The 114274-nt window shown below is 69.1% G+C and carries 106 protein-coding genes, 1 tRNA gene and 1 riboswitch (2 of these 108 only partly in view); of the genes, 65 read left to right on the top strand and 42 right to left on the bottom strand.

The window, feature by feature from the left end:
* From ACQ260_RS07190 to acs, 5 genes are all read right to left on the bottom strand, one after another.
* A protein-coding gene (locus tag ACQ260_RS07190; protein WP_432558737.1) for an ROK family protein crosses the window boundary here: on the bottom strand, nucleotides 1-410 show its 5' portion. Its footprint begins 439 nt before the window's first position; only the first 410 of its 849 coding nucleotides appear in the window; the start codon lies at nucleotides 408-410; the stop codon falls past the left edge of the window.
* A gap of 1 nt (nucleotide 411) precedes the next feature.
* Nucleotides 412-942 carry a phage holin family protein gene (locus ACQ260_RS07185; protein ID WP_432558736.1) on the bottom strand — a complete coding sequence of 177 codons (531 nt, stop codon included), beginning with the start codon at nucleotides 940-942 and terminating at the stop codon, nucleotides 412-414.
* A gap of 135 nt (nucleotides 943-1077) precedes the next feature.
* Complete coding sequence (locus tag ACQ260_RS07180; RefSeq protein WP_432558735.1) at nucleotides 1078-1587, bottom strand: hypothetical protein; 510 nt, start codon at nucleotides 1585-1587, stop codon at nucleotides 1078-1080.
* A 170-nt stretch (nucleotides 1588-1757) separates the two neighbouring features.
* A complete protein-coding gene (gene nhaA / locus ACQ260_RS07175; protein ID WP_432558734.1) occupies nucleotides 1758-2990 on the bottom strand; it encodes a Na+/H+ antiporter NhaA in 1233 nt (410 codons plus the stop codon).
* 153 nt (nucleotides 2991-3143) lie between these two features.
* On the bottom strand, nucleotides 3144-5081 hold the full coding sequence (acs, locus tag ACQ260_RS07170; RefSeq protein ID WP_432558733.1) for an acetate--CoA ligase: 1938 nt from the start codon (nucleotides 5079-5081) through the stop codon (nucleotides 3144-3146).
* Between the two features lie 157 nt (nucleotides 5082-5238).
* On the opposite strand from acs, the gene ACQ260_RS07165 reads away from it, so the two are divergent.
* The 5 genes from ACQ260_RS07165 to ACQ260_RS07145 are packed head-to-tail and all read left to right on the top strand — an operon-like array spanning nucleotide 5239 to nucleotide 12707.
* A complete protein-coding gene (locus ACQ260_RS07165) occupies nucleotides 5239-6576 on the top strand; it encodes an SWIM zinc finger family protein (RefSeq protein ID WP_432558732.1) in 1338 nt (445 codons plus the stop codon).
* Nucleotides 6573-8060 carry a DUF5691 domain-containing protein gene (locus ACQ260_RS07160; protein WP_432558731.1) on the top strand — a complete coding sequence of 496 codons (1488 nt, stop codon included), beginning with the start codon at nucleotides 6573-6575 and terminating at the stop codon, nucleotides 8058-8060. The genes ACQ260_RS07165 and ACQ260_RS07160 overlap by 4 nt, the downstream gene beginning before the upstream one ends.
* Nucleotides 8057-9169 carry an ATP-binding protein gene (locus ACQ260_RS07155; RefSeq protein WP_432558730.1) on the top strand — a complete coding sequence of 371 codons (1113 nt, stop codon included), beginning with the start codon at nucleotides 8057-8059 and terminating at the stop codon, nucleotides 9167-9169. Before ACQ260_RS07160 ends, ACQ260_RS07155 begins: the two co-directional genes overlap by 4 nt.
* The gene (locus ACQ260_RS07150) at nucleotides 9166-11517 is read left to right on the top strand and encodes a DUF5682 family protein (protein WP_432558729.1); all 2352 of its coding nucleotides are present in this window, start codon (nucleotides 9166-9168) and stop codon (nucleotides 11515-11517) included. Before ACQ260_RS07155 ends, ACQ260_RS07150 begins: the two co-directional genes overlap by 4 nt.
* Nucleotides 11514-12707, top strand: coding sequence for a VWA domain-containing protein (locus tag ACQ260_RS07145; protein WP_432558728.1), 1194 nt, complete (start codon nucleotides 11514-11516; stop codon nucleotides 12705-12707). Before ACQ260_RS07150 ends, ACQ260_RS07145 begins: the two co-directional genes overlap by 4 nt.
* A 12-nt stretch (nucleotides 12708-12719) precedes the next feature.
* Here the strand turns inward: ACQ260_RS07145 and ACQ260_RS07140 are convergent, their stop codons facing one another.
* Nucleotides 12720-13478: a class I SAM-dependent methyltransferase gene (locus ACQ260_RS07140; protein ID WP_432558727.1), complete on the bottom strand. Its 759-nt coding sequence runs from the start codon at nucleotides 13476-13478 to the stop codon at nucleotides 12720-12722.
* A gap of 17 nt (nucleotides 13479-13495) precedes the next feature.
* Here ACQ260_RS07140 and ACQ260_RS07135 point away from each other — a divergent pair, with 17 nt between their 5' ends.
* The 10 genes from ACQ260_RS07135 (at nucleotide 13496) to ACQ260_RS07090 (ending at nucleotide 24015) form a co-directional block, all read left to right on the top strand.
* Complete coding sequence (locus ACQ260_RS07135; protein WP_432558726.1) at nucleotides 13496-14179, top strand: Fic family protein; 684 nt, start codon at nucleotides 13496-13498, stop codon at nucleotides 14177-14179.
* Nucleotides 14180-14519: 340 nt separating this feature from the next.
* Nucleotides 14520-15578, top strand: coding sequence for a septum site-determining protein Ssd (ssd, locus tag ACQ260_RS07130; protein WP_432558725.1), 1059 nt, complete (start codon nucleotides 14520-14522; stop codon nucleotides 15576-15578).
* Complete coding sequence (locus ACQ260_RS07125) at nucleotides 15565-16716, top strand: TadA family conjugal transfer-associated ATPase (protein WP_432558724.1); 1152 nt, start codon at nucleotides 15565-15567, stop codon at nucleotides 16714-16716. The genes ssd and ACQ260_RS07125 overlap by 14 nt, the downstream gene beginning before the upstream one ends.
* The gene (locus ACQ260_RS07120) at nucleotides 16713-17489 is read left to right on the top strand and encodes a type II secretion system F family protein (RefSeq protein ID WP_432558723.1); all 777 of its coding nucleotides are present in this window, start codon (nucleotides 16713-16715) and stop codon (nucleotides 17487-17489) included. The genes ACQ260_RS07125 and ACQ260_RS07120 overlap by 4 nt, the downstream gene beginning before the upstream one ends.
* A 67-nt stretch (nucleotides 17490-17556) precedes the next feature.
* Nucleotides 17557-18294 carry a type II secretion system F family protein gene (locus ACQ260_RS07115; RefSeq protein WP_432558722.1) on the top strand — a complete coding sequence of 246 codons (738 nt, stop codon included), beginning with the start codon at nucleotides 17557-17559 and terminating at the stop codon, nucleotides 18292-18294.
* A gap of 126 nt (nucleotides 18295-18420) precedes the next feature.
* A complete protein-coding gene (locus ACQ260_RS07110; RefSeq protein ID WP_432558721.1) occupies nucleotides 18421-18663 on the top strand; it encodes a DUF4244 domain-containing protein in 243 nt (80 codons plus the stop codon).
* An 88-nt stretch (nucleotides 18664-18751) separates the two neighbouring features.
* Complete coding sequence (locus tag ACQ260_RS07105; protein WP_432558720.1) at nucleotides 18752-19093, top strand: TadE family type IV pilus minor pilin; 342 nt, start codon at nucleotides 18752-18754, stop codon at nucleotides 19091-19093.
* A complete protein-coding gene (locus tag ACQ260_RS07100; protein ID WP_432558719.1) occupies nucleotides 19093-19491 on the top strand; it encodes an Rv3654c family TadE-like protein in 399 nt (132 codons plus the stop codon). The genes ACQ260_RS07105 and ACQ260_RS07100 overlap by 1 nt, the downstream gene beginning before the upstream one ends.
* A gap of 74 nt (nucleotides 19492-19565) precedes the next feature.
* On the top strand, nucleotides 19566-22025 hold the full coding sequence (locus tag ACQ260_RS07095) for a sodium-translocating pyrophosphatase (protein WP_432558718.1): 2460 nt from the start codon (nucleotides 19566-19568) through the stop codon (nucleotides 22023-22025).
* Nucleotides 21934-24015, top strand: coding sequence for an acetate--CoA ligase (locus tag ACQ260_RS07090; RefSeq protein ID WP_432558717.1), 2082 nt, complete (start codon nucleotides 21934-21936; stop codon nucleotides 24013-24015). Before ACQ260_RS07095 ends, ACQ260_RS07090 begins: the two co-directional genes overlap by 92 nt.
* Before the next feature lie 36 nt (nucleotides 24016-24051).
* Here the strand turns inward: ACQ260_RS07090 and ACQ260_RS07085 are convergent, their stop codons facing one another.
* Nucleotides 24052-25431, bottom strand: coding sequence for an FAD-binding oxidoreductase (locus ACQ260_RS07085; protein ID WP_432558716.1), 1380 nt, complete (start codon nucleotides 25429-25431; stop codon nucleotides 24052-24054).
* Nucleotides 25432-25562: 131 nt separating this feature from the next.
* Between ACQ260_RS07085 and ACQ260_RS07080 the strand changes: the two genes are divergently transcribed.
* The 13 genes from ACQ260_RS07080 (at nucleotide 25563) to ACQ260_RS07020 (ending at nucleotide 40874) form a co-directional block, all read left to right on the top strand.
* On the top strand, nucleotides 25563-27035 hold the full coding sequence (locus ACQ260_RS07080; protein WP_432558715.1) for a DUF7059 domain-containing protein: 1473 nt from the start codon (nucleotides 25563-25565) through the stop codon (nucleotides 27033-27035).
* 144 nt (nucleotides 27036-27179) lie between these two features.
* The gene (locus tag ACQ260_RS07075; RefSeq protein ID WP_432558714.1) at nucleotides 27180-28601 is read left to right on the top strand and encodes a hypothetical protein; all 1422 of its coding nucleotides are present in this window, start codon (nucleotides 27180-27182) and stop codon (nucleotides 28599-28601) included.
* Nucleotides 28602-28620: 19 nt separating this feature from the next.
* A complete protein-coding gene (locus tag ACQ260_RS07070) occupies nucleotides 28621-29445 on the top strand; it encodes a uracil-DNA glycosylase (protein ID WP_432558713.1) in 825 nt (274 codons plus the stop codon).
* Between the two features lie 197 nt (nucleotides 29446-29642).
* Nucleotides 29643-32429, top strand: a complete 2787-nt coding sequence (gene topA / locus ACQ260_RS07065; protein ID WP_432558712.1) for a type I DNA topoisomerase — start codon at nucleotides 29643-29645, stop codon at nucleotides 32427-32429.
* Between the two features lie 3 nt (nucleotides 32430-32432).
* Entirely contained in the window at nucleotides 32433-33917 is a 1485-nt protein-coding gene (locus ACQ260_RS07060) for a CYTH domain-containing protein (protein WP_432558711.1), read from the top strand.
* Nucleotides 33914-34537 carry a dTMP kinase gene (gene tmk, locus ACQ260_RS07055; protein ID WP_432558710.1) on the top strand — a complete coding sequence of 208 codons (624 nt, stop codon included), beginning with the start codon at nucleotides 33914-33916 and terminating at the stop codon, nucleotides 34535-34537. Before ACQ260_RS07060 ends, tmk begins: the two co-directional genes overlap by 4 nt.
* A 30-nt stretch (nucleotides 34538-34567) precedes the next feature.
* Nucleotides 34568-35734 carry a DNA polymerase III subunit delta' gene (locus tag ACQ260_RS07050; RefSeq protein ID WP_432558709.1) on the top strand — a complete coding sequence of 389 codons (1167 nt, stop codon included), beginning with the start codon at nucleotides 34568-34570 and terminating at the stop codon, nucleotides 35732-35734.
* A gap of 124 nt (nucleotides 35735-35858) precedes the next feature.
* Nucleotides 35859-36662 carry a DoxX family protein gene (locus ACQ260_RS07045; protein WP_432558708.1) on the top strand — a complete coding sequence of 268 codons (804 nt, stop codon included), beginning with the start codon at nucleotides 35859-35861 and terminating at the stop codon, nucleotides 36660-36662.
* A 62-nt stretch (nucleotides 36663-36724) separates the two neighbouring features.
* The gene (locus ACQ260_RS07040; RefSeq protein ID WP_432558707.1) at nucleotides 36725-37612 is read left to right on the top strand and encodes a PSP1 domain-containing protein; all 888 of its coding nucleotides are present in this window, start codon (nucleotides 36725-36727) and stop codon (nucleotides 37610-37612) included.
* A gap of 10 nt (nucleotides 37613-37622) precedes the next feature.
* Nucleotides 37623-39200, top strand: coding sequence for an alpha/beta fold hydrolase (locus ACQ260_RS07035; protein WP_432558706.1), 1578 nt, complete (start codon nucleotides 37623-37625; stop codon nucleotides 39198-39200).
* A 96-nt stretch (nucleotides 39201-39296) separates the two neighbouring features.
* Nucleotides 39297-40064: a VOC family protein gene (locus tag ACQ260_RS07030; protein ID WP_432558705.1), complete on the top strand. Its 768-nt coding sequence runs from the start codon at nucleotides 39297-39299 to the stop codon at nucleotides 40062-40064.
* Entirely contained in the window at nucleotides 40057-40722 is a 666-nt protein-coding gene (locus ACQ260_RS07025; protein WP_432558704.1) for a TetR/AcrR family transcriptional regulator, read from the top strand. Before ACQ260_RS07030 ends, ACQ260_RS07025 begins: the two co-directional genes overlap by 8 nt.
* A gap of 76 nt (nucleotides 40723-40798) precedes the next feature.
* Nucleotides 40799-40874, top strand: a tRNA-Thr gene (locus tag ACQ260_RS07020).
* Between the two features lie 15 nt (nucleotides 40875-40889).
* Here the strand turns inward: ACQ260_RS07020 and ACQ260_RS07015 are convergent.
* Both ACQ260_RS07015 and ACQ260_RS07010 read right to left on the bottom strand, forming a co-directional pair.
* Nucleotides 40890-41849 carry an acyl-CoA thioesterase gene (locus tag ACQ260_RS07015; RefSeq protein ID WP_432558703.1) on the bottom strand — a complete coding sequence of 320 codons (960 nt, stop codon included), beginning with the start codon at nucleotides 41847-41849 and terminating at the stop codon, nucleotides 40890-40892.
* Nucleotides 41850-41853: 4 nt separating this feature from the next.
* Nucleotides 41854-42777 carry a helix-turn-helix transcriptional regulator gene (locus ACQ260_RS07010; protein WP_432558702.1) on the bottom strand — a complete coding sequence of 308 codons (924 nt, stop codon included), beginning with the start codon at nucleotides 42775-42777 and terminating at the stop codon, nucleotides 41854-41856.
* 200 nt (nucleotides 42778-42977) lie between these two features.
* Here ACQ260_RS07010 and ACQ260_RS07005 point away from each other — a divergent pair, with 200 nt between their 5' ends.
* The 3 genes from ACQ260_RS07005 to ACQ260_RS06995 are packed head-to-tail and all read left to right on the top strand — an operon-like array spanning nucleotide 42978 to nucleotide 45100.
* Nucleotides 42978-43283: a ferritin family protein gene (locus ACQ260_RS07005; RefSeq protein WP_432558701.1), complete on the top strand. Its 306-nt coding sequence runs from the start codon at nucleotides 42978-42980 to the stop codon at nucleotides 43281-43283.
* A gap of 21 nt (nucleotides 43284-43304) precedes the next feature.
* Nucleotides 43305-44006, top strand: a complete 702-nt coding sequence (locus ACQ260_RS07000; RefSeq protein ID WP_432558700.1) for a winged helix-turn-helix domain-containing protein — start codon at nucleotides 43305-43307, stop codon at nucleotides 44004-44006.
* Nucleotides 44003-45100, top strand: a complete 1098-nt coding sequence (locus tag ACQ260_RS06995) for a sensor histidine kinase (protein ID WP_432558699.1) — start codon at nucleotides 44003-44005, stop codon at nucleotides 45098-45100. The genes ACQ260_RS07000 and ACQ260_RS06995 overlap by 4 nt, the downstream gene beginning before the upstream one ends.
* A 16-nt stretch (nucleotides 45101-45116) precedes the next feature.
* Here ACQ260_RS06995 and ACQ260_RS06990 read toward each other — a convergent pair whose 3' ends face one another.
* Nucleotides 45117-45839 (bottom strand): DUF2202 domain-containing protein, encoded by a 723-nt coding sequence (locus tag ACQ260_RS06990; protein ID WP_432558698.1) that lies wholly within the window; start codon nucleotides 45837-45839, stop codon nucleotides 45117-45119.
* 206 nt (nucleotides 45840-46045) lie between these two features.
* On the opposite strand from ACQ260_RS06990, the gene ACQ260_RS06985 reads away from it, so the two are divergent.
* Nucleotides 46046-46993: a hypothetical protein gene (locus ACQ260_RS06985; RefSeq protein ID WP_432558697.1), complete on the top strand. Its 948-nt coding sequence runs from the start codon at nucleotides 46046-46048 to the stop codon at nucleotides 46991-46993.
* Between the two features lie 5 nt (nucleotides 46994-46998).
* On the opposite strand, the gene ACQ260_RS06980 is transcribed toward ACQ260_RS06985, so the two are convergent.
* Genes ACQ260_RS06980 through ACQ260_RS06970 form a run of 3 tightly spaced genes read right to left on the bottom strand, consistent with a single transcriptional unit; the run spans nucleotide 46999 to nucleotide 49088 of the window.
* Complete coding sequence (locus ACQ260_RS06980; protein ID WP_432558696.1) at nucleotides 46999-47499, bottom strand: SixA phosphatase family protein; 501 nt, start codon at nucleotides 47497-47499, stop codon at nucleotides 46999-47001.
* 26 nt (nucleotides 47500-47525) lie between these two features.
* Nucleotides 47526-48524, bottom strand: coding sequence for a TRM11 family SAM-dependent methyltransferase (locus tag ACQ260_RS06975; RefSeq protein WP_432558695.1), 999 nt, complete (start codon nucleotides 48522-48524; stop codon nucleotides 47526-47528).
* A complete protein-coding gene (locus ACQ260_RS06970) occupies nucleotides 48525-49088 on the bottom strand; it encodes an inorganic diphosphatase (RefSeq protein ID WP_432558694.1) in 564 nt (187 codons plus the stop codon). It lies immediately after the preceding gene.
* Between the two features lie 92 nt (nucleotides 49089-49180).
* On the opposite strand from ACQ260_RS06970, the gene dacB reads away from it, so the two are divergent.
* The 7 genes from dacB (at nucleotide 49181) to bluB (ending at nucleotide 57944) form a co-directional block, all read left to right on the top strand.
* Entirely contained in the window at nucleotides 49181-50608 is a 1428-nt protein-coding gene (gene dacB / locus ACQ260_RS06965; RefSeq protein WP_432558693.1) for a D-alanyl-D-alanine carboxypeptidase/D-alanyl-D-alanine endopeptidase, read from the top strand.
* Nucleotides 50609-50627: 19 nt separating this feature from the next.
* Entirely contained in the window at nucleotides 50628-51632 is a 1005-nt protein-coding gene (locus tag ACQ260_RS06960) for a zinc-dependent metalloprotease (RefSeq protein ID WP_432558692.1), read from the top strand.
* The gene (gene tilS / locus ACQ260_RS06955) at nucleotides 51632-52588 is read left to right on the top strand and encodes a tRNA lysidine(34) synthetase TilS (RefSeq protein ID WP_432558691.1); all 957 of its coding nucleotides are present in this window, start codon (nucleotides 51632-51634) and stop codon (nucleotides 52586-52588) included. Before ACQ260_RS06960 ends, tilS begins: the two co-directional genes overlap by 1 nt.
* 5 nt (nucleotides 52589-52593) lie before the next feature.
* Complete coding sequence (gene hpt / locus ACQ260_RS06950) at nucleotides 52594-53145, top strand: hypoxanthine phosphoribosyltransferase (protein ID WP_432558690.1); 552 nt, start codon at nucleotides 52594-52596, stop codon at nucleotides 53143-53145.
* A 91-nt stretch (nucleotides 53146-53236) separates the two neighbouring features.
* Nucleotides 53237-55291 carry an ATP-dependent zinc metalloprotease FtsH gene (gene ftsH / locus ACQ260_RS06945; RefSeq protein ID WP_432558689.1) on the top strand — a complete coding sequence of 685 codons (2055 nt, stop codon included), beginning with the start codon at nucleotides 53237-53239 and terminating at the stop codon, nucleotides 55289-55291.
* A 30-nt stretch (nucleotides 55292-55321) separates the two neighbouring features.
* Nucleotides 55322-56083: a cobalt-precorrin-6A reductase gene (locus ACQ260_RS06940; protein WP_432558688.1), complete on the top strand. Its 762-nt coding sequence runs from the start codon at nucleotides 55322-55324 to the stop codon at nucleotides 56081-56083.
* Nucleotides 56076-57944 (top strand): 5,6-dimethylbenzimidazole synthase, encoded by a 1869-nt coding sequence (bluB, locus tag ACQ260_RS06935; RefSeq protein ID WP_432558687.1) that lies wholly within the window; start codon nucleotides 56076-56078, stop codon nucleotides 57942-57944. Before ACQ260_RS06940 ends, bluB begins: the two co-directional genes overlap by 8 nt.
* A gap of 49 nt (nucleotides 57945-57993) precedes the next feature.
* On the opposite strand, the gene ACQ260_RS06930 is transcribed toward bluB, so the two are convergent.
* Entirely contained in the window at nucleotides 57994-59772 is a 1779-nt protein-coding gene (locus tag ACQ260_RS06930) for a hypothetical protein (RefSeq protein ID WP_432558686.1), read from the bottom strand.
* Between the two features lie 170 nt (nucleotides 59773-59942).
* On the opposite strand from ACQ260_RS06930, the gene ACQ260_RS06925 reads away from it, so the two are divergent.
* Nucleotides 59943-60383 (top strand): nuclear transport factor 2 family protein, encoded by a 441-nt coding sequence (locus tag ACQ260_RS06925; protein WP_432558685.1) that lies wholly within the window; start codon nucleotides 59943-59945, stop codon nucleotides 60381-60383.
* A 75-nt stretch (nucleotides 60384-60458) separates the two neighbouring features.
* Here the strand turns inward: ACQ260_RS06925 and cobA are convergent, their stop codons facing one another.
* From cobA to ACQ260_RS06910, 3 genes are all read right to left on the bottom strand, one after another.
* Entirely contained in the window at nucleotides 60459-61214 is a 756-nt protein-coding gene (gene cobA, locus ACQ260_RS06920; RefSeq protein WP_432558855.1) for a uroporphyrinogen-III C-methyltransferase, read from the bottom strand.
* A gap of 227 nt (nucleotides 61215-61441) precedes the next feature.
* On the bottom strand, nucleotides 61442-62809 hold the full coding sequence (locus tag ACQ260_RS06915) for a cobyrinic acid a,c-diamide synthase CobB (protein ID WP_432558684.1): 1368 nt from the start codon (nucleotides 62807-62809) through the stop codon (nucleotides 61442-61444).
* Complete coding sequence (locus ACQ260_RS06910; protein ID WP_432558683.1) at nucleotides 62809-64875, bottom strand: putative cobaltochelatase; 2067 nt, start codon at nucleotides 64873-64875, stop codon at nucleotides 62809-62811. The genes ACQ260_RS06915 and ACQ260_RS06910 overlap by 1 nt, the downstream gene beginning before the upstream one ends.
* A gap of 70 nt (nucleotides 64876-64945) precedes the next feature.
* On the opposite strand from ACQ260_RS06910, the gene cbiE reads away from it, so the two are divergent.
* A complete protein-coding gene (cbiE, locus tag ACQ260_RS06905) occupies nucleotides 64946-66184 on the top strand; it encodes a precorrin-6y C5,15-methyltransferase (decarboxylating) subunit CbiE (protein WP_432558682.1) in 1239 nt (412 codons plus the stop codon).
* Nucleotides 66181-66957, top strand: coding sequence for a precorrin-4 C(11)-methyltransferase (cobM, locus tag ACQ260_RS06900; protein ID WP_432558681.1), 777 nt, complete (start codon nucleotides 66181-66183; stop codon nucleotides 66955-66957). Before cbiE ends, cobM begins: the two co-directional genes overlap by 4 nt.
* Here cobM and ACQ260_RS06895 read toward each other — a convergent pair.
* From ACQ260_RS06895 to ACQ260_RS06865, 7 genes are all read right to left on the bottom strand, one after another.
* Nucleotides 66889-67698: an energy-coupling factor ABC transporter ATP-binding protein gene (locus tag ACQ260_RS06895; RefSeq protein WP_432558854.1), complete on the bottom strand. Its 810-nt coding sequence runs from the start codon at nucleotides 67696-67698 to the stop codon at nucleotides 66889-66891. The genes cobM and ACQ260_RS06895 overlap by 69 nt on opposite strands.
* A gap of 8 nt (nucleotides 67699-67706) precedes the next feature.
* Nucleotides 67707-68468, bottom strand: coding sequence for a cobalt ECF transporter T component CbiQ (gene cbiQ, locus ACQ260_RS06890; protein ID WP_432558680.1), 762 nt, complete (start codon nucleotides 68466-68468; stop codon nucleotides 67707-67709).
* Nucleotides 68469-68849, bottom strand: a complete 381-nt coding sequence (locus tag ACQ260_RS06885; protein ID WP_432558679.1) for an energy-coupling factor ABC transporter substrate-binding protein — start codon at nucleotides 68847-68849, stop codon at nucleotides 68469-68471. It lies immediately after the preceding gene.
* On the bottom strand, nucleotides 68842-69531 hold the full coding sequence (locus ACQ260_RS06880; RefSeq protein WP_432558678.1) for an energy-coupling factor ABC transporter permease: 690 nt from the start codon (nucleotides 69529-69531) through the stop codon (nucleotides 68842-68844). Before ACQ260_RS06880 ends, ACQ260_RS06885 begins: the two co-directional genes overlap by 8 nt.
* Before the next feature lie 31 nt (nucleotides 69532-69562).
* Nucleotides 69563-69688, bottom strand: a riboswitch (cobalamin riboswitch).
* Nucleotides 69689-71266 carry a precorrin-2 C(20)-methyltransferase gene (locus ACQ260_RS06875; RefSeq protein WP_432558677.1) on the bottom strand — a complete coding sequence of 526 codons (1578 nt, stop codon included), beginning with the start codon at nucleotides 71264-71266 and terminating at the stop codon, nucleotides 69689-69691.
* Nucleotides 71263-71946, bottom strand: coding sequence for a precorrin-8X methylmutase (locus tag ACQ260_RS06870; RefSeq protein ID WP_432558676.1), 684 nt, complete (start codon nucleotides 71944-71946; stop codon nucleotides 71263-71265). Before ACQ260_RS06870 ends, ACQ260_RS06875 begins: the two co-directional genes overlap by 4 nt.
* A gap of 10 nt (nucleotides 71947-71956) precedes the next feature.
* Entirely contained in the window at nucleotides 71957-73153 is a 1197-nt protein-coding gene (locus tag ACQ260_RS06865) for a ferredoxin-like domain-containing protein (protein WP_432558675.1), read from the bottom strand.
* A 204-nt stretch (nucleotides 73154-73357) separates the two neighbouring features.
* Here ACQ260_RS06865 and cobN point away from each other — a divergent pair, with 204 nt between their 5' ends.
* Nucleotides 73358-76966, top strand: coding sequence for a cobaltochelatase subunit CobN (gene cobN / locus ACQ260_RS06860; protein WP_432558674.1), 3609 nt, complete (start codon nucleotides 73358-73360; stop codon nucleotides 76964-76966).
* Between the two features lie 52 nt (nucleotides 76967-77018).
* On the opposite strand, the gene cobF is transcribed toward cobN, so the two are convergent.
* Together cobF and ACQ260_RS06850 are read right to left on the bottom strand one after the other, a co-directional pair.
* Nucleotides 77019-77774, bottom strand: a complete 756-nt coding sequence (cobF, locus tag ACQ260_RS06855; protein ID WP_432558673.1) for a precorrin-6A synthase (deacetylating) — start codon at nucleotides 77772-77774, stop codon at nucleotides 77019-77021.
* Entirely contained in the window at nucleotides 77771-78397 is a 627-nt protein-coding gene (locus ACQ260_RS06850; RefSeq protein ID WP_432558672.1) for a TetR/AcrR family transcriptional regulator, read from the bottom strand. Before ACQ260_RS06850 ends, cobF begins: the two co-directional genes overlap by 4 nt.
* Before the next feature lie 68 nt (nucleotides 78398-78465).
* On the opposite strand from ACQ260_RS06850, the gene ACQ260_RS06845 reads away from it, so the two are divergent.
* The 7 genes from ACQ260_RS06845 to ACQ260_RS06815 all read left to right on the top strand — a co-directional run bounded on the left by ACQ260_RS06845 (nucleotide 78466) and on the right by ACQ260_RS06815 (nucleotide 83504).
* Nucleotides 78466-79626 (top strand): DUF418 domain-containing protein, encoded by a 1161-nt coding sequence (locus ACQ260_RS06845; protein WP_432558671.1) that lies wholly within the window; start codon nucleotides 78466-78468, stop codon nucleotides 79624-79626.
* 22 nt (nucleotides 79627-79648) lie between these two features.
* On the top strand, nucleotides 79649-80218 hold the full coding sequence (gene folE, locus ACQ260_RS06840; RefSeq protein WP_432558670.1) for a GTP cyclohydrolase I FolE: 570 nt from the start codon (nucleotides 79649-79651) through the stop codon (nucleotides 80216-80218).
* 103 nt (nucleotides 80219-80321) lie between these two features.
* Entirely contained in the window at nucleotides 80322-81113 is a 792-nt protein-coding gene (gene folP, locus ACQ260_RS06835; RefSeq protein WP_502219705.1) for a dihydropteroate synthase, read from the top strand.
* 191 nt (nucleotides 81114-81304) lie between these two features.
* The gene (gene folB, locus ACQ260_RS06830) at nucleotides 81305-81679 is read left to right on the top strand and encodes a dihydroneopterin aldolase (protein WP_432558668.1); all 375 of its coding nucleotides are present in this window, start codon (nucleotides 81305-81307) and stop codon (nucleotides 81677-81679) included.
* Complete coding sequence (gene folK / locus ACQ260_RS06825; RefSeq protein ID WP_432558667.1) at nucleotides 81676-82227, top strand: 2-amino-4-hydroxy-6-hydroxymethyldihydropteridine diphosphokinase; 552 nt, start codon at nucleotides 81676-81678, stop codon at nucleotides 82225-82227. Before folB ends, folK begins: the two co-directional genes overlap by 4 nt.
* A 74-nt stretch (nucleotides 82228-82301) precedes the next feature.
* Nucleotides 82302-82760, top strand: a complete 459-nt coding sequence (locus ACQ260_RS06820; RefSeq protein WP_432558666.1) for a DUF3180 domain-containing protein — start codon at nucleotides 82302-82304, stop codon at nucleotides 82758-82760.
* A gap of 75 nt (nucleotides 82761-82835) precedes the next feature.
* Nucleotides 82836-83504, top strand: coding sequence for a hypothetical protein (locus ACQ260_RS06815; protein ID WP_432558665.1), 669 nt, complete (start codon nucleotides 82836-82838; stop codon nucleotides 83502-83504).
* Between the two features lie 74 nt (nucleotides 83505-83578).
* Here the strand turns inward: ACQ260_RS06815 and ACQ260_RS06810 are convergent, their stop codons facing one another.
* Both ACQ260_RS06810 and ACQ260_RS06805 read right to left on the bottom strand, forming a co-directional pair.
* Complete coding sequence (locus tag ACQ260_RS06810) at nucleotides 83579-84688, bottom strand: NADH-quinone oxidoreductase subunit D-related protein (protein WP_432558664.1); 1110 nt, start codon at nucleotides 84686-84688, stop codon at nucleotides 83579-83581.
* 7 nt (nucleotides 84689-84695) lie between these two features.
* Nucleotides 84696-85628: a hypothetical protein gene (locus ACQ260_RS06805; RefSeq protein WP_432558663.1), complete on the bottom strand. Its 933-nt coding sequence runs from the start codon at nucleotides 85626-85628 to the stop codon at nucleotides 84696-84698.
* Nucleotides 85629-85720: 92 nt separating this feature from the next.
* On the opposite strand from ACQ260_RS06805, the gene ACQ260_RS06800 reads away from it, so the two are divergent.
* On the top strand, nucleotides 85721-86053 hold the full coding sequence (locus ACQ260_RS06800; protein ID WP_432558662.1) for a histone-like nucleoid-structuring protein Lsr2: 333 nt from the start codon (nucleotides 85721-85723) through the stop codon (nucleotides 86051-86053).
* 5 nt (nucleotides 86054-86058) lie between these two features.
* The gene (locus ACQ260_RS06795; RefSeq protein WP_432558661.1) at nucleotides 86059-86970 is read left to right on the top strand and encodes a hypothetical protein; all 912 of its coding nucleotides are present in this window, start codon (nucleotides 86059-86061) and stop codon (nucleotides 86968-86970) included.
* A gap of 28 nt (nucleotides 86971-86998) precedes the next feature.
* On the opposite strand, the gene lepB is transcribed toward ACQ260_RS06795, so the two are convergent.
* Nucleotides 86999-87733, bottom strand: coding sequence for a signal peptidase I (gene lepB, locus ACQ260_RS06790; RefSeq protein ID WP_432558660.1), 735 nt, complete (start codon nucleotides 87731-87733; stop codon nucleotides 86999-87001).
* Nucleotides 87730-88134, bottom strand: coding sequence for a hypothetical protein (locus tag ACQ260_RS06785; protein WP_432558659.1), 405 nt, complete (start codon nucleotides 88132-88134; stop codon nucleotides 87730-87732). Before ACQ260_RS06785 ends, lepB begins: the two co-directional genes overlap by 4 nt.
* Nucleotides 88135-88209: 75 nt before the next feature.
* Between ACQ260_RS06785 and ACQ260_RS06780 the strand changes: the two genes are divergently transcribed.
* Entirely contained in the window at nucleotides 88210-89793 is a 1584-nt protein-coding gene (locus ACQ260_RS06780) for an ATP-dependent DNA ligase (RefSeq protein WP_432558658.1), read from the top strand.
* A 13-nt stretch (nucleotides 89794-89806) separates the two neighbouring features.
* On the opposite strand, the gene ACQ260_RS06775 is transcribed toward ACQ260_RS06780, so the two are convergent.
* Complete coding sequence (locus tag ACQ260_RS06775) at nucleotides 89807-90637, bottom strand: sulfite exporter TauE/SafE family protein (protein WP_432558657.1); 831 nt, start codon at nucleotides 90635-90637, stop codon at nucleotides 89807-89809.
* Between the two features lie 168 nt (nucleotides 90638-90805).
* Between ACQ260_RS06775 and ACQ260_RS06770 the strand changes: the two genes are divergently transcribed.
* From ACQ260_RS06770 to ACQ260_RS06755, 4 genes are all read left to right on the top strand, one after another.
* Nucleotides 90806-93343 (top strand): ATP-dependent Clp protease ATP-binding subunit, encoded by a 2538-nt coding sequence (locus tag ACQ260_RS06770; protein WP_432558656.1) that lies wholly within the window; start codon nucleotides 90806-90808, stop codon nucleotides 93341-93343.
* Nucleotides 93344-93475: 132 nt separating this feature from the next.
* Nucleotides 93476-94093: an SGNH/GDSL hydrolase family protein gene (locus ACQ260_RS06765; RefSeq protein ID WP_432558655.1), complete on the top strand. Its 618-nt coding sequence runs from the start codon at nucleotides 93476-93478 to the stop codon at nucleotides 94091-94093.
* Entirely contained in the window at nucleotides 94090-94572 is a 483-nt protein-coding gene (locus tag ACQ260_RS06760) for a DUF3592 domain-containing protein (RefSeq protein WP_432558654.1), read from the top strand. The genes ACQ260_RS06765 and ACQ260_RS06760 overlap by 4 nt, the downstream gene beginning before the upstream one ends.
* On the top strand, nucleotides 94569-95396 hold the full coding sequence (locus ACQ260_RS06755; RefSeq protein WP_432558653.1) for an EamA family transporter: 828 nt from the start codon (nucleotides 94569-94571) through the stop codon (nucleotides 95394-95396). Before ACQ260_RS06760 ends, ACQ260_RS06755 begins: the two co-directional genes overlap by 4 nt.
* Here ACQ260_RS06755 and ACQ260_RS06750 read toward each other — a convergent pair.
* The 3 genes from ACQ260_RS06750 to ACQ260_RS06740 form a co-directional block, all read right to left on the bottom strand.
* Complete coding sequence (locus tag ACQ260_RS06750; protein ID WP_432558652.1) at nucleotides 95385-95855, bottom strand: hypothetical protein; 471 nt, start codon at nucleotides 95853-95855, stop codon at nucleotides 95385-95387. The genes ACQ260_RS06755 and ACQ260_RS06750 overlap by 12 nt on opposite strands.
* The gene (locus tag ACQ260_RS06745) at nucleotides 95852-97201 is read right to left on the bottom strand and encodes a tyrosine-protein kinase domain-containing protein (protein WP_432558651.1); all 1350 of its coding nucleotides are present in this window, start codon (nucleotides 97199-97201) and stop codon (nucleotides 95852-95854) included. Before ACQ260_RS06745 ends, ACQ260_RS06750 begins: the two co-directional genes overlap by 4 nt.
* 188 nt (nucleotides 97202-97389) lie before the next feature.
* The gene (locus ACQ260_RS06740; RefSeq protein ID WP_432558650.1) at nucleotides 97390-98283 is read right to left on the bottom strand and encodes an iron-sulfur binding domain-containing protein; all 894 of its coding nucleotides are present in this window, start codon (nucleotides 98281-98283) and stop codon (nucleotides 97390-97392) included.
* Between the two features lie 60 nt (nucleotides 98284-98343).
* Between ACQ260_RS06740 and ACQ260_RS06735 the strand changes: the two genes are divergently transcribed.
* Nucleotides 98344-99216, top strand: a complete 873-nt coding sequence (locus tag ACQ260_RS06735) for a hypothetical protein (RefSeq protein WP_432558649.1) — start codon at nucleotides 98344-98346, stop codon at nucleotides 99214-99216.
* 10 nt (nucleotides 99217-99226) lie between these two features.
* Here the strand turns inward: ACQ260_RS06735 and disA are convergent, their stop codons facing one another.
* Entirely contained in the window at nucleotides 99227-100279 is a 1053-nt protein-coding gene (gene disA / locus ACQ260_RS06730) for a DNA integrity scanning diadenylate cyclase DisA (protein WP_432558648.1), read from the bottom strand.
* Between the two features lie 34 nt (nucleotides 100280-100313).
* Nucleotides 100314-101714, bottom strand: a complete 1401-nt coding sequence (gene radA, locus ACQ260_RS06725; RefSeq protein WP_432558647.1) for a DNA repair protein RadA — start codon at nucleotides 101712-101714, stop codon at nucleotides 100314-100316.
* Nucleotides 101715-101794: 80 nt separating this feature from the next.
* On the opposite strand from radA, the gene ACQ260_RS06720 reads away from it, so the two are divergent.
* Entirely contained in the window at nucleotides 101795-102616 is an 822-nt protein-coding gene (locus ACQ260_RS06720) for an SGNH/GDSL hydrolase family protein (protein ID WP_432558646.1), read from the top strand.
* A gap of 28 nt (nucleotides 102617-102644) precedes the next feature.
* Here ACQ260_RS06720 and hisC read toward each other — a convergent pair whose 3' ends face one another.
* From hisC to ACQ260_RS06705, 3 genes are all read right to left on the bottom strand, one after another.
* Nucleotides 102645-103733: a histidinol-phosphate transaminase gene (gene hisC, locus ACQ260_RS06715; RefSeq protein ID WP_432558645.1), complete on the bottom strand. Its 1089-nt coding sequence runs from the start codon at nucleotides 103731-103733 to the stop codon at nucleotides 102645-102647.
* The gene (locus ACQ260_RS06710) at nucleotides 103733-104371 is read right to left on the bottom strand and encodes a VOC family protein (RefSeq protein ID WP_432558644.1); all 639 of its coding nucleotides are present in this window, start codon (nucleotides 104369-104371) and stop codon (nucleotides 103733-103735) included. The genes hisC and ACQ260_RS06710 overlap by 1 nt, the downstream gene beginning before the upstream one ends.
* Before the next feature lie 89 nt (nucleotides 104372-104460).
* The gene (locus ACQ260_RS06705; protein WP_432558643.1) at nucleotides 104461-105246 is read right to left on the bottom strand and encodes a DUF3109 family protein; all 786 of its coding nucleotides are present in this window, start codon (nucleotides 105244-105246) and stop codon (nucleotides 104461-104463) included.
* Nucleotides 105247-105292: 46 nt separating this feature from the next.
* Between ACQ260_RS06705 and ACQ260_RS06700 the strand changes: the two genes are divergently transcribed.
* The 3 genes from ACQ260_RS06700 (at nucleotide 105293) to ACQ260_RS06690 (ending at nucleotide 107997) form a co-directional block, all read left to right on the top strand.
* The gene (locus tag ACQ260_RS06700) at nucleotides 105293-106291 is read left to right on the top strand and encodes a Ppx/GppA family phosphatase (protein ID WP_432558642.1); all 999 of its coding nucleotides are present in this window, start codon (nucleotides 105293-105295) and stop codon (nucleotides 106289-106291) included.
* Nucleotides 106292-106367: 76 nt separating this feature from the next.
* Nucleotides 106368-107216: a sugar phosphate isomerase/epimerase family protein gene (locus tag ACQ260_RS06695; protein WP_432558641.1), complete on the top strand. Its 849-nt coding sequence runs from the start codon at nucleotides 106368-106370 to the stop codon at nucleotides 107214-107216.
* A complete protein-coding gene (locus ACQ260_RS06690) occupies nucleotides 107200-107997 on the top strand; it encodes a CPBP family intramembrane glutamic endopeptidase (protein WP_432558640.1) in 798 nt (265 codons plus the stop codon). Before ACQ260_RS06695 ends, ACQ260_RS06690 begins: the two co-directional genes overlap by 17 nt.
* Before the next feature lie 8 nt (nucleotides 107998-108005).
* Here ACQ260_RS06690 and ACQ260_RS06685 read toward each other — a convergent pair whose 3' ends face one another.
* Nucleotides 108006-108992 (bottom strand): cation diffusion facilitator family transporter, encoded by a 987-nt coding sequence (locus ACQ260_RS06685; protein WP_432558639.1) that lies wholly within the window; start codon nucleotides 108990-108992, stop codon nucleotides 108006-108008.
* A gap of 196 nt (nucleotides 108993-109188) precedes the next feature.
* On the opposite strand from ACQ260_RS06685, the gene ACQ260_RS06680 reads away from it, so the two are divergent.
* The 3 genes from ACQ260_RS06680 to ACQ260_RS06670 are packed head-to-tail and all read left to right on the top strand — an operon-like array spanning nucleotide 109189 to nucleotide 112251.
* Nucleotides 109189-110184: an aspartate-semialdehyde dehydrogenase gene (locus ACQ260_RS06680; protein WP_432558853.1), complete on the top strand. Its 996-nt coding sequence runs from the start codon at nucleotides 109189-109191 to the stop codon at nucleotides 110182-110184.
* Nucleotides 110184-110978: a pyrroline-5-carboxylate reductase gene (gene proC, locus ACQ260_RS06675; RefSeq protein WP_432558638.1), complete on the top strand. Its 795-nt coding sequence runs from the start codon at nucleotides 110184-110186 to the stop codon at nucleotides 110976-110978. The genes ACQ260_RS06680 and proC overlap by 1 nt, the downstream gene beginning before the upstream one ends.
* A gap of 55 nt (nucleotides 110979-111033) precedes the next feature.
* A complete protein-coding gene (locus tag ACQ260_RS06670; protein ID WP_432558637.1) occupies nucleotides 111034-112251 on the top strand; it encodes a TerC family protein in 1218 nt (405 codons plus the stop codon).
* Between the two features lie 33 nt (nucleotides 112252-112284).
* Here ACQ260_RS06670 and ACQ260_RS06665 read toward each other — a convergent pair whose 3' ends face one another.
* Both ACQ260_RS06665 and ACQ260_RS06660 read right to left on the bottom strand, forming a co-directional pair.
* Nucleotides 112285-113286, bottom strand: a complete 1002-nt coding sequence (locus ACQ260_RS06665; RefSeq protein ID WP_432558636.1) for a phosphotransferase family protein — start codon at nucleotides 113284-113286, stop codon at nucleotides 112285-112287.
* Nucleotides 113273-114274: the 3' portion of a toll/interleukin-1 receptor domain-containing protein gene (locus ACQ260_RS06660; protein WP_432558635.1), read on the bottom strand. 1869 nt of this gene lie beyond the right edge of the window; only the last 1002 of its 2871 coding nucleotides appear in the window; its start codon lies off the right edge, out of view; it ends in the stop codon at nucleotides 113273-113275. Before ACQ260_RS06660 ends, ACQ260_RS06665 begins: the two co-directional genes overlap by 14 nt.

The raw sequence follows: 114274 nt of genomic DNA, 5'->3' as shown, positions 1-114274 counted from the left end.
CCGGAGCCGAAGGTCAGCGCGAGCAGCTTGCTCCCGATGGCGTGCAGCTCGAAGGCGCCAAGCGCGAAGGCGGTGGCATCGTTCACGAATTCGATGGCTTCGGTGCCCAGCACGGGCGCCAGCGCGGCCCGGACATCGACGCCGGCGAGGCCTGCCAACTTGCCCGCTGGATGGACCCCGCCCACGCCGTGGGCATAGTCAAACGGCCCCGGGATCGCGACGGACCAGCGGGTGGCCGAAGGGACATCACCCACCGCGGCGACGGCGGCAGCCACCGTGGCCAGAAAAGACGTCAACGACCCGGTCGAGTCGAGCGGGAATCGTGCGTACCCCCCAACGCCACCCCCGCCATCGACCATCGCCACGCTGACGTGACTGCCGCCGATCTCGAGCGCGCCGACGGGCGTCACGTCACCGCAGCTCGCCGGGGTTGCGGAGGTTGGGGTCAACCGTCTCGGGGTGGCGGAAGGTCTTGCGCTCCAGCTCCTGGGTCTTGACGTCCGCCGTGGCGCGGGTGACCGCGTCCTTGATCGTCTCGATGGAGGCCTGCGCCTGGGCGACCGTGCGCTTGGGGCCCTTGACCTTCTTCACGAAGACCAGCCCGATGAGCGCCAGGACGCCCGCCACCACGAAGACCAGGACCGCCATGATGAGGAAGCCCAGCGCGACACCGCCGGTCGGTGCGTTGAAGAGCCGCGCGATGCCGAGGGCACCGCTGAGGAAGAGCAGCGACAGTCCGTTGAGAGCGAAATAGCCGGCACCGAGGAACAGCCCGGCACCCATCCCGCCGAACTTGGCCTGTGGGACCAACTCGGCCTTGGCGAGTGCGATCTCGTTGTGCACCAGCTCCAGGACGTCGGTCTTCACCTGGTTGATGAGATCGCCGATCGCCGCAGGGCGGGCCGCGGCCTCGGTGCGGGTCGATTCGTATGCATGCGCCATGAGCCTGAGCCTAGTGCCCACCTGTTCGAGTGCCCATACCCGGTCCGGCGAGTTGATAGGGGTACGCCGCAGCGGGCGACCCGGAGGTGGGCCGCCCGCTGCAGTCGGGTGGGGGAAGGGGTGTTCAGGCTCCGGTCACAGCCTGCGGCACTGGTCTTCCTTGTTGCCGTGCACGATGTTCGCGCCGCCGGTCGGAGCCGGAACGTTCTCCTTGCACTGGAGATTGCCGTCCACCACGTTCGAGCGGAACACCTGGCGACCGCGGTTGGTGAAGGACTGGATGTCGCTGTTCACACGGTTGGCCGTGAGGTCGGCCGATCCACCCTGCTTCAGCTGGATGCTGCCGTCGATGCGGGCTCGGGCAGAGGCCACGTGGCGATGGTTCTCGGCTTGGAGGTTGCCCTTCACGGTGGTCCCGTTCACGTGGACGGTCGCGTTGCGATAGACCTTGACGTTGCCGTCGATATCGCCGCCGTTGATCGTGCAGGTAGCGCCGCTCGGGACCACGACGTCGCCGTCGATCGAGCGGTTGGTGATGGTGCCGCGGCACACGTAGTCGTCGGCATGAGCGATGGGAGCGGACAGGACGATTGCCGAACCGGCGAGGGCTGCGGTGGCGAAAACGAGGGAGACGGTGCGCTTCATCGGGGGTGACTCCTTGATCGTCGGGCCGATCGGACCGATCGGCTGTCACCGACGCTAGGACGCCGACATGAGTCACGCGTGAGCCGAAGATGAGGCTGTGCTCACGGAGGTGTTCCGAGGGCTGCCGGGTGCGGCAGAGCTCCGTCGGACTCTCACCGGGGCCCCCTCCGTCAGTCGATGCCCGCGACCCTGCGCTCCCGTGCGCGGATGCGGCCCCGGAGTGCGATCGCGGCCAGGACGGCGGCGATCACCGACGCGGTGAGGACGGCAGCCTTGCCCTGCTCGAGCAGTTCCGGATGGCCGGGGAAGGCCAGTTCGGTCACGAACAGCGCCACTGTGAAGCCGACTCCGGCGAGGATGCTGACGGCGAAGACCTCGGACCAGCGCACCTCGGGCGCCAGCTTGGCCCGTGTGAAGCGGGTCGTGAGATAGGCACCGCCCCAGACGCCCAGGATCTTGCCGGCCACGAGGCCGAGCACGATGCCAAGACCGACTGGGGACGTGATCATGTCCACGAGCGCATCCGGTGTGACCCGCACCCCGGCGGCCATCAGGGCGAAGATCGGCACCACGAACCCGGCGGACACCGGGTGCCAGAAATGGCTCCAGCGGTCGACCGGGTCCTCCGGATCCGCAGCGACCGACCGGGACAGCAGGCCGAGGAGCACACCGGCGATCGTCGCGTGAACGCCGCTGGACAGCATGCACCACCAAGTGACGACGAACAGCGGGACATAGAGGAACCAGTGGTCGATCTGTTTGCGCTGGAGGATCCACCACACCAGCGCGCAGAGGAGCGCGCCGCCCAGCCACGCCAGGCTCAGGTCGGAGGTGAAGACGACCGCGATCACCAGGATCGCGCCGAGGTCGTCCACGATCGCGAGCGTGAGCAGGAAGGCGCGGAGCGCGACCGGGAGTTTCGAGCCCACCGCTGCGAGGATCGCGAGGGCGAACGCGATGTCGGTGGCCATGGGGATGGCCCAGCCGCTCATGTGGCCGTCGGCCATGGCGAGGTTGACCGCGACATAGATCCCGGCGGGCACGGCCATGCCACACAGCGCCGCGACGACCGGGACGAGCGCCGCCTTCGGATCGGCAAGGGAACCCGAAACGAATTCGCGCTTGAGCTCCATGCCGGCGACGAAGAAAAAGATCGTGAGCAGCCCGTCCGTAGCCCAGTGCTGGACGGTCAGCGGACCGATATGGGTCTGCCGAAGCCCCTCATAGATCTCCGGGCCCAGGTTGGCCCAGGTGAGCGCGAGGATTGTGGCGAGCAGCATGAGGGCGCCGCCGACCGTCTCCCGGCGCAGGAAATTCGGCAACACTCGCAGGTCATCGGCCGTGAGGCGGAAGACGCGACTTTCGCCGGGCGGGCGGGGGCCGCGGGGGGACTGAACGGGCACGGGCGCTCCTCTTCGGGCATGGACAGACGAACGCCGACCAGACTTCCCGGCACACCAGGGGGCAGCCTATTAGGTCCGGTCGGCGTCGTCGCGGCTCTGAAGGGAACCTTTATTCAGTCCAAGCGATCAGGCACACCGATCAGGCGCACCTGATCAGCGGGAGAGACCCTGCTTGATGCTGTCCATGACCGTCGAGTCGGTGAGGGTGGTGACGTCGCCGACCTCACGGTTCTCGGCGATGTCGCGGAGGAGACGGCGCATGATCTTGCCGGAACGTGTCTTCGGCAGTTCGTCGACGATCATGACCTGACGGGGCTTGGCGATCGGCCCGATGTCCTTGCCCACGTGGTTGCGCAGCTCGGTGGCCATGGCCTCGCCGCCCTCGTGGCCCGCGATGAGGATGACGAACGCGACGATCGCCTGGCCCGTGGTCGGGTCGGAGGCGCCGACCACGGCCGCCTCGGCGACGGCCTCGTGACCGACCAGCGACGACTCGATCTCCGCGGTCGACATGCGGTGACCGGACACGTTCATCACGTCATCGACACGACCGAGCAGCCAGATGTCGCCTTCCTCGTCGGTCTTGGCGCCGTCACCGGCGAAATAGGTATCGCCGAAGCGAGCCCAATAGGTGTTGACGTAGCGGTCGTCATCACCCCACAGGGTGCGCAGCATCGCCGGCCAGGGCCGATTGACCACCAGCAGGCCGGACTCGCCCCGCCCGAGGGGATGACCCTCGTCGTCCACCACGCCGACCGTGACTCCGGGCAGCGGTCGCATGGCGGCGCCGGGCTTGGCGGTCTCGATGCCGGGCATCGGGGCGATCATGATCATCCCGGTTTCGGTCTGCCACCAGGTGTCGGTGATGGGGCAGCGGCCGCGGCCGATGTGCTCGTGATACCAGTTATAGGCCTCCGGGTTGATCGGCTCGCCCACCGAGCCCATCACGCGCAGCGACGACAGGTCATAGTCGGCGGGGACCTGTTCGCCCCACTTCATGAAGGTCCTGATCGCGGTGGGGGCGGTGTAGAAAATCGTCACCTTGTATTTGTCGACGATCTCCCACCAGCGGCCCTTGTGCGGGGAGTCGGGCGTCCCCTCGTACATCACCATCGAAGCACCGTTCGACAACGGGCCGTAGGTCAGGTAAGAGTGGCCGGTGATCCAGCCGATGTCGGCGGTGCACCAATAGATGTCGCTCTCGGGCTTGAGATCGAACGTCGCCCAGGTCGTGTAGGTCACGCCGACGAGATAGCCGCCCGTGGTGTGCAGAATGCCCTTCGGGGTGCCGGTGGAACCCGAGGTATACATCACAAACAGCGGCGTCTCCGCCGGGAACATCTCGGGCGTGTGCTCGGTGGACTGGTTTCCGATCACGTCGTCCCACCACACATCGCGGCCCTCGACCATCGCCGTCTCCTGGCCGGTCCGCTTGACGACCACGACCTGGCGCACCGAGGGGCTGCTCTCCAGCGCGCGGTCGACCGCGGGCTTGAGCGCCGAGGGAGCGCCGCGACGATAGCCGCCGTCGGCCGTCACGACGACCTCGACCCCGCAGTCGTTGATGCGGGTCATCAGCGCGTCGGCGGAGAAGCCGCCGAAGATGACGGTGTGAATCGCGCCCAAGCGGGCGCAGGCGAGCATCGTGATCACGGCCTCGGGGATCATGGGCAGATAGATCGCGACCCGATCGCCCTTCTTCACTCCGAGCGCGGCGAGACCGTTGGCGGCCTTGGACACCTCGTCCTTGAGTTGTGCGTAGGTCACCTCCCGCGTGTCTCCCGGCTCGCCCTCGAAATAGATGGCGACTCGGTCGCCGTTGCCGTTCTCGACATGGCGGTCCACGCAGTTGTAGGCCGCATTCAGCGTTCCGTCCGCAAACCATTTGGCGAACGGCGGGTTGCTCCAGTCGAGGGTCTCGGTCGGCTCGGTGCCCCAGCTGACCACCTTCGCCTGCTCGGCCCAGAACGCCTCGGGGTCTTCAGCGGCCCGGTCCAGGGTCTCCTGGGTGACGTTCGCATTCGCCGCGAGATCGGCGGGCGGGGGATAGCGGTGCGCTGCAGGATCGATCGGGTGGTTATCAGTCGTCACTGTGTCAGCCTCCTTGATGGCACGGAACAGGGAGAACTCTAGGGGAACGGCCCGACAGTCGTCCCAAGAAGGCGAGAACTGACGCCGTGACATTCGTGCGGCTGCTCGCTGATCGGCTCGGACGGATTTGTCGGAGGGGCCGACTAGCTTGTTGTTCATGGGGCACGAGTCGGCGCGTTGGACGATCGAGCGGGTGATGGCTGCAGCACCCGACTCGGCATCCGCCATCGCGGGGCGCAAGCTTGCGACCGCCGGTCCGTGGTCGGGCGTGGGCCAGGACGGGCCGGTGCTGTGGGGCCAATGCCGGGGTTCCGCCCGGGAGGCGTACCAGGTTTTGATCGACACCGCCGGCCCGCGCTACAAGTGCAGTTGCCCTTCGCGGAAGTTCCCCTGCAAGCACGTGCTGGGGCTGTTGTTCCGATGGGCAGAGGGCCGGTTGGCCGATGATGGTCTGCCGGGTCTGGAGGTGGGTACGCCGCAGGTCGCTGCCGAGCCAACTGCGCCTAGGGGTGCGGCCGAGCCGGCGAAGGCTGCGGCGGCGCGCGCCCGCGCCGAGGAGCGCGATGCCCGCGTCGCGGCAGGATTGCTCGAGTTGCAGCAATGGTTGGCCGACCGGATGGCCGACGGTCTCGGCCGGTGGGCGACCGCACCTGCGCGCTGGGAGGAGATGGCCGCCCGGATGGTCGATGCGCAAGCGCCCGGCGTCGCCCGGACGCTCCGGAGGTTGGCTGCGTTGCCGCCCGGAGCCGACTTGTGGGCCGAGGAGGTGCTGGCCGAGTTGGGTCTTCTCGATCTCCTGGCGCGGGCCTTCGCGCAGCGGGCTGCGCTTCCGGAAGATTTCCTTGCAACCGTCCGGTCTCACCTGGGGTTCACCGTCGGCAAGGCGGACGTGCTCCGGCTGCCGCCGGTCGCGGACCGATGGAGCGTGTTCGGGCTGCACGACAGCCAGGACGACGAGCGGGTGGCGACCCGGCGGGTGTGGCTGCGGGGGCGGGAGACCGGCCGGTTCGCGGTCGTGCTGCTGTTCTCGATCAACGGTGGACCCTATGAAATGACCGTGGCTCCCGGCATGGAGCTCGACGCCGATCTGCACTTCTATCCCGGACGGCCACCTCTGCGGGCCCTGATCGGCAACCGACGCGCCGAGCGTGAACTCACGCTCGATCTGGTCGTGGATCCCGCAGCGGCCACCGTGGCCGCGGCCCGTGACGCGTGGGCCCGGGCGCTGGCCGACGACCCTTGGCTGAACGTCTGGCCGGCCGTCGTCCGGGGCCGCTTGACCGCTGGCCCGGTGGGCGACACAGTCGAGTTCCAGTTGGTCGGCGAGGACGGCGATGCGGTGGCGCTGCGAGGACCGGAGAGCCTGCGGTGGCGTGCGATCGCCGTCACCGGCGGGGAGCCGATGACCTGGTTCGGCGAGCTGCGCCGGGACGGGTTGAACGTGCTGTCGTTCGTTGATCCTGTCCGCACCCACGGTGAGCTGGTCGTGCTGTGAGCGCCCTCGACCCCCTGATTCCCGTCGCCGTTGTGGGCACCGCCCGCCGCGAACTCGACCCGGCTGCCCTCGCAGCCCTCACTCCGGTGGACGGACTCGCCGGATCCTCGGCGGCACAGACACTCCTCGTGGCGGCAGCCCGAGCCGCGATCATCGACCGAGTGACGCTCCCGGCCGGCGGCCCGATCGATGATCCGGGCCCGGAACCAGAAACCGTCCCGGCCCCCGACTCGCCGTTCTATGTCGGGACCTTGCAGCAGGCGATCGGTGGGCAGCGCTGGAGTGCTGTGCGCGAGTCACTGCGGTTCCTGGTGGAGACTCGTCAGCGACTCCCGGTCGGTGCGCTGCAGCCGCTGCTCGAGGAAGCTGTCACCCGACCGGAACTGCGGGCGGAGTTGTGGCCGGTGCTCGGGTCCAGGGGGCGCTGGTTGGCCGGCCGCAACCCGAGTTGGGGGTTCGCCGAGTGGGCGGTGCCGGACCTCGATGACGACACTGCCTGGCGGACCGGGACACTGACCGACCGGCTGGCCTGGTTGCGGGCGCTGCGCGCCGCCGACCCGGCTCGAGCCAGGACCCTGCTCGCCGAGCGGCTGCCGAGCCAATCGTCGGCCGAGCGTCGCGCCCTGGTGGAGACCCTGCGCGTTGGTCTTGCCCCCGCCGATGAGCCGTTCCTCGACGGTGCCCTGGATGATCGGGCGCCGAGCGTTCGTGCGCTCGTCCGCGAGTTGCTGGCAACGCTCCCCGAGTCGGGGTTCGTGGCGCGGATGCGGGAGCGCCTCCGGCACCGGCTGATCCTCCTCCGCGGCCGGTGGGGCATCAACTTTGCCGGCCTCACACCCGCCGACGAACGGGACGGCGTGGTCGTCGATATCCGCGAACGACCGCCGGGTGCCGCCGCGGTGCGGGCGCTGACGGCGGCGATGCCGCTCGGGGCCTGGCCGGTCGACCACGGTCTCACGCCGCTGGAGGTGCTCGGGCTGCGAGCCGACCCCGTCGAGCTCGGCCCCGTGCCCGGGCTCCGCGATGCCGCGGTTCGGGAGCAGGACGCCGAGCTGGCGCGTGAGATCCTTCTCCATCCGCGCGGGCCGGCGGATGTCGAGTTGCTCGCCGTGCTCAAGGCGGAGGATGTCGATCCCGTGCTGGCCCGGCTGGCCCTGGCCGGCGATCCCCATGACGTCCTTCCGTTGCTGCGGCTCCGGGGGTTCGGTCCGGAAACGGCCCGCGCCCTGCTGATCTGGTCCTCCGAGAACCGCAACCACGGGCGTCGTGGTCCAATCCTGGGCGTGCTCGGCGACCATGGACCGCTGGACACCGACCACGGTGATCTGGCCGCCGACCTGCGGCAGCGGGCCGGCGCCTTCCTGGCCGCGGACCGCTCCCGCGCGCTCGACGCCGCGATGACCATCAACCTCCGCCGCTCCTTGCGGGCCGAGGCGATCCCCCCGTTCTCCCGCCAACCCCTCGCCGATCAGGAGCCTTCATGACCGAGCCCAGCCCCGTGTCCGCGATTCCGGCCGACGAACTGTTGCGGCCGCACGCCGAGCAGGTGTTCGCCGCCGAGCTCGAGGCGCTCGCGGCGGCCGACGACCGGCCCCGACCGGAATCGTGGCGACTGTCGCCCTGGGCCGTCGTGCGCTATCTGATGGGGGACCGGCTCCCCGACGGGACCGAGATCACCCCGAAATACATCGGCAACAGGCGGCTCATGGAGATCGCCGTCGCGACGCTCACCACCGACCGCGCCCTGCTGCTGCTGGGGGTGCCCGGCACAGCGAAATCCTGGGTGTCGGAACACTTGGCCGCTGCGATCTCCGGGGACTCGACGCTTCTGGTCCAGGGCACGGCGGGGACGGGGGAGGAGGCTCTGCGCTATGGCTGGAACTACGCGCGGCTTCTCGCCGAGGGGCCCAGCGCGGCGGCGATGGTGGCCTCGCCGGTCATGGTCGCGATGCGGACCGGCGCGATCGCGCGGGTCGAGGAGGTCACCCGCGTGCCGGCCGACGTGGCGGACGGGCTGATCACCCTCCTGTCCGAAAAGACGCTGCCCGTGCCCGAGTTGGGGACCGAGGTGCAGGCGGTGCGCGGTTTCAACATCATCGCGACGGCGAATGACCGCGATCGCGGTGTCAACGACATGTCTGCCGCACTCCGCCGGCGGTTCAACACCGTCGTGCTGCCGCTGCCGGCGACGGTCCAGGAGGAGGTGGACATTGTCACCCGGCGGGTGGCGGATCTGGGGCGTACGCTCGATCTGCCCGCACCGTCCGACGCCGCCGGCGAGATCCGGCGCGTGGTGACGATCTTCAGGGAACTGCGCAGCGGCGTCACCGCCGACGGCAAGACCGCCGTCAAGGTGCCCTCGGGGACCCTGTCCACGGCCGAGGCGATCTCAGTGGTGACCGGCGGCCTGGCGCTTGCCGCGCACTTCGGTGACGGGCGATTGCGACCCGGGGACATGGCGGCCGGGCTGGTGGGTTCGGTGGTCAAGGATCCTGTGGCCGACCGTGCGGTGTGGACCGAATATCTGGAGACCGTCGTGCGTCACCGCGACGGCTGGCGGGAGTTCTATCGCGCCTGCCGCGAGGTCGGATGAGCGCCGGGGCCGCCCCGGCGCAGCTGCGGGTGTTGGGCGTTCGGCATCACGGACCCGGCTCGGCCCGGGCGGTCCGGCGTGCGCTCGCAGCCCACCTTCCGGACGTCGTGCTCATCGAGGGCCCGCCCGAGGCCGACCCATTGGTCGGTCTGGTCGGTGAGGAGGGCATGGTGCCGCCCGTCGCGCTTCTCGCGTACGCCCCGGAGGCCCCGGGCACCGCTTCGTTCTGGCCGTTCGCGGCGTTCTCGCCCGAGTGGCAGGCCCTGACCTGGGCCGTCGCGGCGGGGGTGCCGGTGCGATTCTGCGATCTGCCGGCCGGAGCGATGCTCGCCGCGCGGACCGAGGCCGACGACGAGGAGCCGGACCTGTTCACCGTCGAGCATGACGACTGGGCCGACGAGGACGATGATCCCGGGGACGCTCCGACTGATGCTGCGTCCGGAGCCGATCCCATGCGCACCGATCCCTTGGCGGTGCTGTCCCGGGTGGCGGGCTATGACGACCCCGAGCGCTGGTGGGACGACGTGATGGAGCTGCGCACCGACGGCGACCCGTTCGACGCGGTCGCGGAGGCGATGACCGAACTGCGCGCCGGTGCGGACCTGAGAGGGCGCAGCGCGCGGGAAGTCCAGTTCGAGCAGCGCCGGGAGGCGTGGATGCGCAAGGTGCTCCGGGTGGAACTGCGGAAGGGCCACCGGGTGGCCGTCGTCTGCGGGGCGTGGCACGTGCCCGCTCTCGCCGGACCGCTGCCGACGGTCGCCGCAGACAACGCGGTGCTCAAGGGATTGCCGAAACGCAAGGTCGCGCTCACTTGGGTCCCGTGGGCGCATTCCCGGCTGGCGACGACCTCGGGCTATGGCGCGGGGGTCGACTCGCCGGGGTGGTATCACCATTTGTTCACCGCACCCGACCATCCCGTCAGCCGCTGGCTCACGGGTGTCGCGGGCGTGCTGCGCCGTCACGATCTGCCGGTGTCATCGGCTCACGTCGTCGAGGCGGTCCGGCTCGCCGAGGCGCTCGCCGGCCTCCGGGAACGGCCTTTGGCGGGCCTGACCGAGATGCAGGACGCCACCTTGGCGGTGCTCTGCGACGGCAACCGGGTCGCGCTGGACCTAGTGACCCGCGAGGCGGTCGTGGGCGAGCGGCTCGGTGGCGTGCCCGAGTCGGCGCCCGGGGTGCCGCTCGACGCGGACCTGCGTGCCACCGCCCGCCGACTGCGGCTCAAGTTCGAGCCCGAGCCGCGGGAGCTGACCCTTGATCTGCGTCGCGCGACGGATCTCGACCGGTCGCACCTGTTGCATCGGCTGACGACGCTCGGGGTCGGCTGGGGCGCTCCGCGCGCGGTCACCGGTGAGGGCACGTTCAAGGAGGGGTGGACCCTGGCCTGGCAGCCCGAGTTCGTGGTCGACGTGATCGAGGCCTCGCTGTGGGGCACCACCGTCGCCACGGCGGCGACCGCGAAACTGCTCGATGCCACGGGATCTCTGGCCCAGGTCACCGCCGGGGTGGAAGCGGCATTGCAGGCCGACCTGCCCGACGCGTTGCCGGGCCTCCTCGCCGCACTCGATGCCCGGGCAGCGGCCGACACCGATGTCGCTCACCTTCTCGATGCATTTCCCGCGCTGGTTCGGGCCCGGAGATACGGCGATGTGCGGGGCACGGACACCGAGCAGCTCACGGGCGTGACCGATGCTCTGCTCGTCCGCATCTGCGCCGGACTCCCGACGGTCGCCGGCGGGCTGGCCCCGGCGGCCGCCAGCGCGTTGGTCGACCGGATCGACGCCGTGCAGGCCGTCCTGCCCCTCCTTGCCGACTCGGCCGCGGAACGCCGATGGGTCACCACGCTCGCCGCGCTGGCGGAGAGGGCGGACGTCGCCGGTCTGCTCGCGGGCCGGCTCGTGCGGCTGCTCACCGATGCGGGCGAATGGGACCTCGACGAAGCCGCCCGTCGGCTCGGCCGGGCGCTGTCGCGCGGCGCAGCCTCATCGGTCACCGAGCAGGCGACGTGGGTCGAGGGGTTCCTGGCCGGGGGTGCGTTGTTGCTCATCCATGACGACCGGGTCCTGGCGCTGATCGACAGCTGGGTGCGTGCGCTCGATGACGACGATTTCGTGGTGGCGCTGCCGTTGGTGCGGCGTACGTTCGGGGCGTTCGAACCACCCGAACGCCGCAATATCGCCAACCGGGCCCGACGACTCTCCGAACTGGGCGCAAAACCCGCCGGCAGCGAGCCGACGGCTCCAGCGGAGGAAACCGACCGGCCGATGACGACCGGAACCGACCGCACCGCCGCAGCCCTCGCGACGGTCGACTGGTTGCTCGGCGCAGCCGGAGGTGAACAGCCGTGACCGACGACGACGAACGCCTCCGGCGTTGGCGACTGCTGCTGGGAGCGGATCCGCTCGAGGCGAGCGGGGAGGGACAGCTCGAGCTGGACGGTGACGACCGGGTCGTGGACCGTGCGCTCGCGGCGCTGTACGACCGGGGCGCCCGCCAGGACGCCGCCGGCAGCCGAACGGCCGGACTCGGTGCTTCCGCGCCGCGGGTCACCCAGTGGCTGACGGACATCCGCAGCTGTTTTCCGACCTCGGTGGTCCAAGTGCTGCAGGCCGATGCGATGGAACGGCTCGAGCTGGCAACGCTGCTGAAGGAACCCGAGTTCCTGGCAGCGATGACACCGGACATTCACCTCGCCAACATGTTGATTCAGCTGGCGGACGTGCTGCCGGAACGGGCCCGGGCCGCCGCCCGCGAGGTGGTGCGGGCGGTTGTCGAGGAGATCGAGCGGCGGATCCGGCAGCGGACGGTCGCGACCGTCACCTCGGCGATCAACCGGTCGGCCCGCACCAGCCGGCCGCGGCCGTCCGACATCGATTGGCCGCGCACGATCGCGGCGAACCTGCGGCACTATCTCCCTGAGCACCGGACGGTCGTGCCGCACCGCTTGGTCGGCCACGCGCGTCGTCGGACCGGCGTCCAGCGCGAGGTCATCGTGGCGCTCGACCAGTCCGGCTCCATGGCGGATTCGGTGGTGTTCGGATCGATCTTCGCGGCTGTGCTGTCGACCATGTCGAGCCTGCGCACCCGGTTGGTCGTCTTTGACACGGCGGTCGTCGACCTCACCGAACTGCTCAGCGACCCGATCGATCTGCTGTTCGCGACGCAGCTGGGTGGCGGCACGGACATCAATGGCGCCGTGACGTATTGCAGCCAGCTCGTCACCAAACCGGCGGAGACGATTCTCGTGTTGGTGTCCGATCTGTTCGAGGGGGGTGATCGGGCGTCGCTGCTGCGGCGGGTCCGGGCCCTCCACGCGTCCGGTGTGACCATGCTGGCGCTGCTCGCGCTCGACGATTCGGGCACGCCCGCGTTCGATCACGCGCTGGCCGGGCAGTTCGCGGCGCTGGGGGTCCCGGCGTTCGCGTGCACGCCGGATGTCTTCCCCGAAGTGCTGGAGGTCGCGATCAACGGTGGCGACCTCGCTGTCTGGGCCCAGGCGGAAGCGGCGGCGCGGGCAGAGGGCCCCGCCGGCGGATGAACCGTTCCGGTCTCAGAACCGGACGGAGATCCGCAGCCCGTCCTCGTGGATCGGCATGGTCAGATCACCGTGCTCAACGCGCAAGCGGCGGCAGTCGGCCTGATATGGCAGGAGGAGGGGGTCGGGCGCTTTGGCGAGGGAGTCGTACATCTCCCCGACGTCACTCAGCAAAGCCGCGAGCCGGTCCTCCGGCAACGACGCAATCGTGCGGCGTCGGCGCACCATGGCCAGCAGCCCGGCGCGCGTGATCGGGAGCCAGTGCCGGAACGCGCGGGACTCGATGTGCGGGAAATAGTCCGACTCCTCCAGCGCGGCCAAGGTCTCGCGGCCGTAGTCGCCGACCATCGCCGTCGGGTCGTCCTCCTGGATGCGGCGAGCCAGGCGCTTGACCCATGGGACGGTGTCGTCGCGGCTCGTGAAGACCACGCCGAGATGTCCCCCGGTGCGCAGCACCCGGGCGAACTCCGACAGGGCCAGTCCGGGCGCGAAACCGGTCAGGGATTCCTGCACGGTCACCACGTCGAAGCGGAAGCTGCGCAGCGGCAGCGACTCGGCCTGCGCGACGCACGCCAACGCGTCGGGCACCCGGTCGGCAAGCCGGCGGATCCCTTCTCGATCGCTGTCCACACACGTCACCCGGTGGCCCAAAGCGACCAAGCGCTCCGCCAGTCGACCGTCGCCGGAACCCACGTCGAGGACCCGGGCCGGCTCGGGGCCGGCCAGCCACTCCACCGCCGCCGGGGGGAAGCTGGAGAAGCGGCGAGCGGTCATGCGGCACACTCTAGGCCGTGACCGACCCGCTCCTTGACCTTTCCCGACTGGAGGGCGTGCCGTCCGCCGTGGCGGCCGCGCGTGCCGCTGCGGACGTCGTTCTGCGTGATCGCGGTGCGCGGCGCGTGCCCGCGGAGGTGTCCGCACGTGCACTGCTCGCCTCGGCACGGGCCAGCGCGGCGATGGAAGGGCCCGAGTGGGACCCGGGGGCGGTTCGGTTGTCGACCGAGTTGATCGACTTGGCGGAGATGATCAGGAGTACGCCCGCCCAGGCGCTCGCCCGTGCCCATGCGCTGCTGGCCCGAGGCGTGGTCGACGACGAATCACTCGGCCGGGTGCCCGCGGACGACCCGACCCGCCTGCAGGGCGTGCTGGAGTTGCTGACCGCTCCGACCGGGGCACCGGCGCTGGTGGTCGCGGCAATCGCGCACGCGGAGGTGGCGCTGCTGGCCGACACCGGCGGTGGACACGGGGTGCTGGCCCGAGCGGTCGAGCACATGGTCCTCGTGCAGTCCGGAGTGGATCCGCGGGCGGTGCTCGTGGTGGCGGAGGGGCATCGGGCGGTGGGGGCTGCGTACGCAGAACGGCTCGCCGCCTATGCCACCGGGACACCGACGGGCGTGCGGGACTGGATCCTCCATTGCGCGCAGGCGGTCACGCACGGCGCGGAATTGTCGCCGCTCGGGGGCAAACGGGCTTAACAAGGATCTAGGCACCTGGTCACAGTGATCAGGTGCCTAGCCCCACACCGTTTTCCGGATGACCAAGCGTGCAGATCGCAATGTCGGCCCGGGCAAGCCCTGGGACTCGACAACCCACAAGATGGTTAGGTCGCCGCGTGAGTATCCGGTGGTGTGACCAAAGGATTCCTTTCATCCTTTTGTACGCGATCGCGGCCCGAATTGGAATACCCCAGCCGGTGTGATACGGCCCACCCGTGGCCCGCGAGCGGGTTGTCCACAGGCCGCGTCGCGTCCGGGTTGTCCACAGTCGCGGACGCGCGGGTGAACCGCAGGGCGGTTGGTTGCACAGGGTGCGGGCATGGTGAACACGGGTGTGGGCCCTGCTGTGCTGGTGACAGGCGTGACGGAGATCAGGGAACGGGTGCTCGCCGCGGCCGCCGCGGCCGCAGTCGAGGTGCGGATCGCCGGGGACGCGACCGAGTTGGGTGCGGGGCCTGAGCCGCGAACCTTGTTCGTGGGGCCGGACCAGGTTGCGCTGGTCGCGCGGAGTCCGCTGTTGGGTCGTGCGCCGGTCCAGTTGGTCGGGCTGAGCGCAGACCGCGATCGGTTATGCGAGTGGTCAGCGGCGCTGGGGGCTGCGGTGATCGTCCTCCCCGACGGCGTGCGCTGGCTGGCCCATGCGTTGAGCGGGGATCACGGCGGAGCGGCGGCGACCGTGGTGGGCCTGCTCGGAGCGGCGGGTGGGGTGGGCGCCTCCACGCTGGCGGCCGGCCTCGCCCAGTCGGCTGCGCACCGCGGCAACCGCGTCGCCCTCGTGGATCTCGACGATCGGGGCGGTGGGCTCGACCTGCTGATGGGGCTTGCGGATGCACCGGGCTGGCGTTGGCCCAATCTCCTCGACGCGGACGGGTTTCTGGGCGACCTCCACGCCCATCTGCCCCGCCTCGACGGTCTCGCGGTCCTCAGCCATGACCGTGCCGACCCGGCGCCGCCGTCAGCCACGGCCATCGTGGCGGTGCTGCGTTCCCTTGCCCGCAGCCATGACTTGGTTCTGCTTGATCTGGGCTCGCGGCCGGCGGCCGCGGAGCTCGGCGCTCTGCGCGCGGCTGATGGCGTGGTGGTGGTGTGTCCGGGGGATGTCCGGGGTGTGGCGGCGGGCGTCCAACAACTGCGTCAGGTCGATTCTCACGTCCCGATTGCCGCGGTGCTGAGCCGGCTGCGCCCCGGTGGCCTCGGCCGGGAGCAGGTGGCGCGGGCCCTGGGGGTGCCGGTGCTCGCAACAATGCCCCACGACCGTGCCGTGGCGGCGGAGGCCGAACGAGGCGACCCACCGGGCAGGACCGCGGGTCGCGCATGGCGGCGGTGCTGCGGTGTGTTGCTCGACGGTGTGTTGGAGGCCCGTGATGACCGCGGATGACCTGGAGCTCATCCGGGACCAGCTGGCCCGGCTCGGCAGGATTCCGTCGGCGGGCGATGTGGCCGAGGCGATGCGGGGGCTCGGGTTCCTGGTGAGCGATGCGGCGCTGATGGACACGGTCGAGGTATTGCGGCGTGAGTCCGTGGGCGCGGGACCGCTCGATCCGCTGCTGCGCCTGCCGGGCGTGACCGATGTGCTGGTCAACGGGCCGGATCAGGTGTTCCTCGACCGCGGAGGCGGGCTGGAGCCGGCGGGGGTGCGGTTCGGGTCGGACGAGGAGGTGCGCAAGCTTGCTGCCCGATTGGCCGCGTCCACCGGCCGAAGACTGGATGACGGAGTTCCTTTTGTCGACGCCCGGCTGGCCGACGGCACACGTCTGCACGCGATCCTGGCGCCCGTGGCGTCGCCCGGCACGTGTCTGTCTCTCCGGGTTCCCGCCCAGCGTCGGTTCTCCCTGGCCGACTGGGTAGCCGCGGGTTCCGTGCCCAAAGCCGGCGCGGACCTGCTGGAGCGGCTCGTTCGGGCCAGAGTCGCGTTCCTCGTTTCCGGTGGCACGGGCACGGGGAAGACCACGTTGTTGGCCGCGCTTTTGGCCTGTGTGCCAACGCACGAGCGCTTGCTGCTCGTCGAGGACTCCAGAGAACTGGATCCCGCGCACCCGCACTGCATCCGCCTGGAGGCGCGCGCATCCAACGCGGAAGGCGTCGGGCGGATCAATCTGACGGACCTGGTCCGGCAGGCCCTGCGGATGCGACCCGACCGAATCGTGTTGGGAGAGGTGCGGGGTGCTGAACTGTGCGACCTGCTGATGGCGTTCAACACCGGCCACGAGGGCGGCTGCGGGACCGTGCACGCCAACTCGGCCGAGGACGTTCCGGCGCGGCTGGCCGCGCTCGGGGCGCTCGGGGGCTGGCAACCGGAGGCGCTCCGAGCCCAGATCGCCGCCGCGCTGCGGATCGTGATCCACGTGACCAGGGACGTGGTCGGCGGACGCTCGCGGAGACGTGTGGCGGGCATCCACCTCCTGGATGTCACCGATGACCGGGTGCTGACCATCCCCGCCGTCCGCTTCCCCGGCGACGGCAGTCTCCAGCCCGCCGCGGGGTGTGACGCGCTGGAAGAGCTGGCGAGGGCATGACCGGTCTCGCACTGGTCTGTGCTGCCCTCGCCGCGTGGTGGGCGATCCCGCGCCGACCCCGGGTGCCCGGCCCGGCAATCGCGGAGCCGTCCGACGGGCGATCGGGATGGCGACTGCCTGCGCTGGGGGTGCTGGGAACCGTGCTGCTCTGGACCCTGGCGGGACCGGAGTTGGCGGTGCCGGCCACTGCTGCCGGCGTTGTCACCGCAACCGGGGTTCGGGTCTGGATCATCCGGGAGCGGGGGAGACGCGCACGGCGGACGGCTGCCGACATCGCACTCGCCTGCACGGTGCTCGCGAGTGAACTCGACCTGGGCCGGGTGCCCACCGCTGCGCTCGCTGCCGCGGCCGCCGATTGCCCCGTTCTGCTTCCGGCTGCAACCGCTGCCCGCATCGGTGGGGACGTCGTCCAGACCTGGGAGCGGCAGGCCGCACAACCCGGCCACCACGGTCTCCGGGTCCTGAGCAGGGCCTGGCAGGTGTCGACCGGAACCGGCGCCGCGCTCGCCCCTTCGCTCGCCACGGTGGCCGCGGCACTCACCACCGAGGAGGAGGTCGAGCGCACGGTGGCCGGCGAGCTGGCCGCACCGCGGATGACGGGAGTGGTTCTCGCGCTCCTCCCGGTTGCCGGGATCGGGCTCGGCTATGCGATCGGCGGGGACCCGCTCGGTTTCCTTCTCGGGTCCGCATGGGGTTGGGCCTGCCTGCTGGGCGGCACTGTGCTCGCCTGCGCCGGGCTGCTGTGGACCGAGCGGTTGGCGGCGACCGGTTGACCGTTGCATTCACCCCCGCGGTCGGTCGAGGCGACCGATGCGGGACCGCCGACCGAAAGGACGACCGATGACGTTGCTGGCTGTGCTGTTCGCAGGCGTGGCAGTGCTGATCGCCGTGCCCCGACCGCCACGTCTGCGGCCCCGGGAGACGGCCGCGCACCTCCCCTCGTGGCTTCGCCCCCGCGACGATGCCCTGGGTGCACGGACTCGTTGGCTGGCCGGCGCCGGCGCAGGGCTGGTGGCGTACTTCCTCGCCGAACCACTCGGTCCCCTCGCCCTCATCGCCGGGATCGGTGTGACGGCTGCCACCGCAGCAGTGCTCGGGCGACTCGAGCCACCGGCCGTGCAGCGGACCCGGGAGCGGCGCGTGCAGGATCTCCCCGAGGTCCTGGACCTCCTCGGTGCCTGCCTGGGATCCGGATTGCCGCTGCGCAGGGCGGTCCGTGAGGTCGGCGGCGTCACACCCGGTCCGATCGGCGAGGACCTGGCCCTGGTGGTCAGCCTTGTCGATGTCGGCGTCGCCGAGCGGCCTGCGTGGTTGGCGATCGCCGACCGGCCCGGCTGGGAAGGCATCGGAAGAGACATCGCCCGCGCTGCCGACTCCGGGACGGGGCTGCGCCCAGCGCTGGCCAAGCACGCCGAGCGCGCACGACGCAATGCGCACGCGGCGCGGCAGGCGAAGGCCCGCACACTCGGTGTGCGCAGCGTCTGGCCCCTCATGTTGTGCTTCCTGCCCGCTTTCGTCTGCCTCGGCATCGTGCCCACCGTCGGATCGATGGTGCTGCGCATCCTGCAGTTCGAATGATCCACAGGCAGACCGGGAGTCGGGGCACCGTCCACAGGGGCGTCGTCTCGATGAACCGAAGTGGCTTTCTCCTCGCATCCTCTCAATGCCTGATCCGGGCGAATCCTTCTTAGACAGGAGAAAATCATGTCCGCTGTTCACACTTCTCTCGAGCCCGTCGTCATCGACCCGGTCGTCGCCAACCAGTTGTCGGGCCGCCGACGCACCGAGCGGGGGATGACGACGGCGGAGTACGCGGTCGGCACCGTTGCCGCCGCGAGCTTCGCCGGCGTGCTCATCAAGATCCTCACCGATCCTGCGCTTCAGGCGCTGCTCCTGAGCCTCATCCAGGCGGTCCTCGAGCTGTTCATGCGGGTCACTCCGCTCTGACCAGCACACCGGGCGAGGCGGGGACGCTGGGCGTCCCCGCCATCGGTGGTGGATGTTCACGAGTCGACTGAGACGAGGCGGAGCAGCAATGAAGCAACAGGCGCGCGGCATGGTGACCGTTGAACTGGCGCTGGCCCTGATCGGGCTCGCGCTCGCGACCCTCGTGGGGATGTGGTTCGTGTGGATGCTCGGCCAGCAGATCAGATGTGCCGACACGGCCCGGGAGGTTGCCCGGCAGTTGGCCCGCGGCGACGACACGGCGGCCCACCGCGCTGCGCAGGCAGGGCCGCGGGGCAGCGCGGTCTCCTCCGAGCGTCGGGATGGGGATGCAGTGGTGATCGTGCGGCTCCGGGCCCGCCCCTTCGACCGCCTACCGGCTGTGCCGCTCGAGGCGACTGCCCGCGTTGCACTCGAGCCGGGGGTGCAGTGATGGTCCCGGAGAGCCGCCCCAAGGGGCCGGACCAGCGCGGCTCGGCAACCATCCTGGCCGTCGCCGCCATCGCGGTGGTGCTGCTCCTCGCAGGGACGATCGTCATCGTCGCCGGTTATGTGCTGGCGGCGCGGCGGGCAGGGCAGGCGGCTGACCTCGCCGCAGTCAGCGCCGCGCGGACGATCGATTTCGGCGAGCCGGGCTGTCCGATCACGGAACGGATCGCGCGGGACAACGGAGCGCGCCTCGTCCGCTGCGACCACGTGGGTGATGCCATCGAGTTCGCCGTCACCGTCGAGGTCCTCGTGAGCGTCCGTCCACCCTTGCCCGGGTTGCCCAGTTCGGTGTCGGGCAAAGCTTCCGCAGGGCAACTCGGGGTTACGGCCGAACAGGGGTGAACGCGCGTGGCATACTCCGCGGAAACGTGGTCCAGCAACACCCAACGACGGGAAGCCACGTGTCTGGAGGATTCATGCCGCCCCTGCAGGTTGTGCTGTCCGATGCCCATGTGTCGATCGTCGCGGTGGTGGCCGCGATCGCTGCCATAGCAGTGGCGATGTCCCTGATCTTCAGAGCCCAGGTCCTGAAAGCAGCCGAGGGCACGGACAACATGCGGGCGATCGGCGTCGCAGTTCAGGAGGGTGCCGCCGCCTATCTCGGGCGCCAGTTCAGGACGCTCGGGCTGTTCGCGATCGGTGCGTTCCTGCTGTTGTTCCTGTTGCCGGCCCACAGCGACACCGGAGCAGGCGAGTGGTTCCTGCGGACCGCCCGGTCCATCGCTTTCCTCGTCGGTGCGGGCTTCTCTGCCTTGATCGGCTATCTGGGCATGTGGCTGGCCGTGCGCGCCAACATGCGGGTGGCCTCGGCTGCACGCGTGGACGGACGTGACTCGGCCATGCGGATTGCTTTCCGCACCGGCGCGGCTGTCGGCATGGCGACGATCGGGTTCGGTCTGCTCGGCGCCGCGCTGGTCGTGCTGATCTTCCGGAGCGATGCGCCCACCGTCCTCGAGGGCTTCGGGTTCGGTGCGGCCATGCTGGCCATGTTCATGCGGGTCGGCGGCGGCATCTTCACCAAGGCCGCCGACGTCGGTGCCGACCTCGTCGGCAAGGTCGAGCAGAACATACCCGAGGACGACCCCCGGAACGCGGCGACCATCGCCGACAATGTCGGAGACAACGTGGGCGACTGCGCGGGCATGGCCGCGGACCTCTTCGAGTCCTACGCCGTCATGCTCGTGGCCTCCCTCATCCTCGGCAAAGCGGCCTTCGGACCGGCCGGCCTGATCTTCCCCCTGATCGTGCCCGCGATCGGCGTCCTCACGGCCCTGATCGGTGTCTACATCACCCGGCCCCGGGCGAACGAGAACGGCCTGACCACGATCAACCGGGCGTTCTATCTCTCGGCCGTCATCTCCGCGGTGCTCTGCGCGGTCGCTGCCTGGATCTTCCTGCCCGGCGATTTCGCCGATCTCGGCGTCACCGCCCAGTTCGGCGGGCCGATCGACGATCCGCGCGTCGTGGCGTTCGGCGCCGTGCTCATCGGCATCGTGCTCGCTGCGCTCATCCTCGCTCTCACCGGCTATTTCACCGGCACCGAGGACCGTCCGGTCCAGGACGTCGGCCGCACGTCCGAGACCGGCGCCGCGACCGTCATCCTCTCCGGCATCTCGCTCGGCCTCTCCTCCGCGGTCTACACGGCCATCATCATCGCGCTGGCCGTGTTCGGTGCCTATCTGCTCGGCGGTTCCGGTGTCACCGGCCTGTTCGCGATCGCGCTGGCCGGCTGTGGCCTGCTCACGACCGTCGGTGTGATCGTTGCGATGGACACCTTCGGCCCCGTCGCGGACAACGCCCAGGGCATCGCCGAGATGTCCGGCGATGTCGACGGTGAGGGCGCCCAGATCCTCAACGAACTGGACGCCGTCGGCAACACCACCAAGGCCATCACCAAGGGCATCGCGATCGCCACTGCGGTCCTGGCTGCCACAGCGCTGTTCGGGTCCTACACGGATGCGATCTCGAACGTGCTGGGGGAGGCGTACACACGGTTCGTCGACCAGTCGGTCGTCTTTGCGCCGTCCGTCCTGGTGGGCGTCATCCTCGGCGCCTGCGTGGTGTTCCTCTTTTCCGGCTTGGCGATCTCGGCCGTGGGCCGGGCCGCGGGTGCGGTGGTGTTCGAGGTGCGACGCCAGTTCCGCGAGATTCCCGGGATCATGGCGGGGACGGGCCGACCGGAATACGGTCGCGTCGTCGACATCTGCACGCGCGACTCCCTGCGGGAGTTGGCCACCCCCGGCATCCTCGCCGTGTTCGCGCCCATCGCTGTCGGCTTCGGTCTGGGGGCCCCTGCCCTTGCCGGATTCCTGGGCGGTTCGATTGCCTGTGGCACGCTCATGGCGGTGTTCCTCGCCAACTCCGGCGGGGCCTGGGACAACGCCAAGAAGCTCGTCGAGGACGGCCACCACGGTGGCAAGGGCTCCGAGGCGCACGCGGCGACCGTCATCGGTGACACCGTCGGTGACCCGTTCAAGGACACTGCGGGACCGGCGATCAACCCCCTCATCAAGGTGATGAACCTTGTCGCCGTGCTGATCGCGCCGGCCGCGGTGGCGATGGGCCCCCTCAGCGAGACGCCGTCGGTGATCAGGTTCGTGATTGCGGGAATCGCGCTGGCTGTCGTCATCGGTGCCGTGTGGGTCTCCGCCCGGCGCGACATCGCGATCGCTGAACCCGAGCCCTCCCCGGGCCTGGACGGCATCCCGGGCAACCCCGATTGGGATGCCGCCGGTCGCGCCGCCGAGGACCGCTCGGGACCCCTGGCCGAGCTGGCTGCGGATCATGAGTCCTATCAGTCCCAGCCGCATTTCCATCTCCCGAGCTGGATCAAGCCCGAGGGCGAGGATGCTGTGGAGGGCCGCGAGAGGGAGTGACGGAGACCGTTCCCGCGACTTTTCGTTTTGCCGACAACGCGGGGACTCGGTCAGTACGCTGGTGCCCACCACCGTCAATGTCGACGTGAGAGCGGAGCAAGTCATGGGGACCTACCACGAGCAATTCCAGGCCAGCCTGTCTGACCCGAACGCCTACTGGCTCAAGCAGGCGCGCCATGTGGACTGGATCTCCGCTCCGACGCGTGCGCTCGACGACAGCAACCCGCCGATGTACAGGTGGTATCCGGACGGCACGCTCAACACTGCGTACAACGCGCTCGACCGGCACGTGATCGCCGGCCGGGCGGATCAGCCGGCGCTGATCTTCCACTCGGCGATCACCGGCGCCCGCAAGACATGGACCTATGCGGAGTTGCTCGACCATGTCGCCCGCCTCGGCGGTGTGCTGCAGGCGATGGGCGTCGAAGCGGGCGACCGGGTCGTCATCTATATGCCGATGATTCCGGAGGCGCTCATGGCCATGCTGGCCTGCGCGCGGATCGGTGCCGTGCACTCCGTTGTTTTCGGCGGCTTCGCGCCGGCCGAGCTCGCGACCCGCATCGACGATGCCACCCCGAAGGTCATCATCTCCGCGTCCTGTGGTTTGGAGGGGCAGCGGGTGATTGAATACATGCCGATGCTCAACCGCGCGATCGACCGCGCGGAGCACAAGCCCGAGCGGTGTCTGATCGTGCAGCGCGAGCAGGCACAAGCCGAGCTCGTGGAAGGCCGGGACATCGACTTCGCGACCGCGATGCGCCCCGGCGCCGTGGAACCGGCGGCGGCCGTGGAAGTCAAGGCCACCGACCCGCTCTACATCCTCTACACCTCCGGAACCACCGGGAAACCGAAGGGCATCGTCCGCGACAACGGCGGCCACGCGGTCGCGCTCACGGTCACGATGAAGGAGATCTACGACGTCGGCCCGGGCGAGGTCATGTTCACCGCGTCCGATGTGGGCTGGGTCGTCGGCCACTCCTACATCGTTTACGGACCTCTGCTCGCCGGAGCGACGACCGTGCTGTTCGAGGGCAAGCCGGTCGGCACCCCCGACGCGGGCACCTTCTGGCGCGTCGTGAACGAACACGGTGCGAAGACGATGTTCACGGCTCCCACGGCGATGCGGGCCATCCGCAAGGTCGACCCGGACGGCAAGTTCATCGCGGAGATCGGCGTGCCGAGCCTCCGGAACCTCTTCCTCGCCGGCGAACGGCTCGACCCCGACACCTATGCCTGGGCGACCGAGAAAGTCGGCGTCCCCGTGACCGACAACTGGTGGCAGACCGAAACCGGCTGGCCGATCGCCTCGAACATGCGGGGCATGGACCCGATGCCGCTCAAGCCCGGCTCGCCGAGCGTGCCGGCACCCGGCTATGACGTCCAGATCCTCGATGCGACAGCCGCCCAGCTGCCGCCCAACGAGGACGGTGCGATCGCGATCAAGCTGCCGATGCCGCCGGGCACCTTGGCCGGCATCTGGGGGGATGAGCAGCGCTACATCAACAGCTATCTGACCGCCTATCCGGGTTACTACCTCACCGGCGACGGCGGGTTCCTCGACGAAGACGGCTATGTGTATGTCATGGGGCGCACCGACGACGTCATCAACGTTGCCGGGCACCGGCTGTCGACCGGCTCGATGGAAGCGGTGCTCGCGGGCCATCCGGCCGTCGCCGAGTGTGCTGTCATCGGTGTCAATGACGCACTGAAGGGGCAGCAGCCGCGGGGCTTCGTGGTCCTGAAGGAGGGGGTGAACTCCGACCGGGAGCAGGTCGTCAAGGAGCTCATCCAGGCGGTCCGCGACGACATCGGCGCGGTGGCCTCACTCAAGCAGATCGACATCGTGTCGGCGCTGCCGAAGACGCGATCCGGCAAGATCCTGCGCAAGACGATGCGCGAGATCGCCGACGGCGGCCAGGGCAACATTCCCTCGACCATCGAGGACCCCCAGGTCATCGAGGATCTTCGCTCGGTGTTGACGCGTTCCTGACCGCGTCTGCGTACGCCCCGGGACGGGCCGCTCGACTCAGCGCTCGTCCTCGGGCAGGACCTTGCCTGGATTGAGGATTCCGTGGGGGTCCAGCGCACTCTTGACCGCCCGCTGCATCGAGAGCACCGCGGGAGTCTGCTCGAGGGCCAGTCCGTGGCGCTTCAACAGGCCGACCCCGTGCTCGCCGGTGACCGTTCCGCCAAGGGCGATCGCGTCCGCGATGATCTCCTCGAACGCGGCTTGGGCGCGTCGCCGTTGGTCGGTGTCGTCGGGCGGCGTGATGAGCAGGGGGTGCAGGTTGCCGTCCCCGGCGTGAGCGATGTTGGCGATGTGCACGTCGTGTCGGAGTCCGATCGCCTCGATTCGGGCGAGCATCTCGGGGACCGCGCCCTTGGGTACGCAGACGTCCTCGGTCAGCACCGGTCCCAGCCGCTCCAGAGCCGGATAGGCGAGCCTGCGGGCCGCGAACAGGGCTTCGGCCTCGTCGGGATCCTCCGACCGGACGGCGAACGTCGCGCCGGCCGACTCGAAGCACGCCACCATGGCCTCTGCCTCGGCGATGCCCGCCGCGCTCGGTGAGTCGGTGCGGCCGAGCAGGACGACGTTCGCCTCGACCGACAACCCCATGTTCTTCCAGTCGTCGACCGCCTTGAGGCAGTGCCTGTCCACGAGCTCGAGCGCGGAGGGGGTGAGCCCGGCAGCGCCGACCGCCTCGACCGCGCGGCCGGCGTCGACGATCGAGTCGAAGAAGCCGGCAATCGTGTGTTCGGGTTCGCGCAGCGGTCGGAGCCGGACGGTCACCTCGGTGACGACGCCCAGGGTGCCCTCCGACCCGACCAACAGCCCCGTCAGGTCATAACCAGCGACGCCCTTGGCGGTACGCCGCCCCACCCGGACCAACTCGCCGGTGCCCGTCACTGCCTGGAGACCGAGGACATAGTCCCTGGTCACGCCGTACTTCACACAGCACAGCCCACCAGCGTTGGTCGCCACGTTGCCGCCGATGGTGGACCAGGGCGAGGACGCGGGGTCCGGGGGATACCACAGCCCGTGCTCTGCGCAGGCCGCGCGCAGGTCGTCGTTGACCACCCCGGGCTGCACGACGGCGAGCCGCTCGAGGGGGTTGATCTCGAGGATCTGCGCCATCCGCTCCGTCGCCAGGACCACACAGCCGTCGGTCGCGTTCGCGCCACCCGACAGCCCGGTCCCGGCGCCGCGCGCGACGAGGGGGGTGCGGTGTGCGATGCAGACCTGGACGACGGCCTGCACGTCCTTCGGTGTCCGTGGGCGCACCACGACGGCCGGTTGCCCGAACGGGGCCCACTCGGCCTCGTCCTGCGCATAGCTCGCGAGGACGTCCGGGTCGGTCACCAGGCAGTCGTCGCCGAGTCGTTCGCGGAGATCGTTGAGGAGCATGTCTCGCAGCCTAGGTAACAGCGAGCCTGGTCATGCCGTTCCCCCAGTTCTGGATTCGTAGGACGATTCGCACCCACCGTAGTTCGGGCGCTCGGGTCACCCCGCGCGGCCCCCGGTAATAGGGTGCGCACGTGAAGCACACCGATACCGCCGACCGTCTGCGGGAGGCCCTGACCGAGGCTGACTACACGGTGGACGCCGTGCTGGGGCGGATCGGTGCCGAGGGCCAGCGGGCCCTGGGCCGCAACTCGACGGTCGCGGCTGAGTGGGCGCTCGGGCGCGAGACCGACCCGCTCGCGACCCTGATCCGGCTCTGGTTGCTGCAGCAACCCCTGCCCCGCAAAGCTGTCGACCGCGCATTGCCGGAGATGGTCGATCCGCTCATCACGGCCGACATCCTGACCGGCGACGCCCGCACGGTGACCGCGTCAGTGGATGTTCGTCCCTATGCCGCCGATGACGGCACCGACGGGTGGGTCGTCTCCGATCTCGTGAACGGCCTCGACGCTCAGCCGACCCCACCTCGGTCCGACTATGTCCTCGGCATCTCGCCCGCGTCGACCTCGCTCGCGCAGCTCACCATGAGGGGTGGGATCTCCTCGGCGCTCGATCTCGGGGCGGGCTGCGGCGTACAGTCCCTGCACCTCTCTCGTCACGCCCGACGGGTCGTGGCCACGGATCTCAACCCGCGGGCCAACCAACTCGCCGCCTGGACCTATCGGCTGAGCGGCGTCGAGCCCGAGCAGCGCCTCGGCAGCCTCTACGAACCCGTCGCGGGGGAGGCATTCGATCTGATCGTGACCAATCCGCCGTACGTCATGTCACCACCCGGCGACCGCCGACTCGTGTATCGCGAGGGCTCGATGGTGGCGGACGGGCTGGTCGAGGCGATCGTGCGCGGTTGCGTCGATCACCTCAATCCCGGTGGGTCCCTGCAGGTCCTCGGCAACTGGGCGATCCTCGATTCCGATCGATGGGCCGAACGGCTCGCCGACTGGATTCCGGCCGGCTGCGATGCGCTGGTGATGGAGCGGGAGAGATTGGACCCGTTCGAATACATCGAGATCTGGCTCGCCGATGCCGGCCTGGTGGGCGACCCTCGACACGGCGAGCGCTATCGAGAGTGGCTCGACTATTTCGACGACCTCGGCATCACCGGTGTCGGGATGGGCTGGCTGCTCGTCCATCGGAGCGGCTCGACGGCGCCCGACATCCGCATCGAACAGTGGCCACACGCCGTCGAGCAGCCCGTCGGACCTGCTTTTGCGGCGCATCGTCAGGCGGTGGAGTACGCGCGGCGCAGCGACGCGGAAGTCCTCGCCACCAACTGGCGGTTGGCCGACGACATTGTCCAGGAGACGATCGGCGAGCCGGGCGCGCCCGATCCACGGCACATCGTGTTGCGCTCGCAGCGCGGCTTCCGACGGGCGGTGGAGGTCGACACCGCCCTCGGGGGAGTGCTCGGGGCGTGCGACGGGGATCTGCCGCTGGGCGCGATCGTGTCGGCGGTGGCGGGCTTGCTCGACGTCGATGCCGAGGCGCTCGTGACGGACTTGCTTCCGCGGATCCGGCGCCTGCTCTCCGACGGGATGCTGACCCACTGATCCGGGCGGACAACACCTCGGACAACACTTCCGCACATCGGACAACACCGGCGCGCACACGCACAACACCGGGCTCTTCTCCTGGCGGCAGCGAATCGGAAGGCTGGTCACACCACCCCACCGGCCCTCGCCCAGGAGACATTCATGACCAAGGATGCGGTCCAACGCCTCGCGCGCGCCGTCGTCGCCGGATTGCTGCTGACGCTGCTCGTCGGCTGTCTTTCGTCGCGCCCGAACGAGCCGCTGGCCAGTCCCTCCCGAGCGCAGGAGCGGATCCATCCGGTCTGGGAGTCCGAGCGGGACTATCTCTCCGCGGGGCGGATCCACGGCGACCGGATCCTGACCGTCGGGGCCGGAGAAGAGCCCGGCCGGATCGATCTGGTGGGCTTGGATCTCGCCACCGGCCGGGAGTTGTGGCGCCACCCGTGGTCACCGAGTGCGGACGAGGGGTTCCCGGTCAGCACGCTGGCCGTCGAAGCGGGCGGGGACCACTATGCGGTTTTCATGGCCGACGGGGACGAGCAGCGGGACGGCGATGCACTGCCGCATCAGCGCCTGATCATGGTCCGGCTGTCCGACGGTGCCCTGCAGGAGATCCACCCGGCGGTCTGGACCGCGAGCCAGCCACGGCACTGTGCCCCCGGGGACGCTGATGCCGAGGCCGGTGACGTTGACCAGGGCGGCCCCCGCCGGTTGTGTTTGGCGGCACACCTTTTCGACGAGGGCTGGCGCTGGCTGGAGATCACCCCCGGCACGGGGACGGTCGAGGTGGGCGAGGTGGACGGCGGTTACGCACACCTTCACGGCGGCTGGGTCGTGACCCGCACCGACATCGGCCGGACTGATCCGAATGAGCTCCTGGGACGCATCGAAGCGGGCAAGGTGATCTGGACGAAGGCGTCGGCGCAGTTCTTCGAAGGCACCCTGGGGCGCAGCGCCTTCAGCTACGACATCAGCACCGACGCAGACCAGCCCGCGCTGTTCCTCCTCGACGCCTCGGCCGGCGGCCTGGAGGGAGCCCGGATGGTGGCGATTTCACCTCGGGATGGTTCCGTCGCCTGGTCGCGGGCAGGAGTGGTCGAGTGCCGGGCGAGGTTGCGGAGCGATGATCCCGGCTTGGTGTCTCTCTGTTTCCGTCGTGGCGAAACGGGCCACCCGGATGCTCGGCTGGTGCTGGCGCTCGTCGACCGCAGGACCGGCCAGGTCGCCACCAGCCACGTCATCGATGCGGCCGCGGCCAACCTCGATGACCAGGCGGGACGCTATCCGTGGGCGGGGAAGGACGAGGTGGTCGTCACCGTCGACGGCCGCGAACGGGTCCTGCACGCGACCAAGGGGCTGCACGGACCGTTCGACCGGAGCGCCGCCCTGTGTGGCGAATGGACGCATGCGGCCCACCGCTTCTTTCCGGATCGACCCCTGCGCGTGGGTTCGCGAGCCGTCCGGTGCGACGGCAATGATGATGCCGACCGGGCCCTCGGCCGGGCACAGCTCGAGGCCTGGGCCGACGACGAGGGGTGGCTCGTCCTGCTGCGCGGGGACAGGGTTCATGCCTATCGCAAATGATTCGTCCTAGGCTGCTCGAATGGCGCAGCAGCTCCCACATCCGATCACCGGCGACCTGTTCCCGTCACCGGTCCCACCGGGAGCAGGCTGGCCGGGTGACCTGGCCTCCGCCGCGACTCCGGTCGCGACGACGTCGGCAGCGGTCGGCGCACTCGCGGCCTCGGCTGTCGATCCCGATGACCTCGCGGCCCGGATCTCCGTGTGCAGGGCCTGCCCGCGGCTCGTGGAGTGGCGGGAGTCGGTGGCGGTGGCGAAGCGGGCCGCGTACGCCGATCAGCCCTATTGGGGCCGCCCGGTCCCCGCCGCTGGGCCCGCGGACGCGCCGATCCTCATCGTCGGTCTCGCACCCGCGGCCCACGGCGCCAATCGGACCGGCCGCAACTTCACCGGTGACCGCTCCGGTGACTTCCTCTATGCCGCCCTCCACCGCGCCGGCCTCGCTTCGCAACCCACGGCGACCCACGCCGGGGACGGGCTGACCCTGCAGGGGGCGCGCATCATCGCCGCCGTTCGGTGCGCTCCTCCGCAAAACAAGCCCACGACCCTCGAACGGCAGACCTGTGCGCCCTGGTTGGACGCCGACTTGGCCTTCTCGAGCCCGCGGGTCCGCTCGATCATGTGCCTCGGCCTGATCGGCTGGGACGCCGCGATCGCGGCGGTCCGGCATGCGGGCTGGACCGTTCCCCGGCCCAAACCCCGCTTCGGGCACGGGATGCGGGCCACGCTGCACACGCCCGACGGGCGCGCGGTCAGCCTGGTCGGCTGTTATCACGTGAGCCAACAGAACACCTTCACCGGACGCCTCACCGAACAGATGCTCGACGAAGTGATCGCGTCACTCTGAGCTACGGTGGCCACGACAGGGCGGCGTTTGACGCTACCGTGGCGACGGCCGGGCTGGCACCGGGCCGAATTCGAAGAGAGCCCTCGGCGTTCGTTCCAGGCGGTACGCTTCCCGCCAAAGCACTTGGGCTCTCGAAAAATCATTGAGAGAACAAGAAGTCCGGTTGAACAGGACCGGTCGGGGGAGGAAGGTTTCCGTTGGCTACTCAGGCACCCGTGCGTCGCCTCGTGATCGTGGAGTCGCCCACGAAGGCATCCAAGATCGCGAGCTACCTTGGCGACGGCTATGTCGTGGAGTCCAGCCGCGGCCACGTGCGTGACCTTCCGATGCGGGCGTCGGACATCCCGGCGAAGTTCAAGGGCGAACCGTGGACCCGCACCGGCGTGAACATCGACAACGACTTCGAGCCGCTCTATGTGGTCTCCGCGGACAAGAAAGCCACCATCCGGGCGCTCAAGAGCGCCCTTGCGGAGGTCGACGAACTGCTCCTCGCCACCGACGGTGACCGCGAGGGTGAAGCCATCGCATGGCACCTGCTGCAGGAACTCAAGCCGAAGGTCCCGGCCAAGCGGATGGTGTTCCACGAGATCACCCCGCAGGCCATCGCGGAGGCGGTCGCCAACCCGCGCGACCTCGACACCGATCTCGTGGATGCGCAGGAAACCCGGCGCATCCTCGACCGGCTCTACGGCTACGAGGTCTCGCCGGTGCTCTGGCGCAAGGTGTCCCAGGGGCTTTCCGCGGGCCGTGTCCAGTCGGTCGCGACCCGCCTGGTGGTGGACCGGGAGCGCGACCGGATCGCGTTCCGGTCGGCGGCGTACTGGGATCTCGACGCGATCCTCGATGCGGGGGCGGACGCCGAGCCCCGGCTCTTCCCCGCCCGGCTCACCACGGTGGGGGAGCGGCGGATCGCTCAGGGCCGCGACTTCAATTCGGTTGGCGTGCTGACCGGGCAGAACCTGGTGCATCTCGATCAACCCCAGGCGACCACGTTGGCGTCCGCGCTGGAGAAGGCCGCCTGGTCGGTCGCCGGTGTCGAGTCGAAGCCATATCGCCGCAAGCCTTATGCGCCGTTCCGCACCACCACCTTGCAGCAGGAGGCGGGTCGCAAGCTCGGCTTCACCGCGCAGCGGGCGATGTCGGTGGCGCAGGACCTCTATGAGGGCGGCTACATCACCTATATGCGAACCGACTCGGTCGCGCTGTCGGCCCAGGCCATCGACGCCGCCCGCAACCAGGTGCGGCAGCTCTTCGGGCCGGACTATCTGCCGGACGCCCCGCGCGTCTATGCGTCCAAGGTCAAGAACGCCCAGGAGGCGCACGAGGCGATCCGCCCTGCGGGTGAGGTGTTCCAGACCCCGGCCCAGACAGGGCTGGTCGGCGACCAGTTCAGGCTCTATGAGCTGATCTGGATGCGCACCATCGCAAGCCAGATGAAGGACGCCGAGGGGCAGTCGATCAGCGTACGCATCGACGCCCGCCTCCCCGAACCCGCGCAACTTGTCGATCAACCGGTGAGCGCCTGTCAGTTCACCGCCAGCGGGCGCACGATCACGTTCCACGGGTTCCTCAAGGCCTATGTGGAAGCGGTCGACGAAGCGCGCGAGGGCAGCCAGTCGGACGACGCGCAGACGCGCCTCCCGCAGCTGACGCAGGGCCAGCAGCTCGAAGCCGATGAGGTGACTGCCTCCGGGCACGAGACGAAGCCGCCGGCGCGCTTCACCGAGCCGTCGTTGGTCGCCAAGCTCGAGGAGCTGGAGATCGGGCGACCGTCGACCTATGCGTCGATCATCCGCACGATCACCTCGCGCGACTATGTGTTCAAGAAGGGTTCGGCGCTCGTGCCGACATGGCTGGCGTTCGCGGTGACGCGACTGCTGGAGGAGCACTTCCCGAAGCTCGTGGATTACAAGTTCACGGCCTCGATGGAGGAGGACCTCGACGAGATCGCCAAGGGCGACATGCAGCGGCTCGAGGTGCTGAAGGAGTTCTGGTACGGCGCGGGCGACGAACGCGGTCTCCACGCGCTGGTCAACGGGCTCGGTGACATCGATGCCCGCAAGCTGTCGACGTTCCCGCTCGGCGGCGAGGACCTGGAGACCGGCGAGTCCGGGATCGTGGTGCGGGTCGGCCGCTACGGCACCTACGTCGAGACGGGCGAGGAGAAGCGCGCCAACGTTCCCGACGATCTCCCGCCGGACGAGCTCACGGTGGAGTACGCACGGGAACTGCTGTCCAAGCCCATGGGCGAGGAGCGCGAGCTCGGCATCGATCCCGATTCCGGCAACCCGGTCGTCGCGCGCAACGGCCGGTTCGGGCCGTACGTGACCGAGGTGCTGCCCGAGGACGCACCCAAGTCCGCCAAGGCACGCACCGGATCGCTGTTCCGGACCATGACCATCGATGACGTGAGCCTTGAGCAGGCCCTGCAGTTGCTGAACCTGCCCCGCGTGGTGGGCAAGGACGCCGACGGGGTCGAGATCACGGCCCAGAACGGTCGTTACGGGCCCTATCTCAAGAAGGGCACCGACTCGCGGTCGCTGGAGACCGAGGACCAGATCTTCACGGTGACGTTGGAGGAGGCGGAGGCGCTGTACGCACAGCCCAAGCGCCGCGGCCGTGCCGCGGCCAAGCCGCCGCTGAAGGAACTGGGGGAGGATCCTGCAACGGGCAAGCCGATGGTGATCAAGGACGGCCGCTTCGGTCCCTATGTCACCGACGGCGAGACCAACGCCACCCTCCGCCGTGGCGACGATGTCGAGACCGTCACCGCTGAGCGAGCGGCGGAATTGCTGGCTGAGAAGCGGGCCAAGGGTCCGGCTAAGAAGGCTCCGGCGAAGAAGGCGACCGCCAAGAAGACCGCGGCCAAGAAAGCCCCCGCCAAGAAGACCGCGGCCAAGCGGACGACCGCGAAGAAGACCCCCGCGAAAAAGGCCCCCGCTCGGGCCGCGGCGAAGAAGACCACGACGGCGAGCGGCGAGTGAGCGATGGCGAGGCAGGCGCGGCGGCAGCGGACGGTGCTCGAACCGATCGGTGAGGTACGCCGATTCGAGTTGCCCTTCACCGCCGCGCCCGGGCGCCTGATCAAACCCGAAATCGGGCTGTGCAGCATCGCGCTGCGCTCAGGCGAACACAAGCCCTACACCATCGACGTCACCGTCCTCGATGCCCCGGACCTGCGGCTGGTGCGCGCCGGCGTCTGGCTCGCCCACCGGGTCGTCGACGGGCGTGGGGAGTGGTATCTGGCCAGCGACCAATGGGCACCCTGGCTGCCGACCGAGCGCGTCGAGCAGATGGGCGATGTCGACCTGCCGGAGACGTTCGCGGATCTCGTCAGGCCGTTCCGCAGGGGCGCGCCCCTCGGCCCGGTCGTGGCCCTCACGTGCGATCGCGAGGAGTTCACGCTGCGCGGGGATCGGGCCGAGTTGCTGGCGGTGCTGCGGGACGACCGCGTGCAGGTCCGGTCCAGTGGGGTGGTGACGGCGAGCTATCGCGAGGTCACCATCGCCGGAGTGGAGGACCGCTTGCAGAGCCCGCAGATCACCTGGCTGACGGAAGTGCTGTGCGGCGTGGGCGCTTCGCGCGTACTCGAGTTCCCCACCCTCGCCCAACGCATCGGCGCCCCGGCCACCGGACTGAGCGATTTTCCTCCGCCGCGAGACTGCAAGCCGGGCGACTCCCTCGAACAGGTGTGGAGCTATCGGATCGGCCGCCGCATGCGGGAGGTAACCCACGCGGATCTCGCGCTGCGTGCGCGAGCGCCCGGGGCACATCAGGACTTGGTGGAGCGGTTGCGCGAGATTCGGGCACAGTTTCTCGGTTTCATCCCGCTGCTGGATCCCGCGTGGGCGCGGGACCTGGTCGCGGAATTGGACGGGCTGCTCGCCGAACTGGCCGATCCCGACCGAGCGGACACGGTGGTGAACGGGGAGCGATATCTGCGGGTGCTGGACCGGCTCGTGTCCGCCGTTCGGGCTCCCGCGCTGGGTGGGCAGGCGGCCGAACCCGCAGGCGTCGCCCTGGCGGGGGAGTTGGGCGCACGACTGGGCGAATTCGTCATCGCGTGTGACGCGCTCGGCATGAGTGCAGAGGATTCCGCCTGGCAGTCGGCCCTGGCCGCCGCGGCCGGCGTCATCGACAGTTGTCACGTCCAGATCCGACCGAGCGCGCGGGTCGGCCGGATCGGCGAGCGGGCGGCCCGGCTGGCGCGGAGACTGGTCGACTGTGTGCGGGTCACGGAGGAGTACGCAGGGCTGGACGTGGGGTCACTCACCTCTCGTGAGGCCTTTGCCGCGGGGCGACGGTTCGAGCGCCTCTTCGCCGACCAGGGTGCGGCACGCACGGAGTTCCTTGCGCGCTGGGCCCGCCAACGGCCGCGGCTCGTGCGCGACGCCGAAGTCAGGGAAGAAGCCGCGAGCCGTCCGAAAGCAGGACGGGCGGCAGGAAAACGTCGATCACGGGAGAAGCGTTGAGAGGTCTGTTCGTCGTGTTCGAGGGCGGGGACGGGGTGGGGAAGAGCACCCAGGTCCGGCACCTCGCAGAATGGCTGCAGAACGAAGGCCACAGGGTGCTGGTGACCCACGAGCCGGGCGATACCCCCGTGGGACTGAAACTCCGCCAGATCGTGCTGGATCCCGCCACCGGCGACATCGATCCGCGGGCCGAGGCGCTGTTGTTGGCGGCGGACAAGGCGCAACATCTCTATGAGAAGGTCCGACCCGCACTGGCCTCCGGTGTCATGGTCGTCTGCGACCGCTATGTCGACTCACTCATCGCTTATCAGGGCGTCGGGCGGCAGCTGGGTGCCCAGGAGGTCGCCGATCTCGCGCGCTGGGCAACTGCGGACATCGTCCCCGACCTGACGATCCTCATGGATGTCGAGCCCGCGCGTGCGGTCCACCAGAAGACCGACCGCGATCGCCTCGAGGACGCCGGGGCAGAGTTCCACCAGCGCGTCCGGCAAGGCTTCCTCGCCTGTGCCGAGGCCGCTCCCGAGCGCTATCTGGTGCTCCACGCGCGGGACAAGCTGGAACACAACGTGGCGGCGGTGCGCGCCCGAGTGGCGGAACTGATCGCCGCAGCCCGCGCTTGAATGTCGCCCGCGTCTGGCACAGTGAACGACATGGTCACCCCCACGCTGCCCGGCATCTGGTCGGAACTCGTCGGCCAAGAGCCGGCGGTCGCCGTCCTGCAGCGCGCTGTCGCCGGCAAGGCCCACGCGATGACCCACGCCTGGCTCATCACCGGGCCACCGGGCTCCGGGCGGTCCAACGCGGGGCGTGCATTCGCTGCTGCGCTGCAGTGTGCAGCGGGCGGATGCGGTGAGTGTCAGGCCTGCCGCACCTCTTTGTCCGGGGCGCACCCCGACGTCACCCTCGTGCGGACCGAGTTGTTGTCGATCGGCATCGACGAAGTGCGGGAGCTTGCCAGGCGGGCCCAGATGAGCCCCACCCTCGGCCGCTATCAGGTGATCGTGGTCGAGGACGCCGATCGCATCACCGACCGCGGCGCCGATGCCCTGCTGAAGAGCATCGAGGAGCCCGCGACGAAGACGGTGTGGATCCTCTGCGCGCCCACCGCGGACGACGTCGTGGCCACGATCCGCTCCAGATGTCGCCTCCTCACGCTGACCACGCCCTCGGACGCCGCGGTCGCCCAACTGCTCACCAACCGGGACGGCATCGATCCTGCGATGGCCGAGCACGCGGCCCGGGCCGCGCAGGGCCACATCGGCCGGGCCCGCAAGCTCGCCCGGGACGAGGACGCGCGCGCCCGACGCCGGGAGGTTCTCCTCCTGCCGGGCCGACTCACGGGTCTGGGGCCGTGCCTCACCGCGGCGGCCAACCTCGTGGAATCGTGCGCGGCCGAGGCGTCGGCAGCCACCGGCGAACTCGACCGGGCGGAGCGGGCGGAGCTGGAGGAAGCTCTTGGGTTCGGCACGAAGGGCGCCCGGCCCCGGCAGACAGCCACCGCGCTCAAGGCTCTTGAGGACCAGCAGAAAGCCCGGGCCAAGCGGCTGCAGCGCGACGCGATCGACCGCGCCCTCACGGAGCTGACGACGTATCACCGGGACGTCCTCACCCTTCAAACGGGTGCCGGTGCGCGGTTGATCAACCCCGACCTCGAGCACCAGCTCATGGCTGCCGCACGCAGCTCGACCGCAGAGACGACCATCCGTCGGATCGATGCGATTCTCGCTTGCCGCACCGCGCTGGCGACCAACGTTGCCCCCCTCCTGGCGGTCGAGGCGATGATGATCGCGCTCGTCGAAGCACAGCGCTTCGACTGATCCGGGGAGCCGTGTCGCTCACGGGTTCGGCCGGACGTTCCTGACAGACTGGCCTGCAGGCACCTGGCGCCGGTGCGTCGGGCTGCTTGGTTCGAACTCTTCCCCTGCAGCAAAGGTCCCGCCAATGAGTCTTCGTGAAGCTCCCTCCCGGTCCGGCGCCAGCAAGGCACCCAAGGACACGGAAGCCGATACCAAGCCGGTCAGCGCGTTGCCGCGGCCAAAGTTCGGCGATCTGCGCTCAGCGGACGGCGAAACGGTAGCCCCCTCCGCGGCCGGCAACGAACGCACCAAACTCCAGCCTGCGGCCGGTCCCGAGGAGACCGCGGTCCTTCCGGCTGCGGGTGCCGGAACCGCTGCTGCCGATGGCCCGGAGGATCCTGTCACGGCCCGGGAACGCCGCCGGACCGAACGCGACAGGGCCTTGGGCACTCGCCGCCGCGCCCCCGAGCAGTTGTCCGACGAACCGGTGGTCGAGCAGCAGGCGGGCGCTCCTGTCATCGTCCGCAACACCGACAGGTTCTTCGGCTCGCTCGGGCTGTTCCTGCTGCGCGTGGTCGCTGCCGCGATCATCGGCCTGCATGGCTTCGCGAAGGCTCTCGACATCCAGTCGGTGCAGGCAATGCTGGCGAACACGGTCATTCCGGAGCCGGTGATCATGTCCTTTGTGTTGACGGGCGCCGAGGTCGCGATCGCACTGGCGCTGTTGTTCGGTCTGTTCACCCGAGTTGCAGGCCTTGGTCTCGCTGCCATCGGGATCGGTGCCCTCGTGTTCGTGCACTGGGTGACCAACCCCTTCGCAGGGAACGCCCTTTCGGGTGAGCTGGAGTTGTTGCTCGCTGGAGTCGGACTGCTGTTCCTGTTCGTGGGGGCGGGCGGCTGGAGCGTGGACGCCGCGTTCCGGCGCCGCCGGTCGGCCGAAGCCGTGTGAGCCCTCTCGAGTGCAACTAGGCCCGGGGGCCCGCTCGGTCCTTTTCCCTCTAGGGTGAGCCCATGCGATCCGTCATGGCCGTGACCTTCACTCCCCATGGGCGCTTGAGCTATGTCGATCCTGGGCCGTTCGAGGTGCGGGTCGGTGACCACGTGCTCGTGCCGACCGAGTCGGGACCGGAAGTCGCACAATGCGTCTGGGCGCCGGAGGAGGTCGCCGGTCTGGAACGCGCGGACCTGCCGGTGTGTCTGGGTCTCGCCGACGCGGAGGACCTGGCGCGGGATGCGATCAACCGCAAGCGACGGGCGGAGGTCCGGGTCGTTGCCAACCGACTCGTCCGGCGCCACAAACTGCCGATGAAGCTCGTCGGGGTCGACTGGCTGGACCAGTCGGACGAGGTCGATCGTGAGGCCGTCATCTATTTCACCGCACCGGGACGGGTGGATTTCCGGATCCTCGTCAGCGACCTGGCGCGGACGTTGAACGCCCGAATCGACCTGCGTCAGGTGGGGACGAGGGACGCCGCCCGCCTGATCGGCGGGGTCGGCCATTGCGGGCGCGACCTGTGCTGCGCCAGCTTCAAGACCGAACTCGAGCCGGTCACGCTGCGCCTCGCCCGGGACCAGCACCTTTCCCCCAACCCGCTCGCGATCTCGGGTGCCTGCGGAAAGCTCATGTGCTGCCTCAAATATGAGCACCCGCTCTATGTCGAGTTCACCCGCGACGCCCCGGCAATCGGGTCCACGGTTCTCACCGAGGAAGGCGAGGCCAGGGTGATCGGCCACAGCGTGCCGACCGACTCGGTCGTCCTGCGGATGTCGGAGAGTGGGGAAGTGGCGCCGTGCACGAGGGCTGATTCGTGTGCAGCCCGCGCGGCGTACGAGGCGGCAGAGACAAAGGGAAGGCGACCTCGCCGTCGCCGGATCAAGAATGTTGGAGAAGACTCCTAGGCTGCTTCTCGTGCGTCTCCGCCTAGCCGTCCCCGCCGGGTTGATGACCCTGATGGTCGGATGCTCGATGCTCCCGGGGGGTCAGGACCCGCGCCCCGAACCCAACACGCCAGCCGGGGCGCCCAGCACCACGCCCCAAGTCCCGCCGCGCACCTCGCCGGATCGCCCGAGCCCGCCCGTGCCCGATGTGCGACCGGAGGGGCTCGTCGGTCCGCCGCCGGGTCTCGGCCTGGAACGCTATCGACAGCAGGCAGTGACCTGGGGGCCCTGCCGGGGCGGGGCTCACCAGTGTGCCGAAGTTCTGGCCCCGCTCGACTGGGCTGACCCGGACGGCGACGTGGCACTCACGCTCTCTCTGCTGCGGGTCCCCGCCACTGCTCAGCCGCGACTCGGGACGATCTTCGTCAATCCGGGTGGCCCGGGCGAACCCGGCACTGGACTCGCTGCAAGGTTTGCCCGGAAGGGTCTTGAGCAATTCGACATCGTGGGCTGGGATCCGCGGGGAACGGGACGCTCCACCCCGGTCGCGTGCGCCGACGGCGCCGACCTCGACGAATTCTTCGACGTCGACGTGTCTCCCGACGACGACGCCGAACGAGAGGGCCTTCTGCGGGCAAGCGAGGGGTTCGGCCGAGCCTGCCTCGAGCACTCCGGCCGTCTCCTGCAGCACATCTCCACCCACGACACGGTCGCCGATCTCGACCTGCTCCGGGCACTGCTCGGTGACGAGAAGCTCAACTTCTTCGGCTATTCCTATGGCACCGACATCGGTTCGCGCTATGCCCACACGCACCCCGAGCGCGTGGGGCGGATCGTGCTCGACGGCGCGGTCGACATCACCGGTGCCGAGGAGGTCATTCAGGCGACCGGCTTCGATCGTGCGCTGCAGAACTTCGCCGATTGGTGTGCGGCGGAGCGATGCTCGCTGGGGCGTGACCGGGACAGCGTGCTTCGTGCCGTCACCAACCTCCTCGACCGCCTCGACAACCGTCCACTTCGGGTGGGCGATCGACGACTCACCCAGTCCCAGGCGGTCACGGGTGTGATCGTTGCGCTCTACGGAGCCGAGGACGAGTGGAGCCTGTTGCGCAACGCGCTGCAGCGGGCCCGGGCCGGCGATGGCGCGCTCCTGCTTCAGATGGCGGATTTCTACAACGCCCGCCGCGACGACGGGACCTATGACAACAGGCTTGCTGCCTTCACCGCGATCCGCTGCCTCGATGAGGGCGACCGGGGTGTCGCCGGAGCCGATCAGCGCGCCACGGAACAGAACGAGAAGGCACCCGTGCTGGGACCGTATTTCGGCGCGGACTATCTGTGCCCCCTCTGGCCGGTCCGGCCCGTGCCCGCACCAGAACCCGTGACCGCGGAAGGGGCCGCGCCCATCCTCGTGATCGGCGCGACCGGCGACTCCGCGACGCCCTATGAACACGCTCAGACGATGGCGCGGCAGCTCGCCTCCGGGGTCCTGCTGACCTACCACGGGCCGGGACACGGGACCTACGGAGGCCGCTCGGACTGCGTCGACCAAGCTGTGGTCCGCTATTTCACGCAAGAGCCGCCGACAGCGGACGAGAACTGTCAATGAAAGGTGCCGAGCACCTATTGTCCACGCCGTGGACATGTGTATACGCTGTATACATGAGTCGGGAGGTCCGACTCGGAATCCAAGAAGGAACCACCCATGGCCGACCACACCACCCCTTGGCACCCCGGCGAGCCGTGCTGGGCAGACATCACCGTCACCGATCTCGAGCGCAGCAAGAAGTTCTATCAAGACGTCTTCGGCTGGGAATACACCGGCGGCGAGCCGGAATTCGGGGGCTACACCAATGCCACCGTGGGCGGCCGCACGGTCGCGGCCATGGCCCCGCCCATGCCCGGCTGGGATGACCAGTCCGCCTGGGTCGTCTATCTCGGCAGTGACGACATCGACAAGACCCACGAGGCGGTCAAGGCCGCGGGCGGTCACCCGGTCATGGAGCCCATGCAGGTCGGCCCCTTCGGAAAGATGGGTCTCTGGACCGATCCGACGGGTGCCCTGGTGGGCGCCTGGCAGGGTGCCGAGCATCAAGGCTTCGGGGTCGTCGACGAGCCGGGCTCGGTCGCGTGGTGCGACCTCATGTCCGCAGACTTCGACAAGGCCTCGGCTTTCTTCGCCGATGCGTTCGGGTTCGCGTACGAGCCGATGGGGGAGGGGTACGCGTTGTACACGGTCCCCACGCAACCGGACCGACCGGCCGGGGGCATCGGGCAGGCCGCTGACGGCTCGACCCCCGGCTGGAACGTCTGCTTCCACGTCGACCGGATCGAAACCGCTCTGGAGCGGATCGAGCGGGCCGGCGGCAAGACGCTCGGCGAGCCGACCGACTTCGAGTTCGGCCGGTTCGCGTCGGCGTCCGGGCCGGATGGAGAGACCTTCGTGGTGTTCACGGGCAAGGGCGATGCCTGACCCCGAGCCCGCCGCCGATCACCCCCGCGACACCTATCACCACGGTCAGCTCGGCCCGGCGCTCGTCGAGGCCGGGCTGGCCCTGGCAAGGGTCGGAGGGCCCGAGGCGATCGTGATCCGCGAGGTCACCCGCCGAGCCGGGGTGACGCCGCGGGCGGCGTACCGGCACTTCCAATCCCGCGAAGCACTCGTCCAGGCGGTCGCGGAAGCGGCCCACGCCCGGCTCGCCGACGTCATCACTCGTCATGTCCACGAGATCACGACCGAGGATCCGACGGAGCGGGCTCGGGGGCTGCTGCGGGCGGTGGGGCGTGGGTACATCGAGTTCGCGCTCTCCGAACCGGGCTGGTTCGAGGTCGCGTTCTTCGTCCTGCGTGACCTGGAGCGCGCCGAGGCATTGGAAGCGGCGGGGGAGGAGGGGCGGACGCCCTATCAACTCCTCGGCGACGCGCTCGACGCGCTCGTCGAGACCGGGGAACTCGCCGAGGACGAGCGGTTCGGGGCGGACCTGTTCTGTTGGTCGACGGTGCACGGGTACGCGGTGCTCGCCACCAAAGGTCCACTGCGTGACCTGCCCCCCGGCATGGTCACGAACATGGCGGAGTTCGTGGTGGACGCCGCTCTTCGCGGCGTCGTTTCCCGAGCAGCGGGCGACTGACCGGCGACCCCGGCGGCCATTTGTGGGCAGAACGCCGGAGTCGCTATAGTGTTCCACTGGTCGGTGCGCTGGCCACGCCGCCTTAGCTCAGTAGGCAGAGCAACTCACTCGTAATGAGTAGGTCGGGGGTTCGACTCCCCCAGGCGGCTCCATTCTCTTGCGGGTCCTCACGCCTTCCCGGCCGGAGCGACGAACAGGTCCATATAGCCGTGCGACTGCCGCGCGTTCTGGAGGTCCTGCGCGTGCTTGTCGAGCGCGATGTCCTCACCGATCGTCGGCCGCCACTGCGTGACCTCGGTCGGCTCACCGTCGTCATCGAGGCCGACGAGCACCATGAGGCAGTGACAGTTGAGCTCCATGAGTCGGGTTGTCGGATCGCCCGTCCGGACGTGCACGGAGATGTGCATGGTCTTGTCCGTGGTGTGCAGCAACCGGGCCTCGATCTCCACGAGGTGCCCGATGATCATCGGGCGATAGAAGCGGACGCCACCTGCGTACACCGCAATCGCCTCACCACCGGTCCACCGCTGAGCACAGGCATATGCCGCCTCGTCGATCCACCCCATGACCGTGCCGCCGTGGACCTTGCCGCCCCAGTTGACATCGGTCGGCTTGGCGAGAAACCGCATGGTGATGCGCTCGCCCTGGCCGGCTTCGGTGTAAGAAGCGCGGCTCATCAGCTGCTCGATCTCCTTGCGGGACTTGTCGAGTTCCTCGGCGTCGGCGAAGAACTTCTTGTCCAGCTCGGTCTCCGGCGTGAACTGCGGGACCTCGACGCTCCTGCCGTTCTCGTCGATGGCGACGAACACCAGTGCGCAGCGGCAGGCCTCGTGCATCTCGTTGCTGCGCGGCGAGCCCGCACGCACCGTGACGAGGATCGTCATGCTGGTGCGGCCGGTGCGCACAATCCGGGCATTGGTCTCCACCAACTCACCGTTGGCGATCGCATGGTTGAACACGACGTTGCCGACATAGGCGGTGACGGTGGGCTTCTTCGCCCACGCGACCGCGATGCCATAGGCGGCCTTGTCGATCCACTCCAGCACGCGCCCGCCGGGCACTTTGCCCTGGAGGCCGATGTCGGTAGGGGCGGCGAGGAACCGGAATGTGAGTTCATTGTTCGACATGGCCTCACTCTTCCCGATCCGAGGCTTCCCGGGGAAGCCCCTGCCCACCTGCCGACTCCCCGGTGTCCGGATCCGGAGCCGATTCGGCCTGCTCGTTGACCCATCCGGCGAGCAGGCGCATCTTTCTCTCGGATTCCGACCCGGCTCGCGTCGTATAGATGAAGAGCGTCTGATCCTCCTCGCCCGCGACATCGAGGGCCTCGTAATCCACGTCCAACTCTCCCACCACGGGGTGGTTGAACCTCTTCACGCCCGCCGTCCGCTCGACGACGCGCTGCTCCGCCCACCAGTTGCGGAACTCCTCGGACTGCACCGCCAGGTCGCCGACGAGTTCCTTGAGCAGAGGGTCGTCGGGATGCCGCCCGGCGTCCATCCGCAGCGTCCCCACCATGGAGCGCACGGTCGCTGCCCAGTCCCGATAGCGGGTCCGCGCCTCGGGATCGAGCAGCGCCCAGCGCAGCAGATTCCGTTGTCGCACCGGTTCGGCCATGAAGTCGTGCAGGACGAATCCGGCCAACGGGTTCATCGCGAGAACGTCGGTGCGCCGACCCCGGACGAATGCGGGCAGGTGAGGGATCGACGCCAGCAGTTGGTGCAGTGACGGGCGCACGCGCTGGACCCGGCGGTCGGCTGCGACCGATCCGGTGGTGCCCGTGGCGGCCCGGGCGAGCGCGAAGAGGTGCTGACGCGCCGACGAGTCCAGTTGCAGCGCATCGGCCAGCCCGTTGAGCACGCCTTCGGATGGGGATCGATGTCGGCCCTGCTCGAGGCGCGTGTAGTAGTCCGGGCTGAGCCCCGCCTGCTGGGCGACCTCCTCGCGGCGAAGGCCCGGCACGCGACGGGGCCGGAGCTCGGCCAAGAGCGCGGGGTCCGGTGCGACCATTGCCCGCCGGGCTTTGAGGAACTCCCCGAGTTCGTTGCCGGCCATGCTTCCCCCTCGGTCGGGATGCGCCGCGATCAGGTGGTGCGGTGCATCGTGTGGACCGCCGCCCGGGCGAGCGGCTTCACCATGAGATCGATGTTGTCATGGGGCGGCCGGTGACGGGGCTCAGCCCGGTTCCACCCACCGCCGGAGGCTGTCGGCGACGTGTGTTTGGATGGAGGGAACGTCGAGCGCGAAGGAGAGACATGGCGAGCGAAGGTCTGCACGAAGAAAACCTCAGTGACGAAGCCCTGGATTGGCACCGCGCGATCGTCTCCACGATGGAAGAGCTGGAGGCGGTGGATTGGTATAACCAGCGCGCCGAGAAGGCCGTCGACCCCGAGCTGAAGAAGATCCTCGAACACAACCGTGACGAGGAGATCGAGCACGCCTCGATGCTCATCGAATGGTTGCGCCGTCGCAACCCCAAGTTCGATGAGGAACTCAACACCTATATCAACACCGAGGGCTCGATCGTCGAGGTCGAAGAAGAGGCGATGGGCAAGGACTGACGCATCGCGGGGGCTGAGACCATGGGGCCCACCGTGCTGGTCGTCGACGACCAGCCGCAGATCAGGGAAGTGCTCAAGGCCTACTTGGAGGCCGACGGGTTCACGGTCCTCGAAGCCGAGACCGCTGCCCGCGCGCTGGCGGTCGTCGATGCCGAGTCCCCGGAAATGATCCTGCTGGACGTCGGCCTGCCCGACACCGACGGGATTGAAGTCCTGCGGCAACTCCGGGCGTTGCCGGACCCGGCGCGGGCGGGGGCTTACGTGATGATCGTCACCGCCCGCAGCGAGGAGATCGACAAGCTGATCAGTCTCGCGGTGGGTGCGGATGACTACGTGACCAAACCGTTCAGTCCCCGCGAGGTGGTCGCCCGCGTGAAGGCGATCATGCGGCGCGATCGTGGGCCTGCGGAACCGGAGGGGTTGCGGTTCGTTGGGCTGGAGGTACGCCCGACCGAGCGCGAGCTGAGTGTCGACGGGAGTGCGGTCGAGCTGTCGGCACTGGAGTTCGACCTGCTGGTCGCCCTCGCGGAGGCACCGGGCCGAGTGTTCTCGAGGGTGCAGTTGCTGGAGAAGGTCTGGGGTTATGACTTCTTCGGCGACGAGCGAGTGGTCGATGTGCACATCGGCAACCTGCGCCGCAAACTGTCCGACGATGCGACCGCCCCCCGCTTCATCCGTACTGTGCGGGGGGTGGGATACAAGTTCGTCGGGGAGCGGGCATGAAGCGGTTGTCGATCCGGTTGTTCATCACACATCTGGCGGTGGCACTGGTCGGTGGCCTGGTCACCGCGCTGCTGGTCCGCCTGCTGGTGCCGCGGCTCTATGACGAGGCGTCGCATGGCCTCGGCATGGGCCGCGGTCGCGGTGGGCAGGGCGGTCAGATGTGGCAGATCGTCGCCACGTCGGTCGATCAGGCACTGATCGTCGGCGTGATAGCCGGAGTGCTCCTGGCGATCGTCCTGGGGCTGCTGCTGTCCTGGCGATTGCTCGCGCCGTTGCGCGAGATGCAGCACGCCACCAAGCAGTTGGCGGCCGGCGACTATCGGCTGGAGGTGGCCCGGCCGGGCACCACGGAACTCGCCGAACTCGCCGACGATGTCAACGCTCTCGCCGGGGCGCTGGCGACGACCGATGCGCGTCGGGTCCGGCTGATCTCGGAGGTCGCGCACGAGATGCGCACCCCGTTGACCGTGATCGACGGCTACGTCGAGGGCATGATCGACGGCGTCTTCGTCGCAGACGCGGAACGGCTCGGAAGCATCAGCACGGAGGTGCGCAGGCTCCGGCGTCTCACGGACGACCTCTCCACGCTGTCCCGCGTCGAGGAGGGGCGGCTCGAACTGGAGATGGCCGAGGTGGACCTCGCGGCGCTGGTCCGCCGCTCGGCCGAGCGGTTCGAGCCGCAGTTCGAGGAGGCCGACGTGCGCCTGCACAGCCTGGTCACGGGCAAACTCATCGCCCGCGCAGATGCGGATCGCATCGGTCAGGTGGTCGGGAATCTCCTGGGCAACGCGCTGCGGGCGACCCGCGAGCGCACCGGAGGGGAAGTGCTGCTCGGGATCGCCCGCACGAACGAGGGTGGCCGGGCCGTCGCCCGGCTCACCGTGACCGACAACGGCGTGGGTCTCACGACCGACGAACTGACGAAGATCTTCGAACGCTTCTATCGAGCGCCGAGCGCCCGCGACACCGCGGGCTCGGGCATCGGGTTGACCATCGCCCGCGATATCGTCCGCGCCCACGGTGGAGAGCTCACGGCCAACTCGCCGGGGCCGGGCAAGGGCGCGACCCTTACCCTCACCCTGCCGCTGGTCTGAGACTGCCTGCGGACCTTCAGCGGTTCGGGCAGTTCTCCCGGTCCATCGGGCCCTGCTGGGCACCCGCGCCGTTGCCCTGGCCCATCCGGCCCCGGCCCTGGCCCATCCGGCCTTGGCCTTGGTCCATCCGGCCTTGGCCCTGGCCCAGGCCGACGGTCTCACCGCGGGCTGCGGCCTCGAACGCACGAAGGTGGTTCTCCGAGCCCTTGAGCAGGTTGCCGTAGACCCGGTCGAGGTCGGCGTTGTCGGAGGTTTCGATGGCCTCCTGCAGGTCGCTGATATCGGCCTTCTCCAGTTCGATGCCGACCGCGATCGCGGCCTCCTTGGACTCCATCCCGCGCTGATACCAGTCGTCCCACAGTTCCTGCAGTGCGGGGTCGGCGTACTTCCCGACTTCCGCGCCCGCCGACGGATCCGGCAGCTGATAGCGCGAGATGACGCGACCCATGGCATCGAAATGGCGCTGTTCGCTCTTTGCGATGCGCTCGAACTGGCGGACGTCCCACTTCTCGTCGAAGGTCTCGTAGAGCTCCTTGGCCAGCCGTTCCTCATCCCGCATGAAGGCGATGTCGGTCTTCTCCGCGTCGCTCAGCGGGGCGGTCGCCATGGCGGTGGCCCGGGGTCCGGTGCCGGGGTCGGGGCGGTCGGTGGGCGGTCCGGCGTACGCCGGCACGGCGGCCAGAAGGGCGAACGCTGTCACTGCGGCAGCGGCCAGCCCGAACGACTTCCTGGTGGTCATGTCACTCACTCCCAGGTCTGGAGGAGCACGATTTGCTTCCTCACCACTATTTCACTGCGCCACTGTGAAGGCGGTCCGGCCTGAAATGTGATGAAAGTGTGAAGCCGGTTCGCCCTGTCGCACTCTTGGTGCGTGAGAAGGTCCCCTCAGGTGGGAGTCTGCGTTCGGCATGGACTCTCAGCGAGAAGCCTGGCCCAGGAGGATCGATGAATCAGCCGCCCACTCCGCCGCAGGGCCCGCCCGGTGGGCCATGGCCGCCACAGCAGCCGCACGGTTCGCATTGGCAGCCCCAGCAGTCGTTCGAGCCGGACACGTTCCGGCCGCAGCAGTGGCCGCCCGCCGGAGGAGGGCAGGACCCCAGCTCGGGGAAAAAGCCGCCCGGCAAGGGTCTGGTGGTCGGCATCGTCGCGGCGGCAGTCGCTGTCTTGGCTCTGGTCGTTGTCGGAATCTTCACGCTGCGACCCGCCGCGAAGCCCGCGCAGCAGCCGGTCACTCCGCAGAGTCCTGGGGCCGGCAGCACGCCGACCACCGGTCCGACGACGCCGACGGGCTCGGCGGACGGGCGCTATTCCGCCAACAGCCAGTTCGCCAACGGCCCCGTGGATGGCTGGGACTGCGACAACAACTGCTCCTTCGAGGGCGGTCGGCTGCATATCTCCGCGACCATCCCCGCCGATGAGGAATCCACAGATTGGTGGCATACCCAAACCGAAGGCTGGGCGCAGGGCAACGTGCAGAAGTCGACTGTCACGCTCGAGGGCGTTTCGTTCGAGGGGTACGGCGGAGAGAGTTTCGTCGGTATCAAATGCGGCTCGACGGTGGTGAACAGGGAACTGACCGACGCCTTCCAGGTGGAGGTGAAGGCCGACGGCACGGTGCAGAACTACAAGCTGGTCGGCAGCGAATGGGAATCCTTCGGCCAGCCGTCCACTCACAACGGCGATCACCTCAACCCGGGTGACCTCACGTTCACCTGCGAACAGACGGGCGAGGACTTCACGGTGAGCGTCGCCGCCCAGGGCCTCGACTTGTCGACGACCTATCGCGGCGTCAACCGACAGGGGACGACGCTGCTTGCCTATGGCGGTTACGGCGAGCCCGGCACACGGGTGGGGTTCTCGACGACGGGCGTGCGATACGAAGCCAACGAATAGCCGCGTCAGCCCTGGAATGTGAAGAGCACGGGACCGGGCTCCGGTTCTGCCCAAGTGCCACCCATCTCGAGGCCGACCAAGGTCGCGGTGGGGAAGCCCCACCGGATGGCGGTGAAGGCCTGCGGATCCGACCGTGCCTCGTCGGCGAGCGCGTGAGCGAGCGTGGGCACGCCGGGAGCGTGGCCGACGACCAGCAACACACGGACGTCCTCGTCAACCGTGCCGATGATCTCGCGGATAGTGTCGGACCCGGCGTTGTAAAGCGCTTCCTCATGCCGGACCGCGCAGCTCAGGCCGAGCAGGCCGGCGGTCTGGCGGGTGCGGACCGCCGCCGAGCACAGGGCTGCGTCGGGCGTGAGGTCGTTCTCCACCAAGTACGCACCCGCCCGGCGTGCCTGTTGCTCGCCGTGGTCGGACAGCGGTCGGTCGACGTCCCCTAGGCCCGGGGCGAACGTGACGGCGTCGGCATGACGCATCAGGAGCAACAGACGCGGGTCAGCAGCCATGGCCGCAGTCTATGCAGGGTTGTCGGTCAGGACGTCCGGCGGGCCACCAGGATGTCGCGGTGGATCGACGAGTCCACCCGGTGGCCGAATCGCAGCCACGGGCCGTCGTCGAGGACGGTGAGCCCGGCGTCGGCGACCATCGCGGTGAGTTTTTCCCGGGAGAGACCCAGGGTGTTCCAGCTCAGCCCGAACGCTCCGCCCGGTGCGAGCTGCCCGGCCCAGATGTCGACGGCCTCACCGAGAAGACCGGCCGGGGAACGGTCGCGCTTGCCGGCGACGCCCTTCACATCCGTCCGTGACCCGTGGACGACGCCATAAGGGGCGTCGGCGACGATCAGCTCGAACTTCTTTTTCCCGAACAGCTTGGCCGAGTCCCTGGTGTCGCCTGTGAAAACCGTGGCCGTGAGCTCACCCTCGGATATCCGCACCTTCGCGTCGAAGCGCCGCCCGATGGATTTGCCCTCGCGGCGCACGGGCGTGATGTCGGCGCTGTGCTTCAGCCGTTTGCGGCGCAGCCACGTCTTCCAGAAGGCGCCCATCGCCTCGAACGCCTTGACGTCCGCCTCGACCCCCGCCGCGTGCAGCCCGAGCGTCCAGGCGACCGCCAACGTCGTCCCGCGGCCGCACAGCGGATCGAGGACGGTGACCGGCCGACCGGCCGGCGGTTCCGCTGCGGCACGCGTCACGTTCAGCAGCAGGCGCGTGAACTGTTCGTTGGTCTTGCCCTGATATTTGGGGATGCTGACGAAATCGTCGTCGAGCACGTCGACCGTCGGCAAGGCGACGGGCCGCAGGAGGTCTCCCGCTCGCTCGAACAGAGCCAGCCGCGCCGACGATCTCGCGACTGCCGCCAACTCTTCGGAGCTCAACGACGCCGCGTCGAACGACAGATAGTCGACCTCGGCGAGCGTCACCGGCGTCGCGGCCAGCCCCGTGCAGATCTCGAGCTCAGCGGCAACGAGCGATCCGGCCGCCCCGGCGTACACCCGATTGGCCGCCGGGGACAGCAACAGCAGATGGCTCACTCAGTGCGCGCCGGAGCCGGTGGGATGCTCATAGGGAGTGCCCTTGGCGCGCTCGATGGAGGCCGCGATCTCTTCCTCGGCCTCGACGCGGCCCGCCCACGTGGCGCCCTCGACCGACTTGCCCGGCTCGAGGTCCTTGTAGACGGAGAAGAAGTGCTCGATCTCCAGCACCTGGTGGGTCGGCAGATCCTCGAGGTCCTGCAGGTGGTCCTGACGGTGGTCGTCGGACGGCACGCAGATCACCTTGTCGTCGCCGCCGGCCTCGTCGGTCATGCGGAACATGCCGATCGCCCGGCACTCGATGAGGCAGCCGGGGAACGTGGCCTCGGGGATGAGCACGAGGGCGTCCAGCGGGTCGCCGTCCTCACCGAGGGTGCCCTCGATATAGCCGTAGTCCGACGGATATTGCGTCGAGGTGAACAGCGTGCGGTCGAGTCGGATGCGCCCGGTGGCGTGGTCGACCTCGTACTTGTTCTTCTGGCCCTTCGGAATCTCGACGGTCACATCGAACCTGGCGCCCACGGGCGCTCCCTGGCCTGCCGGCGCGGAGTACTCTTCGGTCACGGCTGACCCTTTCGGTTGGTGTTGTTGTGAACGGACGCAGCCTAGCGCTGACCAGGCGTCGCCTTGGGCCGAGACCACCGGAAGGACGTCCCATGACCAGCAGAGGCCTGCTCCTGCGCGGGACCGTGCTCATCGGTGTGGTCCTGCTGCTCGTGCTGGGGTTGGCGTCCGGGGTCCTGTGGGCGGGGACCCGGACGGGTTTGTACGCCCTCGGCCTGTATCGCGACGGTGGCGCGCCAACCGTTGACCCCACGGTTTTCCACCGACCGGATGCCCGGTCGACCGTCCTGCCCGCGGCGCCCAGTGCACCCGTGCTCCCGGACACCAGCCCGGTCCCGGGCACGACGGCCGACGAGGTCGCCGCGCGGATCGCCGCCCTCGGGCCTGTGCAGGGCGAATCGTTCGGGCTCGTGATCGACGAGAGCACCGGACAGACCCTCTATGCCGACAACCCGGAAGGCGTCGCGGTCCCGGCCTCGACGTTGAAGGTCCTCACCAGTCTGGCCGCGCTCGAGGTCTATGGCCCGGACCACCGCTTCGCCACGCGCGTGCTCCGGGATCCAACTCAGCCGGCGCGGCTCTATCTCGTCGGCGGCGGCGATCCCTATCTGTCCAAGGGTCCCGCCGGGGGCCCGCCCGCCCGCAGCTCGATTCTCGATCTCGCGGCCGAGACCGCGACGGAGTTGACCACGACCGGCCCTGTCGAGCTGGTCGTCGACACCTCACTGTTCGCCGGACCGGGGTGGAACCCCGACTGGATTCCGGTCTATCGCGACTACGTCGCCGAGACGTCGGCGCTCTGGGTCGATGGCGCCCGCCCGCGGGGCGCGGCGATCGGTCGGCGGGATGCCGATCCGCCGCAGGTCGCCGCCGACACGTTCGTCGCCGAACTGAAACGCCGCGGCGTCCAGGTCGGTGCGATCACCCGCGGCGAGGCTCCGGAAGTGGCGACCGAACTGGCGCAGGTCGAGTCGATGCCGGTGGAAAACATCGTCGAGCAGGTGCTGATCTATTCCGACAACGACGCCGCCGAGGTCCTGTTCCGGCACGTCGGACGCGCAGACGGTCGCAGCGGGTCGATCACCGATGCGCAGGAGGCCATGGCGGACGTGCTCACCGAGCTCGGGGCGTGGAGCGATGGGATGCGGGTTGTCGACGGCTCCGGCCTGTCCCGTGCCAACCGCGTCTCGGCCAGCTCGTTGACCCATGCCGTCCAAGTGGCCGTCAAACCCGGTGCGGACCGCTATCGGGCGATCCCGACCGGGATGTCCGTGGCGGGCGTCGAGGGCACCCTCGCGGGCCGCTTCGTCGAGGAGGGTACGCAGCCGGGCCGTGGTCTGGTCCGCGCCAAGACGGGCACGCTCACGAACGTCCACTCGCTCGCCGGGTACGTCCGCACCGGTGATGGGTCCTGGTTGGTCTATGCCTTTGTGGTCAACGGCGAGCAGGAGGAATACAAGACCCGGGTGTGGCTCGACCGCATTACCGCGACGCTGGCGGCCTGTGGCTGCCGTGGCTGATCCGCGTACCCTCACCACCATGACCACCCCCGAACTCCACTGGCCCGCCGCGGCTGCGACTGCGATTCGTCTGGCACCGCCGGGACCGCGCGTGGGCGACGACCAAGCGAAGCGGGCGATCACCGATCTGCAGCGCTTCGCGCGCGACGCGCAGGGACTGGTGCGGGAGACGGCCCGGATCGACGCGCCGACGGACACCGCGCCCGTGATCGTCGCCGATCGCACGATGTGGGTGCGGGCCAACGTCGAATCGTTGTCGGCGCTGGTGCCCGGCAGAGCGGAACAGACCACGACCGGAATGCTCGCTGGAGCCCAGATCGGCGGCGTGCTGGCCTGGCTGTCGACCAAGGTGCTCGGCCAGTTCGATGTGTTCGTGCCGTCGAGCGCGGCGCCCGACGGCAGGCTGCTGCTGGTGGCGCCCAACATCGTCCAGGCGGAGACGCAGTTGGGGGTCGACCCGAAGGACTTCCGGCTCTGGGTGTGTCTCCACGAGGAGACCCATCGCGTGCAGTTCACGGCTTTCCCGTGGCTGCGGGAGCACCTGCGGGAGCAGGCGCGGGTCGTCGCCGGTCTCACCGACATGGCCGCCCCCGGCTGGCAGGAGCTCGCCCGGATCGTGACCGGTCGCGGGGTGCGCAACCTGACGCTGCTCGACCTGTTGCCCGACACGGTGGACGTGAAATCCACTCTCGAGCGGGTCACCGCCGTCATGTCCCTGCTCGAGGGGCATGCCGATGTCGTGATGGACCGCGTCGGGCCGCGGGTGATTCGCTCCGTCGGTCAGATCCGCTCCCGGTTCGAGACGCGGCGCGACGGCCGGCCCGGGCTCGACCGGATTGTGCGGCGCTTGCTGGGGATGGATGTGAAGCTGGCGCAATACCGGGACGGCGCCAAATTCTGCCGCCATGTCATCGCCGCGGTTGGGATCGAAGGGCTCAACCGGGCATTCGAGTCGGCTGAGACGCTGCCGCTGTTGGCGGAGATCCACGATCCCGCGCGGTGGCTGAAACGGATGGAGGCCTGATGGCGAAGAAGGCGCTCGGGCCGGCGATGGCCCAGCTCGTGGCGGCGGTCGAGCACGCCCTGGACGACTCGGTGAGGGGCCTGATCGTCGGCTGTTCCGGAGGGGCTGACTCCCTGGCGCTGGTGGCCGCGACCGCGATCGTGGCCAAGCGGCGGAGCGCGCCGGCGCGGGCGATCGTGATCGACCACGGGCTGCAGGAGGACTCGGCCGCGGTCGCCAAGAAGGCGGCGTCACGCGCCGAGCGGGTGGGGCTGCCCGCGGACATCGTCGAGGTCACCGTGGTGCCCGACGGGACCGGGCCCGAGGCCTCCGCCAGGACGGCCCGGCACGCCGCACTCGGGGAGGTCGCCGATGCACTCGACGCGACCGTGCTCCTGGGGCACACGCTCGACGACCAGGCGGAGACAGTGCTGCTGGGTCTGGCACGTGGGTCGGGGGCCAGGTCGTTGAGCGGGATGGCGCCTGCGCGGGATCGTTTCGTGCGGCCGTTTCTGGGGATCCGCCGAGAAGTCACCGAAGCAGCCTGCACCGAACTCGACACCAAATTCTGGCGCGACCCCCACAACGACGACCTGGAGTTCGCCCGGGTCCGCGTCCGCAAGAAAATCATGCCCATGCTCGAGGCCGAACTGGGCCCCGGGATCGCGGAGGCACTTGCCCGGACTGCCGTCATGCTCCGCGACGACACCCAAGTGCTGGACCGCCTAGCGGAGGAAGCCGTGTCCGCCGAAGGTCTCGCCGGCGCGCTCGCGGTGAGCGTCATCCCCAGGGAACCGGCGCTCCGGCGCCGCGTGCTGCGCCGCTGGCTGCTGGCGCACGGGGCGGCCGAGCCGGCGTACGCCCACGTCAAGGCCGTCGAAGCGCTCGTCACCGATTGGCGCGGACAGAAATGGGTCGAGGTCCCGGGTTTGCGCGTGAGCAGGAGCGCGGATCGGCTGCTGGTGATGAGAGACTGACCGTCGTGGACGACTCTCATATCTCTGCTGACCTGGACCGGGTGCTGTTCACCGCGGAGGAGCTGGACGCCCGACTCGCCGAGATCGCCGCCGAGATCGATGCGGAATATCGGGACAAGGACGTGCTCCTGGTGGGTGTGCTGACGGGAGCCGTCATGGTGATGGCCGACCTGTCCCGGGCGCTGACCACCCACTGCTCGATGGACTGGATGGCGATCTCGTCCTATGGCTCGGGGACCCAGTCCTCAGGCGTGGTGCGGATTCTCAAGGACCTCAACACCGATATCTCCGGGCGCCACGTGCTCGTGGTGGAGGACATCATCGACACCGGCCTGACGCTCAGCTATCTCGTGTCGAACCTGAAGTCCCGTGAGCCCGCCAGCCTCGAGATCATGACGATGTTCCGCAAGCCGGAGGCCGCGGAGAACGCCGTCGATGTCAAGTGGGTCGGGTTCGACATCCCGAATGAGTTCGTCGTGGGCTATGGCCTCGATTACGGCGGGCGCTATCGCAACCTGCGGTGCCTGGGGTCGCTGGCTCCGCACGTCTATTCCTGACGTGACCTGCGGCGTCCGGCAGGACGCGAGCGCATCATTGGGTGTGTCCGGGTAAGGTCGTGATGCTTCAACGTCCCTCCTTAGGCAGGTCATGAACCTCTCTCGAATCTTTCGCGGGCCGCTGTTCTGGATCATCATCGGCATCTTCGCGCTGTTCATCGTCCTCGATCTCGTGCGTGGTGCCGATGGTTTTGCGGAGAAGCCCACGTCGGAGGTCGTCGCCAAGATCAACGGCAACGACCAACTCCAGGAGGTCGAGCTCGTCGAGAACGAGCAGGTCATCCGGGTCACGGTGGACGACGACACGAAGATGAAGGCCCATTGGGTCGGTGACCAGGCCGTGGCCATCGCCGAGCGACTCCAGGAGCGCGCCGACGCCGGGACGCTCGGCCACTATGCGGTGCGGGTGCCGCAGCCGGGATTCTTCAACTATGTGCTGCCGTCGCTGTTGCCGTTCCTGCTCATCGGTGTGATCTTCTTCTTCCTGCTGACCTCCATGCAGGGCGGCGGGTCGCGGGTGATGCAATTCGGCAAGTCGAAGGCAAAGATCACCTCCAAGGACACGCCGAAGACCACCTTCGCCGATGTCGCGGGCTGCGAGGAGGCCATCGAGGAACTCCACGAGATCAAGGAGTTCCTGGCCGAGCCGACGAAGTTCCAGGCCGTCGGCGCCAAGATCCCCAAGGGCGTCCTGCTCTATGGCCCGCCCGGCACCGGCAAGACGCTGCTGGCCCGAGCGGTCGCAGGGGAGGCCGGGGTGCCGTTCTTCTCGATCTCCGGCTCGGACTTCGTCGAGATGTTCGTCGGTGTGGGTGCGTCCCGCGTGCGCGACCTGTTCGAACAAGCCAAGGACAACGCCCCGGCGATCGTCTTCATCGACGAGATCGATGCCGTCGGCCGTCACCGCGGGGCCGGCATGGGCGGCGGCCACGACGAGCGCGAGCAGACCCTGAACCAGCTGCTGGTCGAGATGGACGGCTTCGACGTCCGCGGCGGCGTGATCCTCATCGCCGCGACCAACCGGCCCGACGTGCTCGACCCGGCGCTCCTGCGACCAGGCCGGTTCGACCGACAGATCCAGGTCGACGCGCCCGACATGAAGGGTCGCTGGGACATCCTCAAGGTCCATGCACAGGGCAAGCCGATCTCCGAGGAGGTCGAGCTCAAGGCGGTCGCACAGCGGACCCCGGGCTTCACCGGTGCGGACCTCGCGAACGTCCTCAACGAGGCGGCGCTGCTCACCGCGCGGTCCAACCGCAAGATGATCACCGCCGACGACATGGACGAAGCCATCGATCGTGTGATTGCCGGCCCGCAGCGGCGCACCCGCCTGATGTCCGAGAAGGAACGACTCATCACGGCCTATCACGAGGGCGGCCATGCCTTGGTCGCGGCGGCCATGCCGGGCACCGATCCCGTGCAGAAGGTGACGATCCTGCCGCGGGGGCGAGCTCTGGGCTACACGATGGTGATGCCGGAGGACGACAAATACTCCAACACCCGTGGTGAGCTGCTGGATCAGTTGGCGTACATGCTCGGCGGCCGCGCCGCCGAGGAGATGGTCTTCCACGACCCGACCACCGGGGCCTCGAACGACATCGAAAAGGCGACGGCGGTAGCGCGCGCGATGGTCACCCAGTACGGCATGAGCGACCGCATCGGTGCCATCCGGCTCGGGCGCGGTGACGCGGAGCCGTTCCTCGGGATGGAGATGGGCGGCAACCACAGCCGTGACTATTCCGAGCAGGTTGCCGCGATCGTCGACGAAGAGGTCAAGACCTTGATCGCGACCGCGCACCAGGAGGCGTTCGACGTCCTGGAGGCCAACCGCAACGTGCTCGACGAGCTCGTGCGCCAGCTGTTCGAGAAGGAGACGCTCGACAAGCACGAGGTCGCGTTGATCTTCCAGGCGCTGAAGAAGTGGCCCAAGCGGCCGGCCTGGACCGGATCCGACCTCCGCAAGCCGTCGCAGATCCCGCCCGTCACGCCACCCCCGCAGCCCGAACTGCCGGCGGAGCCGCACCCGGCCGGGGGCGTGCAACTGCCGCCCGGTCAGACCGGTGGGCAGGGGCCGATGCCGCCCTATCAGCCCGGTGGTGACACCCCCCAGGGCGAAGGGCCCCGCGGCCCGCAGGTATCCGGCTGAACCGGCGACCAACCGACTAGATTGCGGGGCATGGCTGATCCCTGCGATGTGCTGTTGCTCGGCGGGACCCGGGAGGCGCGTGACCTGGCCGAACAGCTGGTCGCTGCCGGGGTGCGGGTGGTGTCGTCCCTCGCCGGACGAGTCAGCAACCCCGCGCTGCCGGCCGGCGAGGTGCGCGTCGGTGGGTTCGGCGGCGTGGAGGGTCTGGCGACATTCCTGGAGGCACACGGGGTTCGCGTCCTCGTCGATGCCACTCATCCGTTCGCCGCTGTGATGTCGGACCACGTCGTGGACGCTGCCGAGCAGGCGGGCGTGCCGCTGTTGCGGCTGCTGCGGCCGGGCTGGCGCGAGCATCCCCGGGCCGACGAGTGGACGTGGGTCGACCGGATCGAGGACGCGCCCGGGGCGATGGCCCGGTTGGGGGAGCGGCCGTTCCTCACCACCGGACGCCAGGGGTTGCGCCACTTCGCCGGGTGGAAGGACAAGTGGGCGCTGGTGCGGCTCGTCGAGCCGCCCGAGGAGGCCTGGCCGAAGTGGACGATCCTGCAGACCCGGGGACCGTTCGACGCGGGGAGCGAACGGGCCCTGATGATGGAGCATGACGTGGATCTGCTCGTGAGCAAGGATTCCGGTGGGGCGCTGACCGAGGCCAAGCTTGATGTCGCTGCCGAGTTGGGGATCCCCGTCGTGATGGTGTCCCGGCCCGCGGAGCGGGCGTCGGTCATCGTGCAGGATGTCCGCGCTGCCAAGCTGCTGGTGCTCGAGCTGCTTGCGGAGGAGCGCGATGACTGACCCGGTCGCGCACGGATCCGGCGGGCTGCCGGTGACACCCCGCACCGACTGGACCCGCCCGGTTCCGGTTGTCGGCGACACCTCCGCCGCTGCCGCGCGCGCCGCGGACCCCCGTGGGTGGGCGTTCGACAGAGCCGACATCGACGCGCTGGATCGGATCCTGCGATCGCGGCGGGACATCCGGCGGTTCCGGCCCGACCCGGTGCCGGATGACGTGCTCGAGGCGATCCTGTCCGCCGGCCATGCAGCGCCCTCCGTCGGGCACTCCCAGCCGTGGCGGTTCATAGTGGTGGCCGATCCGGCTCTGCGCGACCGGGCCGCCGTCCTCGCGGACAGGATGCGACTGGAGCAGGCTTACCAACTCACCCCCGACCGCGCCCGCCGCCTTCTCGACCTGAAGCTGGAGGGGTTGCGGGAGGCTCCGGTGGGGATCGTGGTGGCGTGTGATCGGCGTACACCGGCCGCCGGCGTCCTCGGCCGTGCCACGTTTCCCGACACGGACCTGTGGTCCTGCGCCTGCGCGATCGAGAACATGTGGCTCACCGCCCGCGCCCACGGGGTCGGGATGGGGTGGGTGACGCTCTTCGAGCCGGCTGACCTGGGCGAACTCCTGGGGCTGCCTGAGGGCGTGGAGACTTTGGGGTGGCTGTGTCTGGGGTGGCCGGACGAGTTGCCGCCCGAGCCCGGACTGCAGCGGCATGCCTGGTCGTCGAAGCTGCCCCTGAACGAGGTGGTGCTCCGTGATGGTTGGCCGGTTGATGAGGCCGCGGCGCCGTCGGCGCCGGTGTCGCACCTGCGGACAATCGATGACGACGGCACGGCCCCGACACCGTCCGGTGCACTTCGGGCACCTGCTGCCGAACGGCTGGTGGCGGTCACCGATGACGCCGACCGGTTGCTGACGCCGCCGGAATCCCTGGGGGTGCTCGACCGGGCGCTCAACCGCCTGCTGGCGACAGGCTCGTCGCCGACCGACGGGACGCTTGTGCTGGTGGGTGCCGACCATCCCGTGGCGGAGCTGGGGGTCAGCGCCTATCCGGTGAGCAACACCGTCGAGGTCTTCGATGCAGCGGCCGCAGGCCAATCACTCGGCGCGGCGACGGCCCGCACGGCCGGGCTCGACGTGCTCCTGGTGGATGCCGGGGTCCGCGGAGGGCCAGCGGCAGTCGCCGACCGGGCGGAGGTGGAGAGCGCCGTGCGCATCGTGACGGCCCGACCGAAGGATCTGCAGGGCAATCTCCGTGACGCCGATGCACTCACGCCGGCGGACGTGGAATCCCTCGTGGCCCACGGCAGAGCGCTGGGGCGCGAGCTGACGGGACTGGCGGTGCTCGGTGAGATCGGCATCGGCAACACCACGGTGGCCGCAGCGCTGACGAGCGCGCTCACCGGTCTGCCTCCGGCCCGAACGGTGGGCCTCGGCGCTGGCTCGGATGCCGCGATCATGGCGACGAAGACTGCGGTGGTCGAGGCCGCACTGGCCCGCGCAGGCCTGGATCGCCAAGATGATCCGATCCGGATGCTCGCGGCGGTCGGTGGGCCTGAATTCGCCGTGCTCATGGGCGTGACCTTGGGCGCCGCCGAGACCGGGACGACCGTCGTCCTCGATGGACTCGCGACCTCCGTCGCGGCACTGCTCGCCACCCGGGTGGAACCGGCTGTGCAGGCGTACCTCGTCGCCGGCCAAGTCAGCCGGGAGCAGGCACACGGAGAAGTGCTGCGACACCTGGGGCTCGAACCGATTCTCCAACTTCGGCTGCGGGCCGGCGAGGGCGTTGGTGGCTGTATGGCGGCGAGCCTGCTGATCCAAGCACTGCGGGCACGCGAGCACACGGGACGCACGGGTTCCGACAGCCGTTGACCCGCCCGGCGCTCCGATCGGCGCGGAACGATGCGGTCTTCGCGGGTCATCAGAAGGGCGGGGGCTGATCGTTGAGGCCGGGGTTCCAGGGATCGTCGTCCGCGAGCGGCGTCTGCGGGTCCTGCTCGGTGGTGGCCTTGACCCCAGCGCGTTCCTGTTGGAACGCGCGGTGCGCGGCGCGGGCGCGCTGTCGGGTGGTCTGGCCCGCATCGGGTGTCCGAGCGGCTGCGGCGCGGAGGAGATTGTCCAGGACGGTCTCGGTGGTGTGGCAGGGCTCGTTGGAGACCACATCTGCGGGTGGTGTGGTGAAGGTGCCGTGGCAGTTGGTCCAGTAGGTCTTGCCGAGCGGCGTCGTCCACCTGAAGGTGCCCGCGGACTCCTGGACGGTGGTGAAGCGGCCGTGGGTCTGCGCACGGTGGGTGCGACGAGCGTTCGGGCCCAGGTTGGTGGTGCACGTTTCGTCGCCTGGTTTCCAGGGGTCGGTGTGGTCGAGGTCGACCCAGCGGGAGTGGGCGGTGCGTTGGCTGTAAGGGAACATCTCGCGGCCGTCGCGGAGTTTGACTCGCCAGACCATTTCGGGTGAGGGTCGGTAGGCCGAGACGGCCATGGGGGCGGCGAGATCGGCCACGGGCCGGACGATGACACGGCCGGTGCAGGAGGCGAGCAGGTCGTGCAGGTGGCCATGGGTGATCCTGCCGATGCCCTCAACCTCTGCTCCGCCTCCTGCGGCCAGGTCCCAGCCGTTGAGGTGGATGATGAACTGGGCCCCGTGGCGGCAGCGGGCTTGGCGGTCGCGGTCGGTGACGACGTCGCCGGTAGCGGTGTTGATGATGTGGCCGTCGGGGGTGACGGCGGCGCCGTCGAGCAGGTCGGGTTGCAGGAGGCGGGCGGCTCGGTCGGGATGGGCGAGGTGGCCGAGAGCCACGGCGCGGAGTTCGTCGGCCGTGCCGGTGGCGCCACCCTTCTTCAGGATGTCGGCAAGGGTGTTGATGGTTCCGGACAGGTGCAGGGCGTCGAGGGCGTCCAGGAGGGCTTCGAGGCGGGTGATGCCGTCGGCATCCTCGTGTGGGGTGAAGTCGGCCCGGCGGGATCGTCGAGCCTGCTGACGTTCGGCTTCAGCTTCGGGGTCCAAGCGGGCGCGGGCGGCACGCACCTCGGTCATGGTCTTTCGGGGGCCCCAGCCGGGCATGCGGGGTGCGAGGTCCGCGTCCAGTTGGCGGGCGAGATCGGCGGGCAAGGATCGACAGGCGCTGGCAGCCTTGCGGGCGAGCCAGGTCTCGACCTTGCCGGTGAGGGTGTGTTCCCACAGGATCGGGTGCCGGTGGCGCAGGGCGAGCACATCCCAGACCAACACCCAGGCGGCATCGGGGGAGATGCCGAGAGCAGGGCCGAGTTCGTGGCCGAAGAATTCAGCAATCGCGGGCAAGCCGTCGATGGAAGGCGGCAGGAGGTGTTCACCGAACAGCACCCGGGCGGTTGGTTCGGCATCCCCGCCGGGGTTGGGTTCCAGACACGAGTAGGCATCACACAATCCGGACACCAGCGCCAACTGGTCGATCTCGGCCGCCCGTTGACGATTCTTCGCCGCGATGATCGCGTCCAGCATCTGCAGCTTGGTGGGTTTGAACCCGCCGGGGATCACGGTTGCGGCCAAGTTCGGCTCTTCCAGCAGATCCTCGAGTGCTTGCTCGACTGCCGAGGGCAGGTTCGGGTTCAGAGTGTTTGCGCCAGCATCTGCCGGCGCGTGGGGGTCAGGATCGGGTGGGGATGACGGAACGGTCGGCTCCTGCGGCTCGGGTTCCGAGAGCGGCTGCGCAGTGGTGGTCATCGTGGGCTCCTGAGGGGTGTGGTGGGCGATGACACCTCAATAATAATCGAACATAAGATCGAAAACAAGGGGTATGCTGCAAGTGCACGAAGACGACGGAGACCCGCCCGGGCTTCGTCACTGCCCCATGACAAGCTCATCCCCAGTGCCCGAAGTCAAGGAGGACTGACATGGACCCCCGTCCACCACTGCCCCCGTTCACCGAGGAAACCGCCCGCGCCAAGGTGCAGGCGGCCGAGGACGCATGGAACACCTGCGATCCCGAGCGCGTCGCGGGGGCCTATAGTCCTGACACCGTCTGGCGCAATCGCGATGAACACGTCCGCGGTCGCGACGAGGTGGTCGCCTTTCTGACCCGCAAGTGGGAGCGCGAGCTGGACTACCGGCTGCGGAAGAACCTGTGGGCGTTCAGCGACAACCGGATCGCGGTGCGCTTTCAGTACGAGTCCCGCGACGCCAACGGACAGTGGTGGCGTTCCTATGGGAATGAGAACTGGGAGTTCGACGAACTAGGCTATATGCGTCGCCGCGAGGCCAGCATCAACGACGTGGCGATCGACGAGGCGGACCTCAGGGTCACTCCCCGCGAGGGCGAACTGCCACCCTTCTGAGAGCCCCGCTCCGCGGCTGCCGCTCTGACGACGCCGCTCTGACGACGCCGCTCCGAGGGCAGCTACGGCCAGGGTTCAGTCTGTGCCGACCACGCCCAGATCGAGTCCGGCGACATCGCCAATGACGGTGACGGCCGGGGGAGAGATCCTGGCACCCGCAGCCGCGTCGGCGATGTCGGCGACCGGCGCCTTCACGACCTTCTGGCTCGGGAGCCCGGCGTCGGCGACCACGGCGGCGGGGGTGTCTGCCGCCAAGCCGTGCCTCACGAGCGTGTCCGCGATCGTTGCCAGGTTCTTGACTCCCATCAGCACCACGAGCGTTGTTCCGGTCCTCGCCAGTGCGGACCAGTCGAGCCTGCAGCGCGGGTCGCCGGGCGGGACGTGCCCCGACACGACAGTAAAGCCCTGTGTCAGGCCGCGATGCGTCACGGGGATGCCCGCCAGCTCGGGCGCTGCGATCGCGGACGACACCCCGGGAACGACGGCGACGGCGATGCCGGCGTCGGTGCACGCCTGCCACTCCTCGCTGCCTCGGCCGAAAACGAACGAGTCGCCGCCCTTGAGCCGGACCACGTGTTGGCCCTTGCGGGCCTCCGTGACGAGGATGTCGTTGATCGCCTCCTGCGTCGTTTGTGGTCCGTGCGGGATCTTTCCGACATCGATCAGGCGTGCCGGCAGATCCTGCAACAGTGACAGCGGCGCGAGGCGGTCGAACACCACGACGTCCGCCCGCTGCAGCGCATCCAGACCGGCCACCGTGATCAGCCCGGCGTTCCCGGGGCCCCCTCCGACCAGCGTCACCCGGCCCTCGTCACGGGAGGCTGCGGAGATCGTGGCCCGCGTGTCCACGCCGATGATCAGGTCGAACTCGCCGTAGTTCGCGCCCTCGGCCTGACTGATCAGCCCCCGTGCCATGAGGTCAGCGACCGCTGTGGTCAGCTGCCCCGCGTCCACCCCGACAACCGCGCCTTGACTGAGCAGGTTGACCGCCAGGGCGGCCGTGCGGTCGTTGCAGCCGCGCAGGAGAATTCGCCTGCCGGTGACATCGAGCTCCAGGGTCATTGCGCACTTTCTTGTCGGGGATGCTCACGACAGGCTGCCGCAGCCGCGGCGAATCGGCTGGCGATGTCCGGAAATCCGGCCCAATGGACATGGAGATAGGAAGCATGCAACGAGGCGGACGCGAACCCGTCCGCTCGTCCGTCCAGCAGCCACGCCGGCGCCGCGCCTGCAGCAGGGGACAGCCGGGTCCGATGGAACTCATGGCCCTTGACGCGGGTGCCGGCAACCGCCACAACCGAATCGATCGGAGCGATTCCGGTCCGATAGCCGAGCACCAGCTTGGGGTCCATGGCCGCCCGCGCCGCCACCACGTCCGCCATCGGGTGGCCGTCGAGGCTGCGCGCGAGATAGAGGAGGCCGGCGCATTCGGCGATGGTGGGCACGCCGCTGCGCACCCGTGCAGCAATGTCCGCCGTGAGTGAGACGTTCTGGGCGAGCGACTCGGCGTACACCTCCGGAAACCCTCCCCCCACCACGATCCCGGCGGTGTCCGCCGGGAGCCGCGCGTCGGTCAGCGGGTCGAACTCGACCACCCGGCAGCCGGCGGCGGTCAACAGCTCGACATTCTCGGGATAACGGAAGGTGAACGAGCGGCCTCCGGCCACCGCGATCGTCGGCTCGCCGGCAACACGGGTCACCTCGGTCAACGGGTCCCAGGCCGCGGCCGCCAAATCCGGCGCCGACTGTGCGATCGCGTGCAGCGCGTCGAGGTCGACTTCGGCTGCGAGCTGCGTCGCGAGCCGGTCCAACTCGCCGGCGGCCTCGGCCCGCTCTGCCACCGGGACCAAGCCGAGGTGCCGCGACGGCGCGACGATTCCCGAGTCTCGGTGCAGCACGCCGAGGACTTCCACGCCCGTCGCCTCGAGCGACCGCACGGCCTCCGATGCATGCCGGGGCGAGCCCGCCTTGTTGAGGATGACCCCGGCGACGCGCAACCGGGGGTCGAACGTCGCGAGCCCATGGACCCAGGCAGCGACGGTCTGCGACGTGTGCGAAATATCCACCACCAACACCACCGGCGAGGACGTCAGCCGGGCGACGTGCGCGGTCGAGCCGAAGCCGTCGGTCCCGAATTGCCCGTCGAACAGGCCCATCACGCCCTCGATCACGGCCAGATCCGCACCCTGCGCGCCGTGCAGCAGCAGTGGCACGATCCGCTCCTCGCCGCACAGGACCGGGTCGAGATTGCGGCCGGGGCGGCCCGTGGCGAGGGAGTGATAGCCGGGGTCGATGTAATCCGGCCCCACCTTCCCGGGCGCCACCTCGTGCCCGCGGGCCCGCAATGCAGCCATGAGCCCCGAAGCGACCGTCGTCTTGCCATGGCCGGACGCCGGCGCTCCGATGACCAGCCGCGGCAAGCGCATCAGGCAGCCTCGAAAGGGGTCCGGACACCGGCCACGGCGCCCAGGATCGCGTCGGCGCCGACGTTCTCGAGAGCCACGTGCTCGGCGCCGAGGCGCGTTGCCAGCGTTGCGGCCAGCCCCAGGCGGAATCGGCCGGTCTCGCAGTCGATAACGAGCGCAGGGACGCCGGTGCCGCGGATGAGGTCGGCAACGGTGTACGCCCGGGTCAGGGCGTCCGGCCCGGCGGTCGCGCGGCCGTCGGTGATGACGACGAGCAATGGCCGTCGGCGGGGATCTCGGATGCGCTCCAGGCGAAGGGTTTCGGCGGCGCGCCACAGGCCTTCGGCCAACGGAGTACGCCCACCGTGCGGCATCTCGGACAACCGCGTGGCCGCTGCCTCCACGGACGAAGTCGGGGGGAGGAGCAGTTCCGCGTCAGCGCCGCGGAAGGACACGAGCCCGATCCGATCGCGGCGCTGATAGGCGTCCAGCAGCAGCGAGAGGATCGCGGTCTTGACCGATTCCATCCGCCGCCGAGCGGCCATCGAGCCGGACGCATCGACGCAGAACAGCAGAAGGTTGGCCTCCCGTCCCTCGGTCGTGGCGCGACGCAGGTCGGCCGCTGTGAACAGCAGACGGTCCTCGCGACCGCGGGCGCCCTGATGCAGAGCAGCGGCGCGGATGGTGGCCGGGAGATGGACGGGTCCGTCCGCCCGGGGGCGCGTGCCGGTCGTGCGGCCGCGTTCGGTCAGGGCCCGGCTGCGGCGCCCCGACGCGCCCCGGCCGATCCCGCGCGCGGCGAAGAGACGGACGCGGAACGGATCGGCAGCCTCACTCACGCCCATCGGTGCAGCGCCTGCCGGGGCGTCGGGATGCTCCCCGGCGTCGTCGCTCCTCTCGCCGGCCGGCCCGCTGAGACTATCCTGCTCCGGGTCGGGCCCATCCCGCTCCGGGCGGTGGTCGGCGGATGCCTCGGGCGTGCTGGCGTCCGCGTCCTGCTCGGCCCGCTCGCCTAGCCGGTCGTCGTCCTGGTTCTGTTCCTCATCGCGATCCGGGACCTGGCCGTCCGGCGGGTCGGGTTGGTCGTCGTCTCCGAGGAGCCGGTCGAGGAGGTCCTCGTCCAGGCCGGGCGCGTCGAACGGGTTGCGTCGGCGGCGATGGGGGAGGGCGAGCCGCGCTGCGGCGCGGATGTCCGCACGGGTGACCCGTGTTCGCCCGGCCCACGCGGCATGGGCCGTCGCGGCACGCGCGGTGACGATGTCGGCGCGCATTCCGTCGACCTCGAACCCGGCGCACACCGTGGCAATCCTGTCCAGGGCCCAGTCATCCAGCGCGACGCGGGGGAGCAGGGCCCTGGCTGCTCGGATCTGTTCGGCCAGGGCGGACTGTTCGGCAGCGAACCGCGTGGTGAAACCCTCGGGGTCGGCATCGAACGCGAGACGGCGGCGTACCACCTCTGCACGCAACCCCGGCTCGCGCGGCGCCGACACCTCGACCGTCAACCCGAACCGATCCAGCAACTGCGGTCGGAGCTCGCCCTCCTCGGGGTTCATGGTGCCGACGAGGACGATGCGCGCGGCGTGGGAAACAGACACACCGTCCCGTTCCACCGTGGAACGTCCCATCGCGGCCGCGTCGAGCAGCAGATCCACCAGATGGTCGTGGAGGAGATTGACCTCGTCGACATAGAGGATCCCGCGGTTCGCCTCGGCCAGCAGTCCGGGGGAGAACGCGGCGACGCCCGCGCCCAGCGCCCGCTCGAGATCGAGCGATCCGGTCACGCGGTCCTCGGTCGCTCCGACGGGGAGTTCCACGAGTCGGGCGGGGCGGGTGGTGGTCTCGCCGTGCCGGTGCGGCCCGTCAGGACAGCGGGGATCCGGTGCGGTCGGGTCGCAGCCGAAGCGACATCCGACAACGACCTGCTGTTCGGGCAGCAGCTCGGTCAACGCGCGGACCATCGTGGACTTGGCGGTGCCCTTTTCGCCGCGGACCAATACCCCACCGACCTCCGGCGCGACCGTGGTCAGCAGCAGGGCCAGGGCCATGTCGTCGGAACCGACGACGGCCGCGAAGGGGAATGAGCTCACCGGGCCGATGATGCCACAGGCCGTTTGCCGCCGGTTGGTCGCTGCAGGGACGTCCAATACAGTCTCGTGCGTGATCGATGTCGTGGGCATGGGAGCCGAGGGGCCGGACAGCTGCACGGAGTCCGGGCGCCGAGCACTGGCCGAGGCGGAGGTCATTCTCGGCGGGGCGAGGCAGCTCGCGCTCGCGGCGAAGACGGCGGGCGATGCCGAACTGATCGAGTGGCCCAGCCCCTTGCGGGCCGGCCTGCCGGGCCTGCTGGCGCGGTGTGCGGGGCGGCGGGTGGCGGCGGTGGCCAGTGGCGATCCGCTGGTCGCGGGGATCGGGTCGACGCTGATCGAGATCCTCGGTGCGGAGGCCGTGCGGATCCACCCGGCGGTGTCCTCGGTGGCGCTGGCCCGGGCTCGGATGGGCTGGTCGGCCGACGAGGTGGACCTGCTGCGGTTGCGGGCCGACCGGGACGTCGACGCGCTGCGCCGTCTCCTGGCTCCGGGGCGGCGGATCCTCGTGCTGTCCGCGGATGAGACCTCCCCGGCGGCTGTGGCGGCGGTGTGCTGGGACGCGGGAGTGCCCGGCGCGCGACTGACGATTCTGGGCAATCTGGGCACGGAGGATGAATACCGTCGGGAGACCACTGCCACCGGCCTGGCGGTCGAGAGCACCGACGATGTGCCCCGGCTCAACATCGTCGCCGTCGAATGCGCTGCCGGCGAGCGTCCCGTGTCCGGCTGGCTCGCACCGGGCCTGCCCGACGAGGCGTTCGAGCACGACGGGCAGCTGACCAAGCGGCACGTGCGGACGGCCGCGCTGGCGGCGCTGCAACCTGCGCCCGGCGAACTGCTCTGGGATCTGGGCGCCGGCGCGGGGTCGGTGGGGATCGAGTGGGCGCGGCTCCACCGTGCCAACCGGGTGGCGGCCGTCGAACAAGACCGCGAGCGCGCCGACCGGATTGCCCGCAACGCCTGCACGCTTGGCGTGCCACACGTCGCGGTCACCGTCGGGTCGTCGCTGACGTCGCTCGCCGAGCTGCCCGATCCGGATGCGATCTTCGTGGGCGGCGGCGTGAGCCCGGACCTGTTGAGCGCCTGTTGGGACCGCTTGCCGGCCCGCGGTCGGCTCGTGGTGCATGGGGTCACGCTCGAGACAGAGGCGCTCCTGCTCGACCACCACGCTCGGCTGGGCGGTGATCTGGTCCGGCTCGAGGTGAGCACCGCCGGGCCCCTGGGGAGTCGCCGCGGTTGGCAGCCCGCTCGTCCAGTAGTGCAATGGGCCGTCACCAAACCAGCCAGCGCAGTGGAGAGGGACACATGACCGTGCATTTCATCGGCGCGGGCCCGGGGGCCGCGGATCTGCTGACGTTCCGCGCGGCAGCGCTGATCGGTTCGAGCGAGGTCTGCATCTATGCCGGCACCTATCTCGACGACGCAGTTTTGGCCCACTGCCCCGAGGGCGCCGACCTCGTCGACTCCCAGCACCTGAACCTCGACGATCTGATCGCCGTCATGACCCGGGCCCATGCGGACGGCAAGGACGTGGCCCGGCTGTGCTCGGGTGACCCGTCGATCTATTCGGCGATCGCCGAGCAGACCCGTCGTCTCGACGCAGCCGGCGTGCCGTGGGATGTGTGTCCCGGTGTGCCCGCGTACGCCGCAGCCGCCGCCATCGTCGGCCGCGAACTGACCGTGCCGGAGGTTGCCCAGTCGGTCGTGCTGACCCGGGTCCAGCGGGACTCCACCAAGATGCCGTCGACGGAGGCGTTGGAGAATTTTGCGGCCACGCGCGCCACATTGGTCCTTCACCTGGGGATCCGGCGTACGCGCGAGTTGGCCGAGCGGCTGGTTCCGTTCTATGGCGCGGACTGTCCGGTGGTTGTCGTGTCCCGCGCCAGCCAGCCCGAGGAACTCGTGCTGCATGGAACGCTCGGCGATATCGGCGAACAGGTCGAGGCGCACGGGCTCACCCAGGCTGCAGTGATCCTCGTCGGTGAAGCCCTGCGCGCGGAGGGCTTCGTGGATTCACATCTCTATAGTTCGCGGCCCGGACTTCAACAGCGCCACGACCTCCGCCAAATTCCTGGGCAATGAACCACCACTGGCGCCCAGCGCGGCGGCCAGCTCCAGCGGCCAGGGCCGACTGAGCCGAGCACGGCGGAGCAACGCGCTGTCGTCCAGGACGGTCACGGGATCGCCGTGGCGCGGGCCCTCCGGGGTGAGCACCACGACCTCGTCCGCCCAGGCCAGGGCCAGCTCGACGTCATGGGTGGCCGCGACGAGCGACGTCCCCGCCCCGACGAGGCGGTCCAGCACCCCCAGCACCTCGGCAACGCCCTCGGGATCCAGCCCGGCCGTCGGCTCGTCGAGCAGCAGGACGGCCGGCCGCATCGCCAACGCCCCTGCCAGGGCGACCCGCTTGCGCTCGCCATAGGACAGCTGATGTGTCGGCCGGTCCGCGAGATGGGTGATCGACAACGCTGCCAACGCCTCGTCCACCCGCGACCGCACCTCGGCCTCGGGAAGGTCCAGGTTCATCGGCCCGAACGAGACATCCCGCAACACGTCGGCGGAGAACAGCTGATCGTCGGGATCCTGCAGCAGCAACTGCACGCGCTGCCGATGAGCCCGAAGCCCGGTGCGGTCATGCCGCAAGGGCTCGTCGTCCACGAGCACCCGCCCCGCGGACGGCACGTGGCCGCCCGATAGCACGCGCAGCAACGTCGACTTGCCTGACCCGTTCGCACCCAGCAGGGCGGTCCGCGGACCGCTCAGATCCAGGGTCACGTCGGTGAGGACGCGATGCGATCCGTATCCCGCACTCACTCCCGCCAGCCCCAACCTCACCGCACACCACCCGTCAGACCGAGCGCCACGGCCAGCGCGATCAGCGCCGTCAGCCCCGCCAGCGTGAGCAAGACGAACCGCTTCGAGTGCCGTCGCGGTCGGGGGAGCGTACGCAAGGACCCCTCGAACCCACGCCCCGCCAGCCCGTCGGTCAACCGCGTGGCCCGGTCCCACGACCGGACGAACAGGGCAGAGGCCAGCAGGGCCGTCGAGCGCAGGCTCCGCCGGAAACCGTCGTGCCCGAGCCGGTCGGCCTGGGCCCGCCGAACGGTCACGGCGACATCGGCGAGCACGAACAGCAGCCGATACGTCAACGCGGCAATGTCGAGCAGGGGCTCCGGCACCCGCAGCTTCTGCAGACCCGCGATCACGTCGACCATCGGCGTGGTGCAGGCCAGCAACAAGACCGCCGCCGTTCCCGCGGCCCCTCGCACGAGCACGGTCCCCGCGCGGGCGAGCGAGTCGCCGGTGACGGACACGAAGCCGGCATCACCGCCGAGCACGACGGCCACCGAGGCCGCCGCCGTCAACAGAAATGCCGCAGGCGCGGCAAGCACCCCGAACCAAAGGCTCGCGCGCACCCCGGCCGGCCCCAACGCCAGCCCACAGCACGCCACCAGGACCACCAGTGGAACGACCCACCCCGGAGCCACGACCGCGACGGCCAACAGTCCCAGGCACAGCAGCGCCTTGTCGCCGACCGACCGCTCGCGCCAGCGACTGGCCCAAGCGGCCCGGTCGACGACCAGGCCGGCCATTCAGTGCTCGCCGGGGCCGGAGACGGGTCTGCCCACGGACTGCTGTGCGATCGCGCGCTCTGCACGCGTCCGGCCATGGAAATGGCCGATGACAAAGAAGAGGATGCCTGAGCCGATCGCTGCCTGCAGCGCGAACAGTCCCGATTCGACCTCGCTGGCCGGCGCGAAAATCGAGTTGAACCACGGCTCATAGCCGGTGTCCTCGACCATCTCCGTGGCTTGGGCGTCCGTGCCGAGGAAATGTTCGTCTGCACCCTTCGGCGCCGGCGCGACGATCATCGGCAGCAGCCACAGTGCGACCAAGGCAACGAGGAGACCGACCGTGACCCAGAATCCCCGCCGGTTGCTGGTCGACACGTCCCGAGCAGCCTGCTCAGACATGGTTCGCCTCCTTCACGCGAGTGTCGGCGCGGAAGCCGAGCATCGTGAGCTCACGGGTCGCGATCCGGGCCAGCGTCCGGAACAACAGCACGGCCAGGATGCCCTCGGTGATCGCCAGCGGCACCTGGGTCACCGCGAACAGCCCGGCGAACTTCGCGAACGCGCCGACGAGACCGGTGGCGGGGTCAGGGAAAGCGAGCGCGAGCTGGACGCTCGTGGTTGCGTACGTCGCGATGTTCGCCACCGCGACCGCCACGAAGATCGCGACCGTCTCACCGACACGGATTCCGCGCAGGGCGCGATAGGTCGCATACGCCGCCCACGGCCCCACGATCCCCATCGCGAACACGTTCGCGCCGAGGGTGGTGAGGCCACCATGGGCGAGCAGCACCGCCTGGAAGATCAGCACGATCGTCGCCAGAAACGCCATCACGGGCGGCCGGAACAGGATCGCGCCGATGCCGGCGCCCGTCGCGTGACTGGACGAGCCCGTCACCGACGGCAGCTTGATGGCACTCAGCACGAACGTGAACGCGCCCGCTGCGGCGAGCAGCAGACGCGACTCCGGTTTGTCCTTCGCGAGTTTGACGACCTGGCGGGCGCCGTGCACCACGAACGGCGCTGCGGCGACAGTCCAGGCCACCGCATGCCCGGGGGGCAGGAAGCCCTCAGCGATATGCATCGGATTCTCCTTCTCGGGATTGCGCGTCCCGATCGGCGTGGCCGTGCGAGCCGAGTTCCTGACTCCCGGCCCTGGGGCCGGTCACAGTGGCGCGACCGCTCCGGATTTGCACCGGATTCCTCACACCGCACGGATGACTGGCCCCGAGTATGCCACCTCACCCCCGCCCCCGGACCTCCTCCACGAACCGGGCGGTCCAGACCCGGCCGGTCCCCGTCACCCGGGTTCCGCGGGCGCCGATGAGCACGAGGCACTTCATGTCCACCGATTCCGGGGCGAACCCTGCCAGCGTCGTGACCGTCAACGATTCCTCCGCCCGGCCCACGTCGCGGCCGATGACGACCACGGTCTTGGGCGGCAGAACTTCCAGGAGCACGGCCCTGGCGTCGGCGAGCTGGCCAGGTCGTGAGCGGGACCTGGGGTTGTAGAGCGCGATCACCAGGTCGGCCTCCGCCGCCTTCCTCAGCCGCTCCGCGACCACGGGCCACGGCTTCAACCGATCCGACAGCGAGAGCACGGCGAAGTCCGCGCCCAGCGGCGCACCCGCCCGCGCGGCCACCGCTTGAGCGGCGCTCACGCCCGGGAGGACTTGGATATCGAGATCGGAGTACGCCGCCTCGGCCGCCGCCTCGAACACCGCCGATGCCATGCCGAACACGCCGGCGTCACCGCCGGACACCACCGCGACGTCCTTCCCGGCGAGCGCCGCGTCGAGGGCCGCCCGAGCCCGATCGATTTCGACCGTGTTGCCCGACGGGTGCCGGGTCAGACCGGGGCGCTGGGGCACCCGATCCACGTACGGCGCATAACCGAACACATCCGTCACCTCGGCCAGCGCCGCCCGGGCCTCGAGCGTCAGCCACTCCGCGGGGCCCGGGCCGAGGCCGATGATGCGCACGCGACCGCCCGGGTTTCGCGACGTCCGCTCCGTTGGCTCCTCGGTGACCGTCCCGGCTCCGTCATGCCGGCCGGCGGAGTCCGCCCTGCGGTCCCCGCCGGTCACCACGACGGTCGCGAAATAGGGCACGGTGGCCGGGTCGACTTCGGTCACGGGCAGCACGCGCTGCTCGTCGAAGGTCGCGCGCTCGACATACCAGGCATCGGCCAGCCGACCTGCTTGGCGCAGTGCCTCGCGTACCCCCGCGAACGTCCGCCCCAGCTTCAGCACCACGGCCGCCTCGGTCTGGGCCAGCCGCCACGCCAACTCGGGCACGGGCAGCGTCCCCGGCAGGACCGTCAGCACGTCCTCGTGCCGGCACAGGCCGGACCCGATCGCGGCCGTCGATCCGCTCACCGACGTGACCCCGGGCACGATCTGCGCCCCGAACTCCGCGGCCAGCCGGTCGTGGAGATACATGTAGGACCCGTAGAACAGCGGATCCCCCTCCGCCAGCACCACCACCGTGCGGCCGGCTCGCAGGTGGGCCCGCAGCCGCTCGGCGCAGTCGTCGTAGAACGCGTCGATCTCGGCGTAGTACCCGCCCGCGTGCCTCGACTCGCCCGTGGTCACGGGGTAGCGCAGGAGTTCCTCCCGCACGCCAGGGCTAAGCCAGGGCTCGGCGATCGAGCGGGCGATGGAGTTGCCGCTGGGGCCGGAGAAGTACGCGACCACGTCCGCCGCCTCGATCAGGCGGGCCGCTCGCACCGTGAGCAGGTCCGGATCGCCGGGGCCCACGCCGACGCCGAAGAGCTGTCCTGGTCGTTCGCCGGTCGCACCACGACTCGGGGCGCTCACGCGGGCAGCTCATTCTCGCGGGCGAGTGCGTTCAGGGCCGACACCGCCAGGGCCGAGCCGCCGCGCCGGCCCTCGACCACGAGCCACGGCACGTCCCAGGGGTTGTCCCGGAGGGCTTCCTTGGACTCGGCCGCACCGATGAACCCGACGGGCACGCCGATGATGGCTGCTGGCCGGGGGCCGCCGTCGGCGATCAACTCCAGCAGGTGAAAAAGGGCCGTCGGGGCGTTGCCGATCGCGACCACGGCACCCGCGAGCCGGTCGGCCCAGAGCGAGACCGCGGCCGCGGAGCGGGTCGTGCCCCAGGCCTGCGCGAGCCCCGGCGTCCGCGGGTCACGCAAGGTGCAGATCACCGCGTTGTCCTGTGGCAGGCGAGCGCGGGTGATGCCGGTGCCGATCATGGTGGCGTCGGCAAAGATCGGGGCGCCCGCGTTGAGGGCCGCGCGGGCGGCGGAGACCAGACGCGGGTGGGTGTGCACATGATCGGCGAGGCGGACGTCGCCGGCTGCGTGGATCATCCGGACCACGACCGTGGCGGTCTCCTCGTCGAAGCGGGTGAGATCGGACTCGGCACGGATCGTCGCAAAGGACTGGCGATAGATCTCGGTGCCGTCCGTCTCGTAGGGATAGCGGCGCGTCGGCCGGGCGGGATCGCTCGTGGGCGAGGTGGTCTCTGACATAGCGCAGGGATTATCGCAGCAGCAGTGCGGTGTCGGCGCCCGAGTCGCTGGTGATCAGCACATGGCGCTGGGCGGCGGTCGCACCGCAGTGGCGTTCGCAGGCGACGAGATGGACCGGATCGGCGAGGGCCAGGGTGCCGGCGTCAATCCTCGCGACCAGTTCGCGCGCGACCGACTCGGTGCTGTGGGCGGCCCGGGCGCAGCCGGGTGCCCCTGTGCAGGCACTGACCTTCGCCCACCCGGATCGGGCACTCGTCGCGAAACCGGCCTCGGCGAGCTCCGGCAGCCGGTCAGCGGCATCAGGGACCACGATGCTGCGCCACGGGGTGAGGAGCACGGTGTCGGTGAGGGCTGCGAGAGCGTCGAGGCCGGTCGGCATGAGTCGCCCCAGCGGGAGGCCGACGACGGCATGCGGTCCACTGGCTCCGGGCTCGAGGCGAGGACCCCGGGTCATCGGCCCCGCGTCCTGGCCCCGCTCGTCGGCGCGGCCCGGTTCGAAGCCGGCCGAACCCATCATCGCGGCCCGTTGTTCATGGCCCAGTTCCCGCACGTGCCATGGAATCGGCTGGGAGGTGATGCGCTGGCGCTGGAAGGCGCGGGCCACCGAAACGAGCGCCCCGGCCGCCTCGGCAGCTGCGATCCGGACCTCGTCCGGCGACGTTGCGGCACGAGCGATCAACAGATCCCCGCTCGCGGCGTCCACTGCTCGATAGGCCACGTCGAAGGGCTCACCGACCACGTCCCCGCGCCCGTCGTCAACGGCGAACAGGAAGCGTCCCGGCAGCCCCGCGAGCTCCGGGTCCGCGCAGATCAACCGGTCGAGTTCAGCGACGATGCCACGCACATCCGCCACGGCTTCGGGCCCCGCCGCCGCGTTGCGCGCCCAGCGACCCGAAAGCGGAGAAGCCACCATGTTGCGGGCCCGCTCGTGAGTGGGGGACGGGACCAAGCCGGTGGCCAGCACCGCATCGACAACCGCATCCGGCACCGGATCCGGAAGACCGCGGAGCTGGATATTGCCGCGTGAAGTGAGCTGGAGGAAACCCGCGCCGTGGCGCGCGATCTCGAGCAACCGGGTGAGGACGGCCACGGGCGCCTCGCCTCCCGGCAGTCGGAGTCGAATAATCGCGCCATCGTCCGCGCGGAACGGCCGCAACAGGCCGGGGCAGAGATCGGCGCGAGCGCGATGTGCGGGGGGTATGGGCACGTCTTCTCCTCGGGACGCCAGCCAGCCTAACCCGCTGCTGCTCACCTGGGGGTCCGACCCGGTCGCGTGACAATTCCACCCCGACCTGCGTCCCGGCCCGACATTTGCCCTTGTCGCGAATGCCCGGACGGTAGGTCGGGGCTGATTCGTTGCGCTTCGCCCCGGCGCCACTAGGCTCGGCCGCGCCGCGAGCGAGAGGAAACCATGTCCCGGATTCTGCTGTTGTCCACCTCCGACACCGATCTGCTCGCCGCCCGGGCGAGCGGCGCGGATTACGGCTATGCCAATCCGGTCAAGGTGGACCCCGAAGGCCTCTCGCAGTTGCTCGCTGACGCGGCTCTGGTCGTCTTCCGGTTTCTCGGGTCGGTGCAAGGCTTGCCCGACACCTATCACCAGGTCGTCGACTCCGGGCTGCCGCGCGTCGTGGTGGGCGGCGAGCAGGTGCCGGATGCCGCGCTCATGGAGCTCTCGACCGTGCCCGTGAACGTCGCGGCGCAGGCGCACCTCTATCTCGCACAGGGCGGGTTGGCGAACCTGGCGCAGGTCCACGCGTTCCTGTCCGACACGGTTCTGCTCGACGGTCTCGGGTTCGAGCCGGTGGCCGAACAGCCGCGGTGGGGCGTGCTCCCGCGTCCTGAACGCAGCGGTCCGCGCGTCGGCATCCTCTTCTATCGGGCCCAACAGGCCGTGGACAACACGGCCTATGTCACCGCGCTCGCGGATGCGATCGACGCGGCCGGTGGCGTCGGCGTCCCGATTTTCGCCACCTCCCTCCGCGATGCCTCCGCCGACCTCCTCGAGCACCTCGCGACCTATGACGCGCTGATCACCACCGTCCTGGCCGCCGGCGGCACCAAGCCCGCCACAGCGCAGGCCGGTGGGGACGACGAGGGCTGGGACGTGCAGGCGCTGGCCGCGCTCGACGTGCCGATCCTGCAGGCGCTGTGCCTCACCTGGTCCCGCGCGGAATGGGCGGGCAGCGACGACGGCATGTCCCCGCTCGACGTCGCGACCCAGGTCGCGGTCCCTGAGTTCGACGGCCGCATCATCGGCGCGCCGATCTCGTTCAAGGAGCTCGACGCCGACGGGTTGCCGCACTATGTTCCGGACGTCGAACGCTGCCGTCGCATGGCCGAGCTGGCCGTCAACCACGCCCGGCTCCGGCACGTGCCCGTGGGCGAGCGTCGGATCGCGATCGTCCTCTCCGCCTATCCCACCAAGCACTCCCGCATCGGCAACGCCGTCGGGCTCGACACGCCCGTGTCCCTGATCCGGCTGCTCGCCGCGCTGCGGTCGGCCGGCTATGACGTGGGGGAGCCCGGCGAGATCCCCGGCACCGGTGAGGTCGTGCCGGTGGACGGGGAAGCCCCCGAGACCACCGCGGGCAACCACCTCATGCATTCGCTCATCGAGGCCGGCGGCCAGGACGAGGAATGGCTGACCGCCGAACAACTCGCGGGGCAGCCCATCCGGATCGCGGTCGACGACTATCGGCGGTGGCTCGCGGATCTCCCGGCCGAGCTGGTCGACGAGGTCACCGGGGCCTGGGGCGAGGCACCCGGATCGGTGTTCGTGGATGGCGACGAGATCGTCGGCGCGGCTCTGCGCGCGGGCAATGTCGTGATCCTCGTCCAGCCCCCGCGTGGTTTCGGGGAGAACCCGATCGCGATCTACCACGACCCCGACCTGCCGCCGACGCACCACTATCTGGCCGTGTACCGCTGGCTCGAGCGCGAGTTCGGTGCCCACGCGATCGTCCACCTCGGCAAACACGGCAACCTCGAGTGGCTGCCGGGCAAGAACCTCGCGCTCTCGGCGGCCTGCGGTCCGGACGCCGCGCTGGGGTCGATGCCGGTGATCTATCCGTTCCTCGTGAACGACCCCGGGGAGGGTACGCAGGCCAAGCGCCGCGCCCACGCCACGATCGTCGACCACCTGGTGCCCCCGATGGCCCGCGCGGAGACCTATGGCGACATCGCCCGGCTGGAGCAGTTGCTCGATGAATACGGGAACGTCTCCGCCATGGACCCCGCCAAGGCGCCGGCGCTGCGCGGGGAGATCTGGACCCTGATCCAGGCCGCCCGGATGGACCACGACCTCGGGCTCGACGAGCGCCCGGACGATGAGGCCTTCGACGAGTTCATCATGCACGTCGACGGCTGGCTCTGTGAGATCAAGGACGTCCAGATCCGCGATGGGCTGCACATCCTCGGCCGCGCCCCGGAGGGCGACGAGCTGGTCAACCTCGTCCTTGCGGTCCTGCGCGCGAACCAGGTGTTCGGCGGGTCGGGCGGCGCGGTGCCCGGCCTGCGGGTCGCGCTCGGTCTTGCTCTCGAGTCGACGGAACTGGGCGAGACCGACCGTGCCGAGGAGGTCGCGGCCGATCTGGTACGCCGCCTCGCTGCCGCCGGCTGGGACACCACGGCGATCCCCGATCTGCTGACGGGTCTCCCGGAAGGCGCCGACCCCGAAGGCGTTGCCCGGTCGCTCGAGTTCGCGTGCCAGGAGGTTGTGCCGCGCCTGGCGAGGACGGTCGACGAAATCCCGATGGTGCTGCACGCGCTCGACGGCGGCTATGTCCCGGCCGGTCCGTCGGGTTCCCCGCTGCGCGGCCTGGTGAACGTGCTGCCCACCGGCCGAAACTTCTATTCGGTTGACCCCAAGGCCATCCCGTCGCGGCTGGCGTGGGAGACCGGTCGGGCGATGGCCGATTCGCTGCTGGCTCGCTATCGCACGGAAACGGGCGATTGGCCGCGGTCGGTCGGTCTGTCGGTCTGGGGGACTTCGGCGATGCGCACCTCGGGTGACGACATCGCCGAAGTGCTCGCCCTGCTCGGGGTCATCCCGGTCTGGGACGAGGTCTCGCGTCGGATCGTGGGTCTGGAGCCCATCCCGTTGGCTGAGCTCGGCCGTCCGCGGATCGATGTCACCGTCCGCATCTCCGGCTTCTTCCGCGACGCTTTCCCGCACGTGATCGATCTGTTGGACGACGCCGTGGCGCTGGTGGTGGGGCTGGACGAGTCGCCGGACGACAACTATGTCAAGGCCAACGCCGAGGCCGATCTCGCGACGCACTCGGACGCCCGACGGGCGCGCACCCGGATCTTCGGGTCCAAACCCGGCACTTACGGCGCCGGGATCCTGCCCCTGCTCGAGGCCGGCAACTGGCACTCGGACGCGGACTTGGCCGAGGTCTATGCGACGTGGGGTGGGTTCGCCTATGGCCGCGATCTCGACGGGGTGCCGGCGCGGGCGACGATGGAGGACAACTATCGCCGCATCCAGGTCGCCGCGAAGAACATCGACACCCGCGAGCACGACATCGCGGACTCGGATGACTACTTCCAATACCACGGCGGGATGGTCGCGATGGTTCGCAGCCTGACGGGGGCGGACCCGAAGGCCTATGTGGGCGACTCGACGGTGCCCGACGCGGTTCGCACGAGGACGCTGGCGGAGGAGACCTCGCGGGTGTTCCGCTCGCGGGTCGTGAACCCGCGGTGGATCGCCGCGATGCAGAAGCACGGGTACAAGGGAGCGTTCGAGCTCGCCGCCACCGTGGACTATCTGTTCGGGTTCGACGCGACCGCGGGGGTGGTGCCCGACTGGATGTACGAACAGCTCGCCACGACCTATCTCCTCGAGGAAGAGAACCAGGAATTCCTGCGGCGCGCGAACCCGTGGGCGCTGCGCGGAATGGTCGAGAAACTGCACGAGGCGGTCGACCGGAAGCTCTGGGCAGCACCCGATCCCGAGGTGCTCCAGCAGCTGCAGCAGCTCTATCTGGAGGTCGAGGGCGATCTGGAGGAGTGAGACAGCCGCCGGGCCGGGCACTCGGGAAGTTCGGGCGGCAGGCGAACCCGTGTCAGCCGGGCTCGGGTCGCAGGAGATAGGTGTCCATAACCCATCCGTGCCGTTCCCGGAGGGCAGCACGCGTCGCGATGAGCTCGTCGATCACGCCGTCCAACGGCCCCCGCACGAGCACCTCCCGGGGGTCGCCGAGATAGGCGCCCCAGCAGATCTCCAATCCGTGACCCGTGAGACCGCGGCACGCGAGATGACCGTCGAGCATCACGACCACGTCGAGCCCGTCGCGGAAGTCCTCGAGCAGCCGCCGTCCGGTCGTCACCAGGAACGGCCGGCCGACCCGGTTGAGCGGCACTCGATGCCGGGCCGCGAGCAGCTGGATCGCCGAGATCCCGGGGACGACCTCACAGGAGATCGTCAGGTCCGCCGCCAGCGCGTCCACGATGCGCAGCGTGCTGTCATAGAACGCCGGGTCGCCCCACACCAGGAACCCGTACGTCAGGTCCGGCTCCGCCGCGATGATGGCCCGGTAGCGCTCGGTCCGCGCCCGATGCCAGTCCGTCACGCCGCGGCCGTAGGCGGCCGCGTCACGCTCGGCGTCCGGCCCGCGCTCGGGATCCGGCACCTCCACCAGCCGATAGTCCCCGGTGATCCAGCGCGCGCAGATCTCCTCGCGGGCCGCGACGAGGTCGCGCTTCGCGCCGCCCTTGTCCGCGACGAGGAACACGTCGACCTCGTTCAGCGCCACCACGGCTGCCCGGGTCACCTGCTCGGTGCCGCCGGGGCCGATGCCGATCACTTTGATGCTCGTCACCCGGCCGATCCTAGGGCCGTCGCGCCGGCGAACGACTGGCGCAGCAACACCGCCAGGAGCCGCTGCTGGACGTCGGGGGGATAGTCCTCGGGCCACGACAACGCCGCCACCGTCAGCCCGTCGACGGCAATCGTGAGCAGCGCCGCACGGTCCCGGGCCTCCGGCACGCCCGCTCCCTCCAACAGGCTCGTGGTCAGGCGCACGACGTCCCGATGCATCTCGTCCGCCGCAGGGCGCAGGGCCGGGCTCACCCGGGCCCGTTCGACGAAGGCCAGCCAGACCGCGCACTCCCGACGCCGTCGTTCGTCGAGGGGGAGCAACTCGGCATAGACCCCGACCACCGCAGCCGACAGTTCCCGGTGGTCGGCACGGTGGAACGCCGCCAGGATGCGCTCCCCGTGGGCCTCGATCCGTGCGGTCACCCGCTCGGCCATCGCCCGGGTCGCGGCGAGCATGAGCGCGTCATGGGACTCGAAATAGTGCCGCACCGAGCCCACGTTCAGACCCGCCTCCCGCGCGACGTTCCGCAGGGAGGCGGCCTCCACGCCGCCCTGCTCCACCAGCCGGAACACGGCATCCACGATCAGTGCACGGCGCTCGGCGACATCCACGACTTTGGGCATGGAGCCAATGTATCCCACGTGTGCTAAAAAGAATCTATCACAGTCGTGACAAATACTCGGGAGGGGCCATGACCACCGCCACCACCGTTCGTTCGGCACACCCACCCGATGCACGGACACGCATCGGCGCCCTCGACGTCGCCCGCGGGATTGCGATCTTGGGCACCCTCGCGACCAATATCTGGCTGTTCAGCCACCCAGGTGGCATGCTCGGCTATCTCACCCACCCGACCTCGCCGGGCGCCCCTGCCGTCCAGCAGGGGGTCGAACGGGTGCTGATGGCGCTGGCCAACGGCAAATTCCTGGGCCTGCTCACCCTCATGTTCGGCATCGGTCTGCTCATCCAGGCCGAGTCGGCAGCCCGACGCGGTCGCCGCTGGCCGGGGGGCTATCCGGTCCGCATGGGGCTGCTGTTCGCCGAGGGGTTGCTGCACTTCCTGCTGATCGCGGAGTTCGACGTCCTCATGGGCTACGCCGTCACGGGCGCGATCGTCGCCGTGCTCGTCGTGCGGACGCCGAGGGTACGCCGGGTCTGGGCGGTCCTTGCCGGAGCCCTGCACCTGCTGATCGTGACCGCGCTGACGGTTCTCCTGCTGTCGGTCGGCAACGCCCCGGGCGGCGCGATGCCGGGCGAGGCGGTCTATCGCGACGGATCCTGGTGGGATCTCGTCGTGCTCCGCCTCGACCACGCGGTGCTGTTCCGGGCGGAACCGGTCTTCATCGGGTTCCTCTCGGTGACGATGTTCCTGCTGGGAGCCGAGCTCCATCGGCGCGGCATCTTCGAGGAGCGAGCCCGGCCCCTGCGGGTCCGCCTCATGGTCGCCGGCGCGTTCGCCCTGGTCCTCGACCTGGCCCTGGCGTGGCTGGTCCCGGAGGCGGTCTTCATCTGCCGCTATGTCCTGGCCCAAGTGGTGGCCATCGGCCTGCTCGCCCTGATCGCCACCGTGGTGCGAGGTGGCGGTGGTCGGCTGGGCGGCGTGCTCGCTCCGGTGGGACGGATGGCGCTGAGCTGCTACATCCTGCAGAACCTCGTCTGTTCCGCGCTGTTCCATGGGTGGGGCCTGGGGCTGAACTCCGTCGATCCCGGCGCCCGGCTCTGGGTGACCGCCTGCGCCTATCTGGCGGTCTGCACGGCCATGGTCCTGGTCTCGCGATGGTGGCTCGGTCGGTTCTCCCGAGGCCCCGTCGAGTGGGCCTGGCACGCGTCCTACCGCGTGCTCGTGCGGTGATCGGTGCCCTACAGTCCTCCTCATGCGTGAGTTCGACCATGACCGCGTCGCTGCAGCGGTCCGCGAAATCCTGATCGGCATCGGAGAGGATCCCGACCGTGATGGCCTGCGGAATACCCCGGATCGGGTGGCGCGCGCGTATGCCGAGATGTTCGCCGGCATGCGGAAGTCGCCGGAGGAGGCACTGTCCGCGGTCTTCGACATCGCGCATGACGAACTGATCCTGGTGAAGGACATCGAGCTGTGGAGTTGCTGCGAGCACCACCTCGTTCCGTTCACAGGGGTGGCCCATGTCGGTTACATTCCCGGCCCGGACGGGCACATCACCGGACTCAGCAAGCTCGCCCGGCTCGTCGATGTCTATGCGAAGCGACCTCAGGTCCAGGAACGACTGACCACCGAGATTGCCGACGCTCTCATGAGCCACCTTCAGCCGCTGGGCGTGATCGTGGTGATCGAGGCCGAGCATCTGTGCATGACCATGCGCGGGGTCAAGAAGCCCGGCTCCCGGACGGTGACCAGTGCGGTGCGCGGGCAGTTGCGCAACCCCGCGACACGGGCCGAAGCCATGAGCCTGATCATCGGGTCCTGATCCCGCGGACACTCCGCAGCCAACCTGACCCGCTGGGACCGGACCACCGTCCGCGCCACTAGCATTGCCCGTCGTGATTCTCGATCCCGGCCCCACCAAGGTGATGGGCATCATCAACGTCACGCCGGATTCGTTCTCGGACGGCGGAGACTGGTTCGACCATGACCTCGCGATCAGTCACGGTCGGGATCTGCTGGCACAGGGTGCGCACCTGATCGATATCGGCGGCGAGTCCACGCGTCCGGGGATCATCCGCACCGACTCCGCGGAGGAACTCCGGCGGATCCTGCCCGTTGTCGAGGCGCTCGCAGCCGAGGGCGCGATCCTCTCCATCGACACGATGCGCGCCGAGGTCGCCGTCGCCTGCGTCCAGGCGGGGGCAGCCCTCATCAACGACGTCTCCGGCGGTCTCGCCGACCCCGCGATGCTCCCCGCGGTGGCCGAGCTGGGCGTGCCCTTCGTCGCGATGCACTGGCGCGCGCACTCCACGCAGATGCAGGACCTCGCCCACTACGAGAACGTCGTGATCGACGTGCGCGACGAACTCGCCGCTCGTGCAGAGGCCGCCTTGGTTGCGGGCATCGCGCCGGAGCGCCTGATCCTCGATCCTGGCATCGGTTTTGCCAAGACCGGAGCCCACAATTGGGCCCTGCTCGAGCATCTGGACGTCCTCGCCGAGCTCGGATTTCCGCTTCTTCTGGGGGTTTCCAGGAAACGTTTTCTCGGGGATCTCTTGGCTGCGGAAGGCCGGCCTCGGCCACCCAAGGAACGCGATGATGCCAGTGCTGCGATCACGACGATTCTCGCGCTGCAAGGAATCTGGGCCGTGCGTACGCACTCGGTGCGACAGCACCTGGACGCCATAGCCGTGGCGACTCGTTTGTCCGGACGTTGAGAACCGTTCATCTGCTCGACCCCGTCCACCCACCGTGGACGGTTCGGAGGTCCCCCTGAGTCGGCTAGTGTGCTTTGACCGTCAACGCAGGATGCCTTGATTCTGCGTGCCCGCGCGGTGCGTTGCCTCCGGGCGGCGGTGACGTCCACACAACCGGAAGCAGCGCAGAACGAGCAAAAGGAGGCGACGCGTTGGAGCCACAGGCCACCGACCGGATCACCCTCACGGGGATTCGCGCGTTCGGGCACCACGGGGTTCTCCCGCACGAGCGCACCCATGGCCAGCAGTTCAGCGCCGACGTGACTCTTTTTCTCGACCTCGCGCCCGTGGGCGCCTCCGATCGACTCGCGGACACCGTGGATTACGGTGCGGTTGCTGCCGCGGTCGCCGAAGAACTGACCGGGCCGGCTCTCGACACCATCGAGGCGCTGGCCCACCGCATCGCCGATCGATGCACAACCGACGAGCGTGTGCGCGCGGTCGAAGTGACCGTCCACAAGCCGATGGCGCCTGTTCCCGTCGTGCTCGCCGATGTCTCGGTCACCATCATTAGGAGCAACAGATGACTCATCCCTTCGCCCTCGATGTCGACACCCTGAGCGGCATGCGTCCCCTGTCGACCGCCGTGTTCTCGTTGGGCTCCAACCTCGGAGACCGACTGGAGCACCTGCAGCTCGCCGTGCAGGCGCTGGCGAGCACCCCGGATCTCGTGATCGTCGACGTCTCGCCGGTCTATGAGACCAAGCCGGTCGACGCCCCGGCCGGCAGCCCCGACTTCCTGAATCTCGTGGTTGTCACGGAAACCACCCAGCCTGCCCGCGTCCTCCTGGAGCGCGCTCACGCGATCGAGTCCGCGCACGAGCGGCACCGCGAGGAGGTCCGCGGCCCGCGCACGCTGGATGTCGACCTGATCGTCGTCGGGCGTGCCGTCAACGAGAGCCCCGAGCTGACGCTGCCGCACCCCCGGGCGCACGAGCGGGCTTTCGTCCTCGCGCCGTGGGCGGACATCGCGCCCGAGGCCGAGATCCCGGGCCGCGGCCGCGTGGCGGACCTGCTGGCGACGGTGGACACGTCCGGCATCACCCGTCGCGACGATCTGGTCGTGGAGGCCTGAGTTTGGCTCCGCCCGGCCGGGAGCCGAGCGATCCCGGGCAACCCGGAGAGCGCGACCGACTGGGGCTCACTCCGGTGAGCACTCTCGGCATCGCCGCACTCGCGGGCGCGGTGGCTTCCCTGGTGCTGGTGCTCGTCACGCAGCGCCTCATCGGGCATCCCCCACTGCTGCCCTGGAGCGGACCCTTGGTCCTGCTGTTCGTGGCGGCACTGCTCGCGGGCATGGCGTTCACCACGTGGCGCCGCATCCAGGTCCGCCGGGAGCCGATCGAGGCCCAGCGTGCGGTGACCTTTCTCGCCCTGGGCAAGGCATCCGCAATCGGCGGGGCAGCGATCACGGCGGGCTATCTGGTGTTCGCTTTCGTCTCCGCGGACAACCTTGCTGCCGCGGGCCCGCAACAGCGAGTCATCAGAGGCCTGACGGCCGCGGTGGCCGGCGTGCTCATCATGGCAGCGGGACTCTGGCTCGAGCGTGCGTGCCGCGTCCCGGAGCCACCGGACGAGGACGAGCATGAGGAACCGCTGAACCGTTGATGGCAATTCCGGAAGATTGCGAAATGGCGGGCGAGCCGGAATCCGCTATCGTTGCCTGTCCCCTAGGATGCCCGCATGGCTAGTCAGCAAGCGGATCGCCGCACCACCACGTCGTCGCTGCGACGTGCCGCCATCTATACGTTGGGCGCGGGGGGCGTGCTGGCCATAGCCGCCGCCTTCGGTCCCATCTGGATCGTCCGGGCGGGGATCGCACTCGCCCTGATCGCCGGCGTTCTGGCCATTCGTTTCGCCTGGCGCGAGACCCGCCAGGAACGCATCGAGCACGGCAAGGAAATCGTGCGCCAGGTGCGATCGCACGGCGAGCAGCTCTCGGTGGAGCGGCAGCGCAACCTGGAGATCGTGGACGTCCTCCGGCGGGCCAACGAGGACAGCGACGAAGAGGTCGTGAAGCTGCAGATCCGCATCGGGCAGTTGCGCACCGAGCTGTCGTCCCTGCGGGGCGACAATGCGTCGCTGAAGGCTGACGTGGTCCTGAGGGATCGCCAGATCAAGCGACTCACCACCGATCTCGCCGCCCGAGAGGACGAGCTCCGGATCCTCAAGGGTCTCGCCGACGACGCGGAAGTCCTCTCCATGCCGCGTTACGGAACCAAGGCCGACTGGGATGCACTGCCCACCGCCGAGGACCTGTGGGCAGACGGCAACTATCCGACCGTCGTGGACCTGCAGCGACTTGCCTATCCCGCGGAGACCAGCACCGACGAGGTGCGCAAGCAGGCCTGAACCGCACCGCTGCGACCGATGCTGACCGGCGCGTCCCATCCGGGGCGCGCCGTTGGCATGTCAGGGCCGCGCGCCTATTTGTCGACGTCCCCGATCACATAGCCGACGGATGCGAGCACGGTCTCGACCGCCGCAACCGGCGTACCCACCAACAACTCCTCCAGCGCCGCCACATGATGGAATGAGGGGCTCCGCAGCTTCATCCGCCAGGGCGTCTTGTCCCCGCGGGACACGAGATGGAACCCGGTGCGCCCCAGCGGTGCCTCCACGAACGAATAACTCTCCGCCTCCGGCAGTTTCACGATCTTCGGCAGCCGCACCTGGATGGGCCCGTCCGGCAGCCGCGCACAACAGGTCCGCACGACGTCGGCTGAGACTTGACACTCGGCGGCCAGCAGCGCGAAGCGGGCGCGTGCGTCGCCGGTGGTCCCCAAGCGCGTGATGTCGAACCCCAGCTCGGCATAGGGGCCGTGGTGGCGGTTGTCGAGGGGTACGCCGGCCGCGCGGGCGAGCGGCCCGCTCAAACCGAACGAATCAACCAGGTCGGCGTCGATCATGGCCAGGCCGTCGCCGGGAAGGGGGAGCCCTGCGAGCTCCTGCGCAAGCTGGCTCAACTCCGTCATGAGCGTGGCCTCGTCGTCGAGCCAGCCACCATCCGGGTCGACCGCGACGCCGCCGATCCGGACAGCCATCGGGTGGATTCGGTTTCCGGTCAACCGAGAGGTCTGGCCGCGCAGCCGTTCCCGGGCCGCCCGCACACGGGTCGCGAGCGCGACGTCGGTGCGGGCTACCCAACCCAGGAACCCAAGATGGCTCAGGATGCGGGTGTGTTCGGCCAACAAGGTCCGGAGCCAAGCTGCACGCGGCGGGGGCGTCAACCGCAGCAGCCCCTCGAAGGCCTCGGCTGCGGCAAGCTCGCCGAAGAACGGCGCCTGCCAGTCGTGGCGGTCGGCCAGCATGAGGATCTGGCGATAGTCCCGGGCCTCGAACAGCTTCTCCACGCCTCGATGCATGGCTCCGGGCAGGACACGCGCCGACGTCACGACATCCCCGGCGGCGACGACGTTGATCTCCAGCAATCCCGCCCGCGTGGGATGGTCGGGCCCCAGATCGAGGATGATCGTCGCGGCGTCGGCCGGCAGGCCGGCCGCCAGCGAGCCGACGAGGATCCGTTGCGTGGTCACCGGACCATTATGGTTCGCGCGCCGCACCGACGCGGTGCGCGACCAGCCAGAAGGCGCCGAAACGGTCCGGATCGCGCAGGAGGGCCTGTTGACTGCGCAGGGCAAGCCCATCAAGGGGTGTTCGCGCCTCACCGACCGGCCAGAAATCGGCGGGCAGGTCCGCCAAGCGGGTGCACCAGAGTCGTTCGGCGCCCAACTCCTCGACAGCCGCGGCCAAGGAGTCGACCGCGACAGATGCGGTCACGTTGGCCCCCGGGCCGGGCGGGACCGGCCGACCCCGCAGGTGGGCGGCGAGACCCCCGTCGGCAGGGCGGCCGTCGACCATGTGGCCATAATCGATCGTCGCGAGCACGCTGCCCGGTGCCAGCCGTTCGGCCAGCCAGCGCCAGGCGCGGTCCCGCGTGTGGCCCACCACCGCGCGTCCACCCGGCTCCAGCCGAGGCCACCAGCGCTCGAGCCAACGGGCGTCGGCCGGCGTGAGCGCGGCCGTGCGGCCACTCGGCCCGAGCGCCACCGGCCTTCCCCATTGATCACGGCACGCCACGGTCGCGGGCAGATCATCCAGCCATTCCACAGCGATTGCGAGTTGCGGATCCGAGCCCAACGGCGGCGTTCGTCCGCGCCATTCCTCGTGCACCACATCCCAGGCGGCCGTGATTCCCTGCCACTTCCCCGAGCGCGGAGAACTGCGAACATCCACTCCGGCGCAATCCAAAAGAGGATCACGGGCGGAAAACTCGTCGAGAATAGCGCCGTCCCCGGCGCCGATCTCCAACAGTCCGCGCAGGTCGAATTCCTTTATCCAGGTCAGGAATAGCGAGCTCAGGGCGCCTGCGCAAAGCGAACTGGGTGTGTCGAAATGCTCCCGCGGCCGGTTGGTGCCCCAAAAGTCGGGGTCCCACCAGTCCGGCGAATCGGGAATCAAAAGAACTTCCTCCATAGTGCAGATTCAGGTTGCCTGGAACATTCTGAAAGATTACGCTCGAAAATAGCGGAATCCCCCGTCCCACATCAGCAATTTGGAAGGTGCCCATGGCCCAGCGGGTCCAGATCATCCTGGAAGACGATATCGACGGCACGACCGCGGACGAGACAGTTCGGTTCGGTCTTGACGGCGTGGATTATGAGATCGATCTGTCGATCGAAAATGCGGAGAAGTTGCGTGACGCAATGGCCCAGTGGGTCGGGCACGCTCGCAAGGTGTCGCGTGGTCGGGGGACCGCGACAGGTCGGCGGAGCAGCAGCGGCGGCGGCACTTCACCGACCGAGATCCGGGCTTGGGCCCAAGCGAACGGGCTGGAGGTCAGCAGTCGTGGCCGCGTGCCCGCCCACGTGCGCGAGGCGTTCGAGGCCGCTCAGCGCTGATCGCCGTGGACCTCGGCGAGCTTTATGCCGGGCCTTGGCAGGACTTCGTCGCCGGCCGTGATCGATTGGCGGCGGCGGCGAAGGCGGCTGGTGACGCAGGGGGCGCGCGCGCAATCAAAGCGCTCAGAAAGCCGACCAGGGGCGCCTGGTTGGTGAATCTTCTCGCCCGTCACGAGACGGAGAGGCTTGCCGAAGTCCTTGAGCTTGGCGAGTCCCTGGCCCGCGCGCACAGGGACGCTGACCCGGACGAATTGCGGAGGCTGTCCGCCTTGCGCGGGGCAGTGGTCAACTCCCTGGCCGGACGCGCGACCGCGCTGGGCGCCGAACGCGGTTATGCCGCCCCGGACAGCGTCCGCCAGGAGGTGTCCGAGACCATCCAGGCGGCGATGGCCGATCCGGCGCTCGCCGATCGTGTCCTGGCAGGCGCGATGACGGCAACGGTCCGGGCGGCCGGATTCGGGCCCGCGGATCTGTTCGCCGCCGCTCCAGACCTGGCGACGGTGATCCCGTTCCCGCAGTCCGCGCCCGCCAAGCCAGCGGCGCCGGCCGTGCCGGCAGGGCCCGATCCGGCGGAGGTGCGTCGGCTCAGCCGGGACCTCGGCCGGGCCGAGGCGCGCTGGGAGGAAGCGCGTGACAGATTGCAGCGCGCCGACGCGGCAGCGACAACGGCTGCGGAGGCACTGGCCGACCAGACGGCTCAGGTCACCGAAGTCAGCGAGCGGGCGGCGGCGCTGCGGTCGGCCCTCGCCGCTGCAGAACTGCAAGAACAGGCCGCGATCGCCCGACGGGACGAACTCGCCGTCGAAGCCGAGAACAAGGACAACCTCCGTCGGCGGGCCGCTGCGGAAACGGCGGAGTTCGCCGAGCTCATCGAGCGGCTCAACCGAGAACTGGCGGACCTGGGCATCGAGCCCTAGGCAGGCCGGCGACTCAGCACCGTCGGATTCAGCAGTGCGAGGCCACGATGATTTCTGGTGCTGTCGGTGCATCGCCTTCCGGTTGCGGAATCCCGGCGAACACCTCGGGTGTGTGCAATTGCTGCCATCGCTCGAATGGCGCCACAATCATCCCGACGGCGCCCACGACATAATCGGTCGGGACGAACGCGTTCGTCGCGGATGGGCCGTCCATATGGCATCGTGAATCGGCGGACGCATTGCGATGGTCGCCCAACACGAACAGGTGATTCCGCGGGACCACGACCTCGAACTCCATCTCGGAGGGGCGCACCGGACCAGCCGCATCGGCGTACAGATATTCACCCTCATCGAGCGCAGCGCCGTTCACCGTCACGCGGCCCTCGGCATCGCAGCATTTGACGCGGTCACCCGGCAGGCCAATCACGCGTTTGGTCAGAAAGTCCTCGCTCGAGTTCGGCAGGACCCCGATGAACTCCAGAGCTTTCGCGGCCGGATTCGTGCGGCCCGTTCCGGTCCCGGTCACCCACTGGCCGGGATCGGAGAACACGATCACGTCCCCGCGTTTGAAATCGGTGATCTTCTGGGCCACGACTTTGTCGTTGACCTGCAGGGTGTTCTGCATCGACCCGCTGGGAATGGTGAAGGGTTCGAACACGAACGCCCTCAGCAGCGCCGAAATGATCAGCGCGCCGAGGACGACGAGGAGGACTTCTTTCAGGCCTCCGAGGAAGCGTCTCCCCGCCGGAGACCGATCGGTCACCTGCGGGCGAAAGGCTTGCGGAAGGCCAGGGTGGCCATCGCGATTGCGCTGATCAGGATGGCGATGCCGATCACCATGTGGGTGACGACGAAGCCGCCGATCTCTCCGAGCGCATATTGCACAACGATGAGCACCGTGGTCCCGAGGACGTGGAAGGCGAGCCCCGGGTTGCCGCCGTTCTTCTTGTTGATGAACGCGGCAACGCTCGCCACCACACCGGCCACGATCGTGGCCAGACCGATATAGCCGTGCACGGTCCACAGGCTGGCCGAATAGTCGGCGGTGAACATGAAGCCGCCGAGCAGGAACTGGGCCAGCGCTCCCACCGCAGTGAGGAGCGCGGTGATGCGCAGCAGGGTCACGACGGGGGTAGCGGCAGGTCGGTGGGAGGTAGCAGTCACGGCCCGCAGCCTACCGACGCGGGACAAACGTCCAGCCGCTCGCCGAGTGTCGGAACGCCGTGCAAGAGTCCCGACATGAGCATTGAGGGGCCATTGCTGGCCGCGGTCGTCGAGACCTCCGTGCGGGTCGCCGCCACGGCTTCGCGTCGCGCGAAGGTGGCCGAGTTGGCCACGCTGCTGCGCCGGGTCCCGGTGGACCGCGTGACGCAGGTGTCGGCGTATCTCTCGGGGATCATCCCCCAAGGCCGACTCGGCGTCGGCTGGCGGACTCTCGCCGAACTGCCCCCACCCGCAGCCGAGCCGACGCTCACCCTCGCCGAGGTCGAACGGTTGTTCGCCGACCTGGCGACGACTTCCGGTCCCGGATCCGCGGCCCGCCGTGCAGGGCTGGTGGCCGAGCTCTTCGCTTCGGCCACTGCCGACGAGCAGGTGTTCCTGCGGCGGCTGATCGGCGGCGAACTGCGCCAGGGCGCGTCCGCGGCCGTGATGCTCCAGGCGGTGGCGTCGGCGGCCGGGTTGGGGGAGGAGACAGTACGCAGAGCGGCGATGCTGGCCGGTTCGGTCGTCGCGGTCGCCGAGCCCGCGCTGCGGGGCGGTGCGGCGGCGTTGGGGGAGATCGGTTTGCGGGTGGGTACGCCGATCCTCCCGATGCTCGCCGCCTCCGCGCCGGACCTGTCCACGGTGTTCGCCCGGGACGGTGAACGGGTCGTCGAGCGCAAGCTCGACGGGATCCGGATCCAGGCGCATCGCTCGCCGGACGGGATCCGGCTGTTCACGCGGAGCCTCGATGACATCACGGCCCGGCTGCCGGAGGTCGTCGCCGCCGTGGCGGGACTCGACTGTCGACAGGCGGTGCTCGACGGTGAGGTGCTCGCGCTGCGCGCCGACGGGACCCCCGAGCTGTTCCAGGTCACGGGCGCCCGGGCAGCCACTCGGGGTGAGCGTGACCGCTCGAAAGCGCCCGGCGCTTCCGAGACGGCGCCGGTGCCGCTGACGCCGTGGTTCTTCGATCTCCTCCATCTTGACGGGGTCGACCTGCTCGACGAACCGCTCGCAGCACGACGGGCCGCGTTGCAGCGGCTGGTCGGTGACGCCACCGGGCTCCTGGTCCCGGGCATCCGCACCGACGATCCCGCCGAGGCGCGGGAGTTCTTCGACGCGACCGTCGCGGCGGGACACGAAGGCGTGGTGGTGAAGGATCCGTCGGCACCCTATGCCGCGGGCCGGCGGGGCAGCTCGAGGATCAAGGTGAAGCCGGTCCACACGCTCGACCTGGTCGTGCTGGCGGTGGAGTGGGGCAGCGGCCGCCGGCGCGGCTGGCTCTCCAACATCCACCTCGGCGCCCGCGACCCGGACACGGGCGACTTCGTGATGGTCGGCAAGACGTTCAAAGGCATGACCGACGAGATGCTGCGGTGGCAGACCGAACGCTTCACCGAGCTGGCGACCGACCGCGACGACTGGGTCGTGACCGTCCGCCCCGAACAGGTCGTGGAGATCGCCGTCGACGGGGTGCAGCGATCGCGGCGCTATCCGGGGGGAGTCGCCCTGCGGTTCGCGCGGGTGCTGCGCTATCGCGACGACAAGTGCGCCGACGACGCGGACACGATCGACGCGGTGCGGGCACTGGGCGGCGGTGGCGTGTCAGCTCACGAGTGAAGGAGTCGCCCGGTCAGCGCAGCCAGAGCCACGCGGCGAGGCCGAAGCCACACATGGCGACGAAGACCCGCAGGCCGCGTTCGGGCAGATATTCCTGAATGCGCGGGCCGAGCCAGCCGCCGACCACGCACCCCAGCCCCAGCGCCAGTGCAGCGAGCCAGTTCACGGGACCGCCGAGAAAGAGTGCGGACACGATGAAGGCGACCGCGGCCACGAGATTGGTGACCCCCAGCAGGATCGACTTCAGCACCATCGCGCGCCCGAACGGTTCGGACGTGGCGATCAAGGTGACCGCGAGATAGATCACCCCGGCGCCGGCGCCGAAATAGCCGCCGTACAGACAGATCAGAAACAGCGCGACGAGATAGACCGTCCGATTGTCCTGTTCGCCACGCAATCGGGCGAGCCACGGCTGGGCCAGCAGCGCCACCGAACCGAGGATGATCAGCCACGGCACGATCGCCTCGAACGTGCTCTCGCCGCCGGTCAGCAACAGGACCGCACCCACCAGACCGCCGACCGCCGAAACGGCCAGCTGTGGCACCAGCCATCCGCGTTCGCCCCGGAACTGGCGCCCCGCACGAGCGGTCGTGCCGATGCCGATGCCGACGAGCCCGAGCGTGTTCGACACATTGGCTGTCACCGGCGAGAGGCCAGCCGCCAGCAGGGCGGGATAGCTGACCAGCGAGGCCAGGCCGGTGAGATAACCGATGATCCCGGTGCCGATCCCCGCCACGATGAGCAGCCCGAACGTTGTGAGTTCCATACCGAGCAGCAGCGTACGCCCATGGCGAACGCCGCCCAGCCGGGAATGACCCCGTGACCCCGGGCGTTGTTCCCTCACGAGGCATCTTGGAGTTGAGCCAGTCCGGCTCAGGCCGGTCAACCTGAGGGTTGACGGCCCACCCCTGCTGCAAGGTGCGACTAGAGTTGGGGGATACCAGGAGTTCGGCGTCGCCGGGCGCGCTGCGAGCAGGGCGCCGTGAGGGTGGCGTCGCGTGAGGAGACATACATGTTCGAGCGGTTCACTGACCGGGCCCGGCGGGTCGTCGTGCTCGCCCAGGACGAAGCCCGGATGCTCAATCACAATTACATCGGCACCGAGCACATCCTTCTGGGTCTCATCCACGAAGGTGAGGGCGTGGCGGCCAAGGCTATGGAGTCGCTCGGGATCTCGCTCGAGGCTGTGCGGGAAAAGGTCGAGGAGATCATCGGCCACGGTCAGCAGTCGCCGACCGGGCACATCCCGTTCACCCCGCGGGCCAAGAAGGTGTTGGAGCTGTCACTGCGCGAGGCGCTGCAGCTCAACCATTCCTATATCGGCACCGAGCACATCCTGCTCGGTCTGATCCGCGAGGGTGAGGGCGTCGCTGCGCAGGTGCTGGTCAAGCTGGGCGCGGATCTCAACCGCGTCCGCAACCAGGTGCTGCAGCTGCTGTCGGGATTCCAGGGCGGCGGCAAGGGCGAGCCGGCCGGTGTCGGCGCGACCACCGAGGGCGGCGGCCAGGGGCCGGCGAGCTCGACGGTGCTCGACCAGTTCGGCCGCAACCTGACCCAGGCCGCGCGCGAGAACAAGCTCGACCCGGTCATCGGGCGCGAGCCCGAGATCGAGCGCGTGATGACGGTGCTCTCGCGGCGGACCAAGAACAACCCGGTTCTGATCGGCGAGCCCGGTGTCGGCAAGACCGCTGTCGTCGAAGGCCTGTCGCAGCAGATCGTGCGTGGCGACGTCCCGGAAACTCTGCGCGACAAGCAGATCTACACGCTCGATCTGGGTGCACTGGTCGCCGGTTCGCGCTATCGCGGTGATTTCGAGGAACGCCTCAAGAAGGTGCTCAAGGAGATCAAGACCCGCGGCGACATCATCCTGTTCATCGACGAGATCCATACCCTTGTCGGGGCCGGTGCGGCCGAGGGCGCGATCGACGCGGCCTCGATTCTCAAGCCGATGCTGGCGCGCGGCGAGCTGCAGACGATCGGCGCGACGACCCTGGACGAATATCGCAAGCACATCGAGAAGGACGCCGCGCTCGAGCGGCGCTTCCAGCCGATCCAGGTGGCCGAGCCGTCGATCGCGCACACCATCGACATCCTCCGTGGCCTGCGGGACCGCTATGAGGCGCACCACCGGATCACCATCACCGATGCGGCGCTCACTGCGGCCGCGCAGATGGCCGACCGTTATATCCAGGATCGCTTCCTGCCGGACAAGGCGATCGATCTGATCGACGAGGCCGGGGCACGACTGCGGATCCGCCGCATGACCGCGCCGCCGGACCTGCGCGAGTTCGACGAGAAGATCGCCGGCGTCCGCCTCGAAAAGGAGGCGGCGATCGACGCCCAGGACTTCGAGCGCGCCGCGCGCCTGCGCGACGACGAGAAGAAGCTTCTCGGTCAGCGCGCGGAAAAGGAAGAAGCCTGGAAGATGGGCGACAACGACACCGCCGCGGAGGTCGACGAAGAGACCATCGCCGAGGTGCTCAGTTCCGCCACCGGCATCCCGGTGTTCAAGCTCACCGAGGAGGAGTCCGCTCGCCTGCTCAAGATGGAGGAGGAGATCGGGAAGCGCTACATCGGTCAGCACGACGCGGTGAAGGCTCTCTCGCGGTCCATCCGGCGCACGCGGGCCGGGCTGAAGGACCCGAAGCGTCCCAGCGGATCGTTCATCTTCGCCGGCCCCTCGGGCGTCGGCAAGACCGAGCTCACCAAGGCCCTGACCGAGTTCCTGTTCGGGGACGAGGACGCGCTGATCTCGCTCGACATGTCGGAATACTCGGAGAAGCACACGGCTTCGCGGATGTTCGGCTCCCCGCCCGGCTATGTCGGCTATGAGGAGGGCGGCCAGCTCACGGAGAAGGTGCGGCGCAAGCCGTTCTCGGTGGTCCTGTTCGACGAGATCGAGAAGGCCCATCCGGACATCTTCAACTCGCTGCTGCAGATCCTGGACGAGGGTCGGTTGACCGACGCCCAGGGCCGCGTGGTCGACTTCAAGAACACCGTGATCGTCATGACCACCAACCTCGGCACGCGCGACATCAACAAGTCCGTCAACCTGGGCTTCGCGCAGGCGGGGGACACCGAGTCGAGCTACGAGAAGATGAAGGCGAAGGTCTCGGACGAGCTCAAGCAGCACTTCCGGCCCGAGTTCCTCAACCGCATCGACGAGGTCGTGGTCTTCCACCAGCTGAGCCAGGCCGACATCGAGCGGATCGTCGACCTCATGGTGGCGCAGATCGAGGAGCGCCTCGCGGATCGCGACATGGGCATCGAGCTCACGCAGGCCGCCAAGGAACTCATCGCCAAGCGCGGCTTCGATCCCGTCCTGGGCGCCCGCCCGCTGCGTCGGGCGCTCCAGCGGGACATCGAAGACATCCTCGCGGAGAAGATCCTGTTCGGCGAGGTGAAGCCGGGCGAGATCGTCCTTGTCGACGTCAACGAGGAGGCGGATTCCTTCGAGAACCCGTTCACGTTCACGGGGTCCAAGGCCGGCGAACTGCCGGACACCCCTCCGGTCGAGCTGAGCGCGGGCGACGCCGACGGCGACGCGTGACGACGAACCCCCTCTGAAAGCGGGCCGGGCCGACAGGTCCGGCCCGCTTCGCGTTCCGGTTGGGGATCATCGGGTCAAGTACGCTGGCCCGGTGCCCAACGGGGTCGGCGCGGGACTGGAGGAGCAAGCGGCATGGGACGTCTCACGGGTCGGCGGATCCTCGCTGTGCTGGCGACGTTGCCGTTCCTGGTGGGCCTCGCGGCCTGCAGCGGTGCCACCGCGGACGCCGACACCGTCTATGTGGTGGGGGATTCGCTGGCGGCCGTCGACTCGGATGTCATCGAGCTTCGCTTCGGCCCACCGTCCTGGGTCGCCCACCTCGACCCCGAGTTCACCGTGCTCGGCGCGTCTGCGGCGGCGGGGGCAACGACCGAGGACCTGTCTTCCGCGGTGCAGCGATCCGACGCGCACACCCTGCTGATCCTCGCCGGGGTGAACGATGCGGGGGTGTTGGCGTTCGACACGACTGCGTACCATCTCGAAGCCATCGTCGAACGCACCCGCACCCCACACGTCGTGCTCTCCACCATCCCGCCCCACAACGACCGGCCCCAGGTCCACGTTCAGTTCAACAGCAACCTCGGGTTGCTCGCCCGGGACAAGGGCTGGCAGTTGTGCGATCCGATGGGCCAAGTGCGGGACGGGGTCCTGTGGGCCCCTGGGATGAGCGATGACGGGCGCTATCCGAACGAGGCGGGGGCCCGGGCGATCGGGCGGGCGTTGTCCGAATGCGTCCGGGAGTCGCGGTGAACGCTTGGGTGAAAGAGCCCGAGCGGGCGGATTTCGGGGTTCGGGGGGTACGCCGGCTTCTCGGCCTCGGCGCCGCCGCGGGAGCGGGCCTGGCGCTCATCGTGGCTCTGGTCCTCTCGGTTCAGGCTCTGATGTTCGAGTTCACCACCGCAGAGGCGATCGGCGAGGTGGTCGCTGTCCAGCCAGTTCCGGCCGGGACGGATCAGTCACGGCGCGACCGCCATGGTGTGACCGTCGAATATCCCGACCGCAACGGCCAGTTCCGCCGATTCGATGACGTGGTCGGTGGCACGGCGCCGGAGAAGGGTGGCGAGATCACCGTCCGCTATCGGATGGGACCGCCGGTCGAGGCGCGGGTCGAGAACAGATGGTGGCTGTGGCGGCCTGCGACGATCGCCGGCGGCGTCGGGCTGGTGCTCGCATTGTTCGCCGAGGAGTGGCTGCGCAACCGCCGGCGTTTCGCTTCCACATCGCGATGACCCGCACCTCGCCCGTCTGGCTCGTTCTCGGCTCGATCCTGTCCGTCCAGTTGGGCGCGGCGATCGCCAAGACGCTGTTCGACGACGTCGGCCCGTCGGGCATGGTGTGGCTGCGGCTCGTGACGTCCACGCTGGTGTTTCTGGTGCTGATCCGGCCCCGCGTGCGGGGTCGCACGCGTCAGGACTGGTGGGCGGTGCTGGGGTATGGCGCTTCCCTCGGCCTGATGAACTGGGCCATCTATCAAAGCTTCGCTCGGATCCCGTTGGGGTTGGCCGTCACGCTTGAGTTTCTTGGACCGTTGACGGTCGCGGTGCTCGGGTCCCGGACCGGGCGGGACCTGATCTGGGCCGGTCTCGCCGGTCTCGGAGTGCTGCTCCTCGGGCTCGGCCCGAGCGATCTCGACCTGCTGGGCGTCGTCTTCGCTCTGCTCGCAGGTGCTGGTTGGGCGGGCTACATTCTCACCGGCAAGCTCGTCGGCGGTCGCTGGAAGGGACTGGATGGTCTGGCGGTGAGCAGCACGATTGCGGCGCTTCTGGTGACGGGGCCGGCACTCGCGGGGGAGCGCGGTGATATCTGGCGCCCTGATGTGGTGCTGATCGGTGTGGCGGTTGGCCTGCTCTCGTCCGTCATCCCCTACAGCCTCGAGCTCATCGCGTTGCGCCGGATCCCGCCGCGGGTGTTCGGCATCCTGATGAGCCTCGAGCCTGCCGCTGCGGCGCTGGCCGCGCTGCTCCTGCTGCGCGAGACGCTCAGCCCGGTCGAACTGCTGGCGATGGCCTGTGTGATCGTGGCCTCCACCGGGGCAGCCCGCTCAGGACAGTGAGCCGGTCGCCTCGGGCGATTTGGCGTCCGGGGCGGGCACGGGCGGGCGGGTCGCCCACTGCTGCCGGAGTTCCCGGCGGGCCAGCCAGCGCCCGCCCAGGAGCAGCAGGATGCTCAGCGGAAGCACCGCGACGAACATTGCCGGCGACGGGTGCAGTTCCAGGATCACCGACGCGAGGGCAAGGCCACCGAAGGTGTCCGCCGTGGCACCGATCACCCGCTTGAACTCGGCCCGGCCCCGGCCGACAGCGTTCCGGCCGCGCGATCCCCGAAGGTCCAACAACAGCCACCAGGCTGCGGCCATCGCCAGACCCACGACACCGTGGGCCACACCGTCGCGGGTGAAGTCGCCGCCGACGCCGCCGAGGAAAGCAACCGACCAGACGGCGATGATGACCGTGCCGTCACACAGCCACACGGTGCGGAGATACCGCCGATACCACGCCGGGACAGTCGTCATCGCTGCTCCACCTTTCGTCGGTCGAGCCCGGTCGCGGGTGCGCCGTTGCTCCCGTTGCTGCTGCTGGGCAGGTCGTTGAGCACGATGCCGACGACCTGCCCGCCGGCATCCGCCAGGGTCGCCAGGGCGGTGGCCAACTCTCGCTCGCTGACGACTCCGCTGCGCACCACCACGATGGCGCCGCCGACCTGGGTCGCGAGCACCGCCGCGTCCGCGACCGGAAGCAGTGGTGGGGCGTCGAGCAGGACGTAGTCGTACCGCACCTCCGCGGACCTCAGGAACCGGCACATCGCCTCGGACGCGAGCAGTTCCTCCGGATTCGGCGGGACAGCGCCGGCGCCAAGGACATCGAGCCCGCGCTCCACGCCGGGTCGCACCAGTTCCCAGGCGCTCGCCTGCCCGCTCAGGGCATAGGACAATCCCAGCGAGTCCTCGAGCCCGAACCGGGTCATGATCGAGGGATGGCGCAGGTCCGCGTCGATCAGGAGCACCCGATGGCCGGCCTTTGCAAGCATCTTCGCCAAGCGGGTGACGGTCGCGGTCTTTCCCTCGCCGGCCAGCGCACTGGTGAAGACCAGAGACGAACGCCGCTGACCGCCCAACCTCAGGAACCCGAGGTTGGTGCGCAGGGCCCGGAACGCTTCCTCGTCGGAGGCCGGGTCGAGGTGGTCGGTTGCGTCGGCTTGGTTGGTGATGGCTCCGACCACAGAACTGTCGGTGATTCGCGCGATGTCACCGGCTGTGCGGACGCGTCGGTCGAGTCGGTCGCGGAGCAACGCCTGTCCCAGACCCAACAGCATTCCCAGAAGCAGCCCGAGGAGCAGATTCCGGGTGGGGCTGGGTGAGGTGGGGGACGTCGGCAGGACCGCCCGTTCGATAATCGTCGCCTGCGCCACCTGTGCGTTGTCGGTCCCGCGAGGAGACAACTCGGCGATCGCACGGACGAGGCTCTCCGCTGCACCGTTGGCGACATCGGCCGCCTCCCGGGCATCCGGGCGAGCGGCCGAGATCTCGATGACGGAGGTGTCCTCGGGTGACGATGCGGCAACGTCGTCGATCAAGTCCTGTGCCGTGGCATCCAGTTGCAGGCTGTCGAGCACCGGCTGCAGCACGAAGGGGGACCGCGCCACCTCGACGAAGGACTTGATGAGGCGTTCAGCGTTCACACCCTGACCCGGCTCGCCACTGCCACCGTTCTCGACCGAGACGAAGACCGAGGCCGAAGCCGTCCAGGTGCGGGCCTGCAGCAGGCTCAAGGTCGCGGCCAAAGCGATCACGATCAGCAGGGTCGCTGCGGTGCTCCGCCAATAGCGTCGCACCACGCTCAGCTGATCTTGGACATCCATCGTGCATCCCCGGTCTGTCGCGGCTCCAGAGCCGCCTGTGCTGCTTTCGGACAGAGCAGGATGGTGACCTGCTCAGGCTTCTCTCAACCTTGGCAGGACCCGCACGATCTGAACACTTCCCGGGCTCGCTGTTGCCACTTTGAGACCATTCTCTGAAGTCGCACTTGAGACCAGCGCCCGGTTGGCGGTCAGCGCGGCAGGGCGTACCCCTCGGCGACCTCGACCACCAGTCCGTCCGCCACCAGCCCCGCCAGCGCCCGCTCGCGCTGGGTGGCCTCGGGCCAGACCGTCTCGAGTCGTCCCGCCGGCACCGCCTGTTCGGCTTCCCGAAGCACCTGCAGCAGCAGTCCGCGGACCTGGCGGTCGGTGCCTGCGTACGCCTGACCGCGACGAGGCGGGCCATCGTGAGCCGGACGCCCGGCCGCAAACCATGCGCAGTGACCCGCGATCGGGCACGCCCCGCACGTCGGGTTCACCGCCGTGCAGATCAAGGCACCCAACTCCATCGACCCGGCCGCCCACGTGGCGGCGCCGCCGGCGGGGACGAGCGCAGCCGCGAGCCGCCGCTCGGCCGCCGTCGGCGCGGGCGCGGGAAATTGCAGGCCGGTGAACGCGCGCGCCAGAACCCGCCGGATGTTGGTGTCGAGCACCGGGTGGGCCTGACCGAAGGCGAAGCTGGCAACGGCCGCCGCCGTATAGTCCCCGACCCCCGGCAACGCCAACAGATCCGCGATGTCGCTGGGGACCTCGCCCTCGTGCCGCTCCTCGATCGCCACGGCAGCCGCGTGCAGTCGCAGCGCCCGGCGCGGATAACCCAGCCGGCCCCACGCCCGGATCGCCTCACCCGCGGGCTCCGCAGCAAGTGCGCCGGGCGTCGGCCACCGGTCGAGCCAGCGGCGCCAGGGCTCGAGCACTCGGGCGACGGGCGTCTGCTGCAACATGAACTCGCTGACGAGCACGCCCCAGGGGCTGCAGTCCGATCTTCGCCACGGCAGATCCCGGGCGTTCTCTTCGAACCACGCCGACACCGTCTCGATCACCGCTGACGCGGTGTCGGGGCAAGTCGCGGGATCGGCGGGCACCCGGCGACCCTACCGGCGTGGCACCCTGATTCCACGAGCAGGGGAATCTAACCTGCTGGCATGGAGGGATTGCTGCATCCCGTCGGGCCCGAAGACGCGCGGACGTACTGGATTCGTCGAGCCGCGGCTGTGCTCGTCGTCGTGGTGCTGGTGGTCGGCTTGGGATTCATGATTGCGAACATTGGCCGCGCCGACGCTCCGGTGGTGGCCGAGCCCACCGGGCCCGCACCCCAGGCCCCGGCTCCCGCCGCACCCGCACCGGAGGCGCCCGCGCCGATGGACAGGGTCATCGAGGAAGAAGCCGTTCCCGTCCCGTCGTCGGCCGAAACCAGCCGACGTGCTCCGGCCAGGGCCGAAGAACCCGCGGATGAGTCCGGACAGCAGCAGGCTCCGGCAGCCCCGAACCCGTCGACCGGACCCACGCGGCCCGCCATCCCGAACACGTCCGCTGCGCCGCCCGTCAGTGAGGACCCGCTGCCGCCCGAGCCCGAGAACACTTTTCACCGGCCCGCGTCGCTCATGGAACAGGTGAGCGGCCAGACACCGGCAATGTGCGATGACAAGGCCGTCAAGGTGTCCATCGATGGTCCGACGCAGGTGCGGAAGGACAATCCGGTGATGTATGCGATCGGCATCACCAATACCTCCGACAAGGACTGCGCGATCCTCGTCAACGACAAGACCTTCGAGCTCAAGGTGCATTCCGGGCAGGATCGCATCTGGTCCTCCCACGACTGTGTGGCGGGGATGCCGCCGCGGGGTGCGGTCCTCGCTGCGGGGCGCAGCCTGGAGTGGCAGATGGAATGGCGGGCCGACCGGTCAATGGCCCAGTGCAAGACCGATCCGGAGCCGATGGGGTCCGGCACCTATGTCGTCACCGCCCAACTGGCCAACGCGGGGCCGGCCCAGTTGGTCCTGCAGTTCGAAGCCTGAATGATCCTGGTCAGTCGAGGGGCTGGCCATACATAGATTCCGCGATCTGCGCCAGCAGATCCCGGATGAGACGTGCGCGGTGATCCCCGACTCCTTCGACCTCGCGCAGTTCCGCGGAGGTGGCACCGATGATTCCCTGCAGCCCGCCGAAGTGATTGATCAACCTCTCCACGACGCTGCTGGGGAGCCGCTGAATGCCGGCCAGCTGTCGATAGCCGCGGGCGACCAGTGGGTCGTCGAGGGAGTCCTCGAACCCGATCGCGCGTGCCACGAGGGCCGTGTCCACCAGCGCGGCATCGCTGAGCTCAGCCAAGTGGTGGAAGCCGAACCCATCGATGTCCTCGGGGGCATAGTCGGTCGCGAGGAGAGCAGACAAGTGGCCGACCCCCGAGTCGGCCTCCACGAGCTGCAGCCCGATCAAACGGCCATCCGTGCCGAGCTCGGTCACATAGTCCGCGGTCTCCGCCTCGAGCCTGCGCACCATCTCGAGGCGCTGGCCGATCACAGCGACGTCGTGGACCGTGACCTGGTCCTGGACCTCCAGCGCCGATAGCCGCACCAGCAGTTGCTGGAGGCGGGTGCGATAGCGCTCCAGGGTCTGCAGTGCGAGGTTGGCCCGGCCGAGAATCGCAGCGGGCGCCTCCACCTGAAAGCGGCGATCCCCGAGAAAGAGGGCGATGGTGTTCATCGAAGCAGACACGGTGACGACCGGCAGCCCGGTTTCCTGGGCCACTCGCTCCGCGGTGCGGTGCCGGGTGCCGGTCTCCATCGTCGGCAGGGTCGGGTCCGGCATGAGCTGGACCGCGGCGGCCAGGATCCGGTCGCCGTGGCCGGACAGAATGATGGCCCCGTCCATCTTGGCCAACTCCCGGAGCGCCGTCGGCGAGAAGGGCTCGTCCAGGACGAAACCACCCGAACTGATCCGACGCACCTTCTCAGACGTGCCAAGCACCAGCAGCGCGCCGGTGCGCCCGCTCAGGATGCGCTCGAGCCCTGCGCGCAGTGGCGTGCCCGGGGCGAGCACCGCTCGCATCCCGCGGGCCCTGATCTCGATGTCGTTCACCTGATCGCTGCTCCTGACTGGTCGGTCGCGCCCATTATGCAACCCCCTTGGGGCTCAGTGCCTCGGCCAGGGCATGGGGCAGGGTCGTGCACTCGACCACACGCAGGCCGCGGACCGAACGGCGGCGGGGCTCGGTCCCGCGCTCGGCCGGCACGATCGCCGTGTCGAACCCCAGGCGCGCGGCTTCTGCGATGCGTCGCTCGAGCCCCGGCACCCGACGCAACTCCCCGGCCAGGCCCACCTCACCGATCGCGACCAGGCGACTGCGGCCGGCCGGTCCCATCACCGGCTGGTCCGTGGCTGCCGAAGCGATAGCCAACGCACAGGCGAGATCGGCGGCAGGATCGAAGATCCGCGCTCCGCCAACGGTCGAGACATAGATGTCGCGCTCGCTCAACCGCACCCGGGCCCGACGCTGCAGGACGGCGGTCAGCATCGTCGAGCGCGCGTTCTCGAAACCCTGGCTGATCCGGCGCGGATTCTGTTGTGCGGGCGACGCAACCACCAGCGCCTGGATCTCGGCGAGCAGCGGCCGCCGGCCCTCCATCGTCACGGTCAGACAGGTCCCCGGCACGGCCTCCGCGTGTTCCGACGTGAACAGCCCGGACGGGTCGGGCACCTCGACGATGCCCTCCTCGCCCATCTCGAAGCACCCCACTTCGTCGGCGGGACCGAATCGGTTCTTCGTCGCCCGGACCATGCGGAATCCGGAATGGCGATCGCCCTCGAAATTGAGCACGACATCGACGAGATGCTCCATCGTCCGCGGACCTGCGATCGTGCCCTCCTTCGTCACGTGCCCGACGATCACGACCGCCATGCCGGTGCGTTTGGCGACCCGCACGAGCGCGCCCGTGGTCTCGCGGACCTGGCTCACCCCGCCGGCTGCCCCATCGGCTTCCGCCGTGGTCACCGTCTGGACCGAGTCGAGCACCAGCAGGGTCGGGTCGATGTCGTCGACGTGACCGAGGATGGTCCCGAGATCCGTCTCCGCGGCGAGGAACAACTCATCCGCCAGGGCGCCCGTGCGGCCCGCACGCAGACGCACCTGGGCTGCGGATTCCTCGCCGGTGACATAGAGAGTGCGCCGGCCGGTGCTCGCCCAGCGCGCCGCAACCTCCAGGAGCAGGGTGGACTTGCCCACCCCGGGCTCACCGGCCAGCAGAACCACCGCGCCCGGCACCAGGCCCCCACCCAGCACCCGATCCAGTTCGGCGACGCCGGTCAGGTCGCGGGTGGACAGCTCCGCCGCGACCGAGGCAATGGGGACCGCTCGCGTGGTGGGTGCGTGGGCAGCGACCTCGCGTACTTTCGGCGCCCCCTGCTCACTCACCGAACCCCACGTCTGGCACTCACCGCACCGGCCCACCCACTTCGCCGTCGTCCAGCCGCATTCACTGCAGCGATAGGAGGAACCCTTCGATGATCGCGCCATGTGCGGAACCCTAATCCGGGCCTCGGACATTTTCGTCCGGGCTCGGTTCCGGTGAATCCGCGGCACTAGCATTCGGGGCCATGCAGCGGAAACCCTGGTCACTGGTCGGTCTGGCAGTCTTGGCCGTGGCGACGGTGGTGCTGGTGGTCCTGTCCTTCCTCAACGTGCGGCCCGTCGATGGTGCTGCCGGACCGTCCGGAGCCGTCAGCGTTGCCGAGGCGGTGGTGACCGAGCCGAGCTCCGCCGAACCTGCGCCCCGCCGGAGCAGCCTCGCGAACATCCATGCACAGCTCGCCGGTGACCGGCCGACCAAGATCCTCGTTCTCGGTGATGCGACCGGCCTCGACGACGGTGTCTCCGGTGAGACACGCTGGGTGACCCTCTGGGCCCAAGAACTCGCAGCCCGGCGACCGGTGACGCTGGCGGTGCGGGGGAGTGGCGGGGAGTACGCTGCAGCCCGCCGGCTCGGCACCGGAACCGGAGTCCCCATCGAAATTCTCAACGCCAGCGACCGGCCGGGCCGGATCGCCACTGCGACCGCGGACGCGGACTCGCTCGTTCCCGAGGACGTCGATCTGGTCATCCTCAGCTTCGGCCACAGCGAGGACATCGCTCAGCTCGCGGGCGAGCTGGATGCCTTTCGCGCCGCTCTGCCGGTGAGCGCCATGGTGCTGGTCATGGCGCAGAACCCGCAGCAGGGAGCCGGCGCGGCCGGCCAGCGCGCCCGTGTCCGGGCCACGCTCGAATGGGCTCAGCAGAACGACCTGCCGTTCATCGATGTGTTCGAGGCGTTCCGCGAGGCGCCCGAACCGCTGGTCGACCTGCTCGGGCCCGATCGGATCAACCCCAACGATCGCGGTTCCGAGGTGTGGCGCGATGCCGTCGTCGAGGCGCTCGGCTGAGGCGCCGACTCACTCCGGGGCGGCCGGATCAGCCGCGCAGCCGGCGTGCCACATCCAGCACGCGCGCATTGGCCTCCGGTTCGCCGACCGTCACTCGGACGCCGTCCCACGGGCCGCCGGCGATATAGGGCCGCACCATCAGTCCTGCCTTTGTGAACTCGGCCGCGAAGTCCGCGGTGCGCTCGCGGGCACCGAACCACACGAAGTTCGCCTGGGTGTCCGGCAGTTCGAAGCCCAGGTCGGCCAGCCCAGCCGCCAATGCGTCCCGCTCGCGCACGAGCTCGGCGACCTGCGCCAGCAGCCGGTCGTGCGCCGCCAGCGCGGCGATCACCGCGGCCTGCGCGGGCACGGAGACCCCGAACGGCAGGGACACCGCGCGCACGGCGGCGGTGAGGGCCGGCTCTGCGACCGCGTACCCCACCCGGAAACCCGCCAACCCATAGGCCTTCGAGAACGTCCGGAGAACCGACACGTTCGGCCGGTCTTGCCACAGCTCGAGCCCGCGGGCGGCGGCGGGGTCGGTGATGAACTCGACATACGCCTCATCGACCGCCACCAGGATGTGCTCCGGGACCGCGTCGATGAAGGCCTGCAACTCCTCGTGACCGACCGCGGGGCCCGTCGGGTTGTTCGGGGTGCACACGAGGATCGCGCGCGTGCGCGGGGTGATCGCGGCCAGCATCGCGTCGAGATCGTGGGTCGCGTCGGCGCGCAGGGGCACCTCCACGGGCACGGCTCCGCACACCTGGACAGCGATCGGATAGGCCTCGAAGCTGCGCCACGCATAGATCACCTCATCGCCGGGCTCGCACACTGCCTGCAGCAGGTGATAGAGCACCGCGACGGATCCGGTGCCGAACGAGAGGTTGTCCTCGACGACGGGCACGGCGTCGGTCGTCAGGAAATTCGCCAGGGCCGCCAGCGCTGCGGAGTTGCCCATGTCGGGATAGCGGTTCATCCCCGTGCAGGCATCCTGGACGGCAGCCAGCACCTCGGGCAGGGGCGGGAAGGGGTTCTCGTTGCTGGAGAGCTTGAACGTGCCGTCGCCCGTGGCGGCGGGTTTCCCGGGCTTGTACGCAGGCAGCGCGGCCACCGCTGCCCTGATCGGCACTGCCATCAGATGCGAACCTCGCCCTGGGCGGTCCGGAAGTGTGCGGCCGTGATGCCGGGGGTGCCGTGCGGCGCGATCCACTCGATCTCGAAATCGAGATTGCCCAGCATGTCGGCCCGGCACCCGAGCCATTCCTCCAGGCGGCCGCGGTCACCGGCGATCTCCAGCCGGATCAGTTGGACCGACCCCTCCAGCGCCTTCGGCAGGACGGATTCGTCGCTGATCCACTGGATGAAGAACGGGAGCTGCGGGTCGGCCTGCGTGCCACGGACACCGATCTGCTTCCACTCCAGCAGCCTGCCATCGGGAAAGTGGCGACTGCCGTCCACGGCGGGACGGCCGAGTCGGCGCTCCAGTCCCGAAAGATCGTCCACGGAGATCGCCCAGCCCAGCCAACCGCCACCGGCTTCGGAGCGGGCGCGGACGACTTGGCCGAACGGCGCCTTGTCAGCGACCGGGTGCTCCAGCACCTCGACGATTTCGATGTAGCGATCGTCGGCCAGGGGGATCAGTCGGTTGCGCGTGCCGAACCGAGGGTGGAAGCCGCCATCCCGGGAGTCTGCGCCCAGGGCGGCGCTCAGCTGGTCGGCGGTTCCTCGCAACCCCTCCGGCCCAGCGGCAAAAACAAGATGGTCGACGTGCATGGCCTTATTCTGACCCCTCTGGCCGTTGCGCCCGAATCCGGGGGGTGTGGGGGCGATGAAACCTCTGCGTGATAACAACTGCCGTCTCCTCAGCGCGTGGTCGTGGTCATCCGTGGCTGGGACGCCGGGTGGCCGGTCGTTCGGCCCGACGCCTCGAACTCCTCGCAGTGGGTGACCAGTTCTGCGTACGCGGCCGCACCGATCAACTCGGTCAACTCCGCCGCATTCGTTCGATAGACCGGCTCCGCGGCGGTGTGGGCGTCGGTGTTGGAGGTGCAGTACCAGTCGAGATCGTGACCACCCGAGCCCCAGCCGGCGCGGACGTACTCTCCGATCGTCACCTCCAGATAGGTGGTGCCGTCCCCACGATCCACATGCCGATACTGCCGCCGGATCGGCAACTGCCAGCACACGTCCGGCTTGGTCTCGGTGATCGGCTTGCCCTCGCGCACCGCCAGCGCATGCAACGCGCAGCCGTAGCCGCCGGCGAACCCCACACGGTTCAGAAAGATGCACGCGCCGTCGATCACCCGGGTCTTGCGGTCCGGGGTCTCCCCCTTGGCGAGATGCTCCGCAGCCTCCAATTCCGCCCACCCGTCGGCGGCCGCCGCGTCGGCGTGCTCCCAGGTCTCCGGAGTCAACCGCTCGGCGGCAGCTCCGACCCGCCGTTCGTCGTCCGCGTCGGCGAAGTGCGCGCCGTGCGTGCAACACCCGTCGTCCGGCCGGTCGGCATAGATCCCGGGGCAGCCCTGCCCGAACAGGCATCGCCACCGCGAGGTCAGCCAGGTCAGATCACAGCGGAAAACCTGCTCGGCGCCATCGGGGTCGGGGAACTCGACGAATGTGCGGGCGAAGGGCGTGAGGATCTCAGGCATGCGGATCAGTATGAGTCTCGGAGTGGGCAGAGGTACATTTTCGACCGTGCGACTCGGAGTTCTCGACATCGGATCCAACACGGTTCACCTGCTGGTGGTGGACGCGCGAGTAGGTGGTGCGCCCATTCCCGCGGCGTCCCACAAACGGGAGCTGAGGCTCGCCGAACACCTGCAGGACGACGGCACCATGAGCCGGAAGGGCATTGAGTCCCTCATCAGCATGGTCGAGTCGTCACGCGTGTTCGCGGAGGACTCGGGGTGCTCCAAGGTGCTGCCGTTCGTGACCTCGGCGCTGCGGGAGGCCGGCAACTGCGACCAGGTGATCGCCGAATGCAAAGACGCGACCGGGGTCGAGCTGCGGGTGTTGTCCGGGACCGATGAAGCGCGCGGCACGTTCCTCGCCGCCCGGCGGTGGTTCGGCTGGTCCGCCGGTGCCCTGAGCGTGTTCGACATCGGCGGTGGTTCGGTCGAGCTGTCCTGCGGCCGCGACGAAGAGCCCGAGGTGGCGCTTTCGATCCCGGTCGGCGCGGTGCGCATGGCGCGCGAGTTCGGTCCGACGGATGTGACCGGGATTCGGCGGTTCGCACGTGCCGAGATCGGCTCCGTCATCGGGGAGGTGCTGCGCCGCGGCCCCTATGACCGGGCCGTCGCAACCTCCAAGACCTTCAAGATGCTCGGCCGGATCACCGGTGCAGCGCCGTCGGCCGAGGGGGTGTTCGTGCGTCGGGTCCTCACCAAGGACAAGCTCACCGAAGCGATCGAGACGATCGTCGAGATGCCGGTCGACAAGCGGTCCGAACTGGCAGGCGTCTCCGTGGGCCGGGCTCCGCAGTTGCTCGCCGGCGCCGTCGTCGCCGAGTCGGTCATGGACCTCGCCGGTGTGGACGAACTCGAGCTGTGCCCGTGGGCGCTGCGCGAGGGGATCATCCTGAACTATCTCGACCACCTCGAATATTTCGAGTCGGGGTCGATCAAGGCCCGCAAGATCGGGCAGCGCATGCGGCTGCAGACGGACGACCCGGGCGCCGCGGCGCTCGAGGTGTGAGTGCGGTCCGTGCGGGGGCTTTTCCGGTGCCCTTTGCTCTCGCCGCGTTCCCACGCCTGCGGGTAGGGTGAACGAGGTGATTCCCGAACGCGACGACAACACCCCTGCGCCCGCTCCGCGCGTCGCGCTCAGCACGTCTGCGGTCTATCCCGAGACGACGTCTGCGGCGTTCGAATGGGCGGGTCGGCTGGGTTATGACGCCGTTGAGATCATGGTGGGCACGGATGCCCTGTCCACGGACGTGGACGCCGTGCAGCGGCTGCGCGACCACCACCAGATCCCGGTGGTCTCGGTGCATGCGCCGACGCTGTTGCTGCTGCCCCGGGTGTGGGGGACCGACCCGTGGGAGAAGCTCGAGCGGTCCGCGCGCGCAGCGCTGCAGCTCGGTGCGCCGACGGTGGTCGTGCATCCGCCGTTTCGGTGGCAGGGTTCCTATGCCAAGAACTTCATCGCCGGCATCACCCGGTTGACGGAGACCACGGGCATCACGTTCTGCCTGGAAAACATGTATCCGTGGCGTGCGCCCCGGGGCGAGTTCAAGGCGTACCTCCCGGACTGGGACCCCACCGAACTCGACTACGATCACCTCACGCTCGATCTTTCGCACGCCTCGACGTCCAAGCAGAGCTCGCTCGACCTCGCCAAGGAATGGGGCTCGCGGCTGAAGCACGTGCATCTCACCGACGGCACCGGCTCGTTCATGGACGAGCACCTCGTGCCCGGCCGCGGCGACCAGCAGGCCGACGAGCTGCTGCACTACCTCGGTCAGTCGGGCTACGGCGGCGATGTCATCCTCGAAATCAACACCCGCGGGGCGAAGACGCGGGACGAGCGCGAGCAGGACCTCTACGAGGCCCTCGTCTTCACCCGCACCCACCTCGCCGCCACCGAGCGCGCGCGGGCGAGCGGTGGCACGGACGACTGAGCGGGCCCGTCCCCGCTGGGGCTTGGAGATCTTGCTGGTCCTGGGGGTGTCGCTGGGCCAGTCCGCGGTCTATTCGCTGCTGCGCATCATCGAGCGCCTGACCCGACCCGAGCCGCTCTCTGCGCAGACGACGCAGATGAACACCTCGGCGACCCCGGACCGTCCCTGGCTCGATCTGGCCTATCAGCTCGCGAACATCGCCTTCCCACTCGTGCCGGTGCTGCTCGCGCTCTATCTGCTCATGCTGGCGGCCGGGCCGCGGGCCTGGCCGGCGGACGACCCGGGCGTACGCCCCTGGCAACGCATCGGATTCGACCGCACCCGCCTCGGCAGCGACCTGGTGCGTGGGTTCGCGGTGGCCGCCGCGATCGGCATCCCGGGCCTCGGCTTCTATCTCCTGGCTCGCGAGATCGGCATCAACACGACCGTCGCTCCGGCGAACCTGGCGAGCAACTGGTGGACCGTGCCCGTGTATGTCCTCGCCGCCGCGATGAACGGCATCCTCGAGGAGGTGCTGATGCTCGGCTATTTGTTTCTTCGGGCGCGTCAACTTCAGTGGTCCTGGACCGCCGTGCTGCTTGTGTCTGCCGTGGTGCGTGGGAGTTATCACCTGTACCAGGGCTTCGGCGGCTTTGCCGGCAACCTCATCATGGGTATCGCGTTCGGGTTGCTGTTCCTGCGGTGGAAACGCGTGGGGCCGTTGGTCGTCGCCCACACCGTGCTGGATGTGGTGGCTTTCGTGGGGTACGCCGTCGTCGCTCCTCGGGTCGACTGGCTCTGACGCGGGGCTCAGTCGTCTTCCGGAGCTTCGGTCCGAGCCGCGTCGAACTGGATGGCGCCGGTCGGCTGGTCCTCGTAGGAGCGCGGGTCGGCATCCGGTTCGAGGTGGCTGAGCACGCGCAGCCCCGGGACGGCCTTCGTCAGTTCGGCCTCGAGGTCATCCACGTAGTCGTGCCCGCGCTTGACCGTCCACTCGCAGGGGACGAGCACGTGCACCGTGGCGAACCGGTGCTGACCCGCCACGCGGGTCATCAGGCCGTGGAAGGCGACCTGGCCGTCGGTGCGCCGGTCGAGGATCTCGATGATCGCCCGGTTCTCCTCGTCCGGCAGCGTCACGTCGAGGAGCCCGGCGGCGGACGCCGTGAGCAGCCGCACTCCCGTGATCACGATGTTGATGCCGACCACGAACGCCACGATGGCGTCGAGCCGGTCCCACTGGGTGATCCACACCAGTCCCACGCCCACGACCACGCCGACCGAGGTCCAGACGTCGGTCAGGAGATGCCGGCCGTCGGCGGTGAGCGCCAGGGAGCGGTGCTTGGTGCCGGCCCGGATCAGCACGGCGGCGACCACACCGTTGATCACCGACGCGATGATCGAGATCGCCAGACCTATTCCGACCTGCTCCAGCGGTCGTGGGTTGAGGAACCGCTCCACGGCAGTCACGATGATCACCGAGGCGGCGACCAAGATCATCAGGCCCTCGATCGCGGCCGAGAAATATTCCGCCTTGGTGCGGCCATAGGGGAAGCGTTCGCTCGCCGGTGCCGCGGCAACGCGCAGGGCCATGAGCGCGACGACGGCCGCGACCAGGTTGACGACCGACTCGGCGGCATCGGACAGCAGACCGACTGAACCGGTCATGAGCCAAGCGGCCGCCTTGAGCGTGATCGTCGCGATGGCAGCCATGATCGACAGCCACGCGAAGCGGGTCAGGTCGACTGGGCGGGGTTCGGTCGCGGTGCGCGCGACGGGGGCATCGGACACGTGGTCCATGATCCCACTTCGGTGCGGCCGGCGCCCGGAGGATCCACGGCCCACCGAAACATGGGCGGCACGGTTGTTCGAGACGCCGCGCCGGCGCACTATCCTTGGACGAGCAATCGGTGCCGACTGAGCGCCGACGAATGATTCATATGGAGACAACGTGCGCATTGGTGTGTTCGGGGCGACCGGTCAGGTCGGAAGGGTCATGCGGGACCTGCTGTTGCAGCGGAACTTCCCGATCGATGAGGTCCGCTTCTTCGCGTCGGCCCGCACGGCCGGCCAGACCCTGGAGTTCGGCGACAAACAGGTGACCGTCGAGGACACCGCAACCGCGGACTTCTCCGGTCTCGACATCGCGCTCTTCTCCGCCGGCAAGACGACCTCGATGGAATATGCCCCGAAGGTGGCGGCCGCCGGCGCCATCGTGATCGACAACTCCTCCGGCTGGCGCCTCGATCCCGAGGTGCCGCTGGTGGTCTCCGAGGTCAACCCGGAGGACACGGTCAACCCGCCGAAGGGCATCATCGCCAACCCCAACTGCACGACGATGGCGATCATGCCGGTGCTCAAGCCGTTGGCGCAGAAGGCCGGCCTGTCCCGCCTGCGCGTCGCCACCTATCAGGCCGTGTCGGGCTCGGGCGCAGCCCAGGTCAGCACGTTCGCCGACCAGGTCCGCGCCACCGAGGACCTCGAAGGCCTGGCCCTCGCAGGTCGTGCCGACGAGGTCACCGACACCGGCGCCTATGCCAAGGCCATCGCCTTCAACGCCCTGCCGATCGCAGGAGCCCTGGTCGATGACGGCACCGGCGAGACCGACGAGGAGCAGAAGCTCCGCAACGAGTCCCGCAAGATCCTGCACCTGCCCGACCTGCTCGTGTCCGGCACCTGCGTCCGGGTTCCGGTATTCACCGGCCATTCGCTGGCCGTGCACGCCGAGTTCGACAACACGATCACTCCGGAGGAAGCGACCGAGATCCTCGCCGGCGCCGAGGGTGTGGAGCTGATGGACATCCCCACACCGCGCGACGCGGCGGGCGCCGACCCCACCTATGTCGGGCGGATCCGTGCAGACCAGGCCGCGCCCGAGGGCAAGGGCCTCGTGCTGTTCGCCTCCAGCGACAATCTCCGCAAGGGGGCAGCGCTCAACACCATCCAGATCGCTGAGATCGTCGCGGCCAACCTGGCCAAACAGTCGGCCTGATGACCAGACTCGCAATCGTCGGCGCCGGCCTTATGGGAGAAGCGATTCTCTCCGGGTTGCGCGCTGCCGGCTGGGGGGGCACCGACATCGTGGTCTGCGATCAGCGGGCCCAGCGGGTGGCGGATCTCCGCGACCGCTATGACGTGCGCGGGGCCGATCTCGCCGAGGCGGTCGCCGACGCGCGGACCGTGCTCATCGCGGTCAAGCCTGCTGATGTCACCGGTGTGCTCGCGACGCTGCGGCCCTTGTTGGCGGACGGCGCGCTGGTCCTGTCCGTCTGCGCCGGCGTCACGCTCGAGACGCTCGAGGGCGGTCTTGACGAGCGCACACCGGTCATCCGGGCCATGCCCAACACCCCCGCCCGTGTCGGGCAGGGGATCACCGCCCTCTCCCCAGGGGCACACGCCACCGACGAACACCTGACTGAGGTGACCGAGATCCTCGGCGCCGTCGGTCAGGTCGTCACCGTGGCGGAGAAGCATCAGGACTCGGTGACCGCGGTTTCCGGCTCGGGTCCTGCCTATCTGTTCCTCGTCGCCGAAGCGCTCATCGAAGGTGGGGTCCATGCGGGCCTCTCCCGAGAGGTGGCGCGTGACCTGGCCGTGCAGACGCTGTACGGCTCGGCTGCGCTCCTCCGCGAGTCAGGCGAACATCCAGCGCTGCTGCGCGAGGCCGTCACGTCCCCCGGTGGGACGACGGCGGCCGCGTTGCGGGCGCTGGAGGATCATGGTGTGCGGGCCGCGTTCCTGGCTGCCGTGGAGGCAGCCAGGGATCGTTCGCTCGAGCTGGGCTGAGTGCAACACTTCGTCCGGGTGCGCTGAGGCGTACCCCCTCTGTTGAGAGGTCCGCATGGTCTCCACCACCGTCTGGATCGCCACGATCGCTCTGATCGTCGGTCTCCTGGCGTTCGATTTTTTCTTCCATGTCCGACAGGCGCACACGCCCACCCTCAAAGAGGCGGCGATCTGGTCGTCGATCTATGTGGGCATCGCCATCCTGTTCGGCGTCGGCGTCCAATTGTTCGGCGGCCCGGGAATGGGCGGGGAATATTTCGCCGGATACATCACCGAGAAGGCCCTGTCCGTCGACAACCTCTTCGTGTTCCTGATCATCATCACCGCGTTCAAGGTGCCGGCCGCGGACCAACAGAAAGTCCTGCTCTTCGGCATCGTGTTCGCGCTGATCGCCCGGACCGGGATGATTCTCGTCGGTGCCGCGCTGATCAACCAGTTCTCGTGGATGTTCTATATCTTCGGGCTTTTCCTGATCGTGACCGCCGGCAAGCTGCTCAAGCCGGACAACGACGATGATGACGACAGCAGCGAGGCGAACAACATCGTCATCCGCATGGCGAAGAAGGTCATCCACACCACGGACCACTACGACGGTGACAAGCTTTTCACCCGCGTGAACGGCAAGCGGGCCATGACCCCGATGCTGCTCGTGATGGTGGCCATCGGCGGCACCGACATCCTGTTCGCGCTCGACTCGATCCCGGCGATCTTCGGCCTGACGCAGAACACTTACATCGTCTTCACGGCCACGGCGTTCTCCCTGATGGGTCTGCGGCAGCTGTACTTCCTGCTCGACGGCCTCCTCGACCGCCTCGTCTATCTGTCCTACGGCCTCGCCGCGATCCTCGGCCTCATCGGCATCAAGCTGATCCTCCACGCGCTGCACGAGAACAACGTCCCGATCATCAACGACGGGGAGCCGGTGCCGGTGTGGGAGATGTCCATCGGGTTCTCGCTGACGTTCATCCTGGGCATCCTCGTGGTGACGATCATCGGTTCGTTGGTGAGTCCCAAGGGCAAGGCGCTCACCGCGATCAAGAACGCTCGCCGTTTCGTCGATCGCTATCTCGACCTCGACTACGAGACCGACCCCCGCTTCCGGGAGATCACGTACGCCCGTCTCGTGCGTGCCGTTGCCAGCCTGCGGTTGCTGCCGGACAAGTATCGCGAGGAGTACCGCGCGGACGACAAGCTCATGCAGAAGTTCGAGCGGGCGAAATCCATCCACGACGAGGCGACGGCGCACACGGACAACGGTCGTTATCCCGCCTGACGGTCCATCGGGTCGGTGCAGGGGAGTGCGCAGTTACCAGGCTTTGAAGACCTCACCGATCCGTGCGACCGGCACGTCGTCGGGGTCTTGTCCCCAGCGGCGGTACGCCCGCGTCAGCTTGCCGGCATAACGACGTGCATTGCTGACGTTGGCGTCGGCGGAGATCGTTGGTTGGACCGACAGATAACGCACGGCGTCCACGGCCACGGACTTGACCTCTTCGATTGCGCGATACAAGTCGACCTGGGCCATCAGGAAGTCCTGATCAGCGCCGGTTGCCCGGCAGTAATCGACGAGGAAAGCCTCTTCCTGTGACCGCTGGTAACGCATCTTGTGGAAGTGGATCGAGACGTCATATGCCACAGGGGCGATCAGGGTCAATTCCCAGTCCAACACCGAGATCTCCTGCTCAGTCTGCTCAATGAGGACGTTCTTGCGATGGATATCGGCATGAGCGAGGATGAAACGGCTGTCGTGGGCCTCGGGCGACCGGTCCGGAACGTAGTGGTCCAGCCGCATCGGCATGCCCAGATAGTCATAGGTCTCTCGCAGCTCGTTCCAGCACGCGGTGATGAGGTCGGCGTTGTAACGGTGGACGTGTCGGTAGAAGTCCGCAGGATCCTCTCGCCACGGCATGGCTCGGGCGAATTGCTCGGGGTATTTCACTTGGTGGATTCGAGCCATCGTGGAGGCCAACCGAGACACCACCCACGCAGGCACCACAGCTGACTCGGGGTAGTCCTGCTCAATCGCTTCTCCCGCGCAGAACGAGTGGACCGAATAGCGGGTTTTCCCCTGTTTGCCGGCTGCAACCAAGCGCGGAGCATTCACACCGGGCAGGCCTTCGATCAGCTGCAGGACTTCGTTCTCATCGAGAAACCGCATGTCCATGGCGTGCGCCCCCGGGATAGGAATGCGGAGCACTCGGGGCCGGCCGGCGATCCGCACCAGATAGTTCATGTTGTAGAAGCCGTGGAAGACCTGTTCGGCGCTGGCGCACATTGATTGGATGTCGAGTTGATCAAAGGTGGCCATCGATGAACTCCCGGATCTCGTCACGTATTCTCCCGAGCTGCTGGAACTCACCCGCGTCCAACTGATCCAAGTCGTCCTGCCCGACGTGGGTCGCCAAAGTCCCCTCGGCAGCGGCGGACCGGAGCAGCCCCGAATAGGCCTCCGCGCGGAACGAGGGGTAGATCTGTTCGCGGACGTAGTAAGCGTTCGCCTTGCGAAACCACTCGATAGCCGCAGCGTGTTCGCCACGCTCGGCGTGAATCGCTCCTAGCGCGAGATGCGCGCGCGCACACCCCGAGGCATAGGGAACGGCCTCGAGAATCGTCAGTGCCGTCCGTGCGGACATCTCGGCGGCCTCGTTGGCGCCCGCCCGTCGCAACAGGTTGGCCTCGATGTAGTAGCCCTTGCCGAGTTCCAGTCTGTTCAGATCGGACCGGGCTGCCAGATCTCGGGCTCGCTGCACGAAATCCAGACCGGACTCGACAGTTGTTTGGACCTCGGCAAGGCTGTTGAACGTCTCGATCATTTTGAGCGGGAACGAAAGCTGGTCAGCGATGTCAAGGCACTCCTGAAACGCTGCCCGCGCCTGCCGGTTCTCGGAACCGGTGATGTGAAAGATGCTGCCGAGCAGCCGGTAGTACTTGTACGAGTGGATGTTCGGCACCCCGAAATCCAGTTCGGCCTTCAGGAGATCGAGGGAACGCCGGGCGCTGCGCAGATGTCCGACGACGTATTCCAAGTCAATCAAAGCGGCCCGGCAATCACGGACCGTGAGAGTGAGACCCAGCGGGGCGGCCTTCTCCGACGCTTCGGTGTACAACTCGGTGGCTGCCCGATGGTCGCCCTTCTCCCTGTAGGCGTCAGCCAGCGAACGCATGAGATCGAGGCGTACGGCCTCGTCCGGAACGAGTTCCATGGCGGCCCGGCCTGCGGTCACGATCGCTTCCGTGTCATCGTTCCTTGCGCGGGCCGCATAGAAAGCCACCAGTTGACCGACCGCTGTTCGGTC

The sequence above is a fragment of the Ammonicoccus luteus genome, assembly GCF_050880385.1.
GTDB lineage: Bacteria > Actinomycetota > Actinomycetes > Propionibacteriales > Propionibacteriaceae > Enemella.
This window is presented reverse-complemented; position numbering and strand designations above follow the sequence as displayed.

Bases quoted from the DNA above. Each gene is read 5' to 3' on its own strand.
- ACQ260_RS07185 (WP_432558736.1), bottom strand. From the start codon at position 942: ATGGCGCATGCATACGAATCGACCCGCACCGAGGCCGCGGCCCGCCCT.
- ACQ260_RS07180 (WP_432558735.1), bottom strand. From the start codon at position 1,587: ATGAAGCGCACCGTCTCCCTCGTTTTCGCCACCGCAGCCCTCGCCGGT.
- ACQ260_RS07165 (WP_432558732.1), top strand. From the start codon at position 5,239: ATGGGGCACGAGTCGGCGCGTTGGACGATCGAGCGGGTGATGGCTGCA.
- ACQ260_RS07155 (WP_432558730.1), top strand. From the start codon at position 8,057: ATGACCGAGCCCAGCCCCGTGTCCGCGATTCCGGCCGACGAACTGTTG.
- ACQ260_RS07150 (WP_432558729.1), top strand. From the start codon at position 9,166: ATGAGCGCCGGGGCCGCCCCGGCGCAGCTGCGGGTGTTGGGCGTTCGG.
- ACQ260_RS07140 (WP_432558727.1), bottom strand. From the start codon at position 13,478: ATGACCGCTCGCCGCTTCTCCAGCTTCCCCCCGGCGGCGGTGGAGTGG.
- ssd (WP_432558725.1), top strand. From the start codon at position 14,520: ATGGTGAACACGGGTGTGGGCCCTGCTGTGCTGGTGACAGGCGTGACG.
- ACQ260_RS07125 (WP_432558724.1), top strand. From the start codon at position 15,565: ATGACCGCGGATGACCTGGAGCTCATCCGGGACCAGCTGGCCCGGCTC.
- ACQ260_RS07120 (WP_432558723.1), top strand. From the start codon at position 16,713: ATGACCGGTCTCGCACTGGTCTGTGCTGCCCTCGCCGCGTGGTGGGCG.
- ACQ260_RS07115 (WP_432558722.1), top strand. From the start codon at position 17,557: ATGACGTTGCTGGCTGTGCTGTTCGCAGGCGTGGCAGTGCTGATCGCC.
- ACQ260_RS07110 (WP_432558721.1), top strand. From the start codon at position 18,421: ATGTCCGCTGTTCACACTTCTCTCGAGCCCGTCGTCATCGACCCGGTC.
- ACQ260_RS07105 (WP_432558720.1), top strand. From the start codon at position 18,752: ATGAAGCAACAGGCGCGCGGCATGGTGACCGTTGAACTGGCGCTGGCC.
- ACQ260_RS07100 (WP_432558719.1), top strand. From the start codon at position 19,093: ATGGTCCCGGAGAGCCGCCCCAAGGGGCCGGACCAGCGCGGCTCGGCA.
- ACQ260_RS07095 (WP_432558718.1), top strand. From the start codon at position 19,566: ATGCCGCCCCTGCAGGTTGTGCTGTCCGATGCCCATGTGTCGATCGTC.
- ACQ260_RS07090 (WP_432558717.1), top strand. From the start codon at position 21,934: ATGAGTCCTATCAGTCCCAGCCGCATTTCCATCTCCCGAGCTGGATCA.
- ACQ260_RS07085 (WP_432558716.1), bottom strand. From the start codon at position 25,431: ATGCTCCTCAACGATCTCCGCGAACGACTCGGCGACGACTGCCTGGTG.
- ACQ260_RS07075 (WP_432558714.1), top strand. From the start codon at position 27,180: ATGACCAAGGATGCGGTCCAACGCCTCGCGCGCGCCGTCGTCGCCGGA.
- ACQ260_RS07070 (WP_432558713.1), top strand. From the start codon at position 28,621: ATGGCGCAGCAGCTCCCACATCCGATCACCGGCGACCTGTTCCCGTCA.
- ACQ260_RS07060 (WP_432558711.1), top strand. From the start codon at position 32,433: ATGGCGAGGCAGGCGCGGCGGCAGCGGACGGTGCTCGAACCGATCGGT.
- ACQ260_RS07050 (WP_432558709.1), top strand. From the start codon at position 34,568: ATGGTCACCCCCACGCTGCCCGGCATCTGGTCGGAACTCGTCGGCCAA.
- ACQ260_RS07045 (WP_432558708.1), top strand. From the start codon at position 35,859: ATGAGTCTTCGTGAAGCTCCCTCCCGGTCCGGCGCCAGCAAGGCACCC.
- ACQ260_RS07040 (WP_432558707.1), top strand. From the start codon at position 36,725: ATGCGATCCGTCATGGCCGTGACCTTCACTCCCCATGGGCGCTTGAGC.
- ACQ260_RS07030 (WP_432558705.1), top strand. From the start codon at position 39,297: ATGGCCGACCACACCACCCCTTGGCACCCCGGCGAGCCGTGCTGGGCA.
- ACQ260_RS07025 (WP_432558704.1), top strand. From the start codon at position 40,057: ATGCCTGACCCCGAGCCCGCCGCCGATCACCCCCGCGACACCTATCAC.
- ACQ260_RS07015 (WP_432558703.1), bottom strand. From the start codon at position 41,849: ATGTCGAACAATGAACTCACATTCCGGTTCCTCGCCGCCCCTACCGAC.
- ACQ260_RS07010 (WP_432558702.1), bottom strand. From the start codon at position 42,777: ATGGCCGGCAACGAACTCGGGGAGTTCCTCAAAGCCCGGCGGGCAATG.
- ACQ260_RS07005 (WP_432558701.1), top strand. From the start codon at position 42,978: ATGGCGAGCGAAGGTCTGCACGAAGAAAACCTCAGTGACGAAGCCCTG.
- ACQ260_RS07000 (WP_432558700.1), top strand. From the start codon at position 43,305: ATGGGGCCCACCGTGCTGGTCGTCGACGACCAGCCGCAGATCAGGGAA.
- ACQ260_RS06995 (WP_432558699.1), top strand. From the start codon at position 44,003: ATGAAGCGGTTGTCGATCCGGTTGTTCATCACACATCTGGCGGTGGCA.
- ACQ260_RS06990 (WP_432558698.1), bottom strand. From the start codon at position 45,839: ATGACCACCAGGAAGTCGTTCGGGCTGGCCGCTGCCGCAGTGACAGCG.
- ACQ260_RS06985 (WP_432558697.1), top strand. From the start codon at position 46,046: ATGAATCAGCCGCCCACTCCGCCGCAGGGCCCGCCCGGTGGGCCATGG.
- ACQ260_RS06980 (WP_432558696.1), bottom strand. From the start codon at position 47,499: ATGGCTGCTGACCCGCGTCTGTTGCTCCTGATGCGTCATGCCGACGCC.
- dacB (WP_432558693.1), top strand. From the start codon at position 49,181: ATGACCAGCAGAGGCCTGCTCCTGCGCGGGACCGTGCTCATCGGTGTG.
- ACQ260_RS06960 (WP_432558692.1), top strand. From the start codon at position 50,628: ATGACCACCCCCGAACTCCACTGGCCCGCCGCGGCTGCGACTGCGATT.
- tilS (WP_432558691.1), top strand. From the start codon at position 51,632: ATGGCGAAGAAGGCGCTCGGGCCGGCGATGGCCCAGCTCGTGGCGGCG.
- ftsH (WP_432558689.1), top strand. From the start codon at position 53,237: ATGAACCTCTCTCGAATCTTTCGCGGGCCGCTGTTCTGGATCATCATC.
- ACQ260_RS06940 (WP_432558688.1), top strand. From the start codon at position 55,322: ATGGCTGATCCCTGCGATGTGCTGTTGCTCGGCGGGACCCGGGAGGCG.
- bluB (WP_432558687.1), top strand. From the start codon at position 56,076: ATGACTGACCCGGTCGCGCACGGATCCGGCGGGCTGCCGGTGACACCC.
- ACQ260_RS06930 (WP_432558686.1), bottom strand. From the start codon at position 59,772: ATGACCACCACTGCGCAGCCGCTCTCGGAACCCGAGCCGCAGGAGCCG.
- ACQ260_RS06925 (WP_432558685.1), top strand. From the start codon at position 59,943: ATGGACCCCCGTCCACCACTGCCCCCGTTCACCGAGGAAACCGCCCGC.
- ACQ260_RS06915 (WP_432558684.1), bottom strand. From the start codon at position 62,809: ATGCGCTTGCCGCGGCTGGTCATCGGAGCGCCGGCGTCCGGCCATGGC.
- cobM (WP_432558681.1), top strand. From the start codon at position 66,181: ATGACCGTGCATTTCATCGGCGCGGGCCCGGGGGCCGCGGATCTGCTG.
- cbiQ (WP_432558680.1), bottom strand. From the start codon at position 68,468: ATGGCCGGCCTGGTCGTCGACCGGGCCGCTTGGGCCAGTCGCTGGCGC.
- ACQ260_RS06885 (WP_432558679.1), bottom strand. From the start codon at position 68,849: ATGTCTGAGCAGGCTGCTCGGGACGTGTCGACCAGCAACCGGCGGGGA.
- ACQ260_RS06880 (WP_432558678.1), bottom strand. From the start codon at position 69,531: ATGCATATCGCTGAGGGCTTCCTGCCCCCCGGGCATGCGGTGGCCTGG.
- ACQ260_RS06870 (WP_432558676.1), bottom strand. From the start codon at position 71,946: ATGTCAGAGACCACCTCGCCCACGAGCGATCCCGCCCGGCCGACGCGC.
- cobN (WP_432558674.1), top strand. From the start codon at position 73,358: ATGTCCCGGATTCTGCTGTTGTCCACCTCCGACACCGATCTGCTCGCC.
- ACQ260_RS06850 (WP_432558672.1), bottom strand. From the start codon at position 78,397: ATGCCCAAAGTCGTGGATGTCGCCGAGCGCCGTGCACTGATCGTGGAT.
- ACQ260_RS06845 (WP_432558671.1), top strand. From the start codon at position 78,466: ATGACCACCGCCACCACCGTTCGTTCGGCACACCCACCCGATGCACGG.
- folE (WP_432558670.1), top strand. From the start codon at position 79,649: ATGCGTGAGTTCGACCATGACCGCGTCGCTGCAGCGGTCCGCGAAATC.
- folP (WP_502219705.1), top strand. From the start codon at position 80,322: ATGGGCATCATCAACGTCACGCCGGATTCGTTCTCGGACGGCGGAGAC.
- folK (WP_432558667.1), top strand. From the start codon at position 81,676: ATGACTCATCCCTTCGCCCTCGATGTCGACACCCTGAGCGGCATGCGT.
- ACQ260_RS06815 (WP_432558665.1), top strand. From the start codon at position 82,836: ATGGCTAGTCAGCAAGCGGATCGCCGCACCACCACGTCGTCGCTGCGA.
- ACQ260_RS06805 (WP_432558663.1), bottom strand. From the start codon at position 85,628: ATGGAGGAAGTTCTTTTGATTCCCGATTCGCCGGACTGGTGGGACCCC.
- ACQ260_RS06800 (WP_432558662.1), top strand. From the start codon at position 85,721: ATGGCCCAGCGGGTCCAGATCATCCTGGAAGACGATATCGACGGCACG.
- ACQ260_RS06780 (WP_432558658.1), top strand. From the start codon at position 88,210: ATGAGCATTGAGGGGCCATTGCTGGCCGCGGTCGTCGAGACCTCCGTG.
- ACQ260_RS06770 (WP_432558656.1), top strand. From the start codon at position 90,806: ATGTTCGAGCGGTTCACTGACCGGGCCCGGCGGGTCGTCGTGCTCGCC.
- ACQ260_RS06765 (WP_432558655.1), top strand. From the start codon at position 93,476: ATGGGACGTCTCACGGGTCGGCGGATCCTCGCTGTGCTGGCGACGTTG.
- ACQ260_RS06755 (WP_432558653.1), top strand. From the start codon at position 94,569: ATGACCCGCACCTCGCCCGTCTGGCTCGTTCTCGGCTCGATCCTGTCC.
- ACQ260_RS06750 (WP_432558652.1), bottom strand. From the start codon at position 95,855: ATGACGACTGTCCCGGCGTGGTATCGGCGGTATCTCCGCACCGTGTGG.
- ACQ260_RS06745 (WP_432558651.1), bottom strand. From the start codon at position 97,201: ATGGATGTCCAAGATCAGCTGAGCGTGGTGCGACGCTATTGGCGGAGC.
- ACQ260_RS06735 (WP_432558649.1), top strand. From the start codon at position 98,344: ATGGAGGGATTGCTGCATCCCGTCGGGCCCGAAGACGCGCGGACGTAC.
- radA (WP_432558647.1), bottom strand. From the start codon at position 101,714: ATGGCGCGATCATCGAAGGGTTCCTCCTATCGCTGCAGTGAATGCGGC.
- ACQ260_RS06720 (WP_432558646.1), top strand. From the start codon at position 101,795: ATGCAGCGGAAACCCTGGTCACTGGTCGGTCTGGCAGTCTTGGCCGTG.
- hisC (WP_432558645.1), bottom strand. From the start codon at position 103,733: ATGGCAGTGCCGATCAGGGCAGCGGTGGCCGCGCTGCCTGCGTACAAG.
- ACQ260_RS06710 (WP_432558644.1), bottom strand. From the start codon at position 104,371: ATGCACGTCGACCATCTTGTTTTTGCCGCTGGGCCGGAGGGGTTGCGA.
- ACQ260_RS06705 (WP_432558643.1), bottom strand. From the start codon at position 105,246: ATGCCTGAGATCCTCACGCCCTTCGCCCGCACATTCGTCGAGTTCCCC.
- ACQ260_RS06685 (WP_432558639.1), bottom strand. From the start codon at position 108,992: ATGGACCACGTGTCCGATGCCCCCGTCGCGCGCACCGCGACCGAACCC.
- ACQ260_RS06680 (WP_432558853.1), top strand. From the start codon at position 109,189: ATGCGGGACCTGCTGTTGCAGCGGAACTTCCCGATCGATGAGGTCCGC.
- proC (WP_432558638.1), top strand. From the start codon at position 110,184: ATGACCAGACTCGCAATCGTCGGCGCCGGCCTTATGGGAGAAGCGATT.
- ACQ260_RS06670 (WP_432558637.1), top strand. From the start codon at position 111,034: ATGGTCTCCACCACCGTCTGGATCGCCACGATCGCTCTGATCGTCGGT.
- ACQ260_RS06665 (WP_432558636.1), bottom strand. From the start codon at position 113,286: ATGGCCACCTTTGATCAACTCGACATCCAATCAATGTGCGCCAGCGCC.